General features: G+C 62.7%; 106 protein-coding genes, 4 tRNA genes, 2 pseudogenes and 1 riboswitch (2 of these 113 running past the window's edge). Of the genes and pseudogenes, 32 read left to right on the forward strand and 80 right to left on the reverse strand.

Annotated features, from left to right (window positions below; translation table 11 throughout):
- Positions 1–649 carry the start of a bifunctional nitrate reductase/sulfite reductase flavoprotein subunit alpha gene (locus N805_RS16105; RefSeq protein WP_028614184.1) on the reverse strand. The gene continues 3,377 nt to the left of window position 1, outside the view, so the window shows 649 of its 4,026 coding nt (coding positions 1–649); its start codon is at positions 647–649; the stop codon falls past the left edge of the window.
- A 243-nt stretch (positions 650–892) separates the two neighbouring features.
- Between N805_RS16105 and map (N805_RS16110) the strand changes: the two genes are divergently transcribed.
- The gene (map, locus tag N805_RS16110; RefSeq protein ID WP_046811333.1) at positions 893–1,741 is read left to right on the forward strand and encodes a type I methionyl aminopeptidase; all 849 of its coding nucleotides are present in this window, start codon (positions 893–895) and stop codon (positions 1,739–1,741) included.
- A gap of 81 nt (positions 1,742–1,822) precedes the next feature.
- Here map (N805_RS16110) and N805_RS16115 read toward each other — a convergent pair.
- The 4 genes from N805_RS16115 to N805_RS16130 all read right to left on the reverse strand — a co-directional run bounded on the left by N805_RS16115 (position 1,823) and on the right by N805_RS16130 (position 2,324).
- Positions 1,823–1,899 (reverse strand) — tRNA-Asp (locus N805_RS16115).
- A gap of 13 nt (positions 1,900–1,912) precedes the next feature.
- A tRNA-Val gene (locus N805_RS16120) sits at positions 1,913–1,988 on the reverse strand.
- 170 nt (positions 1,989–2,158) lie between these two features.
- Positions 2,159–2,235, reverse strand: a tRNA-Asp gene (locus N805_RS16125).
- A 13-nt stretch (positions 2,236–2,248) separates the two neighbouring features.
- Positions 2,249–2,324, reverse strand: a tRNA-Val gene (locus N805_RS16130).
- A 215-nt stretch (positions 2,325–2,539) separates the two neighbouring features.
- On the opposite strand from N805_RS16130, the gene rdgC reads away from it, so the two are divergent.
- From rdgC to sugE, 3 genes are all read left to right on the forward strand, one after another.
- Positions 2,540–3,460 carry a recombination-associated protein RdgC gene (gene rdgC, locus N805_RS16135; protein ID WP_016501075.1) on the forward strand — a complete coding sequence of 307 codons (921 nt, stop codon included), beginning with the start codon at positions 2,540–2,542 and terminating at the stop codon, positions 3,458–3,460.
- Positions 3,461–3,647: 187 nt separating this feature from the next.
- A complete protein-coding gene (locus tag N805_RS16140; RefSeq protein WP_019470183.1) occupies positions 3,648–4,613 on the forward strand; it encodes a bile acid:sodium symporter family protein in 966 nt (321 codons plus the stop codon).
- Between the two features lie 230 nt (positions 4,614–4,843).
- A complete protein-coding gene (gene sugE / locus N805_RS16145) occupies positions 4,844–5,161 on the forward strand; it encodes a quaternary ammonium compound efflux SMR transporter SugE (protein ID WP_019470182.1) in 318 nt (105 codons plus the stop codon).
- Between the two features lie 10 nt (positions 5,162–5,171).
- Here the strand turns inward: sugE and N805_RS16150 are convergent, their stop codons facing one another.
- A complete protein-coding gene (locus N805_RS16150) occupies positions 5,172–7,049 on the reverse strand; it encodes a 1-acyl-sn-glycerol-3-phosphate acyltransferase (protein WP_019470181.1) in 1,878 nt (625 codons plus the stop codon).
- 183 nt (positions 7,050–7,232) lie between these two features.
- On the opposite strand from N805_RS16150, the gene N805_RS16155 reads away from it, so the two are divergent.
- Together N805_RS16155 and N805_RS16160 are read left to right on the forward strand one after the other, a co-directional pair.
- Positions 7,233–8,411 carry an MFS transporter gene (locus tag N805_RS16155; protein WP_019470180.1) on the forward strand — a complete coding sequence of 393 codons (1,179 nt, stop codon included), beginning with the start codon at positions 7,233–7,235 and terminating at the stop codon, positions 8,409–8,411.
- Positions 8,412–8,536: 125 nt separating this feature from the next.
- Entirely contained in the window at positions 8,537–12,016 is a 3,480-nt protein-coding gene (locus tag N805_RS16160) for a hybrid sensor histidine kinase/response regulator (RefSeq protein ID WP_019470179.1), read from the forward strand.
- Here the strand turns inward: N805_RS16160 and rmuC are convergent.
- Both rmuC and N805_RS16170 read right to left on the reverse strand, forming a co-directional pair.
- Positions 11,988–13,358 carry a DNA recombination protein RmuC gene (gene rmuC, locus N805_RS16165; RefSeq protein WP_165931634.1) on the reverse strand — a complete coding sequence of 457 codons (1,371 nt, stop codon included), beginning with the start codon at positions 13,356–13,358 and terminating at the stop codon, positions 11,988–11,990. The genes N805_RS16160 and rmuC overlap by 29 nt on opposite strands.
- Positions 13,359–13,538: 180 nt before the next feature.
- A pseudogene (locus N805_RS16170) lies at positions 13,539–13,877 on the reverse strand (sel1 repeat family protein); the annotation flags it as partial.
- A 947-nt stretch (positions 13,878–14,824) separates the two neighbouring features.
- On the opposite strand from N805_RS16170, the gene N805_RS16175 reads away from it, so the two are divergent.
- The 3 genes from N805_RS16175 to N805_RS16185 all read left to right on the forward strand — a co-directional run bounded on the left by N805_RS16175 (position 14,825) and on the right by N805_RS16185 (position 17,194).
- The gene (locus N805_RS16175) at positions 14,825–15,049 is read left to right on the forward strand and encodes a hypothetical protein (protein ID WP_019470176.1); all 225 of its coding nucleotides are present in this window, start codon (positions 14,825–14,827) and stop codon (positions 15,047–15,049) included.
- A gap of 249 nt (positions 15,050–15,298) precedes the next feature.
- A complete protein-coding gene (locus N805_RS16180; RefSeq protein ID WP_019470175.1) occupies positions 15,299–15,781 on the forward strand; it encodes a hypothetical protein in 483 nt (160 codons plus the stop codon).
- Positions 15,782–15,928: 147 nt separating this feature from the next.
- Positions 15,929–17,194: an OmpP1/FadL family transporter gene (locus N805_RS16185; RefSeq protein ID WP_019470174.1), complete on the forward strand. Its 1,266-nt coding sequence runs from the start codon at positions 15,929–15,931 to the stop codon at positions 17,192–17,194.
- A 39-nt stretch (positions 17,195–17,233) separates the two neighbouring features.
- On the opposite strand, the gene N805_RS16190 is transcribed toward N805_RS16185, so the two are convergent.
- A complete protein-coding gene (locus N805_RS16190; RefSeq protein WP_019470173.1) occupies positions 17,234–18,163 on the reverse strand; it encodes a LysR family transcriptional regulator in 930 nt (309 codons plus the stop codon).
- A 115-nt stretch (positions 18,164–18,278) separates the two neighbouring features.
- Between N805_RS16190 and N805_RS16195 the strand changes: the two genes are divergently transcribed.
- Complete coding sequence (locus N805_RS16195; protein WP_016485290.1) at positions 18,279–18,539, forward strand: DUF2798 domain-containing protein; 261 nt, start codon at positions 18,279–18,281, stop codon at positions 18,537–18,539.
- 760 nt (positions 18,540–19,299) lie between these two features.
- Here N805_RS16195 and N805_RS16200 read toward each other — a convergent pair.
- The 14 genes from N805_RS16200 to cobO form a co-directional block, all read right to left on the reverse strand.
- Positions 19,300–19,851, reverse strand: coding sequence for a glutathione peroxidase (locus tag N805_RS16200; protein ID WP_028614182.1), 552 nt, complete (start codon positions 19,849–19,851; stop codon positions 19,300–19,302).
- Between the two features lie 46 nt (positions 19,852–19,897).
- A complete protein-coding gene (locus N805_RS31140) occupies positions 19,898–20,020 on the reverse strand; it encodes a hypothetical protein (protein ID WP_259140742.1) in 123 nt (40 codons plus the stop codon).
- Positions 20,017–21,219, reverse strand: a complete 1,203-nt coding sequence (locus N805_RS16205; protein WP_028614181.1) for an MFS transporter — start codon at positions 21,217–21,219, stop codon at positions 20,017–20,019. Before N805_RS16205 ends, N805_RS31140 begins: the two co-directional genes overlap by 4 nt.
- Positions 21,220–21,283: 64 nt before the next feature.
- Positions 21,284–21,688 (reverse strand): MarR family winged helix-turn-helix transcriptional regulator, encoded by a 405-nt coding sequence (locus N805_RS16210; RefSeq protein ID WP_028614180.1) that lies wholly within the window; start codon positions 21,686–21,688, stop codon positions 21,284–21,286.
- 266 nt (positions 21,689–21,954) lie between these two features.
- Positions 21,955–22,677 carry an adenosylcobinamide-GDP ribazoletransferase gene (locus N805_RS16215; protein WP_028614179.1) on the reverse strand — a complete coding sequence of 241 codons (723 nt, stop codon included), beginning with the start codon at positions 22,675–22,677 and terminating at the stop codon, positions 21,955–21,957.
- Position 22,678: 1 nt separating this feature from the next.
- Positions 22,679–23,245 carry an alpha-ribazole phosphatase family protein gene (gene cobC / locus N805_RS16220; RefSeq protein WP_028614178.1) on the reverse strand — a complete coding sequence of 189 codons (567 nt, stop codon included), beginning with the start codon at positions 23,243–23,245 and terminating at the stop codon, positions 22,679–22,681.
- Positions 23,242–24,297: a nicotinate-nucleotide--dimethylbenzimidazole phosphoribosyltransferase gene (cobT, locus tag N805_RS16225; protein ID WP_028614177.1), complete on the reverse strand. Its 1,056-nt coding sequence runs from the start codon at positions 24,295–24,297 to the stop codon at positions 23,242–23,244. The genes cobC and cobT overlap by 4 nt, the downstream gene beginning before the upstream one ends.
- Complete coding sequence (cobU, locus tag N805_RS16230; protein WP_028614176.1) at positions 24,294–24,815, reverse strand: bifunctional adenosylcobinamide kinase/adenosylcobinamide-phosphate guanylyltransferase; 522 nt, start codon at positions 24,813–24,815, stop codon at positions 24,294–24,296. The genes cobT and cobU overlap by 4 nt, the downstream gene beginning before the upstream one ends.
- Before the next feature lies 1 nt (position 24,816).
- Positions 24,817–26,271, reverse strand: coding sequence for a cobyric acid synthase (locus N805_RS16235; RefSeq protein WP_028614175.1), 1,455 nt, complete (start codon positions 26,269–26,271; stop codon positions 24,817–24,819).
- Positions 26,268–27,260: a threonine-phosphate decarboxylase CobD gene (cobD, locus tag N805_RS16240; RefSeq protein WP_028614174.1), complete on the reverse strand. Its 993-nt coding sequence runs from the start codon at positions 27,258–27,260 to the stop codon at positions 26,268–26,270. The genes N805_RS16235 and cobD overlap by 4 nt, the downstream gene beginning before the upstream one ends.
- Positions 27,253–28,161 (reverse strand): adenosylcobinamide-phosphate synthase CbiB, encoded by a 909-nt coding sequence (gene cbiB, locus N805_RS16245; protein ID WP_028614173.1) that lies wholly within the window; start codon positions 28,159–28,161, stop codon positions 27,253–27,255. The genes cobD and cbiB overlap by 8 nt, the downstream gene beginning before the upstream one ends.
- Positions 28,158–28,808 carry a 5,6-dimethylbenzimidazole synthase gene (gene bluB / locus N805_RS16250; RefSeq protein ID WP_028614172.1) on the reverse strand — a complete coding sequence of 217 codons (651 nt, stop codon included), beginning with the start codon at positions 28,806–28,808 and terminating at the stop codon, positions 28,158–28,160. The genes cbiB and bluB overlap by 4 nt, the downstream gene beginning before the upstream one ends.
- Positions 28,805–30,100 (reverse strand): cobyrinate a,c-diamide synthase, encoded by a 1,296-nt coding sequence (locus tag N805_RS16255; protein WP_028614171.1) that lies wholly within the window; start codon positions 30,098–30,100, stop codon positions 28,805–28,807. Before N805_RS16255 ends, bluB begins: the two co-directional genes overlap by 4 nt.
- Positions 30,097–30,708, reverse strand: a complete 612-nt coding sequence (gene cobO, locus N805_RS16260; RefSeq protein ID WP_028614170.1) for a cob(I)yrinic acid a,c-diamide adenosyltransferase — start codon at positions 30,706–30,708, stop codon at positions 30,097–30,099. Before cobO ends, N805_RS16255 begins: the two co-directional genes overlap by 4 nt.
- 119 nt (positions 30,709–30,827) lie before the next feature.
- Positions 30,828–31,049: riboswitch (cobalamin riboswitch) on the reverse strand.
- A gap of 862 nt (positions 31,050–31,911) precedes the next feature.
- Here cobO and N805_RS16265 point away from each other — a divergent pair.
- On the forward strand, positions 31,912–33,276 hold the full coding sequence (locus N805_RS16265) for a PQQ-dependent sugar dehydrogenase (protein WP_019473060.1): 1,365 nt from the start codon (positions 31,912–31,914) through the stop codon (positions 33,274–33,276).
- 11 nt (positions 33,277–33,287) lie between these two features.
- Here N805_RS16265 and N805_RS16270 read toward each other — a convergent pair whose 3' ends face one another.
- From N805_RS16270 to N805_RS16295, 6 genes are all read right to left on the reverse strand, one after another.
- Complete coding sequence (locus N805_RS16270; RefSeq protein ID WP_019473061.1) at positions 33,288–35,834, reverse strand: dermonecrotic toxin domain-containing protein; 2,547 nt, start codon at positions 35,832–35,834, stop codon at positions 33,288–33,290.
- A gap of 186 nt (positions 35,835–36,020) precedes the next feature.
- The gene (locus tag N805_RS16275; protein WP_019473062.1) at positions 36,021–36,554 is read right to left on the reverse strand and encodes an NlpC/P60 family protein; all 534 of its coding nucleotides are present in this window, start codon (positions 36,552–36,554) and stop codon (positions 36,021–36,023) included.
- A gap of 141 nt (positions 36,555–36,695) precedes the next feature.
- The gene (locus N805_RS16280) at positions 36,696–37,349 is read right to left on the reverse strand and encodes a C40 family peptidase (RefSeq protein WP_019473063.1); all 654 of its coding nucleotides are present in this window, start codon (positions 37,347–37,349) and stop codon (positions 36,696–36,698) included.
- A gap of 126 nt (positions 37,350–37,475) precedes the next feature.
- On the reverse strand, positions 37,476–38,183 hold the full coding sequence (hda, locus tag N805_RS16285) for a DnaA regulatory inactivator Hda (protein WP_016485270.1): 708 nt from the start codon (positions 38,181–38,183) through the stop codon (positions 37,476–37,478).
- A gap of 252 nt (positions 38,184–38,435) precedes the next feature.
- A complete protein-coding gene (locus N805_RS16290; RefSeq protein ID WP_019473064.1) occupies positions 38,436–39,509 on the reverse strand; it encodes an AI-2E family transporter in 1,074 nt (357 codons plus the stop codon).
- A gap of 12 nt (positions 39,510–39,521) precedes the next feature.
- Positions 39,522–40,589: a DUF2066 domain-containing protein gene (locus N805_RS16295; RefSeq protein WP_019473065.1), complete on the reverse strand. Its 1,068-nt coding sequence runs from the start codon at positions 40,587–40,589 to the stop codon at positions 39,522–39,524.
- A gap of 255 nt (positions 40,590–40,844) precedes the next feature.
- Between N805_RS16295 and purM the strand changes: the two genes are divergently transcribed.
- From purM to N805_RS16315, 4 genes are all read left to right on the forward strand, one after another.
- A complete protein-coding gene (purM, locus tag N805_RS16300) occupies positions 40,845–41,903 on the forward strand; it encodes a phosphoribosylformylglycinamidine cyclo-ligase (RefSeq protein ID WP_016485267.1) in 1,059 nt (352 codons plus the stop codon).
- Positions 41,903–42,556, forward strand: coding sequence for a phosphoribosylglycinamide formyltransferase (gene purN / locus N805_RS16305; protein WP_019473066.1), 654 nt, complete (start codon positions 41,903–41,905; stop codon positions 42,554–42,556). Before purM ends, purN begins: the two co-directional genes overlap by 1 nt.
- A gap of 8 nt (positions 42,557–42,564) precedes the next feature.
- The gene (locus tag N805_RS16310) at positions 42,565–43,275 is read left to right on the forward strand and encodes a DUF3108 domain-containing protein (RefSeq protein ID WP_019473067.1); all 711 of its coding nucleotides are present in this window, start codon (positions 42,565–42,567) and stop codon (positions 43,273–43,275) included.
- A gap of 210 nt (positions 43,276–43,485) precedes the next feature.
- Positions 43,486–43,668 (forward strand): hypothetical protein, encoded by a 183-nt coding sequence (locus N805_RS16315; protein ID WP_019473068.1) that lies wholly within the window; start codon positions 43,486–43,488, stop codon positions 43,666–43,668.
- A gap of 45 nt (positions 43,669–43,713) precedes the next feature.
- Here the strand turns inward: N805_RS16315 and N805_RS16320 are convergent, their stop codons facing one another.
- From N805_RS16320 to N805_RS16350, 7 genes are all read right to left on the reverse strand, one after another.
- Positions 43,714–44,253 (reverse strand): DUF2058 domain-containing protein, encoded by a 540-nt coding sequence (locus N805_RS16320; RefSeq protein ID WP_019473069.1) that lies wholly within the window; start codon positions 44,251–44,253, stop codon positions 43,714–43,716.
- Between the two features lie 26 nt (positions 44,254–44,279).
- A complete protein-coding gene (gene mazG / locus N805_RS16325) occupies positions 44,280–45,113 on the reverse strand; it encodes a nucleoside triphosphate pyrophosphohydrolase (RefSeq protein WP_019473070.1) in 834 nt (277 codons plus the stop codon).
- Positions 45,114–45,237: 124 nt separating this feature from the next.
- Positions 45,238–47,478 carry a GTP diphosphokinase gene (gene relA, locus N805_RS16330; RefSeq protein WP_019473071.1) on the reverse strand — a complete coding sequence of 747 codons (2,241 nt, stop codon included), beginning with the start codon at positions 47,476–47,478 and terminating at the stop codon, positions 45,238–45,240.
- Between the two features lie 96 nt (positions 47,479–47,574).
- Positions 47,575–48,933 carry a 23S rRNA (uracil(1939)-C(5))-methyltransferase RlmD gene (gene rlmD / locus N805_RS16335; protein ID WP_019473072.1) on the reverse strand — a complete coding sequence of 453 codons (1,359 nt, stop codon included), beginning with the start codon at positions 48,931–48,933 and terminating at the stop codon, positions 47,575–47,577.
- Positions 48,934–49,833 carry a cysteine synthase CysM gene (cysM, locus tag N805_RS16340; RefSeq protein ID WP_026034628.1) on the reverse strand — a complete coding sequence of 300 codons (900 nt, stop codon included), beginning with the start codon at positions 49,831–49,833 and terminating at the stop codon, positions 48,934–48,936.
- A 159-nt stretch (positions 49,834–49,992) separates the two neighbouring features.
- Positions 49,993–51,384 carry a sensor histidine kinase gene (locus tag N805_RS16345; RefSeq protein ID WP_019473074.1) on the reverse strand — a complete coding sequence of 464 codons (1,392 nt, stop codon included), beginning with the start codon at positions 51,382–51,384 and terminating at the stop codon, positions 49,993–49,995.
- A 3-nt stretch (positions 51,385–51,387) separates the two neighbouring features.
- Positions 51,388–52,107 (reverse strand): response regulator transcription factor, encoded by a 720-nt coding sequence (locus N805_RS16350; RefSeq protein ID WP_019473075.1) that lies wholly within the window; start codon positions 52,105–52,107, stop codon positions 51,388–51,390.
- A gap of 193 nt (positions 52,108–52,300) precedes the next feature.
- Between N805_RS16350 and N805_RS16355 the strand changes: the two genes are divergently transcribed.
- From N805_RS16355 to N805_RS16370, 4 genes are read left to right on the forward strand one after another with little or no spacing between them, the layout of a single operon-like run.
- Positions 52,301–55,084, forward strand: a complete 2,784-nt coding sequence (locus N805_RS16355) for a response regulator (protein WP_019473076.1) — start codon at positions 52,301–52,303, stop codon at positions 55,082–55,084.
- Between the two features lie 13 nt (positions 55,085–55,097).
- Complete coding sequence (locus tag N805_RS16360; RefSeq protein ID WP_019473077.1) at positions 55,098–56,087, forward strand: 2-hydroxyacid dehydrogenase; 990 nt, start codon at positions 55,098–55,100, stop codon at positions 56,085–56,087.
- A 31-nt stretch (positions 56,088–56,118) separates the two neighbouring features.
- A complete protein-coding gene (locus N805_RS16365) occupies positions 56,119–56,556 on the forward strand; it encodes a hypothetical protein (protein WP_016501120.1) in 438 nt (145 codons plus the stop codon).
- Positions 56,553–56,957: an META domain-containing protein gene (locus tag N805_RS16370; protein ID WP_019473078.1), complete on the forward strand. Its 405-nt coding sequence runs from the start codon at positions 56,553–56,555 to the stop codon at positions 56,955–56,957. Before N805_RS16365 ends, N805_RS16370 begins: the two co-directional genes overlap by 4 nt.
- Positions 56,958–57,073: 116 nt before the next feature.
- Here the strand turns inward: N805_RS16370 and N805_RS16375 are convergent, their stop codons facing one another.
- On the reverse strand, positions 57,074–57,538 hold the full coding sequence (locus tag N805_RS16375) for a peroxiredoxin family protein (protein WP_019472617.1): 465 nt from the start codon (positions 57,536–57,538) through the stop codon (positions 57,074–57,076).
- Between the two features lie 85 nt (positions 57,539–57,623).
- Here N805_RS16375 and arsC point away from each other — a divergent pair, with 85 nt between their 5' ends.
- The 3 genes from arsC to N805_RS16390 are packed head-to-tail and all read left to right on the forward strand — an operon-like array spanning position 57,624 to position 58,985.
- Positions 57,624–57,977, forward strand: a complete 354-nt coding sequence (gene arsC, locus N805_RS16380) for an arsenate reductase (glutaredoxin) (RefSeq protein WP_019472618.1) — start codon at positions 57,624–57,626, stop codon at positions 57,975–57,977.
- The gene (wrbA, locus tag N805_RS16385) at positions 57,974–58,579 is read left to right on the forward strand and encodes an NAD(P)H:quinone oxidoreductase (RefSeq protein ID WP_016501124.1); all 606 of its coding nucleotides are present in this window, start codon (positions 57,974–57,976) and stop codon (positions 58,577–58,579) included. Before arsC ends, wrbA begins: the two co-directional genes overlap by 4 nt.
- A complete protein-coding gene (locus tag N805_RS16390; protein WP_019472619.1) occupies positions 58,572–58,985 on the forward strand; it encodes a DUF2069 domain-containing protein in 414 nt (137 codons plus the stop codon). The genes wrbA and N805_RS16390 overlap by 8 nt, the downstream gene beginning before the upstream one ends.
- Positions 58,986–59,117: 132 nt before the next feature.
- Here the strand turns inward: N805_RS16390 and N805_RS16395 are convergent, their stop codons facing one another.
- Positions 59,118–59,789: a DNA-3-methyladenine glycosylase I gene (locus N805_RS16395; protein ID WP_019472620.1), complete on the reverse strand. Its 672-nt coding sequence runs from the start codon at positions 59,787–59,789 to the stop codon at positions 59,118–59,120.
- 4 nt (positions 59,790–59,793) lie between these two features.
- Positions 59,794–60,618 (reverse strand): tRNA 2-thiocytidine(32) synthetase TtcA, encoded by an 825-nt coding sequence (ttcA, locus tag N805_RS16400; protein ID WP_019472621.1) that lies wholly within the window; start codon positions 60,616–60,618, stop codon positions 59,794–59,796.
- Positions 60,619–60,881: 263 nt separating this feature from the next.
- Here ttcA and N805_RS16405 point away from each other — a divergent pair, with 263 nt between their 5' ends.
- A complete protein-coding gene (locus N805_RS16405; RefSeq protein ID WP_019472622.1) occupies positions 60,882–61,481 on the forward strand; it encodes a Yip1 family protein in 600 nt (199 codons plus the stop codon).
- Positions 61,482–61,612: 131 nt separating this feature from the next.
- Positions 61,613–62,107 carry a SprT family zinc-dependent metalloprotease gene (locus N805_RS16410; RefSeq protein WP_019472623.1) on the forward strand — a complete coding sequence of 165 codons (495 nt, stop codon included), beginning with the start codon at positions 61,613–61,615 and terminating at the stop codon, positions 62,105–62,107.
- Between the two features lie 172 nt (positions 62,108–62,279).
- Here the strand turns inward: N805_RS16410 and fpr are convergent, their stop codons facing one another.
- Positions 62,280–63,059, reverse strand: coding sequence for a ferredoxin-NADP reductase (fpr, locus tag N805_RS16415; RefSeq protein WP_016501130.1), 780 nt, complete (start codon positions 63,057–63,059; stop codon positions 62,280–62,282).
- A gap of 118 nt (positions 63,060–63,177) precedes the next feature.
- Here fpr and finR point away from each other — a divergent pair, with 118 nt between their 5' ends.
- Positions 63,178–64,104, forward strand: a complete 927-nt coding sequence (gene finR / locus N805_RS16420) for a LysR family transcriptional regulator FinR (protein WP_016485245.1) — start codon at positions 63,178–63,180, stop codon at positions 64,102–64,104.
- On the opposite strand, the gene N805_RS16425 is transcribed toward finR, so the two are convergent.
- The 3 genes from N805_RS16425 to N805_RS16435 form a co-directional block, all read right to left on the reverse strand.
- Positions 64,101–64,466, reverse strand: coding sequence for a diacylglycerol kinase (locus tag N805_RS16425; RefSeq protein ID WP_010952700.1), 366 nt, complete (start codon positions 64,464–64,466; stop codon positions 64,101–64,103). The genes finR and N805_RS16425 overlap by 4 nt on opposite strands.
- 73 nt (positions 64,467–64,539) lie before the next feature.
- The gene (gene erdR / locus N805_RS16430) at positions 64,540–65,190 is read right to left on the reverse strand and encodes a response regulator transcription factor ErdR (protein ID WP_003252375.1); all 651 of its coding nucleotides are present in this window, start codon (positions 65,188–65,190) and stop codon (positions 64,540–64,542) included.
- Between the two features lie 178 nt (positions 65,191–65,368).
- Positions 65,369–66,079 carry a tRNA-uridine aminocarboxypropyltransferase gene (locus N805_RS16435; RefSeq protein WP_019473852.1) on the reverse strand — a complete coding sequence of 237 codons (711 nt, stop codon included), beginning with the start codon at positions 66,077–66,079 and terminating at the stop codon, positions 65,369–65,371.
- A 218-nt stretch (positions 66,080–66,297) separates the two neighbouring features.
- Here N805_RS16435 and N805_RS16440 point away from each other — a divergent pair, with 218 nt between their 5' ends.
- Positions 66,298–66,720, forward strand: coding sequence for a quorum-sensing-regulated virulence factor family protein (locus N805_RS16440; protein WP_019473853.1), 423 nt, complete (start codon positions 66,298–66,300; stop codon positions 66,718–66,720).
- 14 nt (positions 66,721–66,734) lie between these two features.
- Here N805_RS16440 and N805_RS16445 read toward each other — a convergent pair whose 3' ends face one another.
- Positions 66,735–66,944 carry a hypothetical protein gene (locus N805_RS16445; protein ID WP_019473854.1) on the reverse strand — a complete coding sequence of 70 codons (210 nt, stop codon included), beginning with the start codon at positions 66,942–66,944 and terminating at the stop codon, positions 66,735–66,737.
- 160 nt (positions 66,945–67,104) lie between these two features.
- On the opposite strand from N805_RS16445, the gene N805_RS16450 reads away from it, so the two are divergent.
- Complete coding sequence (locus N805_RS16450) at positions 67,105–68,223, forward strand: LOG family protein (RefSeq protein ID WP_019473855.1); 1,119 nt, start codon at positions 67,105–67,107, stop codon at positions 68,221–68,223.
- 135 nt (positions 68,224–68,358) lie between these two features.
- Here the strand turns inward: N805_RS16450 and recX are convergent, their stop codons facing one another.
- The 5 genes from recX to N805_RS16470 form a co-directional block, all read right to left on the reverse strand.
- On the reverse strand, positions 68,359–68,829 hold the full coding sequence (gene recX / locus N805_RS16455) for a recombination regulator RecX (RefSeq protein WP_019472217.1): 471 nt from the start codon (positions 68,827–68,829) through the stop codon (positions 68,359–68,361).
- Between the two features lie 20 nt (positions 68,830–68,849).
- On the reverse strand, positions 68,850–69,917 hold the full coding sequence (recA, locus tag N805_RS16460; RefSeq protein ID WP_019472216.1) for a recombinase RecA: 1,068 nt from the start codon (positions 69,915–69,917) through the stop codon (positions 68,850–68,852).
- Positions 69,918–70,020: 103 nt separating this feature from the next.
- Positions 70,021–70,503 carry a CinA family protein gene (locus N805_RS16465; RefSeq protein WP_019472215.1) on the reverse strand — a complete coding sequence of 161 codons (483 nt, stop codon included), beginning with the start codon at positions 70,501–70,503 and terminating at the stop codon, positions 70,021–70,023.
- A gap of 45 nt (positions 70,504–70,548) precedes the next feature.
- Complete coding sequence (locus tag N805_RS30810) at positions 70,549–70,698, reverse strand: hypothetical protein (RefSeq protein WP_019472214.1); 150 nt, start codon at positions 70,696–70,698, stop codon at positions 70,549–70,551.
- 1 nt (position 70,699) lies between these two features.
- Positions 70,700–71,353: a hypothetical protein gene (locus N805_RS16470; protein WP_026034551.1), complete on the reverse strand. Its 654-nt coding sequence runs from the start codon at positions 71,351–71,353 to the stop codon at positions 70,700–70,702.
- Between the two features lie 303 nt (positions 71,354–71,656).
- Here N805_RS16470 and mutS point away from each other — a divergent pair, with 303 nt between their 5' ends.
- Positions 71,657–74,230 (forward strand): DNA mismatch repair protein MutS, encoded by a 2,574-nt coding sequence (gene mutS, locus N805_RS16475; protein WP_026034550.1) that lies wholly within the window; start codon positions 71,657–71,659, stop codon positions 74,228–74,230.
- A 140-nt stretch (positions 74,231–74,370) separates the two neighbouring features.
- On the forward strand, positions 74,371–74,694 hold the full coding sequence (fdxA, locus tag N805_RS16480; protein WP_012270863.1) for a ferredoxin FdxA: 324 nt from the start codon (positions 74,371–74,373) through the stop codon (positions 74,692–74,694).
- A 525-nt stretch (positions 74,695–75,219) separates the two neighbouring features.
- On the opposite strand, the gene rpoS is transcribed toward fdxA, so the two are convergent.
- The 8 genes and pseudogenes from rpoS to N805_RS16520 all read right to left on the reverse strand — a co-directional run bounded on the left by rpoS (position 75,220) and on the right by N805_RS16520 (position 82,513).
- Entirely contained in the window at positions 75,220–76,227 is a 1,008-nt protein-coding gene (rpoS, locus tag N805_RS16485; protein ID WP_003252351.1) for an RNA polymerase sigma factor RpoS, read from the reverse strand.
- Positions 76,228–76,335: 108 nt separating this feature from the next.
- A complete protein-coding gene (locus N805_RS16490) occupies positions 76,336–77,193 on the reverse strand; it encodes a peptidoglycan DD-metalloendopeptidase family protein (RefSeq protein WP_019472211.1) in 858 nt (285 codons plus the stop codon).
- A 239-nt stretch (positions 77,194–77,432) separates the two neighbouring features.
- The gene (locus N805_RS16495; RefSeq protein WP_015269209.1) at positions 77,433–78,071 is read right to left on the reverse strand and encodes a protein-L-isoaspartate(D-aspartate) O-methyltransferase; all 639 of its coding nucleotides are present in this window, start codon (positions 78,069–78,071) and stop codon (positions 77,433–77,435) included.
- 35 nt (positions 78,072–78,106) lie between these two features.
- Entirely contained in the window at positions 78,107–78,856 is a 750-nt protein-coding gene (gene surE / locus N805_RS16500) for a 5'/3'-nucleotidase SurE (protein ID WP_019472210.1), read from the reverse strand.
- A complete protein-coding gene (gene truD / locus N805_RS16505; RefSeq protein ID WP_019472209.1) occupies positions 78,844–79,902 on the reverse strand; it encodes a tRNA pseudouridine(13) synthase TruD in 1,059 nt (352 codons plus the stop codon). The genes surE and truD overlap by 13 nt, the downstream gene beginning before the upstream one ends.
- The gene (gene ispF / locus N805_RS16510; RefSeq protein WP_019472208.1) at positions 79,899–80,372 is read right to left on the reverse strand and encodes a 2-C-methyl-D-erythritol 2,4-cyclodiphosphate synthase; all 474 of its coding nucleotides are present in this window, start codon (positions 80,370–80,372) and stop codon (positions 79,899–79,901) included. Before ispF ends, truD begins: the two co-directional genes overlap by 4 nt.
- Before the next feature lie 166 nt (positions 80,373–80,538).
- The gene (gene fghA / locus N805_RS16515; protein ID WP_019472207.1) at positions 80,539–81,393 is read right to left on the reverse strand and encodes an S-formylglutathione hydrolase; all 855 of its coding nucleotides are present in this window, start codon (positions 81,391–81,393) and stop codon (positions 80,539–80,541) included.
- Between the two features lie 8 nt (positions 81,394–81,401).
- Positions 81,402–82,513: pseudogene (locus N805_RS16520) on the reverse strand (S-(hydroxymethyl)glutathione dehydrogenase/class III alcohol dehydrogenase).
- Between the two features lie 107 nt (positions 82,514–82,620).
- On the opposite strand from N805_RS16520, the gene N805_RS16525 reads away from it, so the two are divergent.
- Positions 82,621–83,517: a LysR substrate-binding domain-containing protein gene (locus N805_RS16525; protein ID WP_019472206.1), complete on the forward strand. Its 897-nt coding sequence runs from the start codon at positions 82,621–82,623 to the stop codon at positions 83,515–83,517.
- 134 nt (positions 83,518–83,651) lie between these two features.
- Here N805_RS16525 and ispD read toward each other — a convergent pair whose 3' ends face one another.
- From ispD to rpsB, 23 genes are all read right to left on the reverse strand, one after another.
- Positions 83,652–84,359 (reverse strand): 2-C-methyl-D-erythritol 4-phosphate cytidylyltransferase, encoded by a 708-nt coding sequence (gene ispD, locus N805_RS16530; RefSeq protein ID WP_019472205.1) that lies wholly within the window; start codon positions 84,357–84,359, stop codon positions 83,652–83,654.
- Positions 84,356–84,637 (reverse strand): cell division protein FtsB, encoded by a 282-nt coding sequence (ftsB, locus tag N805_RS16535; protein WP_004375443.1) that lies wholly within the window; start codon positions 84,635–84,637, stop codon positions 84,356–84,358. Before ftsB ends, ispD begins: the two co-directional genes overlap by 4 nt.
- A 168-nt stretch (positions 84,638–84,805) precedes the next feature.
- The gene (gene eno, locus N805_RS16540; protein WP_019472204.1) at positions 84,806–86,095 is read right to left on the reverse strand and encodes a phosphopyruvate hydratase; all 1,290 of its coding nucleotides are present in this window, start codon (positions 86,093–86,095) and stop codon (positions 84,806–84,808) included.
- Between the two features lie 153 nt (positions 86,096–86,248).
- Positions 86,249–87,094 carry a 3-deoxy-8-phosphooctulonate synthase gene (kdsA, locus tag N805_RS16545; RefSeq protein ID WP_019472203.1) on the reverse strand — a complete coding sequence of 282 codons (846 nt, stop codon included), beginning with the start codon at positions 87,092–87,094 and terminating at the stop codon, positions 86,249–86,251.
- Between the two features lie 3 nt (positions 87,095–87,097).
- Entirely contained in the window at positions 87,098–88,726 is a 1,629-nt protein-coding gene (locus N805_RS16550; RefSeq protein WP_019472202.1) for a CTP synthase, read from the reverse strand.
- Between the two features lie 269 nt (positions 88,727–88,995).
- A complete protein-coding gene (tilS, locus tag N805_RS16555) occupies positions 88,996–90,279 on the reverse strand; it encodes a tRNA lysidine(34) synthetase TilS (protein ID WP_026034549.1) in 1,284 nt (427 codons plus the stop codon).
- Positions 90,280–90,419: 140 nt separating this feature from the next.
- Positions 90,420–91,367, reverse strand: a complete 948-nt coding sequence (gene accA / locus N805_RS16560) for an acetyl-CoA carboxylase carboxyl transferase subunit alpha (RefSeq protein ID WP_026034625.1) — start codon at positions 91,365–91,367, stop codon at positions 90,420–90,422.
- Positions 91,368–91,474: 107 nt separating this feature from the next.
- A complete protein-coding gene (gene dnaE, locus N805_RS16565; protein WP_019472998.1) occupies positions 91,475–94,999 on the reverse strand; it encodes a DNA polymerase III subunit alpha in 3,525 nt (1,174 codons plus the stop codon).
- 177 nt (positions 95,000–95,176) lie between these two features.
- Positions 95,177–95,800, reverse strand: a complete 624-nt coding sequence (rnhB, locus tag N805_RS16570) for a ribonuclease HII (protein ID WP_019472999.1) — start codon at positions 95,798–95,800, stop codon at positions 95,177–95,179.
- 1 nt (position 95,801) lies between these two features.
- Positions 95,802–96,929, reverse strand: coding sequence for a lipid-A-disaccharide synthase (gene lpxB, locus N805_RS16575; RefSeq protein WP_019473000.1), 1,128 nt, complete (start codon positions 96,927–96,929; stop codon positions 95,802–95,804).
- 1 nt (position 96,930) lies between these two features.
- Positions 96,931–97,707, reverse strand: coding sequence for an acyl-ACP--UDP-N-acetylglucosamine O-acyltransferase (gene lpxA / locus N805_RS16580; protein ID WP_019473001.1), 777 nt, complete (start codon positions 97,705–97,707; stop codon positions 96,931–96,933).
- On the reverse strand, positions 97,704–98,144 hold the full coding sequence (gene fabZ / locus N805_RS16585; RefSeq protein ID WP_008094893.1) for a 3-hydroxyacyl-ACP dehydratase FabZ: 441 nt from the start codon (positions 98,142–98,144) through the stop codon (positions 97,704–97,706). Before fabZ ends, lpxA begins: the two co-directional genes overlap by 4 nt.
- 114 nt (positions 98,145–98,258) lie before the next feature.
- Positions 98,259–99,314, reverse strand: a complete 1,056-nt coding sequence (gene lpxD / locus N805_RS16590) for a UDP-3-O-(3-hydroxymyristoyl)glucosamine N-acyltransferase (protein ID WP_019473002.1) — start codon at positions 99,312–99,314, stop codon at positions 98,259–98,261.
- 1 nt (position 99,315) lies between these two features.
- Positions 99,316–99,819, reverse strand: coding sequence for an OmpH family outer membrane protein (locus tag N805_RS16595; protein WP_012270843.1), 504 nt, complete (start codon positions 99,817–99,819; stop codon positions 99,316–99,318).
- 44 nt (positions 99,820–99,863) lie between these two features.
- Positions 99,864–102,227 (reverse strand): outer membrane protein assembly factor BamA, encoded by a 2,364-nt coding sequence (gene bamA, locus N805_RS16600; protein WP_028614169.1) that lies wholly within the window; start codon positions 102,225–102,227, stop codon positions 99,864–99,866.
- A gap of 73 nt (positions 102,228–102,300) precedes the next feature.
- Positions 102,301–103,653 carry an RIP metalloprotease RseP gene (gene rseP, locus N805_RS16605; protein ID WP_026034552.1) on the reverse strand — a complete coding sequence of 451 codons (1,353 nt, stop codon included), beginning with the start codon at positions 103,651–103,653 and terminating at the stop codon, positions 102,301–102,303.
- A gap of 70 nt (positions 103,654–103,723) precedes the next feature.
- Entirely contained in the window at positions 103,724–104,914 is a 1,191-nt protein-coding gene (ispC, locus tag N805_RS16610; RefSeq protein ID WP_019472220.1) for a 1-deoxy-D-xylulose-5-phosphate reductoisomerase, read from the reverse strand.
- On the reverse strand, positions 104,911–105,726 hold the full coding sequence (locus N805_RS16615) for a phosphatidate cytidylyltransferase (RefSeq protein ID WP_019472221.1): 816 nt from the start codon (positions 105,724–105,726) through the stop codon (positions 104,911–104,913). The genes ispC and N805_RS16615 overlap by 4 nt, the downstream gene beginning before the upstream one ends.
- Positions 105,726–106,481 (reverse strand): polyprenyl diphosphate synthase, encoded by a 756-nt coding sequence (gene uppS / locus N805_RS16620; RefSeq protein ID WP_019472222.1) that lies wholly within the window; start codon positions 106,479–106,481, stop codon positions 105,726–105,728. The genes N805_RS16615 and uppS overlap by 1 nt, the downstream gene beginning before the upstream one ends.
- Positions 106,482–106,497: 16 nt before the next feature.
- A complete protein-coding gene (gene frr, locus N805_RS16625) occupies positions 106,498–107,055 on the reverse strand; it encodes a ribosome recycling factor (RefSeq protein WP_019472223.1) in 558 nt (185 codons plus the stop codon).
- Entirely contained in the window at positions 107,052–107,795 is a 744-nt protein-coding gene (gene pyrH / locus N805_RS16630) for a UMP kinase (RefSeq protein ID WP_009686950.1), read from the reverse strand. The genes frr and pyrH overlap by 4 nt, the downstream gene beginning before the upstream one ends.
- Positions 107,796–107,974: 179 nt before the next feature.
- Positions 107,975–108,838: a translation elongation factor Ts gene (gene tsf, locus N805_RS16635; RefSeq protein ID WP_016485208.1), complete on the reverse strand. Its 864-nt coding sequence runs from the start codon at positions 108,836–108,838 to the stop codon at positions 107,975–107,977.
- A gap of 185 nt (positions 108,839–109,023) precedes the next feature.
- The gene (rpsB, locus tag N805_RS16640) at positions 109,024–109,761 is read right to left on the reverse strand and encodes a 30S ribosomal protein S2 (RefSeq protein WP_016501167.1); all 738 of its coding nucleotides are present in this window, start codon (positions 109,759–109,761) and stop codon (positions 109,024–109,026) included.
- 345 nt (positions 109,762–110,106) lie between these two features.
- On the opposite strand from rpsB, the gene map (N805_RS16645) reads away from it, so the two are divergent.
- A complete protein-coding gene (map, locus tag N805_RS16645; protein WP_019472224.1) occupies positions 110,107–110,889 on the forward strand; it encodes a type I methionyl aminopeptidase in 783 nt (260 codons plus the stop codon).
- A 41-nt stretch (positions 110,890–110,930) separates the two neighbouring features.
- Positions 110,931–113,190, forward strand: the 5' portion of a protein-coding gene (locus N805_RS16650) for a [protein-PII] uridylyltransferase (protein WP_019472225.1). 443 nt of this gene lie beyond the right edge of the window; 2,260 of the gene's 2,703 nt are visible here — the first part of the coding sequence; it begins with the start codon at positions 110,931–110,933; the stop codon falls past the right edge of the window.

Below are 113,190 nucleotides of genomic sequence, written 5' to 3' on the forward strand. Positions count from 1 at the left end.
GCACTTGCAGGAACAAGTCGGCCTTGTCGGCGGTGGCACTGCGCCGTGGGTCGACAACGATCAGCCTGGCGCCGGCCTTGACCCGGTCGAGCAGCCGCAGGAACAGGATCGGGTGGCAGTCGGCCATGTTGGCGCCGATCACCAGGAACACGTCGGCGTGCTCGAAGTCCTGGTAGCTGCCAGGTGGGCCGTCGGCGCCGAGCGACAGCTTGTAGCCGCTACCGGCACTGGCCATGCACAGGCGCGAGTTGGACTCGATGTGGCGGGTGCGGATAAAGCCTTTGGCCAACTTGTTGGCCAGGTACTGAGCCTCGAGCGACATCTGCCCCGACACGTACAGCGCCACGGCGTCGGGGCCATGCTGGTCGATGATGCCGCGCAGGCGTTTGCCGGCATAGGCGATGGCCTGGTCCATGCCGGTGCGCGCCGGCGGCTGGCTGCGCTGCTGGCGCACATAGGCGTCTTCCAGGCGGCCGGCGGCGGTCAGCGGCACATGCGCGGTGAGGCCTTTGGTGCACAGCCGGCCGAAGTTGCTGGGGTGCTGCTTGTCGCCGCTGACCTTGACGACCTTGCCATCGGCAACGCTCATGACGATGCCGCAGCCAACGCCGCAGTAGGGGCAGACGCTGCGCACTTCGCTGTTGGCCATGGGCGGGCTCCTGTGGGAAACGCAAAAAGGCGCCGGCTGCACCGGCTTGCTGAGCAAGCGGGGCAACACGGCGCCTTTGTCGTGAAGTTTTATGGGCTGTCGACGTTGATAGCCCGGGATGAAGGTAGATCAGCAATTTATGGGCCAGCTATACCGGCCCTTTCGCGGGCACGCCCGCTCCCACAGGGCTATCGCAAGGCCTGAGGGGCGTGCCCGCGAAGAGGCCGGCACAGGCTACGCACCATGCGGTGGCAAGCCGGTACCCGCTGGCGCTATGCTGGGGCAAATTCCAGCACGAGCAACTACCCTCCCCCCATGTCCCAGGTGATTCTCAAGACCCCCGCCCAACTCGACCTGATGCGCCGCGCCGGCCAGCTGCTGGCCCAGGTGTTCGCCGACCTCGACAGTTTCATCGGCCCCGGCGTGACCACCATGCAGATCAACGACCGCGCCGAAGCGTTCATCGTCGACACGCTCAAGGCGCGGCCAGCGAGCAAGGGCCAGTACGGCTTCCCCTACTCCCTCAACACCTCGGTGGACCACGTGGTGTGCCACGGCATGCCCAAGGTCGATGAAGTACTCAAGGAAGGCTCGATCATCAACGTCGACATCACCCTGGAACAGGGCGGCTACATTGCCGACTCCTCGAAGATGTACAGCATCGGCAAGATCAGCGATGAAGCCCGGCGGTTGGTCGACACCACCTACGATGCGCTGTGGAAGGGCATCGAGCAGGTGCGCCCCGGGGCCACGTTGGGCGATATCGGCCACGCCGTCCAGGCCCATGCCGAGGCGGCGGGCTACAGCGTAGTACGCGAGTATTGCGGCCATGGTATCGGCCAGCAGATGCATGAAGGGCCTGAAGTACTGCACATTGGCCAGCGTGGCATGGGCATGAAGCTGAAACCGGGGATGGTGTTTACCATTGAGCCGATGATCAACCAGGGTGGACGCGGAACGCGCACGTTGAAAGATGGCTGGACGGTGATTACCCGCGACCACAGCCTGTCGGCGCAGTGGGAGCATACCGTGGCGGTGACCGAGGACGGGTTTGAGGTGCTGACCTTACGGGAAGAAGAGCGCCGAAGCTGAAACCGCAGACACAAAAAAAGCGACCCTAAGGTCGCTTTCTTTGTTACTTCCGGGTGTTCAGTGGGCCCTGGAAGTGGAATATGGCGCAGCGGACGGGACTCGAACCCGCGACCCCCGGCGTGACAGGCCGGTATTCTAACCGACTGAACTACCGCTGCGCTATACATCGAGTGGTGGGTGATGACGGGATCGAACCGCCGACCCTCTGCTTGTAAGGCAGATGCTCTCCCGGCTGAGCTAATCACCCATGTCTCTCGGTGTGGCGCGCATTCTACGGGCGACTTGGCGCTCTGGCAAGCACTTATCGAAGTTTTTTCACACTTCGCTCAAACAGCAAATTTCAGGCACAAAAAAAGCGACCCTAGGGTCGCTTTCTCTGTTACTTCCGGGTGTTCAGTGGGCCCTGGAAGTGGAATATGGCGCAGCGGACGGGACTCGAACCCGCGACCCCCGGCGTGACAGGCCGGTATTCTAACCGACTGAACTACCGCTGCGCTATACATCGAGTGGTGGGTGATGACGGGATCGAACCGCCGACCCTCTGCTTGTAAGGCAGATGCTCTCCCGGCTGAGCTAATCACCCTTCGTCTCGGTGTGGCGCGCATTCTACGGACGACCCCGCACCCTGGCAAGCACTTTTTAAACTTTTTTCAAAAAAAACTTCATGCCTTTCAAAGGCCTAGCGTTGTCGGGTGTTTCTTTCACACATAAGCCACTGCTGGCCCTCTGACAGGGTTGGCCTCAGAGCTCCGCTCGGAGAATAATGCCCGCCTTATGCATTAAGGAGAGTTACCCCTCATGTGGTTCAAGAACCTGCTGACCTACCGCCTGACCCAGGAAGTCCCGTTCGAGCCTGAAGCGCTGGAAGCCGCACTGGCCAGCAAGCCGGCCCGCCCCTGCGCCAGCCAGGAGCTGACCACCTATGGTTTCGTCGCGCCGTTCGGCAAAGGCGAAGACGCTCCCCTGGTGCATGTCAGCGGTGAGTTCCTGCTGATTGCCGCGCGCAAGGAAGAACGCATCCTGCCGAGCAGCGTGGTCAACGACGCTGTCAAGGAAAAGGTCGAAGAGATCGAGACCGAGCAAATGCGCAAGGTCTATAAAAAAGAACGCGACCAGATCAAGGACGAGATCATCCAGGCCTTCTTGCCGCGTGCGTTCATCCGCCGCTCGATGATCTTCGCCGCCATCGCCCCGCGTCTGGGTGTGATCCTGGTCAACTCGGCCAGCGCCAAGCGTGCCGAAGACCTGCTGTCCACCCTGCGTGAAGTGATGGGCTCGCTGCCGGTGCGCCCAGCCACGGTGAAGATTGCGCCAACCGCCACCATGACCGATTGGGTCAAGTCGCAGCAAACCGCCGAAGGCTTCTATGTACTGGACGAGTGCGAACTGCGTGACACCGCCGAAGACGGCGGCATCGTGCGTTGCAAGCGCCAGGACCTGACCGGCGAAGAAATCCAGCTGCACCTGAGCACTGGCAAAGTGGTGACCCAGCTGGCCCTGGCCTGGCAGGACAAGCTGTCGTTCATTCTGGACGACAAGATGGTAATCAAGCGCCTGAAGTTCGAAGAGCTGCTGCAGGAGCAGGCCGAGCAGGACGGTGGCGATGAGGCGGCGCAGCAGTTCGATGCCAGCTTCCTGCTGATGATGATGACCTTTACCGAGTTCCTGCCGGTGCTGTTCGAGGCGCTGGGTGGGGAGGAGATTCCGCAAGGGGTCTGATGTGGTTTGAAGGACTGGTGCTGGCCTGAGGCACAACTTCAGCCAGTACCTGCCCCCTCGCGGGACAAGCCCGCTCCCACAGGTACATCACAGCCCTTTGGCATTGTGATGTACCTGTGGGAGCGGGCTTGTCCCGCGAAGGGGCCAGTAAAATTCATAGCGCTATAAAAAGAAAAGGAATTGCCCCATGCGTGCCCTCGCCGCCTTAAGCCGCTTCGTCGGCAATACCTTCGCCCTGTGGGTGCTGGTGTTTGCCGTGCTGGCCTTTTTGCAACCGCAATGGTTCATCGCCCTGAAGGTCGCCATCGTGCCGCTGCTGGGGCTGGTGATGTTCGGCATGGGCCTCACCCTCAAACTCGACGACTTCGCCGCCCTCGCCCGCCAGCCCTGGCGGGTGATGCTGGGCGTTGTCGCGCACTTCGTGATCATGCCGGGCATGGCCTGGCTGCTGTGCCAGCTGTTCCACCTGCCGCCGGAAATTGCCGTGGGCGTGATCCTGGTCGGCTGCTGCCCGAGCGGCACGGCATCAAACGTGATGGTGTGGCTGTCACGCGGGGACCTGGCGCTGGCCGTGGCGATTGCTGCAGTCACCACCCTGCTGGCACCGCTGCTGACCCCGGCGCTGATCTGGTTCCTGGCGTCGGCCTGGTTGCCGGTGTCCTTCATGGACATGTTCTGGTCGATCCTGCAGTTGGTGATGCTGCCGATCGTGCTCGGTGTGCTGGCCCAGCGCCTGCTAGGTGCGCGGGTGCAGGCGGCGGTGCAGGTACTGCCGCTGGTGTCGGTGGTGAGCATCGTGATGATCGTGTGCGCGGTGGTGGCGGCCAGCCAGGCGAAGATCGCCGAGTCGGGGCTGCTGATCATGGCGGTGGTGATGCTGCACAACAGCTTTGGTTATTTGCTGGGGTACCTGACCGGCAAGCTGTGCAAGTTGCCGCTGGCCCAACGCAAGTCGCTGGCGCTGGAGGTGGGGATGCAGAACTCCGGGCTGGGGGCGGCGCTGGCGGCGGCGCACTTTTCGCCATTGGCGGCAGTGCCCAGTGCGTTGTTCAGTGTTTGGCACAATATTTCCGGGGCGTTGCTGTCGACCTGGTTCCGGCGCATGGATGAGCCTGCGGCGGAAGCTGAAGAAGTGGAGCCTGCCAGCCATTGAGGGTGCCTGTACGGGCCTCTTCGCGGGCTTGCCCGCTCCCACAGGGATAGCCACAGCCTTGATGATCATGCAGTGCCTGTGGGAGCGGGCAAGCCCGTGAAAGGGCCAGTACTGGCTTGCCCTGAAACCTTCAGGTGTGCACTATATTGCCCACTGTGAGGACGGCCTCACGACGCACCGCGTGACCATTCCGGGGACGGCCCCATCATTCAAACGATGGAGACACACACATGTCCTGGATCATCCTGTTCTTCGCCGGCCTGTTCGAGGTCGGCTGGGCCGTCGGCCTGAAATACACCGACGGCTTCAGCAAACCGATTCCCACCGTACTCACCGTCGGCGCCATGGTCATCAGCCTGGGCCTGCTGGGCCTGGCCATGAAAGAATTGCCGCTGGGCACTGCCTATGCCATCTGGACCGGTGTTGGCGCAGTCGGCACCGTCATCGCCGGGATCATCCTGTTCGGCGAATCCATGGCCCTGGTACGGCTGGTCAGTGTGGCGCTGATCGTCTGCGGCCTTATCGGCCTTAAGGTCAGCGCCAGCTGACCCCTCTCGTCTAGCGCAGGTCACCGCGCAAGCGGCTGACCTGCTCGCGCAACAGCTCAGGCTGCGCTGCCTCCACCGGGATAGCGGCACCCGCCACGATGGTTACTCGCGACCACAGGCGCCTGAAAAAGCCCTTGGCCGGGTCACGGCTGAAGAAGCTGCCCCACAGGCCCTGCAAAGCCAGCGGGATTACCGGCACCGGCGTGTCTTCGAGGATGCGGTTGACGCCGCCCTTGAACACATCGATCTCACCATCGCCGGTCAACTTGCCCTCCGGGAATATGCACACCAGCTCACCATCAGCCAGGTACCCGGCAATGCGCGCGAAGGCACGCTCGTACGTGGCGGGGTCTTCGTTGCGCCCGGCAATCGGGATGGCGCCTGCGGTGCGGAACACGAAGTTGAGCACTGGCAGGTTGTAGATCTTGTAATACATCACAAAGCGGATCGGCCGGCGGATTGCCCCGCCCAGCAGCAATGCATCGACGAACGAGACGTGGTTGCACACCAGCAGCGCCGCGCCTTCGTCGGGGATGCGTTCAAGGTCGCGGTGCTGCACGCGGTACATCGAATGGCTGAGCAGCCAGATCAGGAAGCGCATGGTGAACTCGGGGACGATCCTGAAGATGTACGCGTTGACCGCGATATTAAGCAGCGACACCACCAGGAACAGCTGCGGGATGCTCAGCTCGGCAAGCCCCATCAGGATGATGGTGAGCACCGCTGACACTACCATGAACAAGGCGTTGAGGATGTTGTTGGCCGCAATCACCCGAGCACGCTGGTCTTCGGCCGTGCGGGCCTGGATCAGCGCATACAGCGGCACGATATAGAAGCCACCGAACACGCCAAGGCCGACAATCGACAGCAGGATCCACCAGGCCTGGCTCATGCCCAGCAGCGCCAGCCAGTCATGCGGCGCCGCTGCAGCCGGCACATCGCCGGAGTGCCACCACCACAGCAGGCCGAACAAGGTCAGGCCGAACGAGCCGAACGGCACCAGGCCGATCTCCACCTTGCGCCCGCTGAGCCGTTCGCACAACAGCGAACCCAGGGCGATGCCTACCGAGAACAGGGTCAGCACCAGGGTCACCACCGTGCCATCGCCGTGCAGCCAGTCCTTGGCGTAGGCCGGGATCTGCGTGAGGTAGATGGCACCGACAAACCAGAACCACGAGTTACCCACGATCGAGCGCGACACCGCGGGCGGCTGCCCCAGGCCCATGCGCAGGATCGCCCACGACTGCCGGAAGATGTTCCAGTCCAGCGGCATGTTCGGCGAGGCGGCAGCGGCCCGCGGGATCCAGCGGCTGGCCAGGTAGCCGAGCACCGCAGTGCCGACCACCCCACCCGCCACCACCGTGGCGTAGCTGTCGGCCGACATCATGACCCCGGCGCCAATGGTGCCGGCAAGGATGGCGAGGAACGTGCCGGTTTCCACCAGCCCGTTACCGCCGACCAGTTCCTCCTCGCGCAGGGCCTGCGGCAAGATCGAGTACTTCACCGGCCCGAACAGCGCCGAGTGGGTACCCATGCCGAACAGCGCCACCAGCATCAGCGCCAGGTGGTTGGTGATGAAGCCAAGCGCACCGATGGCCATGATGACGATCTCGGCCAGTTTGATCACACGAATCAGCGCATCCTTGGCGAACTTCTCGCCAAACTGCCCGCCCAGCGCCGAAAACAGAAAGAACGGCAGGATGAACAGCAAGGCGCACAGGTTGACCCAGATCGAACGGTCACCGTCGCCCAGGCTGAGCTTGAACAGGATCGCCAGGATCAGCGATTGCTTGAACAGGTTGTCGTTGAAGGCACCCAGCGACTGGGTGATGAAAAACGGCAGGAAACGCCGCTTGCCGAGCAAGGTGAATTGCGAGGAGTGACTCATCGTCCTTGGTCCTGAGGGCTTTTCAATTGGAGGCGCGCCGGGCACGTCAGGCCACAAATCTGCATGGGAAATGCCTTGGCTGGCAAGCCTACACGCTTTTTGCAGAAGCGGCCGGGCGCTCCTGCAGGACGCGCATGTGGCTTATGCTTGTGCCCGGTAACCCAGAACAACAAGGACGTGGTAATGCTCGCCGCCCTGAAACGCTACCCGCACACCGTACGCCTGCTGCTGCTGACCACGTTCACCCTCACTGTCGCCCGCGCCCTCACCCTGCCCTACCTGGTGGTGTACCTGGCCGACAACTTCCAGCTGCCGATCAGTCAGATCGGCCTGCTGATAGGTGGTGCACTGATTATCGCCTCGCTGCTGAGCCTGTATGGCGGGCACCTGGTCGACACCTTGCGCAACCACACACTGGTCAGCGCCAGCACCCTGCTGTTCGCCCTGGCGTTCGTCGGCGCGGTCGTCAGCGGCTCGGCGCTGTTGTTCTTCTTGTGCCTGGTGCTGATCAACCTGGCGCTGGCAGTCGTCGACATTGCCGCCAAGGCAGGCTTCTGTGCCTTGCTGCCAGTGGAAGAGCGGGCCGAGGTGTTCGCCATCAAGTACACCCTCAGCAACGTCGGCTACGCCGCCGGCCCGCTGCTGGGGGTCGCCATGCTGGAACTGGACGACCACATGCCGTTCATCGCCTCGGCCCTGCTTGGCCTGGGCATGTGCCTGGCCTACTGGCGCCTTGGCGACCGTAACCTGCAGGCGAGCGCACCGGACAAGCCTGCGGCCGGCTTCGGCCAGGTGGCGCTGGGGCTGGCGCGTGACCGCCGGCTGGTGTATTTCACCCTGGGCGGGGTGCTGAGCGCGGTGGTGTTCGGCCAGTTCACCGCCTACCTGTCGCAGTACCTGGTGGTCACCACCCGCCCGGCCGAGGCAGCGCGGCTGGTTGGCTATCTGGTGACCACCAACGCAGTGACGGTGATTGCCCTGCAGTACCTGATTGGCCGGCGCATCAGCCGCCAGCACCTGATGCCCTGGTTGCTGGCCGGCATGGCCCTGTTCATCGCCGGGCTGCTGGGCTTTTCGCTGGCAGGCTCGGTGCTGGCGTGGTGCCTGGCGATGCTGGTGTTCACCCTGGGCGAGATCATCGTGATCCCTGCCGAGTACATGTTCATCGACCTGATCGCGCCAGAGCATTTGCGCGGGGTGTATTACGGTGCGCAGAACCTGTCCAACCTCGGCGCGGCGCTGGGGCCGGTGATGGTGGGGTTTGCGCTGGTGCACCTGTGGCCGGGGGCAATCTTCTACCTGCTGGTGTTGTCGGTGTTGCTGGCGGGGGTGTTTTATGGGTTGGGTACCCGAAAAAATTGATGTTTTGTTTCAGATCAATCGCGAGCAAGCTCGCGCCTACAACCATCGTCTGCGCTGACGAAGCGGCACCTGCGTGCCAGACTGGTTGATCGGGACCGCGTTATCTTTTTTGCTTCGGAGTCTTCATGTCGTTGTCCAGCGGGCTGATCGCCGTGGTCGCCCTGGCCTATATGGCCGTCATGTTCGCCATCGCCTTCTATGGCGACCGCCGCAGCACGCCGTTGCCGCCGAAGCTGCGCGCCTGGGTGTACAGCCTTTCGCTGGCCGTGTACTGCACCAGCTGGACCTTCTTCGGCGCGGTCGGCCAGGCCGCCGAACAGCTCTGGGCATTCCTGCCGATCTACCTGGGCCCGGTGCTGCTGCTAATCTTCGCGCCCTGGGTGCTGCAGAAGATGGTGCTGATCAGCAAACAGCAGAACATCACCTCAATCGCCGACTTCATTGCCGCACGTTATGGCAAGTCGCAAACCCTGGCGGTAGTGGTGGCGCTGATCTGCCTGGTCGGCGTGTTGCCGTACATTGCCTTGCAGCTCAAAGGCATCGTGCTGGGCGTCAACCTGCTGATCGGGGCCAACGCAGACGCCACCGGCACCCGCGTGCAGGACACCGCGCTGGTGGTGTCCCTGGTGCTGGCACTGTTCGCCATCGTGTTCGGCACCCGCAGCCTGGACGTGACCGAACACCACCGTGGCATGGTGCTGGCGATTGCCTTCGAATCGCTGATCAAGTTGCTGGCCTTCCTGGCCGTGGGCATTTTCGTGGTGTTCAACCTGTATGACGGCTTCGACGACCTGTTCAGCCAGGCGCGTCAGTCGATCCACTTGCAGGACTATTGGCAAGAGACCATCAACTGGCCGTCGATGGTGGTGCAAACCGCTGTGGCGATGATGGCGATCATCTGCCTGCCAAGGCAGTTCCACGTCACCGTGGTAGAGAACATCGAACCCCAGGACATGCGCCTGGCGCGCTGGGTGTTTCCGATGTACCTGGCGCTGGCCGCGCTGTTCGTGGTGCCGATTGCCCTGGCCGGGCAGATGCTGCTGCCGGGCACGGTGATCTCCGACTCGTTCGTCATCAGCCTGCCGTTGGCCGAGGCGCACCCGAGCCTGGCCCTGCTGGCGTTCATTGGCGGCGCTTCGGCGGCCACCGGCATGGTCATCGTCGAGGCGGTGGCACTGTCGACCATGGTCTCCAACGACATGCTGCTGCCCTGGCTGCTGCGCCGTAACAACGCCGAGCGGCCATTCGAGGCGTTCCGCCACTGGATGCTCTCGGTGCGCCGGGTAACCATTGTGGTGATCCTGCTGCTGGCCTACGTCAGCTACCGCCTGCTGGGCTCTACCGCCAGCCTGGCGACCATCGGCCAGATCGCCTTCGCCGCCGTCACCCAGCTCACCCCGGCCATGCTCGGCGCGCTGTACTGGAAGCAGGCCAACCGTCGCGGCGTGTTCGCCGGCCTCGCGGCAGGCATCTTCCTGTGGTTCTACACCTTGGTCCTGCCGATTGCCGCGCATAGCCTGGGCTGGTCGCTGCAGCTGTTCCCAGGGCTGGCATGGTTGCACGGCAACCCGCTGGGCCTGCCGATCAGCCCGCTGACCCAGGGGGTGGTGCTGTCCCTCGCGGGCAACTTCACCCTGTTTGCCTGGGTCTCGGTACTGTCGCGCACACGGGTTTCCGAACACTGGCAGGCCGGCCGCTTCATCGGCCAGCAAACCAGCGCCCGCCCCAGCAGCAAACCATTGCTGGCAGTGCAGATCGACGACCTGCTGACCCTGGCCTCGCGTTTTGTCGGCGAGGAACGCGCCCGGCAGAGCTTCATCCGCTTCGCCTATCGCCAGGGCAAGGGCTTCAACCCCAACCAGAATGCCGACGGCGACTGGATCGAGCACACCGAACGGCTGCTGGCCGGGGTGCTCGGAACCTCGTCGACCCGCGCCGTGGTCAAGGCGGCCATCGAAGGCCGCGACATGCAGCTGGAAGACGTGGTACGCATTGCCGACGAAGCCAGCGAGGTGCTGCAGTTCAACCGCGCCCTGCTGCAAGGCGCCATCGAGAACATCAACCAGGGCATCAGCGTGGTCGACCAGAACCTGCACCTGGTGGCCTGGAACCGTCGCTACCTGGAGCTGTTCAACTACCCCGACGGACTGATCAGCGTGGGCCGGCCGATTGCCGACATCATCCGCTACAACGCTGAGCGCGGCCTGTGCGGCCCGGGCGAAGCGCAGGTGCATGTGGCGCGGCGCCTGCACTGGATGCGCCAGGGCCGCGCGCATTCGTCCGAACGGCTGTTCCCCAATGGCCGGGTGATCGAGCTGATCGGCAACCCGATGCCGGGTGGCGGCTTCGTCATGAGCTTCACCGACATCACCCCGTTCCGTGAAGCCGAGCAGGCCCTGCGCGATGCCAACGAAGGCCTGGAACAACGCGTGGCCGAGCGCACCCACGAACTGTCGCAACTGAACCAGGCGTTGTCCGAAGCCAAGAGCCAGGCCGAAGCGGTCAGCAAGTCCAAGACCCGCTTCCTGGCTGCGGTCAGCCACGACCTGATGCAACCCCTGAACGCCGCCCGGCTGTTCTCCGCCGCCTTGTCGCAGCAGGCCGAGGGCATGAACGAAGAGGCCCAGCAGTTGGTGCAGCACATGGACAGCTCGCTGCGCTCGGCCGAAGAGCTGATCAGCGACCTGCTGGACATCTCGCGCCTGGAAAACGGCAAGATTACCCCAGACGCCAAGCCATTCGCCCTCAACGAACTGTTCGACACGCTGGGCGCCGAGTTCAAGGTACTGGCGGCCGAGAAAGGCCTGGAGTTCCGCCTGCGTGGTAGCCGCCTGCGGGTGGACAGCGACATGAAGCTGCTGCGCCGGGTACTGCAGAACTTCCTCACCAATGCCCTGCGCTACGGCAAGAGCCCGATCCTGCTGGGCGCACGCCGCCAAGGCGAGCGCCTGTGGCTGGAGGTGTGGGACCGTGGGCCAGGCATCGCCGACGACAAGCTGCAAGTGATCTTCCAGGAGTTCAAGCGCCTGGACAGCCACCAGACCCGCGCCGAAAAAGGCCTGGGCCTGGGCCTGGCGATTGCCGACGGCCTGTGCCGGGTGCTGGGGCACCCGCTGGAAGTGCGCTCGTGGCCGGGCAAGGGCACGGTGTTCCGCGTCAGCGTGCCCATTGCCCGCCAGGCCGCCCCGGCGCCAAGCGCCCCCGCGGAACAACAGGGCGGCCAGCCACTGGCCGGGCTGCACGTGCTGTGCGTGGACAACGAAGACAGCATCCTGATTGGCATGAACAGCCTGCTCAGCCGCTGGGGCTGCCAGGTATGGACCGCGCGCAACCAGGCCGAATGCGAAGCCTTGCTGGCCAAGGGCATGCGCCCGCACCTGGCACTGGTGGACTACCACCTGGATGACGGCGAGACCGGCACCGGGCTGATGGGCTGGCTACGTGCGCGCCTGGGTGAACCGGTACCAGGCGTGGTGATCAGCGCCGACGGCAGCAAAGAAACCATCGCCATGGTGCATGCGTCAGGCCTGGATTACCTGGCCAAACCGGTCAAGCCGGCGGCCCTGCGCGCCATGCTCAACCGCCATCTGAGCCAGGTTCAGTAACCGCTGCATCCGGCACCTCATCGGACAGCGCCCGCTCCAGCAAGTCTGCCGGCAGGCTCTTGCTGGCGCGGGCCCCCAGCAGCTTCAGCTGTTCGCTGCGGCTGACCAGGTTGCCGCGCCCTTCGCACAGCTTGTTACGGGCAGCAGCATAGGCCTTGTCCACTTGCTGCAGCCGGCTGCCGAGCTCGTCCAGGTCCTGGATGAACAGCACGAACTTGTCGTACAGCCAGCCGGCACGCTCGGCGATTTCCCGGGCATTCTGGCCCTGGCGCTCCTGCTTCCACAGGCTGTCGATCACCCGCAAGGTAGCCAGCAGGGTGGTAGGGCTGACGATCACGATATGCCGGTCGAAAGCTTCCTGGAACAGGTTCGGCTCGGCCTGCAAGGCCGCAGAAAAGGCCGCTTCGATGGGCACGAACAGCAGCACGAAATCCAGGCTGTGCAGGCCTTCGAGGCGGTTGTAGTCCTTGCTCGACAGGCCTTTGACGTGGCTGCGCAGCGACTGCACGTGCTGCTTGAGCGCGGCCTCGTCATTGCTGGCGACAAACTGCTGGTACGCCGTAAGGCTGACCTTGGCATCCACCACCACCTGTTTGTCGCCAGGCAGCATGATCAGCACATCGGGCTGGAAACGCTCGCCGTCAGCGCTCTTGAGGCTCACTTGGGTCTGGTATTCGCGGCCTTTTTCCAGGCCGGCATGTTCCAGCACGCGTTCAAGAATGAGCTCGCCCCAGTTGCCCTGGGTTTTCTGGCCTTTCAGGGCCTGGGTCAAGTTGGTGGCTTCGTCGGAAAGGCGCAGGTTGAGCTGTTGCAGTCGCTCAAGCTCTTTGCCCAGGGAAAAGCGTTCGCGGGCTTCCTGCTGATAGCTTTCTTCCACGCGCTTTTCAAAGGACTGAATGCGTTCCTTGAGCGGGTCGAGCAACTGCCCCAGGTGCTGCTGGCTGGTCTGCGCGAAGCGTTGCTCGCGCTCGTCGAAGATTTTGGTGGCCATGTCGGCGAACTGGGCGCGCAGGGTGTCGCGGGCTTCCTGCAGGTCTTCCAGGCGCTGCTGGTGGCTTTCCTGCTGCTCACGCAGTTCGGCCTCCAGACGCGCGGCCTGCGCCTCCAGACGCCGCAGCTCGGCTTCACGGTTGGCGCGCTCCAGGCTCCAGGCGTGGGCAGCGTCACGGGCGTTGTCGCGATCGATCTGCAGCAGCTCCAGTTCACGGCCTTGGGCGGCCAGCTGGGCCTGCTTGACGGTGTTGGCTTCGCTGAGGTCGCTGACTTCGTCGCGGCTGGCCTCCAGCTGCGCCTGCAGGCCAGCCAGGGTCAGTTGTGCTGCGTTGAGGCGCTCTTCGAGCAAGGCCTGCTCGCCTTGCCGTGCGCCCTGGCGACGCTGCACCTGCATGACCCACACCAGGCAAGGTAAAGCACCTGCCACCAAGCCCAGCAGAATGCTGGCCAGATCCACTGTCATGCTTACCCCGATTACGCTGTTGCAAATTGAGTGCAGCTTATCAGCACGGGGCTTGTCGGAGCATTACTTCGCCTGGTCCGGTTCGTTGTTCTGGCACAGCCGCGCATACTCCAGCTGTGCTCTCCGATCACCGGCGCGCGCTGCCTGGCGCAGCAGTTCATGGCCAATACGCCGGTCGCGGGCATTGCCGCAATCGCGGCACAGCATCTGCCCCAAGCGGCTCTGTGCCACCACCACGCCCTGACGCGCCGGCTGCTTCAGCAGGCGCCCGGCAAGGTGCTTGACCTGGGGCTTGTCGCCCAGGTGCGGGTTGTCGAGCAGCCACAAGGCAACTTTCAAGGAAAAGCGTTTGGGAGGCGTCGTCGATGCAGCGGGGCTGGCGAGGTCTTTACCGCGAAAACTCATGAGCAACAGGCTTGGCAACTCGAAAGGCGCGCCACTCTACTCTTTTTTTTCCGCCGTGACTTGTGGATTTCTGGAGGATTGAAAAAAATTTCAATGATCTTTTCTTGACGTTTTCGAGTGGATGACCAGCCGGTCTGTCGGGGCATGTAGATTGTCGGACAGTCAACTGCAATGCTGGCACGCCCGTTCTAGAGCAAGCGCGCGGGACAATCCACAGTTCCTGTGGATAACTCGGTGGACAACCCTCTCACACACCCCGCAAAGCCCCGTGAATTGGGGCTTTGTCTCAAACTGACGATTTTTTCACCAGCTAAAAATAGTGTTTTTTTTCATTGACTTAACCGCCCAGTCAAGGCATTGGCGAGCCGGTTGCGGCGTGTTGCCGGCCTGTTACAACTGCTGCCCCGAATGTGAACAAGTGCACCATTAACCTTCATTTGAGTGCTCGAAATGGGCACATCCGCCCGGATACGGGCGTTTTGCCCCCTCTTCACAGTGCTGCAAATAAGCGCCATACTGTGCGGCTCACCTGAACAAACGTAGTGCTTGCCAAGCACCGGCATTTCCGGTAAGGTGCGCCTCGTTAGTACCAAGCTGAAAGTCAATTCGGGCCACAATGTCCTTGCAGACCCACTCCACCCAAGAGTGCGCTGCTGAAAGCAGGATCGGCCCATTCGATGATTCACTCGCCAGCCTAAGGCTGCTCAAGCACGAATCACGTGACAGATTGATCAGGATTCCACCCGACGGCCTAGAACCTTGGCCCCGGTGTGCTGCCTGGCTTCCGAAGTACCTACCAGTCAGCCCAAGCGCCCACATTTGATTGCGCTCTCTCTGGCTGCTTTGTTCCAGTCAGGTTCGTTCGTCCCTTAATAAAGGCGTCACTGGAACGTTTCTATCATGCACGGATCATACCCTCCGTGTTTAAAGCAGGAACCTCCAACAATATGCAAACTCATCATCAGATTCAGGCTGCCATTGGCACCCTCTCCCAGGCCTTCTCGCCGTTGAAGTGCCTTATCGTTGCCCCACGCAAGGGCAGCTTCAGCTTCACCCTGGTAGACGAACACGGCGTCGCCTGCCACACCGAGCGCCTGTACCCTGAACAGTACAGCCGCAATGAACCGCTGCAGGCGGTCATCGCGCGGACCCGTCAATCGCTCATCGCGTGAGCGGCGAATACCGCGGTATTCAAGCGCTGAATCACCCCATCGCAAGCCTGCCTGAACGTTCTTGGCTTAATTGCCTCCGGGCATATAGCCCGGTACGTCAGGCAGCAATCGATTTAAAAACAGCTCTTTACACCACGATTATCACACTACACTTCAACTCGAGCGGTGCTTACCGCTTCCGGCGGGCCTGATCATTCACCAGCTGCCAAGCTCCAGCGCCCGTCCGGCCCTTAATTGCTCGAGGGCATCATGGGTATTGCGGCGAATGAATTGTGTCAGTATGTGATCCGACCCACTCTGGTCTACCTGAACCGTCACTGCGCCAGCGCCGAAGCCTTGTTGCTGGGCATTGCCGCCAGCCAGTCGGCACTCGGGTCAGCCCTGCATGACCGACGTGGCCACGGCCTTTACCGCATTGGCGAACACCGTCACCAGGCACTCTGGGACGATTATCTGGCCCGCGATCCCGACCTGGCCAGCCTTGTGCGCGGCCTGGCCAGCCAGCACGCCTTCCTCGGCGGGCCGCACCTGGAACTCACCGTCAACCTGCGCTATTCCACTGCAATTGCCTGGATGCTCGTCGAAGAGCAGGCCACGCCACTGCCCGCGGCTGACGACTTGTTGGCGCTGGCACGGATCTGGCGTCAGATTTTTCACCCCCAGGGTCGCCTGCGCGACTTCACTCATGCCTGGCATACCTGCATAGATCAGAAATTGCCACAGGCATCTTAAGAAGCGTCCTACAACATTACCGGAAAAAAGGGAATTTTGGTCGGATTGTCCTACAAAACCGCTCTATCTTCTGCGATTGAGGCTATGGCGCAGCGCGTGATTTGTTGGTAGCTTTTCGCCCCGGAGATCCCAAGGAGTTTTCTAATAATGAAAAAAGTAATGCTCAAAACCTCCCTCGGCGTAGCGATTGCGCTTGCTTCCAGCCAACTGCTCGCCAGCGGCTTCGCGCTCAACGAACAGAGCATCAGCAGCATGGGGACAGGTTTCGCGGGACGTTCTTCTTCTGCCGATGATGCCAGCACCGTGTTTGGCAACCCTGCCGGCATGTCCCGCCTCAAACGCGAACAGGCTACCGTGGGCGCCGCCGCTGTCATCGCCAAGTCCGACATCTCGGGCCGGGGCAGCAACCTCGGGGGGGAAACCGATGGTGACATGGTGCCTTTCGTTGGCGTACCCATGGGTTACTACGTCAAGCCGATCGACGACCACTGGAGCGTCGGCTTCGGTGTCTATGTACCGTTCGGCCTGGTAACCGACTACGGCAGCGATGATGCCGCGCGCTACTGGGGCAAAAAGAGCCACGTACAGGTTGTCACGTTCCAGCCGACTGTCAGCTATGCCTTCAACGACAAGGTCTCGATCGGTTTTGGCCCGACCATCAACCGCATCGAAGGGGAACTGGGTTCGAGCCTGATCAACCCGTTCACCCCGGGCAGCAATGACGGCGAAGTGAAGATCAAGGGTGACGATACCGCCGTTGGTTACAACATCGGGATCCTGGTACAGGCCACCGACCGTACTCGCGTCGGCCTGACCTACCACTCAATGGTCGACTACAAGCTCGAGGGCAAGACCCGCGTCAGCACCCCGCTGATCGGGCCGTTCAACGGCAACAAGTTCGACGCCACGCTGAAGATCAAGACGCCGGAATCGGTCGACCTCTCGGTTACCCATGAGCTGGACGACCAGTGGACCCTGTATGCAGGCAGCACCTGGACCCGCTGGAGCCGCCTGGAAGACATCACCGTGCAGAACGATGTCCCGGCGCCACTGGCAGGTTCGGCGTTCCAGACCATCACCGAAGAACAGAACTGGCATGACACCTGGGCCCACGCCATTGGTGCGTCGTACAAGGTCAACAAGGAGTGGGTGCTGCGCACCGGCTTCACCGTCGACCAATCGCCGACCAACAACCACGACCGCTCGCCACGTATCCCGACTGGCGACCGCAAGGTGTTCAGCCTAGGTGCCGGCTGGAGCCCGAACGACGACATGACCATCGACGTGGCTTATTCCTACCTGTGGGAAGAAGACACCAAGGTCAATCAGGTGAGCGCAACCAAAGGCAGCTACCAGGCCAAGTACGAGAACAGCGCTCACGGTATCGGTGCGTCCCTCACCTACCGCTTCTGATTCGTACGTACTATGAAAACCGCCCTCGTGGCGGTTTTTTCATGCCCGTACCTGCCAACTGTCCCCCAGGCATTCGCGTAGATAATCCATGAACGCACGCACTTTCGCGCTCATGGCGAAACGGTCGGCCAGGCACAGGTAGATATCCATCGGTTCGGTCTGGGCGTAGGCCTGGCCACTGTCGCTGTACTCGAACAACGGCACCAGCGCACCGCTAGCCAGGTGCGGTCGCACAATGAACTCGGCCAGGCGGGTAATACCGCCATCGTGCAGCGCCATCTGGGTCAATGCATCGATGTCGTCGCTGATCAATACGCTGCCGAACTCCGCTTCAAAACGCAGCCCGTCGCGCATGAAACCCCAGCGCAGAAACCGCCCATCCACCGGGTAGCGGAACACCAGGCAACGGTGTTCGCGCAACGCCTCGGGCGTAGCCGGCACCCCAGCGCTTTGCAAGTAACCGGGCGAGGCACAGCAAATGAACGGGATACGGGCGATGTGCCGGGCCAACAGCTGGTCTTCCAGTTGCGGGGCAATGCGCAGGCTCACATCGACGTCTTCACGGGCATGGTTGACCCGACGATCAGTCGTTACCAACTCTATCGAAAGCAGTGGATAGCGCCCACTGAATGCGGGTATGAGTGGCGCCAGCACGTGGCGACCAAACGCGGATGTCGAGGCGATGCAAAGCCGCCCTTGGGGTTCACTGTCTGGCGTAGTGACGGCCTGCTCGGCCAGGGCCAGGTCACGTTCGATATGCCTGACGCGCTCGTAATACTGCGTACCCGCCGGCGTGAGCGCCATGCTGCGGGTGGTGCGGCTGAGCAGGCGCACCTGCAGATGGCCCTCCAGGCGCGCCAGGTTCTGGCTGACCGCTGCCGGGCTAAGGCCCAGGCTACGGGCGCCGCCGGCGATGCTGCCGGCCTCGACCACCTTGATGAAGCTGCGAATGGCGTTGAGCAGGTCCATGCGTTAGCTCTTGGATTCGTAAGAATCTCTTTATAAAGAACTCAGCATGGCTGGTCTACAGCTGCGGCCGAGTGGATTGTTAACCTGCGCGTCCACTCACCTTTCAGGAGTTCACATGAGCAACCTGTCCCAGTCGCGCAGCCGACGCAAATTGCACCCGGGTGCTACGCCTTACGTTTTTGCCTTTTTCATGTCGTCTATCATGGCGTTATTGATGTGCTTCGTGATTACTGCGGCGAATGCCGGGGTTACTGCGCAGTACCTGAGCAATGTGCTGAAGGCCTATCAATTGGCGATGCCAGTGGCGTTCGTTTGTGTGTTGATGGTCAGGCCGGTGGTGGTGCGGTTGGTGGCGATTACGGTGCATGCAAAATGAAGTAATCCGATTCCGAGCCACGCCTTCGGCTCCGGCTCTTGATCTTGATCTTGATCTTGATCTTGCTTTTGATCTTCGCGACTTCAGGAGGCCGAACGCAGGCCTTGCGGAGGGAGGTGACGGGCATGGATGCCCGTCAAGCGCTGGGCCCCAGGATGGGGCCTGCAGCGCGGTCCTCCCGGGAGCGAGGCCGGAGTGAGGGAACCCCGCAGCGCAGCGCAGGGGCCGGATGATGGGAGCGCAGCGTTTTTTGGTTACTTTTTGTCGCGTTTGACAAAAAGTGACTCGCCGTAGGGCGAAAAGGTGAGTCGGCGTCGCCATCGCAAATGGACTATCCGCTATATCAAAACCCCCACTTAAGCTTCTTGGCTTTTACGATGTGCGCCTTGATACCAGTGTAGGCATTCGTTCGCGCAGGTGGCGCTAAGTCACCTTTCCGCCCTTCCGGCGGGTTACTTTGGTCTTGGCCAAAGTAACCAAAGCCGTCCGCTCCCATCATCCGGCCCCTGCGCTACGCTCCGGGGTCCCCTCGCTCCGGGCTTGCTCCCGGGAGGACCGCGCTGCAGGCCCCATCCTGGGGCCCAGCGCTTGACGGGCATCCATGCCCGTCACCTCCCTTCGCAAGCCCTGCGCTCGGCCTCCTGAAGTCGCAATCTGCGTCGCTTGAACTACCGCGCGCTTAGAAGCAGAAGCAGAAGCAGAGGCAGAGGCAGAGGCAGAGGCAGAGGCAGAGGCAGAGGCAAGAGCTAGAGCTGCCCGATTACTGCGGCGAAGCGATGGCCTTCTCGATGGCTGCGCGGAATTCCGGATCATCCGGTTTGGTAAGGCTAGAGAAGTTACCGATCACCTTGCCCTTACGATCGACAACATATTTGTAGAAATTCCACTTCGGCGCACTGCTCTGGCTGGCCAGCTCAGCAAACAGCGGTATCGCATCCTTGCCCCGCACGGCCTGCGTCTTGGTCATGGTGAAGGTGACCCCGTAGTTGGCATAGCAAACCTTGGCAGTCTTCTCGCTGTCGGCATCTTCCTGCTTGAAGTCATTGGACGGCACGCCAAGCATTTCCAGGCCTTGCTCGTGATATTCCTTGTACGTCGACTCAAGCCCCTCGAACTGCGGTGCAAACCCACAATAGCTGGCCGTGTTGACCACCACCAAAGGCTTGCCGGCAAAGCGCTGGCACAGGTCGACCTGCCCCTTGCCACGCAATTCTGGCAAGCTGCCCTGCAACACAGCTGGGCAATCGGCAGCCCAGCTCGATGTGCTGGCAAGCACGGCCAACAACGGCACTGTCAACCAATGAGCACGCATGTTTCGTTTCTCCTGCAAGACAATCCTTGAGCTTGCAGGGTAGCGCCTAACAAACACTCATGCCCAGTTGCATCAACGCCATCCCGCCCTTGTGCCAGCCCCACCACGCCAGCGCCAGCAGCACCAGCGCGCCAAGTGCCAGCACCCCGCGGGCCAGGTAGCGGTTCATGCGGCCTGGGCCTGAAGGCGCGCAACCGGCCGTTCGCGCACAGGCCAGCTCAGGCCAGCGGCCAGCAGACTGAGCAGGATGGAAATCTGCCAGACCAGGTCATAGCTGCCGGTGCGGTCATACACCACCCCGCCCAACCAGCCACCGAGGAAGGCACCCAGCTGGTGGAAAAGGAAGACGATACCGCCGAGCATGGACAAATTACGCACCCCGAACAGCGTAGCCACGGTGCCATTGGTCAGCGGCACCGTGGACAACCACAAAAGGCCCATGGCGATGCCGAACAAGTAGGCGCTGATCTCTGTCACCGGCGCCCAGAGGAACAGTACGATCACCACCGCACGCAGCAGGTACAGCCCAGTCAGCAAGCGCGGCTTGGACATGCGACCACCCAGCCAGCCAGCGGTGAAAGTACCCACGATATTGAACAGGCCAACCAGCGCCAGCACCGTGGTACCGGTGGTCGCGGCCAGGTGCTGGTCAACCAGGTAGGCCGGCAGATGCACACCTATGAACACCACCTGGAAGCCACACACGAAGAAACCCAGCGCCAGCAACCAGAAGCCGGAGTGCGAGCACGCCTCCCGCAGCGCCTGGCCCAGGGTCTGTTCGGTGCCATGGCTGGGCAGCGGGCGGTCGCGCAGCAGGCCGACGAAGGGCACGATCAACGCCACCATCAGGCCCAGCACCAGCAACGCTGCGGACCAACCCAGCCACTGGATCAGGCCAAGGGTGCCCGGCAGCATGGCGAACTGGCCAAACGAACCGGCGGCGCTGGCAATGCCCATGGCCATGCTGCGCTTCTCAGCAGGCACCGCACGCCCGACCACGCCGAGGATAACCGAGAACGATGTGCCGGACAGGCCGATGCCAATCAGCAAACCGGCACTCAGCGACAAGGACCAGGCAGAGTCGGCCATACCCATGAGGATCAAGCCGACGGCATAGAGAATGCCGCCGATGATCACCACCCGCGCCGCCCCCATACGATCGGCCAAGGCACCGGCGAACGGTTGCGCCAGCCCCCAGATCAGGTTTTGCAAGGCAATGGCAAAGGCGAACACCCCACGGCCCCAGCCAAAATCGGCGCTCATCGGCGCCAGAAACAGACCAAAGCCGTGCCGCACACCCAGAGACAGCGCCAGAATCAAAGCCGCACCTACCAATACCCACCCGCTGGTTCGCCACACCGAAGTCATTGTCGTTATCTCCAGCACATCGCAAGGTTTTTGCGGGTATATACCCGCTTATAGTCGTATCAATTCAAGCCAGTTGGTCCAGCAAACGCACCAGTTCGTCCCGCTGCCCTGCGCCCAACCGCTCCACCAGCTCGATCTGGGCTTGTTCCCAGGCCGGATGCGCGTCGCGCAGCAACTGCGTTCCAGCCTCGGTCAGCAGCACCACGCGGTTGCGCTGGTCGTCGCCATCAGCCAGGGCCACCAGCCCTTCAGCCTCCAGCACCCGCACGTTACGGCCCAGGGTACTGCGCTCCAGGCCCATGGCCTCGGCCAAGGTAGTGATGCTGGGGCGATCAAGCCGCTGCAGGTGCCGTAGCAGGGAAAACTGCGCGACATTGACCCCGAAGCCGGCAAGGGCCTCGTCGTAATGCCGGCTCACCCCACGGGCAGCGCGACGCAGATGGGTACAGATGCATTCACTGGTCAGCATGGATACGTGTATATACCCGCGTCGTGACTGTTGCAAGAGATTTCACAATTGAAGGTTACCACCCGCAAGAAAGCTGCGCGGTTCATGGCACCGGCGTTGCCGGTGTTATGCAAGACAGTTGCTCCCACATTGACCGCATCGGCTTCAAGTAATACGCCATCCCTGTGGGAGCTGGCTTGCCGGCGATGGGGCCAGGGCAGGCAGCACAAGACAGTCGCTCCAACAAAGCGCGTACATGCTTTCAGATTTTGAGCGTCGTCACCCCATCACAGGCCGAGCGCCAACCCCAGCACGACGCCCAGTTCGAGCAGTTCCAGCAGCGCACCCGCTGTATCCCCGGTAGTCCCACCCAGACGTCGGCAAATGAGGTGCCGCAACCAGGCAAACATGGCCAGCGCCAGCACTACCACCCAGCCGCCCAAGACCAGGCAGAACAGTCCACTGCCCAGCAACACCCACCCGGCTGCACGTCGGGGCAAGTGCTCGGCCAACGCCTGGCCCAAGCCACCAGGCCGCACATAAGGTGTACAGAGGAACAGGCCCAACATCGCCGCGCGCCCAATCAAGGGCGCCAGCAGCAATTGCGCCCCTGTGCCCTGCTCCACCAGCACCCACAAGGCGCAGAACTTCAGCAACAGCACCAGCACCAGGGTGACCACGGCAATCGGCCCGCTACGCGGGTCTTTCATGATCTGCAGGGTGCGCTCACGGTCGCCGAAACCGCCCAGCCAGGCGTCGGCGCTGTCCGCCAGGCCATCCAGGTGCAAGGCGCCACTAAGCAACACCCACACCGTCAGCAGCAAAGCAGCATGCAGCGGCGCTGGCGCACCCTGCAGCAGAAGGCTGGCCAGCCACAGCAGCAGACCGAACAACAGCCCGACCAGCGGGTAGAACAGCAGCGAACGCCCCAGCTCACGCGGTGCCGGCATGCCCGGCAGGCTCACGGGCAAGCTGCTGAGAAACTGCAAGGCAATCCAGAACGGCAACATTTCAGTGGCCCTCGGCCAGTTGACCGTCGTCACCCATCACCAACCGCACCAGCGCCCCATGCCCGACTTCAACCTGCAGTAACTGCTCCTTCGGCAAGCCTCGCGCCCGGGCTAGCAACAGCCGCATCACCCCGCCATGCGTGACCAGCAGCACCCGCTTACCTGCATGCTGGCGGCCCAAACGCTCGACAGCAGCCAGCACCCGCTCGGCGAATGCCTGCACCGGTTCGCCATTGGGGGGGGTGTAAGCGTAGGGGTCCGCCCAGAAGCGCCCCAAGGCATCCGCCTGGTCTTCCATGATCTGCGCCGCGCTACGGCCTTCCCAGTCACCAAAATGCAGCTCTTGCACACCGGCTTCACGCTGCACGGGCAAATCAAGCCGCCCACCCAGTTCATCGGCAAAACGCGCACAGCGCTGCAGGGGCGAACTGACCAGCACCTGCCACGGGCCGGCTTCGGCAACGGCGCTGCGCATCTGCGCCCAGCCCTTGTCTGTGAGGGCATCGTCCAGGCTGCCGCGCAGGCCGCCCTGTTCCGTTTCACCGTGACGCAACAGGTCGAGGATCATGCCGGGCGGTCCGCCACAGCGGCCTCGGCAAAGGTCGCCATCTGCCCGTGCAGTGCACAGGCCAGGCGCAACAGCGGTACGGCCAGCGCAGCACCACTGCCCTCGCCCAGCCGCAGGCCCAACGCCAACAGCGGTTCAGCCTGCAATGCATCCAGCAACGCCTTGTGCCCAGGCTCCGCGCCCTGATGGGCAAACAGCAACCACGCCCGGCACTGCGGGTTGAGGCGCACCGCCACCAGGGCGGCAACGCTACAAATGAAGCCGTCCACCAGCACTGCGATCCCCTCCTGGGCGCAGCCGATGTAGGCACCGGCCAGGGCAGCAATCTCGAAACCGCCGACACAACCCAGTGCCTGCAATGGATCTGCGGGCTGCAGGCCATGCAGGCGCAGCGCCCGCTCGATGACCTCGGCCTTGTGCTGCACGCCAGCGTTGTCCAGGCCGGTGCCCGGGCCGCTCAGTTCAGCAGGCGGGCAGCTTAAAAGGACGCTGGCCAAGGCCGCGGCGGCCGTGGTGTTGCCAATACCCATCTCGCCGCCGATGAACAGCTGCGCGCCCTGTTCGGCGGCACGCAGGGCGCTGTCGCGGCCAGCCTGCAAGGCAGCGTGCAGCTGCCCCTCGGTCATCGCGGGCTGACGGGCGAAGTTGGCCGTGCCAGCACCCAGGCGCAGGTGGCGCACACCGGGCAGTTCCAGATGAGGGTCGATGGTGCCCAGATCGACCACTTCAAGGCTGGCTTGCAGCTGACGCGCCAATACGCTGATCGCCGCACCACCGCCGACGAAGTTGCGCAGCATCTGGCCGGTCACCGCCTGCGGGTAGGCCGAGATACCTTCTTCGACCACACCGTGGTCACCCGCAAAAATGCTGATGGCAGCCTGGTCCAGGGTGGGCCGTTCACGCCCTTGCAGGCCCGCCAGCTGAATGGCCAGGCCTTCCAGCTGGCCGAGTGAACCGGCAGGTTTGGTCAGCTGTTGCTGACGGGCGCGGGCCTGGTCCATGGCGGCGTTGTCGAGGGATTGGCAGGCGTCACGCCACCAGGCTTGAGTCATAGTGCAGCTCCTTTGAGCATTAGGGGCAGGCCGGCCACGGTCAGTACCACGCGCTGACAGCGTTCGGCCACGGCCTGGTGCAGCCAGCCGGCCAGGTCAACATAGCGCCGGGTCAGCTCGCCCATGGGCACGACGCCCAGGCCGGTTTCGTTACTGACCAGAATGAGGGTGCCAGGCAACTGTTCCAGGCAGGCCAGCAGGGCATCACGCTCCTCGGCCAGGCGCTGGTCGTCTTCAAGCATCAGCAGGTTGGTCAGCCACAACGTCAGGCAGTCCACCAGCAGGCAGCGCCCTTCGGCCGCTTCGGCGCGCAGTACTGCCGCCAGCGCCAGCGGCTCTTCGATCAGCCCCCAGTCAGCGGGACGGCGCTGGCGATGCAGCAACACACGTTCGTTCATTTCACCATCCAGCGGCTGGCTGGTAGCGATATAGGTCACTGGCAGGCCGCTGGCGGTGGCCAGCTGTTCGGCCAGGCGGCTCTTGCCGGAGCGGGCGCCACCGAGGATCAGGCTGCGCATGTCAGACCACCCCGCACAGTTGGCGCAGGTGCGCGGTGTCCAGGTGCTTTTCCACCAGGTCCGCCAGGCGCTCGATGTCGCGCTCGCGCAAGGCTTCATAATCGATGGCCTGCACATCCTCGAGGCCAGCCCAGCGCAGCAGCGCAGCACACGACTGGCTGCCCTCGAACAGGCCGTGCAGGTAGGTGGCGAGGATCTGGCCATCGGCACTGACAGCGCCATCACAGCGGCCATCGGCCAGCTGCACGGCGGGCTGCTCCAGTGCAGGGCCGGTGGTGACGCCAGCGTGAATTTCATAGCCGGCAACCGGCACTGCTTCAAGGTTCAGCGTCCCAGCAACGTTGCGCAGTTGCTTCTCGGCCTCCAGCACCGTGGCGTAATCGAGCAGGCCAAGCCCAGGGCTTGAGCCGGCCGCCCCTTCGAGCCCCAGCGGGTCATGCACGTCGCGGCCAAGCATCTGCAGGCCTCCGCATATCCCGATCAGCTTGCCACCGTAGCGCAGGTGCCGCTCGATGGCCTTGTCCCAACCGCGCTCGCGCAACTGCGCCAGGTCACCGCGCACACTCTTGGAACCCGGCAGGATGATCAGGTCGGCAGCCGGGATCGGCTGACCCGGGCCAATGAACTGCAGGTCCACCTGCGGGTGCAGGCGCAACGGGTCGAAGTCGGTGTGGTTACTGATGCGCGGCAACACCGGGACAATCACCTTGAGCACACGCTCGCTTTTGGCGCCTTGGCGCACATCGATGCCGTCTTCGGCTTCCAGGTGCAGGTCGGTGACGTAAGGCAGCACCCCGAGCACTGGCTTGCCGGTGCGTTGCTCCAGCCAGTCGAGCCCCGGCTGCAACAAGGCGATATCACCACGGAAGCGGTTGATGACAAAACCTTTGACCCGCGCCTGCTCACTGGGCGACAGCAATTCCAGCGTGCCCACCAAGTGGGCGAACACACCGCCGCGGTTGATGTCGGCAACCAGAATCACCGGGCAGTCCACCGCCTCGGCAAACCCCATGTTGGCGATGTCGCCGGCACGCAGGTTGATCTCCGCCGGCGACCCCGCGCCTTCGACCATGACCACCGGCCAGGCGGCACTCAGGCGCTGGTGCGACGCCAGCACCGCCTGCATGGCGATGGCCTTGTAGTCGTGGTAAGCCACCGCGTTCATGCTGGTGACCGCACGGCCGTGGATGATCACCTGGGCGCCGGTATCGCTGTTGGGTTTCAGCAACACGGGGTTCATGTCGGTGTGGGGTGCCAGCCGGCACGCCTGCGCCTGCACCGCCTGGGCGCGGCCAATTTCACCGCCATCGGCCGTCACCGCGCTGTTCAGCGCCATGTTCTGTGGCTTGAACGGCACCACGCCAACGCCCTGGCGCAACAGCCAGCGGCACAGGGCAGTTACCAGCGTGCTCTTGCCAGCGTCGGAGGTGGTGCCTTGCACCATGAGGGTGGTCATGCCGATTCCTTTTGATAGTCCGCCAGGGCCAGGGCCAGGCGTTGTTCGTCCGCCGCACATTCGGGCAGCCCCAGGCGCACGGCCGGTGGGTGTTCAAACAAGCGCACCAGGATGCCGCGGCGGGCGAGAAAGTCATGCAACTGCGCGGCGCGCTCGCTGCGCACGTACTGGAACAGGTCACAGCCACCGCTGGGCGTAAGGCCGTTGCTGGACAGCAATGTGGCCAAGCGCTGGCTGGCGGCAGCGCAACGTTCGATCTGCACGCGCTGGGCAGACGTATCGGCCAGGCTGGCCTGGGCCAACACCCGGGTTGGCCCGTTGACAGTCCACGGGCCAAGCAGCTCGGCCAGGCGCAGCAACAGGCTGCGCTCGGCGGCGACGAAGCCCAGGCGAACCCCGGCAAGGCCAAAGAACTTACCGAACGAGCGCAGCACGATCAGCCCCGGGCGCTCGGCGCAATCGACCACGCCATGCGCCGGGGTGTTGTCCATGAACGCTTCGTCGACCACCAGCCAGCCACCGCGGGCGGCCAGGCGCGCATGCCAGCCCAGCAGGCGCTCACGCGGCACCCGCCGCCCGGTCGGGTTGTTGGGGTTGACCAGCACCAGCACGTCGAGGCTGTCGAGCGTCGCCTCGACCTGCGCCTCCTCCAGCTCGACCAGTTGATGGCCCGCCCGATGCCAGGCATACGGGTGTTCGGCATAGCACGGCGACAGCACCCCTACCCGGCCAGCCGCACGCAGCAGCGGCAAAGCCTGGATCGCCGCCTGGGAGCCCGCCACCGGCAGCAACTGGCGGGCGCCGTAATACACGCGTGCCGCCTCCTCCAGGCCGTCCTCGGTCTCCGGCAGGCGGGCCCAGGCGTCTGTGGGTATCGGCGGAATCGGGAATGGCCAGGGCGCGATGCCGCTGGACAGGTCGAGCCACTGCTCGCGAGGGATACCGTATTGCTGCACCGCACGCAGCAGGCGGCCACCGTGTTCAAGCATTGATGTAGGCCCCCAGGCAAATCAACAACAGCCACAGCCACACGCCGCGCTGCACCAGGCCCCAGCCACGCTCTATGGCATCAGCGTCAGCCACCGGCCCTTCACCCAGGCGCGGCCGCTCATGCAGTTCGCCGTGATAAACAGCCGGCCCACCCAGTTCTACCCCCAGTGCACCGGCACCGGCGGCCATCACTGGCCCGGCGTTGGGGCTGTCCCACAGCGGGCCCTGCTTGCGCCAGCAAGCCAGGGCCAGGCGGGTCTTGCCCAGCAGTGCGTACGTCAGCGCCACCAGCCTTGCGGGAATATAGTTGAGCACGTCATCGATGCGCGCCGCGCACCAGCCGAAGCGCTCGAAGCGTTCGTTGCGGTACCCCCACATGGCATCCAGGGTGTTGCTCAGGCGGTACAGCACCACGCCCGGCGCGCCGGCCACCACAAACCAGAACAGCGCGGCGAACACCGCGTCACTGCCATTTTCCAGCACCGACTCGGTGGCCGCCCGCGCCACGGCGGGCTCGTCCAGCTCGCGGGTTTCGCGGCTGACCAGGTAGCCGACGCGGCGCCGCGCTTCTTCCAGGTCGCCCTGGCGCAAGGCGTTGGCCACCGGCAGCACATGTTCACCCAAGCTGCGCAGGCCCAGGGCGCAGTACAGCGCCAGCACATCCACCAGCCAGCCGATGTACGGCAGCCAGGACAGGATCAGTGCCACCAGGGTCAGCGGCACAACCGCCAGAAACCACGCACTCACGCCGTGGCTGCGCCAGCCGCGGCCACCTGCATTCAGGCGGCGCTCCAGGTTACCGGCCATATTACCGAAAGCCACCAACGGGTGGCGCCGCTGCGGTTCGCCCAGCAAGGCATCCAGCGCTACCCCGGCCATGGTCAGCAAGGCCACGCTCATTGGCGCTCTCCCCATTGGTTTTCGTACAGCAGGTCACTCAAGGGCCGTTCTTCGGCCCAGTTTTCCAGCACCAGCATGGGTGCCGGGTAAAATTCGGTCACAGGCCCCAGGCACAACACCGCCACTGGCTTGGCCCCCTCAGGCATGCCCAGCAGCGCTGCCAGCGCCAGGGGGTCGAACAGCGACACCCAGCCCATGCCCAGCCCTTCGCCACGGGCCGCCAGCCACAGGTTCTGGATGGCACAGGCCAGTGAGGCCAGGTCCATCTCCGGGAGGGTGCGACGACCGAAGATGTGCGGCTCGCGGTTGTCCATCAAAGCCGCTACCAGTAGCTCGGCACAGTCGTTGATGCCTTCTACCTTCAGCTTCATGAAGTCATCAGCGCGCTCGCCCAATGCCTCGGCAGTGCGCAGCCGCTCCGCCTCCACCAAGGCCTGGATGCGGGTGCGCAGGTCACGCTGGGTAATGCGGATGAAACGCCAGGGCTGCATCAAACCGACGCTGGGCGCCTGGTGTGCGGCCGCCAGCAGGCGGCCGAGCAGTTGCGGCGCCACCTGGCCACCGGCGAAATGGCGCATGTCGCGGCGCTCGCCGATGGCGCGGTAGATCGCGGCGCGTTCGGCGTCGCTGTAAGCGTGTTCACTCATGGCCGCAACAGCGCCGCCGCCGCATCGGGGTTGGAGGGGAAGTAGAAGTGCACGTAAGAGGCTGTCAGCCGACCCAGGCGATACACCGCTTCGTTGCCCCGCCCGCCGTTGGGGCTGAGGCCACGGGCGATCGGGTCAAGCGCGGTGCTGGTCAGCGAGTGGTGATAGGTGTGACCGCGCAGGGTACCTTCCGGCAGCTCCACCGCCTGCAAGGCCAAGGCCGCCAGGCGCTTCTGCATGGTCGCCTCGCCCGGCAGCAGGCCGAGCAGTTCGGCACGCTCACCAGTCACGTCGGTCAGGGCATCGAGCAGGTACAGCATGCCGCCGCACTCAGCCAGCAACGGCTTGCCCTGAGCATGATGGGCGCGGATTGCCTCGCTCATCGGCGCGTTGGCGGCCAAGGCGTGGTGATGCAGCTCGGGATAACCACCCGGGAGGTACAGGCTGTCCACCACCGGCAGTTCACGGTCATGCAGCGGCGAGAAGAATTCCAGCTGTGCGCCCAGGTTGCGCAGCAGTTCCAGGTTGGCGCCATAGGTGAAAGCGAACGCCTCGTCTCGCGCCACACCAATGCGCACGCCAGCCAGCGAGGCAGCACACGCTTGCGGTTCGGGTTCGGCAAAAGTCACCGGCGGTGGCAAGGTTGCGTCGCAACTGGCGCCAAGCGCCTCGGCCGCGGCGTCAAGGCGAGCATCCAGATCATTCAGTTCACTGGCCTGCACCAGCCCAAGGTGGCGGCTGGGCAGCTCGATGCCGCGCTCGCGGGACAAGCCGCCATACCAGCGCAGCCCTTCTGTCAGGCTACCTTCGAGCAGTTGCGCGTGGCGCAGGCTGCCCACCCGGTTGGCCAGTACGCCGGCAAACGGCAGGTCGGCCTGGTAACGCGCCAGGCCCAGGGCCAATGCGCCGAAGGTCTGGGCCATGGCCGTGCCGTCGATCACCGCCAGCACCGGCACGCCGAAGTGGCGTGCCAGGTCGGCGCTGGACGGGGTGCCATCGAACAACCCCATCACCCCTTCGATCAAAATCAGGTCGGCCTCACCGGCGGCGTCCCACAGCAGGCGGCGGCTTTCCTCGGCACCGATCATCCACAAATCCAGCTGGTACACCGGTGCGCCACTGGCCCGTTCGAGAATCATCGGGTCCAGAAAATCGGGACCACACTTGAACACCCGCACCTTGCGCCCGAGGTTGCGGTGCAGGCGGGCCAGGGCAGCAGTGACGGTGGTCTTGCCCTGGCCAGAGGCCGGTGCCGCGATCAACACGGCGGGGCAGTGGCGCGATTGACTCACAGTTCAACGCCCTTCTGTGCGCGGATACCGGCCTGGAAGGCGTGCTTGAGCATGCCCATCTCGGTCACGGTATCGGCCAGTTCGATCATTTCGGGTTTTGCCGCGCGGCCAGTGACAATCACGTGCTGCATGGGCGGACGGGACTGGATGTCGGACAGTACCTGGTCCAGGTCGAGGTAGCCGTGCTTGAGGGCGATATTCAGTTCATCCAGCACCACGAACTGCACACCCGGGTCCTGCAGCAACTGGCGCGACACCGCCCAGGCGGCTTCGGCGGCGGCGATGTCACGCTGGCGGTCCTGGGTTTCCCAGGTAAAGCCTTCGCCCATCACGTGGTAGCGTACCTGCTCGGGGAAGCGGCGGAAGAATAGCTCTTCGCCGGTGCTGTTGCGGCCCTTGATGAACTGCACCACACCGCACTGCATGCCATGGCCCAGGGCGCGCGCGAGCATACCGAAGGCCGAGCTGCTCTTGCCTTTGCCATTGCCGGTCAGCACTAGCAGCAAGCCGCATTCGTTGGGGGAATTGGCGATGCGTTCGTCGATGACCGCCTTCTTGCGCTGCATGCGCGCCAGGTGGCGTTCGTCGCGTTCGGTGGGTTCGCTCATCAGGGTTCTCCGCAGGCTGGCACCACGGCAACGCGTGGAGACAGGTAAAAGGCAGGCAGACGGAGAACGCGCAGGGGCCATGGCAGGGCGCCACGGTGCACCGCGCATCACCCTCCGTGATGCCGTTGACAGTTTCAGGCCGGTCTCCGGGCTTGTGAGCGGGCCTTGGCCCTGACCTGCGCGCCTTCCCGGATGCTGGCATCCAGTGGCCCTGCGCGGCCTTCTACTCACCTACCGTTGCGGGGGCAGCGCCGGAATCGCGCCATGCTGGCGCCCACCGGCTTCCCAGTTTCACCCTGCCCAGTGGGGGCTGGCAGGGCACCTGAAACACGCGCGAAGGTTAGAGGGTTGCACCCGGAGCGTCAATCGAAGCGGGTGCTACCGCGACGTATGCTCTTGATCTTGCTCCTGCTCTTGATCTGGCTTTTGATCTGCTTCTGATCTGGCTTTTGATCTGCTTTTGATCTGGCTTTTGATCTTCGCGACCTCAGGAGGCCGAACGCAGGACTTGCGGAGGGAGGTGACGGGCATGGATGCCCGTCAAGCGCTGGGCCCCAGGATGGGGCCTGCAGCGCGGTCCTCCCGGGAGCGAGGCCGGAGTGAGGGAACCCCGGAGCGCAGCGCAGGGGCCGGATGATCGGAGCGCAGCGTTTTTTGGTTACTTTTTGTCGCGTTTGACAAAAAGTGACTCGCCGTAGGGCGAAAAGGTGAGTCGGCGTCGCCATCGCAAATGGACTATCCGCTATATCAAAACCCCCACTTAAGCTTCTTGGCTTTTACGATGTGCGCCTGGATACAAGTGTAGACATTCGTTCGCGCAGGTGGCGCTGAGTCACCTTTCCGCCCTTCCGGCGGGTTACTTTGGTCTTGGCCAAAGTAACCAAAGCCGTCCGCTCCCATCATCCGGCCCCTGCGCTACGCTCCGGGGTCCCCTCGCTCCGGGCTTGCTCTCGGGAGGACCGCGCTGCAGGCCCCATCCTGGGGCCCAGCGCTTGACGGGCATCCATGCCCGTCACCTCCCTTCGCAAGCCCTGCGCTCGGCCTCCTGAAGTCGCAATCTGCGTCGCCTGGACTATCGCGCGCTTAGAAGCAAAAGCCGAAGCAAGAGCAAGAGCAAGAGCAAGAGCAAGAGCAAACGGAGGGGAACCCGGCGAACCCGGCCGGCCTCTCAATTCAACAGGCCTTCTTTAGAGGACGCCGCACATGAAATGCCTGATGCCTTGGTTAATCGCAGCCAGCCTGGCAGGCTGCGGCGAAACAGCCCTGTTGAGCGTAAACGAGGGCAGCGGGCCAACCCCTAGCCTCCCCGCTCCGGTCAAAACACTGATCCCCACCGTAAACATCGCCCCCGCCGTCGGCTGGCCAAAAGGCAGCAAGCCGACCGCAGCACCAGGTACGCAGGTCGAAGCCTTCGCCAGCGGCCTCGACCACCCACGCTGGCTCTACTTGCTGCCCAACGGCGATGTGCTGGTGGCCGAGACCAACGCGCCACCCAAGCCCGAAGATGGCAAGGGCATCCGCGGCTGGGCGATGGGCAAGGCGATGAAACGCGCCGGCGCGACCGTGCCCAGCGCCAACCGCATCACCCTGCTGCGCGATGCCAACCACGATGGGGTGGCAGAAATCCGCAGCCCTTTCATCGAAGGGCTCAACTCACCGTTCGGCATGACGCTGGTGGGCAAGGACTTGTACGTGGCCGACACCGACAGGTTACTGCGTTTCCACTATGAAGCAGGCGTCATGCAGATTACCGAAAAGGGCCACCCGGTAACCGAGTTGCCCGGCGGGCCGCTGAACCATCACTGGACCAAGAACGTGATCGCCAGCCCCGACGGCAGGAAGCTTTATGTGACGGTTGGCTCTAACAGCAACGTCGGGGAGAACGGTATGGAGAAGGAACAAGGACGCGCCGCTATCTGGGAAGTGGACCCGGCAAGCGGCAAGCACCGGCTGTTCGCCACCGGCCTGCGCAACCCCAATGGACTGGCTTGGGAGCCGCACAGCAACGTCTTGTGGACAGCAGTCAACGAGCGTGACGAAATCGGCAGCGACCTGGTGCCCGACTACATCACATCTGTAAAAGAGGGCGGCTTCTACGGCTGGCCCTACAGCTACTACGGCCAACATGTGGACGATCGCGTGCAGCCGCAGGCTCCGCAGAAAGTAGCCCAGGCGCTGAAACCGGATTATGCGGTTGGCCCGCACACCGCATCGCTAGGGCTGGCGTTCATCGGGCCCGGCGTATTACCGGCGCCTTTTGAACAAGGGGCACTGGTCGGCCAGCATGGCTCGTGGAACCGCAAGCCGCACAGTGGCTACAAGGTGATATTCGTGCCGTTCGACCGTTCAGGCAAACCTGCAGGTCAACCCATCAATCTGCTCACAGGTTTTCTGGATAGTCAGGACAAGGCGATGGGGCGGCCGGTGGGCGTGATCAATGATGGTCGCGGTGGGGTATTGGTGGCCGACGATGTCGGCAATGTCGTCTGGCGAATCAGCAAGAACGCCGGGCACGGTATGAACCAGGGTACTGCTGCCCAAGCTATTCCCGGCAGCAGCACCTACTGATAATTCCGGCATCAGGCCGGGAAAAAACGTTGCGCCAACGTAGGTGTACGGAACTGCGCCCTATAGGCGGCCTCATCGAAAGGCAGCCCCGTGCGCAAGTCATACACAGGGCCAGAGGCAGGCTTGCCGGTTTGCCCCAGCGTCACCTTGATGAAGCGGTAATGCTCACCATACACCTGCTCCAGGCCCTCGATGCGGAAGTAGTTACCCGGCAACATCAACGATTCACCCTCTTTCCAGTAAATGGAAAACGCGCTGATCGGCGTTGCCCCCCGGTAACGCCCGGCCGCCAACTCGAACACGACCGAACTGTCATCGAACAGCCCAGGCAAACCACCCGGCGCCTGGGCGAAGGGCAAGCAGGCGAACTCGGTAACCTTGTAGGGGTTTTCAGTGAATGACGTCAGGTCGCTATTGACCAGCACATCACCCACTCGCAGCTGGCCATTTCTGTAGTGCTCGCCGCCGGTACCTCGCGAGCGGTGCCCCCCGCGATACAAGGTCACCTCGTTGCTTTTGGGGAGCAACCCCAGGCTATCGGCCAGATCATTGATGTAGCTGTCTTCGTCACCGTACTGATAACGCCCGGCGCGGAACACATCGTTCACGGTGGACTCGTTGCTGGTGTACCACTCGACCAGCGCATTGAAATACTCATGCCCATAGCGATAGGAATAGTGAGGCCGTCCCCCACCCTTGACACAATCCAGCCCCCGCTCATCCAGGTCCGGCGCCTGCCCAGCCGGCAACTCGGCCACAGGCCATTTCTCCAGCAATGCTGTCTGGCGCTCCAGAGCCTCTTCAGCCAGCCGCGTGCTCAACGCGTCGTCGATGGCCGTGTAGGTATCCCAGAACGGCGACGATGTACTGGGTATTCCTTCCACAGCCGGAGGGCTGCCGCCAAGCAACCGGGGCGGGGCCAGCAGCTCCCACTCACCCGCCGTATTCAAACGTATGGGGTTGAGCGGGCCGAAGGCATACGGGTTATCAACGGGCACCACCAACCAGGTAGCCAGCTCATGGCTGTACCGCACCCGGTAAGGAAGGCCATTCAAGGTTACCCAGCACTTGCCATCGTCAGTCATGCGAATGCCACGCAGGCGCCCGCTCAAGCCCAACTCACCACCCAACAGTGCGTTGGTCTCCTGGCCCTCCACCGAGAGCGTGGCACTGGCGCTTGCCTGCCAGTGCTCCAGGGCAATGCCTGTTTCATGGGGCGGTGCCGGTTTTGCAACGGACACCAGGCTAGACCGTGCAGTTACATCCAACAGGTTGAGGCTTGCGAACAGGCTGTCGATAACTGCCGAACGCAGCGCCCGCTTGCGCGATTGCGCATCTGCCGCGAGCAGGGCTTCGTCTATATCCAGGGCCACCTTGGCCACACCCGCGCCGAGCAACATCAGAGATATTGGCCAGCCCAAAGGAACGAACCCGCCGAAGACCCCTATGAATGCAGACAGATAACCGCTGAGCATTGCCTTGCGCAGGCTTGCGTTGTCCCGCATCAGTTGCGCATTGCGGCGCATCTCGGCGCTCGCCTGATCGGTGATGTAGGTGAAGAAGTTGCCGTTGAGCGGGCGTGCAAAAAGCTTGAGTGCAATCAGCGCCGCCTCATCCGAGCGGCTGTCGGCGATGCCCTTCAGATGTATCTTGGTCAACTGCCGCCCGACCCTGTCGTGCGGGTTGCTGTGCACGCCTGCGACAAAACTGTCCAGTGCCTGCGGGGTTTGCAATTGCGCTGCCAGCCAACTGGCCATTGCCAGCTCGGAATCGAATGCCATGAGCGCTTCAGCGTGCCACGGCAAGTACGCAAGCACCCGCCCACCTTGAGCATGCAAGCTGAACAGGCATCCCCTGTCCCCCTCACTAAACACGTAGCGACGGACCGACAACGCCTGCTCGTTGTTGTCCTGACGCAGCTTCTCAAGCGTGGGCAGTTCATCGTCCGCCAGCGTGTTGTCTACCATGGCACGCAACTGCCGCCAGTCGGACTGCGAGATCCGCTCGCCGCTCAGGGCACGTGCACCTTCACCCAGCAGGTTGGCTTTGGCCAATACTCGAAAGTGGGTCCCGTGGCCCGTCCAGAAGCGCTCAACCTCCTCGCGATAAAGCGTTGCGAAGTCCAGCGACCACAGGTCCTGCTGCACCACGCTGCCAAGCATGCGGATTTCATTACGCTCGTCGTAGAACGCCGCGTGAGGCCCCTGCCAATAGAAGCCTCCGCGCAGGTCCAGCTCATCGGCCGCATCCTGGAAGTACACATCGAACCGCTCTATCACCAACTCGGTAAACACCAGCGACTTCTGCGGTGGCCCGCTGTGCTGCCACCCCGTAAAACTGCGGCTGCTGGAGCTTTCCGTGTTGAACTGGTGCCACCAGACAAACCGCGGGTCCATGTGATGACCGGTGTGCTTGTAGACGATCTGCTCCGCGTGCCTGCTCGCCAGCAGGTAGGCATCAGGGTAATCACGCAGCACTTCATCGACCAACCGCAGCAACGGGATCACAGTATCTGCAATCTCGAGGCTACGGCGGGTTTGTTCTTCAATCTTGCTCATGGCCCACCCCAGACGACACCCAAAGGCGACATCCTGGTATTTCCATGGCGTGAGTAGCAGTAGGTAAGAACTACCGGGGAGAGAGGTGTGGTGTGGCTATGAAGGGCGAGGCGCCGCACCGCGGGCGTTGAAAGACATCTGCAGAAGCAGCGCTGAACTGCTTCTGAGGTATGTCACTCAACGGTGTCAGGGGTTCTGTGCCAGATGCCCTTGCGGAATCACGCGCTTGGCCTGCAGGTAAGCCTTGGCCCAGTAGCTGTTGGACAAGTAGTCCAGACGAACCGTGCCGCCCGTTGAAGGCGCATGCACGAAGCGCCCTTCCCCTACATAAATGCCTGCATGACTGACCTGGGAACCGCCACTGGTGGCAAAGAACACCAGGTCGCCGGATTGCAGTGCCTTGGCATCCACCGTCGGTGCGCGCATGACAATCATCTCCCGCGTCGAACGCGGCAAGCTGATACCGGCAGCATCACGGTAGACGTACTTGATCAAACCACTGCAGTCGAAGCCGGAGTCCGGGGTGTTGCCGCCCCAGCGGTAGGGCGTGCCCACCAGGCCAATGGCGCGGATCAATACGTCGTCGGCAATCGGCGAAGGGGTGGGCTGGCTATAGGAAACCTGCGGCTGAACCACAGGGGCCGGCGCAGGCGCACGGCTGGAGCAGGCAGCAAGCAATGCTGTCAGGGAGAGAAATGCAAAGCGCGCCATCTTTATCATGGCCAGAACATCCTGTCTGAGACCGCTACGCCGCAGCCGAAAAGAGTTGAGAATTTAGATTAGACGCTTTCTGTAAATGCGCACGGCGGCGAGCTTTTTTTCAAAAGCATCGCCGCCGTGGCAGGGTATATCATTTAGCTATCAGTTACGCGCGATGTTGGTCGGCGCCATGGCCAAGGCACGCTTGGCTTCTATGAAGGTCTTGCTCCAGTAGCGGTCACCGAGGCTGTCGATGCGCACGCCACCGCTGCGGCGGCTGCTGGAGTGGATGAACTGGTTGTCACCCAGATAGATGCCGGCATGGCTGACGCGGCCGCGGCCATTGGTGCTGAAGAACAGCAGGTCACCTGGCTTGAGCTTGTTGCGGGCCACTTTCGGGGCATCGACGTTGATCATTTCACGCGTGGAACGCGGCAGGGTCATGCCCGCCTCTTCGCGGAACAGATAGCCGATGAAACCACTGCAGTCGAAACCGGACTTTTCCGAGGTACCACCGAAGCGGTAACGGGTGCCGATCAACGACATGCCGCGCTCGAGAATGCTGTCCGCCAGGACTGGCAGCTGGTAAGGCTTGCTGCTGCTGGAGAAAGCCTGCAGGTCATCTTCAGTGGCCAGCTCTTCCGGTTCGCCGAAGACCGACGAGGACGAGGCTTTGGCCTTGATTGCCGATTGTGCGGCGATCGGGGTGTGACCCTGGGTCTGCGGCTCTGAATGAGAAGCTGGGCCTTGGGCCGCGCAGCCAAAAAGCAGGGTCACGAGTGCGAGTGGCACGAGGGGTGCGAAGCGCTTTAGCATGGGCACGACCGTGTCTGTAATCCTTTAGAGGGGGAAACTATGCCCTCTATCATGGCCATTTGCAAATTTTATCGAAAAAGATGTGACTTTTCTGTTTTGCCGCTCTGGCCCAGCGTTTTCAGGGGGTTACCAGCCCAGCGTTTCCTTGAGAAACGGGATGGTCAGCTTGCGTTGTGCCTGCAGCGAGGCCTGATCGAGGCGTTCGAGCAGGTCGAACAGCGCACTCATGCTGCGCGCACCGCGGGTGAGAATGAAGTGGCCGACTTCGTCGGTAAGGTGCAGGCCGCGGCGCGAAGCACGCAACTGCAAGGCACGCAGCTTGTCTTCGTCGGACAGGCCACGCATCTGGAACACCAGGGCCAGGGTCAGCCGCGACTTCAGGTCCGGCAGCTTGATCGGCAGCTCCCGTGGCGATGCCGAGGCGGCCAGCAGCAGGCGCCGGCCGCTGTCGCGCAGGCGGTTGAACAGGTGGAACATGGCCTCTTCCCAGTCTGCCTTGCCGGCGATTACATGCAGGTCGTCGATGCACACCAGTTCGTACTGGGCAAGGTAGTCGAGTACTTCCACACCACGATCGAGCAGTTGCGCTAATGGCAGGTAGACGGCGGGTTCGCCGCGTTGCTGGAAACGATGGGTGGCGGCCTGCAGCAGGTGGCTACGGCCCACACCCTGCTTGCCCCACAGATAGATAAGGCTCTCGGTCCAGCCGGCGTCGGCTTCGCATAGCCGCTCGACGTAACCCAATGCCGCAGCATTGGCGCCCGGATAGTAGTTGATGAAGGTGGCGTCATCGCGCAGGCGCACACCCAGGGGCAACTGGATCGGTGGTTTCATGCTCGCGGGCGGTCGGCAGGACCGCAGGGGGCCTTTGGTGAACAATCTGCAAAGTCTATACCCGCAAAGCTGGGCGCACAATCACGGCAATGGATAGCACAAGCAAAATCAACAAGTTGCGCTATTTTGCGGCTGACATCGAACCCTGTGGGAGCGGGCGTGCCCGCGAACACCGGCAAAGCCGGTGCCATGCACCGTGTCACATTCTTCGCGGGCATGCCCGCTCCCACCGGTTTAGCACAAGCCTGTACATTACAGCTGCGGGTCAATGTCTCCGGCGTACATGTCCGATTCCTTGTACAGGTCATGCGCATGGCGCAGCAGCACCATGATCACCGCCGCCACCGGCAGGGCCAGCAGCACCCCGGTAAAGCCGAACAGCTCACCACCGGCGAGGATGGCAAAGATCACCGCGACCGGGTGCAGACCGATGCGATCACCCACCAGCAGCGGGGTTAGCACCATGCCTTCCAGCGCCTGGCCGACCATGAACACCGCAACGATGCCCAGCATCGGGTACAGGTCGCCGCCGAACTGGAACAGGCCGGCCACCAGTGCGGCACCAATGCCGATGATGAAGCCCATGTACGGCACGATGGCCGCAAGCCCCGCGAGCATGCCGATCAGCAGCCCCAGTTCCAGCCCCACCAGCATAAGCCCGGCCGAATAAATGATGCCCAAGGCCACCATCACCATGAGCTGCCCGCGCACGAATGCCCCCAGCACTTCATGGCATTCGCCTGCCAGGCCCATTACTTGCGGCTCACGCTGGCGCGGTAGCAGGCCGCGCAGCTTGCCCATCATCAGGTCCCAATCGCGCAGCAGATAGAAACCCACCACCGGAATCAGCACCATGTTCGCCAGCCAGGCCATCAACGCCAGGCTCGAAGCGGTGGCCTGGGACAGCAGCATGCCAACGATATCGGTGGTCTGCCCCATATGCGCGCCGATGGCGGCCTTGATCTTGTCGAACTTCCAGAAGCCATCGGCCAGGCCCAGGCGACCCTGCACCCAAGGCAGCGCCACCTGTTCGAGCCAATCGAGCATTTGCGGCGCCAGCTCGTACAGGCGCACCAGCTGCTTGGCAAGCATCGGCACCAGCACCAGCAGCAAGGCCATCAGTAACAAGGTGAACAGGCTGAACACCACCACCACACCCCAGGTGCGCGACAGGCCCAGGCGTTCCAGGCGGTCAACCAGCGGGTCGGCCAGGTAGGCCAGCAGGATGCCGACCAGGAACGGCGTAAGAATGTTGTGCAAGCTATAAAGCAGCACAGCGATCAGCAGGGCAGCACCCAGCCAGATCCAGCGACGAACATCGGTCAAGGTATGCTCCATTTACCAGCGAAAACGCAGGCCGTCGAACGGCGTGGGCGCAGGCGAGGCCGACGCGGGTTGCTCACCCGCCGTACTCGCTGCCGGGGCTGGCGCGACCGGCACTGCGGGCGCCTGGTCGGCGGGCAGTTCCTGCAACTTGGCCAGGCCAAGCTGCGCGCGCAATTGCTCACGGTTGCCGGTGACGCCATAGGTCAGGGTGGTGCCTTCGGCCATCTGCAGGCGCGGGCCGTAGGGCTCAAGCACACGGGCAAGCTCGGCATAACGCTGCAGGCTCATACCCTGCACTTGCACTTGCATCTGGCTGCTGGCGCCCGGGCGGGCGACATAACGCGGCGCCAGGCGGCTGCTGACCGCCAACATCACCGCATCGGCCAAGGCTGCCGGGTCGGCCCCCTCGGCAGTACCTTGCTCACGCTGGTCGCCCAACCACAACTGCCACTTGCCTTGCCACTTGCCGTCGGCTTCCTGGGCATGTACAGCCAGCAAGGCGTCGGCGCCGTAGCGCTCGGAGGCCTCACGCAGCGGTGCGGGGTTGCTGCCTTCGATCTGCTTGGCATTGGCCACCAGTTGCTCCTGCAGGTCGGCGAGTGGCAGGCGCAGCGGCAGGCCACGGTGCTGGGCGGCACGACGCAGAGGCTGGGCGCTGGCCTGGCCGTCACCGACCAGGCTACTGCCATCGGCACTGTCGTTCAGCCACCAGCCCAGAATCGAGGGCCGATTGCTGCCCCACAGCGCGAGGCCGGCCTTGCGCAGGGCGCGCTCGGTACTGCCCGGGTCGAACTCCACCAGCACCGACTCGGGCGGGCCGGCTTCGCTGCCCACCTGGTTGATGATTTGCTGCGGGTCCTTGCGCAGCGCGGCCAACGCCGGGCTCTGCACTGCCTTTGGGTCGCCGGTCAGGCGCAGCACCAACGTGTCGAGGGCCTTGGCGGTGGCAGCGGTACGGGCTTCGGCGCCCTGCCCGGTGACCGGCTCGCGTACCTGATAAAGGCCAGAGACATTTTCAGCCTGGGCGGTGGCCGCTATCAGGGCCAGGCAACCGGCTGCCAGAATATTGAAAAAACGCATGGAGGATTCCTGTCCAGTCGAGCACGAAGCTCGCTACTTGCAGCTTATACACATGCAACCACATCAACCACCCTCGGCCCTTTTTCAACAATTTACCGCCCTGCCCGTCGGCCTGAGGATGGCCGCTGCCCGGCAACCCTGATAAAATCGCGCGCCTTCACAGACCACTGATGTTTCAGGCAGCCGCCGCTTACCCGCCGGTCTTGGCCGTCATGGTCGTTTTTAAGAATCCCTCCCTCCTAAAGGCCTGGATCAATGAGCAAGCAACCCTCCCTGAGCTACAAGGACGCCGGTGTAGACATCGACGCCGGCGAAGCACTGGTCGAACGCATCAAGGGCGTGGCAAAACGCACCGCACGCCCTGAAGTCATGGGTGGCCTGGGCGGCTTCGGCGCCCTCTGCGAGATCCCGGCCGGCTACAAGCAGCCAGTGCTGGTCTCCGGCACCGACGGCGTGGGCACCAAGCTGCGCCTGGCGCTGAACCTGAACAAGCACGACAGCATCGGCCAGGACCTGGTCGCCATGTGCGTCAACGACCTGGTGGTGTGCGGTGCCGAGCCGCTGTTCTTCCTCGACTACTACGCCACCGGCAAACTGAATGTTGACGTGGCCGCCACCGTGGTTACCGGCATTGGCGCCGGTTGCGAACTGGCTGGCTGCTCGCTGGTCGGTGGTGAAACCGCCGAAATGCCTGGCATGTACGAAGGCGAAGACTACGACCTGGCCGGCTTCTGCGTGGGCGTGGTGGAAAAGGCCGAGATCATCGACGGCTCCAAGGTTGCCACTGGCGACGCGCTGATCGCCCTGCCGTCTTCGGGCCCGCACTCCAACGGCTACTCGCTGATCCGCAAGATCCTCGAAGTGTCCGCCACCGACATCGAGAACACCCAGCTGGACGGCAAGCCGCTGACCGACCTGCTGATGGCGCCTACCCGTATCTACGTCAAGCCGCTGCTGCAACTGATCAAGAACACCGGTGCCGTGAAGGCCATGGCCCACATCACCGGTGGCGGCCTGCTGGACAACATCCCGCGCGTACTGCCGAAAAACGCCCAGGCCGTGGTCGACGTAGCCAGCTGGCAGCGCCCGGTGGTGTTCGACTTCCTGCAGGAAAAAGGCAACGTCGACGAGCATGAAATGCACCGCGTGCTGAACTGCGGCGTCGGCATGGTCATCTGCGTCGCCCAGGATCAGGTCGAAGCCGCCCTGAACGAACTGCGCGCCGCCGGTGAGCAGCCATGGGTCATCGGCCACATCGCCGAAGCCGCCGAAGGCGCCGCCCAGGTCGAGCTGCAAAACCTCAAGGCACACTGATGCCAAGCAAGACCTGCAATGTAGTGGTGTTGCTGTCGGGCTCCGGCAGCAACCTGCAAGCTCTGATCGACAGCTGCCAAGGCCAGGACAGCCCGGTGCGCATCCGTGCGGTGGTTTCCAACCGCGCCGATGCCTACGGCCTGCAGCGCGCGGCGGCGGCCGGCATCGATACCGCCGTGCTCGACCATACTCAGTTCGACGGCCGCGAGGCCTTCGATGCCGCGCTGGTAGCACGCATCGACGGTTTCGCCCCAGACCTGGTGGTGCTGGCCGGTTTCATGCGTATCCTCAGTGGCGGCTTCGTGCGCCACTATCAGGGCCGCCTGCTCAACATCCACCCGTCGTTGCTGCCCAGGTACAAAGGCCTGCATACCCATCGCCGGGCGCTGGAGGCAGGCGACGCCGAGCATGGCTGCAGCGTACACTTCGTGACTGAGGAACTCGATGGCGGCCCACTGGTCGTACAGGCTGTGGTACCGGTGGCGTCTGAAGACACCATCGAAAGCCTGGCCCAGCGGGTACACCGCCAGGAACACCTGATCTACCCCCTGGCGGTACGCTGGTTCGCTGAAGGGCGCTTGCGCCTTGGCGAACAGGGTGCATTACTGGATGGCCAGCCGCTGGCGGCCAGCGGTCACTTGATTCGATCCTAGGAGAATTTATGCGTCGCGCCCTGCTCTTGGCTCTCGCCGTGCTTGCTCTGCCCCTTCAGGCAGCTGATCTCAAGCCTTTCTCGGCCAGCTACACCGCCGACTGGAAACAGCTGCCCATGAGTGGCACCGCCGAGCGCAGCCTGGTCAAGAATGCCAACGGTACCTGGGACCTTAACTTCAAGGCTTCCATGATGATCGCCAGCCTGACCGAGCAAAGCACCCTGCGCCTGGAAAACGACACCCTGCTGCCGCAGAAGTACCACTTCGAACGCGGCGGCCTGGGCAAAGCCAAAAAGGTTGACCTGAACTTCGACTGGACCGGCAAGAAGGTCACCGGCAGCGACCGTGGCGATGCCGTCAACTTGCCGCTGATCCGCGGCGTGCTGGACAAGTCCTCCTACCAGTTGGCGTTGCAGCATGACGTGGCCGCTGGCAAGAAGAGCATGACCTACCAGGTGGTCGACGGTGACGAGATCGACACCTACGACTTCCGCGTACTGGGTACCGAAAAGGTCACCACCAAGACCGGCCAGGTCGATGCAGTGAAGGTCGAGCGCGTGCGCGACCCAAGCCAGAGCAAGCGCATCACCGAGCTGTGGTTCGCCAAGAACTGGGACTACCTGCTGGTGCAACTGCGCCAGGTCGAGACTGATGGCAAGGAGTATGTGATCGTGCTGCAGGATGGCTCGGTCGATGGCAAGCCGGTGAAGGGTAACTGATCCCGCACTGCCAGCAGCACCCGAAGCCCCGCCCAGTGCGGGGCTTTTTTGTGCCTTGGAGAAACAGGCTCGTGGGTGTATTCCTGTGGGAGCGCAAGGGTTACATGAAACTTGTTTCATGCCTGTTTTATTTACTTAGCCGGCTAACAAACTCTATAAAGAGGGTGTGCGACACACTGTCGCAGCCAACTGAAGAAGTGGAGTTTACCGATGACAGTCCAAGTAACCGAACGCGACGAATCGAGAATGTCCCACGAAGGCCTGGCCGCTGGCGTGCGGATCTGGGATGTGCACCAACAAGGCCAGCTGGTGGGCATGTTCCACAATGAACACGAAGCCCACCAGTACCGCGCAGAGCTGGAAGTCCTGGAAAGCCAGCGCACCACGCAGTGAGCACTCTTCAAATGAAAAACCCCGCCAAGGCGGGGTTTTTCGTGTTTACCACATGAGATCGTCCGGGATCTTGTAGGCCGCGTACGGGTCGTCCTCGTCCGCTTCCTCGACATGGGTGTTGAGCAGCAGGATACGGTTGGGGTCGCGCTCCTGGATCTTCACCGCCGCCTCACGAGGAATGACCTCATAACCGCCCGCATGGGCCACGACCGCCAGTGCGCCGTTACTCAACTTGGACCGCATCAGGGCGTTGACGGCAATGCGCTTGACCTTCTTGTCGTCGACAAAGTTGTAGTAATCCTCGGTGTTCAGCTTGGGCAGGCGCGTGGCTTCGATCAACTGCTTGACCTGCGCGGCACGGGCCTTCTGCTCAGCCTTTTCCTGCTGCTGACGATTCAGCTCCTGGTCGCGCTTGACCTTTTCGGCCATGGCTTCCTTGGCAATGCGCTGTTGGCTGTCGTCGATTTCGACCTGGCCCTTGTGCTCCATGCGCTTCTGTTTCTTTTCAGCTTTGTTGGTCTGCGAGACCTGTTTCTGGTTGACCAGACCGGCTTTGAGCAATTGGTCGCGAAGGGAAAGGCTCATGAATGTTCACTCACTTATGCAACAGCTCAGCCGCAGCTGGGCAGGTTCTTTTCCTGACGCTTGGCTTCACCCCAAAGGGCGTCCAGTTCGTCAAGGTCACAATCTTCAATGGGGCGCCCACTGTCGCGCAATGCCTGTTCGATAAAACGGAAACGTCGCTCGAACTTGCGGTTGGCGCGGCGCAGGGCGTTTTCTGGGTCTTGCTTGAGGTGGCGGGCCAGGTTGACAGCGGCGAACAGCAGGTCGCCAACCTCATCTTCAAGCGCATCGGCATCACCGTCGGCCATGGCCTGCAGTACTTCATCCAGCTCTTCGCGGACCTTGTCCAGCACCGGCAATGCAGCAGGCCAGTCAAAACCGACGGTGGCCGCACGCTTCTGCAGTTTGGCTGCCCGCGACAGGGCCGGCAAGGCTGACGGTACGTCGTCGAGCAGCGACAGTTGCTCGGGCGTGCTTTTCTCGGCACGCTCCTGCGCCTTGATCTCTTCCCAGCGTGACTTGACCTGGGCCTCGTTCAGGCTAGGGGTGTCCAGCGGCGCATACAGCTCGCCGGTGGGGAATACATGGGGGTGGCGGCGGATCAGCTTGCGGGTGATGCTGTCGACCACGCCATCAAACTCGAACCGCCCCTCTTCCCGGGCCAGCTGGCTGTAGTAGACCACCTGGAACAGCAAGTCGCCCAGCTCACCCTGCAGGTGCTCGAAATCGCCGCGCTCAATGGTGTCGGCGACCTCGTAGGCTTCTTCTATGGTGTGCGCAACGATACTCGCGTAGTTCTGCTTCAGGTCCCACGGGCAGCCGTACTGCGGGTCGCGCAGACGGGCCATGAGGTGCAACAGGTCTTCGAGGGTGTAGGTCATGTAAGCAGGTCCTTCGGCGGTGGCTTCTTCGCGGGTAAACCCGCTCCCACAGGTTCAGTACACGTCTCAGGATTTGCACGAACCCTGTGGGAGCGGGTTTACCCGCGAAGCAGGCGCCCCGGTCTCAAGGGGTACGATTACGCCGCGTCTCGATGATGTTCGGCAACTGCGAGATCCGCCCCAGCAGGCGCCCCAGCGCGTCCAGGCCCGGAATCTCGATGGTCAGCGACATCAGCGCCGTGTTGTCTTCCTTGTTCGAGCGGGTGTTCACCGCCAGCACGTTGATCTTCTCGTTCAGCAGCACCTGCGACACATCGCGCAGCAGCCCTGGGCGGTCATAGGCACGGATGACGATGTCGACCGGATAGGTCTGCACCGGGATCGGCCCCCAGCTCACCTGGATCATGCGCTCCGGCTCCTTGCCTGCAAGCTGCAGCACCGAAGCACAGTCCTGGCGGTGGATGCTCACGCCGCGGCCCTGGGTGATGTAACCGACAATGGCGTCGCCCGGTAACGGCTGGCAGCAGCCGGCCATCTGCGTCAGCAGGTTGCCAACCCCCTGGATCTGGATGTCGCCACGCTTGCCGGTACGCGGGCCGGTCGGCTTGCGCGGCACCAGTTCGATCTGCTCGATACGCTCGGGCTCCAGCAACTGCTGGGCGGCGTTGACCAGGTGGGCCAGGCGCAGGTCGCCCGCGCCGAGCGAGGCGAACATGTCCTCGGCAGTCTTGACGTTGGTCTTCTCGGCCAGGCGCTCGAAGTCCACCTGCGGCAAGCCCAGGCGGCTGAGTTCGCGTTCGAGCAAGGTCTTGCCGGCGGCGACGTTCTGGTCACGTGCCTGCAGCTTGAACCAGTGCACGATCTTGGCCCGCGCCCGCGAGGTGGTGACGTAGCCCAGGTTGGAGTTCAACCAGTCACGGCTGGGGTTGCCGTGCTTGCTGGTGATGATCTCCACCTGCTCACCGGTCTGCAGGCTGTAGTTCAGCGGCACGATACGGCCGTTGATCTTGGCACCCCGGCAGTTGTGGCCGATTTCGGTGTGCACACGGTAGGCGAAGTCCAGCGGGGTCGCCCCCTTGGGCAAGTCGATGGCGTGGCCGTCAGGGGTGAACACGTAGACCCGGTCCGGCTCGATGTCGACCCGCAACTGCTCAACCAGGCCACCGATGTCGCCCAGCTCTTCGTGCCATTCCAGCACCTGGCGCAGCCAGGAGATCTTCTCTTCGTAATGGTTGGAGCTGGGCTTTACGTCGGTGCCCTTGTAGCGCCAGTGGGCACAAACCCCCAGCTCGGCTTCTTCATGCATGCCGTGGGTGCGGATCTGCACCTCCAGCACCTTGCCCTCGGGGCCGATGACTGCGGTGTGCAGCGAGCGGTAGCCGTTTTCCTTGGGGTTGGCGATGTAGTCGTCGAACTCTTTGGGGATGTGCCGCCACAGCGTGTGTACGATACCCAGCGCGGTGTAGCAGTCGCGAATTTCCGGCACCAGCACGCGCACTGCACGCACGTCGTAGATCTGGCTGAATTCCAGGCCTTTGCGCTGCATCTTGCGCCAGATCGAATAGATATGCTTCGCCCGGCCGCTGATGTCGGCATTTACGCCGGTGGCCAGCAGCTCGTTCTGCAGCTGGTTCATCACGTCGCTGATGAAGCGTTCGCGGTCCAGCCGGCGCTCGTGCAGCAGCTTGGCAATCTGCTTGTACTGGTCGGGTTCGAGGTAGCGGAAGGACAGGTCTTCCAGCTCCCACTTGATGTGGCCGATACCCAGGCGGTGCGCCAGCGGCGCATAGATGTCGAACACCTCACGCGCGACACGCAGGCGTTTCTCGTCGTCGGCGGCCTTGACCGCACGGATTGCACAGGTCCGCTCGGCCAGCTTGATCAGTGCCACACGCACATCGTCGACCATGGCCACGAGCATCTTGCGCAGGTTTTCGACCTGCGCCTGCGAGCCCAGCACCAGCGACTGCCGCGGGCTGAGGCTGGCGCTGATGGCGGCCATGCGCAACACGCCGTCGATCAGCTTGGACACCACCGGACCGAACCGCTGGCTGACCTCGGCCAGGGTCACCTTGCCCTCGCGTACCGAACGGTAGATGACCGCTGCCACCAGGGAATCCTGGTCAAGCTTGAGGTCCGCCAGGATTTCGGCAATTTCCAGGCCCGCCTGGAAGCTGGACGTACCGTCCGCCCAGGAATGCTTGGCCGGGTTGCCCTTTTTCTCGATCTCATGGGCAAACTCGCAGGCTTCTTTGAGCGCTGCGCGATCCAGTGCCGAATCGACGCTTACCACATGGTCCAACCATCCTTCGAGATTGATACTGCCGTCGGTGTTGACCGGCTGGTGCACTCTCACCTGTACCATCTTTGTTTTACCTTTCCATACAGCGCACCACGCGGGTGCGCTGGCGATCACCGTGCGGCCGCCATTCCATGGAAGCCGCACCAAGGGGCCAGTCTGCTAGCCCGCTTCGAATAACGCCATGGCCTCGACATGCGCCGTTTGAGGAAACATGTCGAGAATCCCGGCCCTTTTTAACCGGTACCCCTGGCCGACCAGCACCTGCGCGTCTCGCGCCAGCGTGGCCGGGTTGCACGATACGTAGACCAGCCGTTTGGCCTGGAGGCGTGCGATGCCCTGCACCACCTCGAAAGCACCGTCGCGCGGTGGATCCAAGAGTACCGCAGAAAAGCCCTCGGCGGCCCATCCGGCGCCTGCCAAAGGCTGCGATAAATCGGCCTGAAAAAACCGTGCGTTATGCACATTGTTGTTCCGGGCATTGGCCGCGGCCCGATCGACCATGGCCTGTACACCTTCCACTGCCACGACCTCACGCGCCTTGCGGGCCAGCGGCAGGGCGAAGTTGCCCAGGCCGCAGAACAGGTCCAGCACCCGCTCGTCAGCCTGCGGTGCGAGCCAGGCCAGGGCCTGCTCGATCATCGCCGTGTTGACCTGGGCATTCACCTGCACGAAGTCACCTGGGCGCCAGGCCAGTTCCAGCTGCCACGGCGCCAGGGCAAAGCCCAGTTGCGCGGCCGGGTCCACCGGCGCCGGCTCACCCTCACCCTGCAGCCACAGCTGGGCACTGGCCTGTTCACAGAACGCCTGCAATTTTGCCAGGTCTTCTGCCTGCAACGGCGCGACGTGGCGCACCAACACTGCGTCGGCGGTGCCACTGAACAGTTCCACGTGGCCCAGCGCCTGAGGTTTGTTCAACGAGCGCAGCACCGTCGGCAGGTGGCGCAAAATCGACTGCAAGGGCTGTACCAGCACCGCGCAGTCGTCGATGGCAATGATGTCCTGGCTGGCTTCGGCACGGAAGCCCACCTCCAGCTGACGCGCCTTGACGTCCCAGCGCACGGCCACACGGGCCCGGCGCCGGTAGCCGAATTCCGGCCCGCTCAGGGGTGCGGCCCATTCCTCGGGTTGCACGCCGGCTACCCGCTGCAGTTGCTCGGCCAGGGTACGCTGCTTGAGCGCCAGCTGCGCTTCATGCGGTAGGTGCTGCAGGTTGCAGCCACCGCAGCGCGCGTAGTGGCGGCACGGTGCCTCACGGCGTTCGGGGCTGGCCTGCAGCAGCCGCTCCAGGCGGGCCTCGACCACTTTGCCACGGGCGTTGAGCACCCGCGCCTCCACGGCCTCACCGGCCAGGGCGCCACTGACGAACCAGGTGCGCCCGTCGAGGAAGGCGATGCCACGGCCATCACCGGCCAGGCGCTCGATGTCCAGGCGCTGCTTCTTGCCCACGGGGACCTGGGGAGTGCGGTTGCCGCCGGCCGGCTGGAAGCGCAGGCCGCTGTTGCTTTTTTTCTTGGACATTTAGCTCGGATCAAACAGGCCGGTGGACAGGTAACGGTCGCCGCGGTCGCAAATGATCGCGACCATCACGGCATTTTCCACTTCTTGCGAGAGGCGCAGCATGGCTGCAACCGCACCACCAGAAGACACGCCGCAGAAAATGCCCTCTTCACGGGCAAGGCGGCGGGTGGTGTCTTCGGCTTCCTGCTGCGACATGTCGACCACGCGGTCGACGCGGGTGGCGTCGAAGATTTTCGGCAGGTATTCCTCGGGCCAGCGGCGAATGCCCGGAATGGCAGAGCCTTCCATCGGTTGCAGGCCGATGATCTGTACCGCCGGGTTCTGCTCCTTGAGGTATTGCGAGCAGCCCATGATGGTGCCGGTGGTACCCATGGAGCTGACAAAATGGGTAATGGTGCCCTGGGTCTGCTGCCAGATCTCAGGGCCGGTGCTGTTGTAGTGGGCAATCGGATTGTCACCGTTGGCGAACTGGTCAAGCACCAGGCCGCGGCCTTCGGCCTGGAGCTTCTCGGCCAGGTCGCGGGCGCCTTCCATCCCCTCCTCCTTGGTCACCAGGATCAGCTCGGCGCCATAGGCGGTCATGGCGGCCTTGCGCTCGGCGGTGGAGTTGTCGGGCATGATCAGGATCATTTTGTAGCCCTTGATCGCCGCCGCCATTGCCAGGGCGATACCGGTGTTGCCGGAAGTGGCTTCGATCAGGGTGTCGCCGGGCTTGATTTGGCCACGCAGTTCGGCGCGGGTGATCATAGACAGCGCCGGGCGGTCCTTCACTGAGCCGGCAGGATTGTTACCTTCGAGCTTGAGCAGGAGGGTGTTGCTGGTTTCACCAGCAATGCGCTGCAGGCGAACCAGGGGCGTATTGCCGACGCAATCGGCGATGGTTGGGTACTGCAAGGTCATGGCGTATTTCACAATCCGGACGGCAGGGGCGCCTATCATACCGGCAAACCCCTCGCGGCCATATCACGCAATCTGTGGTGTATATAGCTACAAGCTATAACGTGGACCTGTGCGGGCCTCTTCGCGGGTAAACCCGCTCCTACAGGTACTCCACTGACCTCAAGAGTAGTGGTGAGCCTGTGGGAGCGGGTGCACCCGCGAAGGGGCCGGCACATGTAACGGCAATCGCATCCACAGCCGCAGCCCATGCTTGCCATTCTGCGCCCACAAGGTCCCGCCCTGGCGCTGAATGGCACTCCGGGCGATGCTCAAGCCCAGGCCAAAACCACCATCCCCCGGCCGAGAACCGTCCAGCCGCGAGAACGGCGCGAAGATCCGCTCCAGGTCCTCTTCTGCCACACCGCCGCCTTCATCCTCCAGCCACAGCCACCAATAACTGCCCTCGCGCTGCCCACCCAGGCGCACCACACCCTCGGCCGGCGAGTGACGAATGGCATTGCGCAAGATGTTTTCCAGTGCCTGGGCCAAGTGGTTGAGGTTGCCCTGCACCCAACAGTCGGCCGGTACTTCGCAGCGCAGGCGCGCGGGCGACCAGCCGCTTTCGTAGCTGGCATTCTCGGCCAGCAGTTCCCAAAGCGCGTGGACTTCGATGGGCTCCAGGTTCATCGGCGCACGTTCGGCGTCCTGCCAGGCCAGCTGCAGGGTGTCTTCCACCAACTGCTGCATGCAGTCCACTTCACGGGTCAGGCGTTCGCGCAGGCGCTGCAAGTCGGTTTCGCCGTCGCAGGCCACCCGTAACCGGCTCAATGGCGTGCGCATTTCGTGGGACAGGTCGCGCAGCAACTGCTGCTGCATGGCCACCGTGCCCTGCAGGCGCTCGGCCATCTGATCAAAGGCGCGGGCCAGCTCGCCCAGCTCGTCATGGCGGGCGATGGTGCGCGAGTCGAGGCGCGCCGATAACTGATCGGCGCGCCAGGCATTGGCCTGCTCGCGCAGCTGGTTCAGCGGCACGATCAACATGCGGTACAAGCCTACGCACAGCAGCAAGGTGAACAGGCCGGGGATGATGCCGTTGGTGACGATGCGCCACAGTAACCGGTACTGGTCCGGGTTGAACCGCTGCGGCAGTTCGATCACCAGCATGCCCTGCTCCGGCGCCCCCGGGAACGGTATACGTACCCACGGCTGGTCGACACTGCGCCGGCTCATCGGCCAGTCGACACCACGCAGGCGCGTCAGCCGCTGCATGATCTGTGGGTCGAGGGTGGCGCTGTCGAGCGGCCGCAGGTTGATATCGAGCACGCCAATCCAACCCCGTTCGCGCTGATGCATCGCCGCCACCCACTGGTCCAGCCCTTCCCGCCCACCGCTGCGCCAGGCCTGTTCAGCCTCGCCGGCATAGCCACGCAATGCCTGCCGCGCCGGTTCCGAGAGGAAGGCGTTCTGGATTTCCATGTGCCGGCCCCAGGTGTAACTGAGGCCGATCATCAGCAGGCAGAAGCCCACCAGCAGGATGGCCAGTTTCCAGAACAGCGAATGGCGGTCAAGCATGCTTCACTCCGCCTCGCTGGCGCTGAGCACGTAACCCTTGCCCCACACGGTACGGATTTGCCGTTCGTGATAGTCGATGCCCTTGAGCTTGCGGCGGATCTGGCTGACGTGCATGTCCAGGCTGCGGTCATGCCGTGAATAGCCGCGCTGCAACACCTGTTGGTAAAGGAACGGCTTGCTCAGGACATCCTCGAAGTTGCGATTGAGGATGTCGAACAGCCTGTATTCGCTGGGGGTCAGGCCCGCCAGGCGGCCATCCAGGCGTACGTCGCACAGCCCCTCGTCGAACTGCAGCTCGCCGCAGGCGGCATGCTCCAGCGGGGCTTGATAACGGCGTTCGAGGGCCACCCGGCGCAAGATTGCCTCGATGCGCACCTGCAGCTCGGCCATGCTGAACGGCTTGGGCAGGTAATCGTCGGCCCCGCGCTGGAACCCGCTGATGCGATCGGCCTCTGCACCCAGTGCCGACATCAGGATCACCGGCGTCGCGCTGCACCTGCGCAACTGCGCCAAGGCATCCAGGCCGTTCAGCCCGGGCAGCAGGATATCCATCAGCACCACATCGAAAACCTGGCGACCCGCCGTTTCCAGCCCCTCCAGACCATTACGGCACCAGGTTACCTGGAAGCCGCCGCGTTGCAGCTCTTCGTGCAGATAGGCACCCAGGACCGGGTCGTCCTCGATGGCGAGGATATTGGAGTTGTAAATAGCTACAGGATTCATTGGCAACTGCCATTTATTCTCAATTGCGCAATTATTGAGCATCCAATGCCTGCCAGGCAACCGCCCTGCGACCAATGCCCCGGCAATGCTGCAAAACAGCTACTAAAGAGGTGCAATAGCGCCGCAGGCAGAGTAACTTCCCGGGTTGGCCGTCATCGCTTGACGGCATCCAGGCACATGACAGGAGGCGAGTGTGCTCGATCGTTTGGGAATCCGCAGCCGGGTCCTGCTGCTGGCCCTGCTGCCGGCCGGCCTGATGGCCCTGGTACTCGGCAGCTACTTTACCTGGCTGCAACAGAACGACCTGCGCACCCAGTTGCTGCAACGCGGCAAGATGATCGCCGAGCAGCTGGCGCCATTGGCTGCACCCGCCATGGCCCGGCTTGCCCCCGCACAGCTGGAGCGCATCGCCGCGCAAACCCTGGAGCAGGCCGATGTACGTGCGGTCGCCTTCCTGGCCCCGGACCGCACGCGCCTGGCCCACGCTGGCCCGAGCATGCTCAACCAGCCGCCCAGTGGCGGTACCGGCACGCAGTTGCTGCAACGCAGCGGCAATGACGCCACCCGATACCTGATGCCTGTGTTCGGCCACCACCGCGACCTGGCCACTGATGCCGTGCCGGCCGAAGCCGAGCGCCTGCTTGGCTGGGTCGAGATCGAGCTGTCGCACGACGGCACCCTGCTGCGGGGTTACCGCAACCTGTTCACCAGCCTGTTGCTGATCCTCGCCTGCCTGGTACTCAGCGGCCTGCTGGCGCTGCGCATGAGCCGCACCATCAACGACCCCATCGAACGCATCAAGCACGCGGTCAATCAGCTCAAGGACGGCCACCTGGAAGAACGCCTGCCGACCATGGGCAGCCATGAGCTGGACGAGCTGGCCCGCGGCATCAACCGCATGGCCGAAACCCTGCAGAACGCCCACGAAGAACTGCAGCACAGCATCGATCAGGCCACCGAAGACGTACGCCAGAACCTGGAAACCATCGAAATCCAGAACATCGAGCTGGACATGGCGCGCAAGGAGGCCCTCGAGGCCAGCCGCATCAAGTCGGAGTTCCTGGCCAACATGAGCCACGAGATCCGCACCCCGCTCAACGGCATCCTCGGCTTTACCCACCTGCTGCAGAAAAGCGAGCTGACGCCACGCCAGCTGGACTACCTGAACACCATCGAGAAGTCCGCCGACAACCTGCTGGGGATCATCAACGAGATCCTCGACTTCTCCAAGATCGAGGCTGGCAAGCTGGTGCTCGACAGCATCCCGTTCAACCTGCGCGACCTGATCCAGGACACCCTGACCATCCTCGCCCCGGCCGCCCACGCCAAGCAGCTGGAATTGCTCAGCCTGATCTACCGCGACACCCCTTCGTCACTGGTCGGCGACCCGCTGCGGCTCAAGCAGATCCTCACCAATCTGGTCAGCAACGCCATCAAGTTCACCCGCGAAGGCACCATTGTCGTACGCGCCATGCTCGAAGACGAGCACGAAGACAGCGCGCAGCTGCGCATCAGCGTGCAGGACACCGGTATCGGCCTGTCGCCGCAAGAGGTGCGCACGCTGTTCCAGGCTTTCAGCCAGGCCGACAACTCGTTGGCCCGCCAACCTGGCGGCACAGGGCTGGGGCTGGTGATTTCCAAGCGTCTGATCGAGCAGATGGGGGGCGAAATCGGTGTCGACAGCACCCCGGGTGAAGGGTCGCAGTTCTGGATCAGCCTCAACCTGCCCAAAGCCCACGACGACCTCGAGGAGCAGCCGATGCAGCCGCTGCTGGGCCGCCGTGCAGCCATCGTCGATGGCCACGAGCTGGCGCGCCAGGCCTTGGAGCACCAGTTGGAAGACTGCGGCCTCAGCGTCAGCCTGTTCGCCTCCTATGACCAGTTGCTGCAAGCGGTACAGGCCGCCAGCCAGGCCGGCCTGCCGTTCGAGTTCGCCGTGCTCGGGGCCAACCTGGGCAACCTGTCGCCCGAGCAACTGGGCCACTACCACCAGCAACTCGAGCGTTACCATTGCCAGTGTGTGGTGCTATGCCCCACCACCGAGCAGGCGCTGTACCACCCCTACCTGCCCAACGGCCATGGCCAGTTGCTGTCCAAGCCTACCTGCACCCGCAAACTGCGCCGCCTGCTGATGGAGCTGGTGCAACCGCGTCGCCCGCAGGGCGAAGCGCACAGCGTCAACGGCCAGCGCCAGCCGAAGATCCTTTGCGTTGACGACAATGCCGCCAACCTGCTGCTGGTGCAGACCCTGCTCGAAGACCTGGGCGCCCAGGTGCTGGCCGTCGACAACGGCTATGCAGCAGTAGAAGCCGTGCAGGACGAGCCGTTCGACCTGGTGCTGATGGACGTGCAAATGCCCGGCATGGATGGCCGCGCCTGCACCGAGCAGATCCGCCTTTGGGAAAACACCCAAAGTGCCAACCCGTTGCCAATCGTCGCCCTCACCGCCCATGCCATGGCCAACGAAAAGCGCGCATTGCTGCACGCCGGCATGGACGACTACCTGACCAAGCCGATCAGCGAGCGGCAACTGGCCCAGGTGGTAATGAAGTGGACGGGTTTGAGCCTGGGTGTGCCGCAACAGGCGCTGACCGAGCAGTTGGCCAGCGGTGATGACCTGAAGGTGCTCGACCCCGAAGAAGGCTTGCGCCTGGCGGCAGGCAAGGCCGACCTGGCGGCCGACATGCTCAGCATGCTGCTGTCCTCGCTGGACGCCGACCGCGAGGCCATACGCGCCGCCCGCGAGGCTGACGACCGCACCGCCCTGATAGAACAGGTACACCGCCTGAACGGTGCCTCGCGTTATTGCGGGGTGCCACAGCTGCGCGCCGCTTGCCAGCGTAGCGAGACCTTGCTCAAGCAGGAACACCCACAGGCGCAGCAAGCGCTGGATGAGCTGGACGGCGCGATCAGCCGGCTGGCGGCGCAGGCCAGGTTGAGTGCATGGCCGTTGCTGTGGCCTACGCAGCACTTGTAGGAGGAGCCTTACCATGCGCGTCCTGTTGTTCAGCAGCCAGCATTACGACCAGGAAAGTTTCACCCAGGCCGCCAATGGCAGCGCGCTGGAGCTGCATTTCCAGCCCGCCCGCCTGACCCTCGACACCGCCGCCCTGGCCAGTGGCTACGAAGCCGTTTGTGCCTTCATCAATGACGAACTCGACGCCCCGGTGCTCCAGCGCCTGGCCGAAGGCGGCACCCGCCTGATCGCCCTGCGTTCGGCCGGCTACAACCACGTCGACCTGGCCGCTGCCCAGCGCCTCGGCCTTGCCGTGGTTCGCGTGCCGGCCTACTCGCCACACGCCGTGGCCGAACACGCCGTGGCGCTGATCCTGGCCCTCAACCGGCGCCTGCACCGGGCCTACAACCGCACCCGCGAAGGCGACTTCACCTTGCACGGGCTGACCGGTTTCGACCTGCACGGCAAAACCGTCGGCGTGGTCGGCACCGGCCAGATCGGCGCCGCCTTCGCCCGCATCATGGCCGGCTTCGGCTGCCAACTGCTGGCCTATGACCCGTACCCCAACCCGGAACTGCTGGCCCTCGGCGCCCGCTACCTGACGTTGCCCGAGCTGCTGCGCGAAGCCCGTATCATCAGCCTCCACTGCCCGCTGACCGAGCACACCCGGCACCTGATCAATGCACAAAGCCTGGCCCAACTGCAGCACGGCGCCATGCTGATCAATACGGGCCGTGGCGCACTGGTCCACACCCCGGCTCTGATCGACGCGCTGAAAAGCGGCCAGCTTGGCTACCTGGGCCTGGACGTCTACGAAGAAGAAGCCCAGCTGTTCTTCGAGGACCGCTCCGACTTGCCCCTGCAGGACGATGTACTGGCCCGCCTGCTCACCTTCCCCAATGTGATCATCACTGCCCATCAGGCCTTCCTCACCCGCGAGGCGCTGGACGCCATTGCCGCGACCACGCTGGACAACATCAACCGCTGGGCGGCAGGCAATCCACAGAATCTGGTAATGGGTTAGTGCTAGGATACGCGGCATTTCTGGAGGACCCATGGTCGAGCACGATTTCCGCTACACCCTTTTCAACCCGCAACACACCCTGATCGAGTGCCGTGCACTGGTGCCGGGCCGCTATCAGGTCACCGGCAACGGCGGCTCGATGCATAAAGGCGACACCCTGCTGGTGACCCTCAAGGGCAGCAAGGACTTGTCCATGCGACTGACCGTGGACAGCGTGCGCCACCTGATCAACCCGCGCGGCCAGTGGGTCGCCGTGGCCAGCGGACCGGTGTTCAACGAACTGGAAATCCTTACCTGGCAGGTCGAGTGCGACAGCTGCGACGCCGTGCTGGATTTCGAATTTGCCGTGGACGCCAAGTTGGGCAAGAAAGCCCGGCAGCCGGCCGCCAGCGCACGCATTGCCGAACTCGGCTGGGCCAGCCGTGGCGAAAAACACCTGTGCCCGCGTTGCCAGGAGAGCGCCGAGTGAAGAATCTGCTGACCGGCGTGCTGATTGCCACCGGCCTGCTCGGCTGCGCCGCACAACCTTCAAAGCTGCAACAGGAGCGCAGCTACGTGCTGGAGTGGATTGGCGAACGCCCGCTGATCGACTACAGCCACCTGACCCTCACCCTGGCCAGCGACGGCCGCGCCTACGGCAATGGCGGCTGCAACCACTGGTTTGCGCCGTATACGCTGGAGGGCGAGCGCCTGAGCTTCGGCAAGGTCGGCAAGACCCGCAAGCTGTGCGCGCCGGCGTTGATGGAGCAGGAAAAGCGCTTTTTGCAGGCGCTGGAAACCGTAGAGCGCTGGGATGTGTCGCCGGTGGAGCAGATGCGCTTCTGGCCGGCCGAGGGCAAGCCACTGCGGTTCTGGCCTGAGGAAGGCTGAGGATTGCCGGGGCCGCTTTGCGGCCCTTCGCGGGCGCGCCCGCTCCCACAGTTTGTCGCGTCCCCCCTGTGGGAGCGGGCGTGCCCGCGAAGGGCCGCAAAGCGGCCCCAACTGCATCAGGCGCCTTTCAGGGCCTTGATCTTGGCCTGCAGCCCTTCCAGGGTCTGCTCGCCCATCAATTGCTCACGCACCTTGCCCTTGTCATCGATGATGTAGGTGACCGGCAACGCCTCGCTGCGCGGCAGGTCATAGCGCTCGGCCGGGTCCTGGGCCAATACGGTAAAACCGATGCCCAGGGTTTCAGAGGCCTGTTTCAAGTCCTGCCCTTGCAAGCCATCGAAGTTCACCCCCACCACTTTGATACCATCGGCCGCCCACTGCTTGGCCGCCGCGTTCAACTCCGGGATTTCGGTACGGCACGGCCCGCACCATTCGGCCCAATAGTTGAGCACCAGCCAGTGCCCTTCGATCTGTTCGGCCTTAACCGTATTACCGTGTTGGTCCACGCCATAATCGGCACCGCAACCACCGAGCAACAGGCTCGCGGTGATGGCCAGTACTGCTGCCAGACGCCTTGCCATGGGTCAATCCTTCTCGAGTTTTAAAGCAAATTGGTCAGTCGCTGCGGTTAGAATAGCCGCCACACCCAGCTGGATGCGACCCGACATGACTGACCTGACGCTCTATCATAACCCGCGCTGCTCGAAATCCCGCGGCGCGCTGGAACTGCTCGAAGCCCGTGGGCTGGCGCCGACCATCGTGCGCTATCTGGAAACCCCGCCCGACGCCGCCACACTCAAGGCACTGCTCGACAAGCTGGGCCTTGCCCCACGCCAATTGCTGCGTACCGGCGAGGACGAATACAAAGCGCTGAACCTGGCCGACCCGGCACTGACCGACGCGCAACTGATCGAGGCCATGGCTCAGCACCCCAAACTGATCGAACGGCCGATTCTGGTTGCCGGCGACAAGGCCGTGGTAGGTCGCCCGCCCGAAAAAGTGCTGGAGATCCTGCCGTGAGCGCCCCCTACATCCTGGTGCTGTATTACAGCCGCCATGGCTCGACCAGCGAAATGGCCCGGCACATCGCCCGCGGCATCGAACTGGCCGGCATGGAGGCACGCCTGCGCACAGTGCCCGCTATCTCTACCGAATGTGAAGCGGTGGCCCCGGACATTCCGGCCAGTGGGGCGCTGTACGCCACCCTGGACGACCTGCGCCACTGCGCAGGCCTGGTACTGGGCAGCCCGACCCGCTTCGGCAACATGGCGGCGCCGCTGAAGTATTTCCTGGATGGCACCAGTAGCCTGTGGCTGGGTGGTGAACTGGTCGGCAAGCCGGCGGGTGTGTTCACCTCTACCGCCAGTTTGCACGGTGGCCAGGAAACCACCCTGCTGTCGATGATGTTGCCGTTGATGCACCACGGCATGCTGGTGATGGGCCTGCCGTACAGTGAGTCGGCCTTGCTGGAAACCCGCGGCGGCGGCACCCCTTACGGCGCCAGCCACCATGCGGGTGCTGATGGCAAGCGTGAACTCGATCAGCACGAGATCGCCCTGTGCCGCGCCCTGGGCCAACGCCTGGCGACCACGGCCAAGGCCCTGGAGGCCGCGCGTGGCTAAAAAGCCCAAGGTGTTGCCGCCACTGGAGTGGCTGGCACCGCGCCTGCGCCTGACGCGGGCGCTGAGCCTGGCGTTCTTCTTCGGCCTGATCGCCCTGCTGGTGGTGAACAACCTGTGGTTCGCCAACCTGCATGGGGCGCGAGTCGGGGTGATTCTGGCGATCGAACTGGTACCGCTGCTGCTGCTGTTGCCGGGCATGCTGACAGGCAGCGCCCGGGCACATGCCTGGGCCTGTTTCGTGGTGAATATCTATTTCATCAAGGGCGTGCTGGCGGCGTTCGACCCGGCGCGGGCGATGTTTGGCTGGGTTGAAGTGCTGGTGAGCCTGGGGTTGTTCATTGCCGGGCTGCTGTATGTGCGCTGGAAGTTCCAGCATGAGCGGCGCATGGCGGGCGAAGGGAGTTGAATTCGGGGGCTGCCCTGCAGCCCAATCGCCGGCAAGCCAGCTCCCACAAAGTCCTCACAGGTTCTGAATGCTGTGCAATACCTGTGGGAGCCTGGCTTGCCGGCGATGGGCCGCACAGCGGCCCCGACAATCTCAATGGTTGACGGTATGCGCCAGCATCACCGACAACTGGCACAGCGGCCGCCCACTCTCTGCATGCCACTGGTTGAATGCCTGCTGCACCAACGCCAGGTCGCGTTGACTGGTCGGCTGCTTGTCGATCACCTTCTGTGCGATCAACGCCGCCGCCATGTCATCGGTAGGGATGAAGGTGTCCTTGCCGACCATGCGCAAAAAACGCGGCGCCGACAACCCGCCCAGCTGGTTGCCGTGCTTGGCCAGATACTTCCACAAGCCGACGATGTCGGTCACCGGCCAGTCGGCGATGAAGGCGCCGAAACTGCCCTTTTCCTTGGTCACGTCGAGGATCATTTGCGCGTTGCGCGGCACGCTCTTGAGCTTGCCCAGGTGGCGGATGATGCGCTCGTCCTGCATCAGCCGCTCAAGGTGCTCGGCGCCCATCAGCACCACCTTCTCCGGGTCGAAACCGAAAAACACCTGCTCGAACGCTGGCCACTTGGCATCCACCAGGCTGTGCTTGAGCCCGGCGCGGAACACGCGCAGGGCCAGTGTCGACAAGTAGCGGTCGTCGCTGATGCCCTGCAGCTGCGCCGACGTGCGCGGCTGCGGCAGGAAGGCCTCCAGTGCCTGGGCCGAGCCAAAGCGGTTCAGGCAGTACTCATGCAGCCACTGATAGTCGCGCATGGGCTCAGATGTTCAGCACGTCGAGGAAGCGCGGCGTTGCGTTCTCGTCGATCTTCAGGCTGGTAAAGTCGAACAGGTTGCGGTCGGCCAGTTGCGACGGCGCCACGTTCTGCAGGGCACGGAAGATGCTCTCGGTACGGCCCGGGTGCTTGCGCTCCCATTCCACCAGCATGTCCTTGACCACCTGGCGCTGCAGGTTTTCCTGAGAGCCGCACAGGTTGCACGGGATGATCGGGAATTCCTTCATGTCCGAGTAGGCCTGGATGTCCTTCTCGCTGCAGTACGCCAGCGGGCGGATCACCACGTTGCGGCCGTCGTCGGCGCGCAGCTTCGGCGGCATGCCCTTGAGCGCGCCGTTGAAGAACATGTTGAGGAAGAAGGTTTCGACGATGTCGTCGCGGTGGTGCCCCAGCGCCATCTTGGTGGCGCCGATTTCGTCGGCAAAGGTGTACAGGGTGCCACGGCGCAGGCGCGAGCACAGCGAACATGTGGTCTTGCCCTCGGGTACCAGTTCCTTGACCACCGAATAGGTGTCTTTTTCGACGATGTGGTACTCGACGCCCAGCTCCTTGAGGTACGCAGGCAGCACGTGCTCAGGAAAGCCCGGCTGTTTCTGGTCCATGTTCACCGCGACGATCTCGAACTTGATCGGTGCCACCTTCTGCAGGTGCAACAGAACGTCGAGCATGGTGTAGCTGTCCTTGCCGCCGGACAGGCAGACCATGACCTTGTCGCCATCCTCGATCATGTTGAAGTCGGTGATGGCTTCGCCGGCGAGACGACGCAGGCGTTTTTGCAGTTTGTTCTGGTTGACCGAGAGGGTGCCCATAGCGCTTGGATCCGCGAGGTGTGACAAAAGCCGGCTATTTTACGCACAAACGCAGCATCGCTGTAGGCATTCCGATAAAGACTTCGATGTAATCAACAGCCCCGCCGACAGCGCAATTTGCTCTAAAAAGCACGGTTCATGCCGGTAACCGCTTCCTATACTGCGACATAAGGCCACATTACCGCTTGCATCGGTGTTTCGGGCCTCGGGCCGCTTGCGCTCCATCTGGGGGGCGTTTGGCAACATTGAGAGGAGTGATCGGCATGATTCATCACGTTGTGGGGCTGTTTACCCATCCCGATCAGGAATGGCGGGAAATTCGTGGCGAAGACGAAACCATCAGCCACATGTACCTGACGCATACCTTGATCCTGGCAGCAATCCCTGCCATTTCCGCCTTCATCGGCACTACCCAGGTTGGCTGGGTAATCGGGGACCGGCCAGCGGTCATGCTGACCATGGAAAGCGCCATCTGGATGAGCATCATGTCGTACCTTGCCATGCTCGGCGGGGTGGCGGTGATGGGCGCGTTCATCCACTGGATGGCCCGCACCTACGACGCCAATCCGTCGATGGCGCAGTGCATCGCCTTTGCCACCTACACCGCCACACCACTGTTCATCGGCGGCCTGGCGGCCCTGTACCCACACCTGTGGCTGGGCATGCTGATTGGCACTGCCGCCATCTGCTACACGGTGTACCTGCTGTATGTCGGCCTGCCGACGTTCATGAACATACCGTCCGACGAAGGCTTCCTGTTCTCCAGCTCCGTGCTGGCGGTGGGCCTTGTGGTGCTGGTGGCGATCATGGCCGCCACGGTAATTATCTGGGGACTGGGCGTGGGGCCCGTCTACACCAACTAGAACAGACTTAACCAACACTGGGGCATCAACCAGGGGCCGCCGCAAGGCGGCCTCTGGCTGTGCGCTGACCGGTGGCTCGGCAGGCCGCCGGTGCTTGCGGCATAATGCCGGGTCAGGAGAACCGCCCCACCATGCCCGAGCTGCTCAAACAACGCGTCGAAACCTGTTACCAGCAAGCCGAAACCTTTTTCAAACGCCCTTTCTCGCGCCCGGAAGTCAGCTTCAAGCTGCGCGGGCAAAAAGCCGGCGTCGCCCACCTGCACGAGAACCTGCTGCGCTTCAACCTGCAGCTCTACCGGGAAAACCAGGAAGACTTCCTGCGCCAGACCGTTGCCCACGAAGTGGCGCACCTGGTGGCCCACCAGCTGTTTGGCGACCGCATCCAGGCTCATGGCGAAGAGTGGCAACTGATCATGCGCGGGGTGTATGAGCTGCCACCCAACCGTTGCCACAACTATGAAGTGCAACGACGCGTGGTAACCCGCTACATCTACCGCTGCCCGTGCCCGCAGGGTGATTTCCCGTTTACCGCACAGCGGCACAAGCTGGTGCGCCAGGGGCGTCGGTACCTGTGCAAACGCTGCCGGGAAATTCTGGTGTACAGCGGCGAAACTCGCGTCGAATAGGGGCCGGCCTCATCGCCGGCAAGCCAGCTCCCACAGGTACTGCACAGCTCCTGAACCCTGTGCAGTACCTGTGGGAGCTGGCTTGCCGGCGATGAGGCCGGCACAAGCAATGCAAAAATCACAGGCATAAGAAAGGCGACCCGAGGGTCGCCTTCTTGTACCAGCCTGCGCCTTACTTCTCGACGAAGGCACGTTCGATCAGGTAGTCGCCCGGCTCGCGCATGCGGGCGGAGACTTTCAGGCCGAAGCTGTCCAGCACTTCGCTGGTCTCGTCGAGCATGCTCGGGCTGCCGCAGATCATCGCACGGTCGTCCTGCGGGTTGATCGGTGGCAGACCGATGTCGCTGAACAGCTTGCCGCTGCGCATCAGGTCGGTCAGGCGGCCCTGGTTCTCGAACGGCTCGCGGGTAACGGTCGGGTAGTAGATCAGCTTGTCGCGGACCGATTCACCGAAGAACTCGTTCTGCGGCAGGTGCTCGGTGATGAACTCGCGGTAGGCCACTTCGTTCACGTAACGCACGCCGTGCACCAGGATCACTTTTTCGAAGCGCTCGTAGGTTTCCGGGTCCTGGATCACGCTCATGAACGGCGCAAGGCCAGTGCCGGTGCTCAGCAGGTACAGGTGCTTGCCCGGGTTCAGGTCGTCGAGTACCAGGGTACCGGTAGGCTTCTTGCTGATGATGATCTCATCGCCTTCCTTCAGGTGCTGCAGCTGCGAGGTCAGCGGGCCGTCCGGCACCTTGATGCTGAAGAACTCCAGGTGCTCTTCCCAGTTCGGCGAGGCGATGGAATAGGCACGCATGAGCGGACGGCCGCTTTCCTGCTGCAGGCCGATCATCACGAACTGACCGTTCTCGAAGCGCAGCCCCGGGTCGCGGGTGCACTTGAAGCTGAACAGGGTGTCGTTCCAGTGGTGCACACTGAGGACACGTTCGTGGTTCATGTTGCTCATCGATGGGGCTCCTGAAGAAAAACGCGGCGCGCAAAACGCGCAGTTGCGCGATAGTTTAGGGGCAGCGACAATATCTGTTAACTGGATTATCAAGATATGTGTTATCGGTTATATCGATATGCGATTCACACTCCGTCAACTGCAAGTCTTCGTCGCCGTCGCACAGCACCAAAGCGTCTCCCGGGCCGCTAGCCTGCTGGCGTTGTCGCAGTCGGCCGCCAGCACTTCCATCACCGAACTGGAGCGCCAATCGAGCTGCCAGTTGTTCGACCGTGCCGGCAAGCGCCTGGCCCTCAACGCCCTGGGCCATCAACTGCTGCCACAGGCGGTGGCCCTGCTCGACCAGGCCAAGGAAATCGAAGACCTGCTCAATGGCAAGTCCGGCTTCGGATCGCTGGCGGTCGGCGCCACGCTGACCATCGGCAACTACCTGGCCACCCTGCTGATCGGCAGCTTCATGCAGACCCACCCGGAAAGCCAGGTCAAGCTGCATGTGCAGAACACTGTGCATATCGTGCAACAGGTCGCGCACTACGAAATTGATCTGGGTCTAATCGAAGGTGACTGCAACCACCCCGACCTGGAAGTGCAGCCGTGGGTCGAGGACGAATTGGTGGTGTTCTGTGCGCCGCAGCATCCGCTGGCCAAGTTGGGCCGTGCCGATATCGAAAGCCTGTCGCAAGAGGCGTGGATTTTACGCGAGCAAGGCTCCGGCACCCGCCTCACCTTCGACCAGGCCATGCGCCATCACCGCGCAAACCTCAACATCCGCCTGGAGCTGGAACACACCGAAGCGATCAAGCGCGCGGTGGAATCGGGCCTGGGCATTGGCTGTATCTCGCGCCTGGCGCTGCGTGACGCCTTCCGCCGAGGCAGCCTGGTACCGGTAGAAACGCCGGAACTGGACCTGATGCGCCAGTTCTACTTCATCTGGCACAAACAGAAGTACCAGACCTCGGCGATGCGCGAATTTCTGGAACTGTGCCGCAACTTCACTGCGGGCTATACCCGCAGTGACGAAATCGTGCTGCCGCCAATCGCTTAAAGCAGGATCACGCCCCACACCAGCGCCACCATGGTCAGTGCCACCAGTTGCGCGGCGCTGCCCATGTCCTTGGCGTTTTTCGACAGCGGGTGGCGCTCCAGCGAGATGCGGTCGATGGCCGCCTCCACCGCCGAGTTGAACAGCTCGACGATCAGCCCCAACAAGCACACCGCGATCATGATCGCCCGCTCCGCACGGCTGACCGGCAGCCAGAAGGCGATCGGGATCAGCAGCACGTTGAGCAGCACCAGTTGGCGGAATGCGGCCTCACCCTTGAAGGCGGCGCGCAGGCCGTCCAGCGAGTAACCGGCGGCGTTGAAGATGCGTTTAAGGCCGGTCTGGCCCTTGAATGGCGATGTCATGTGGGTCACTTAACAACAGAAAGGCCAGCAGACTAGACCGGCACGGGTCAAAAAAGCGTGAAGCCACGCGCAGTCAGTTGCTCGCAACCGATTCAAGTTGTTGCAGCAGCAGCGCGGCCTGGGTACGGGTACGCACGCCCAGCTTGCGGAAAATCGCAGTCACATGCGCCTTGATGGTGGCCTCGGAAACACTCAGCTCATACGCAATCTGCTTGTTCAGCAAGCCCTCGCAGACCATCGTCAGCACGCGGAACTGCTGCGGCGTGAGGCTGGCCAGGCCTTCACTGGCGGCCTTGGCTTCGGCCGAGACATCGACCTTTTCGAACGCCTGCGGCGGCCACCAGACCTCGCCATCGAGCACCTTGCGCACGGCGTCCTGGATCACTTCCAGGGTGCTGGACTTGGGAATGAAGCCACTGGCGCCAAACTCACGGGACTTGACCACCACGGCGGCCTCTTCCTGCGCCGACACCATCACCACGGGGATCTGCGGGTATTGCCCGCGCAGCAGCACCAGCCCGGAAAAACCATAAGCACCCGGCATGTTCAAGTCCAGCAGTACCAGGTCCCAGTCGGCTTTTTCGCTCAGGCGGGTTTCCAGTTCGGCAATGCTTGCGACTTCGACCAGGCGCACATCCGGGCCCAGGCCAAGGGTAACGGCCTGGCGCAGGGCGCCACGGAACAGCGGGTGGTCATCGGCAATCAGGATTTCGTAAGTGGCCATCGATCAAAGGATCCTGTTCTATGCCAGGCGCTCGGGGGATTGAGAAGCGCCCGGCGGGGAATCGGCGCCAAGGATGCCGAGCACGGTCAAGGGTGGTCAAGCCATTGCCCTGCCGTCTCGCCCACCCTGGCTGCCAGCCCTGTCATTATGAACCAAAGCGGGGGTTGTGCCCCTTGGACTATAGGAAGGTATGCAAACGCTGGTGGGTGTCGTCCTGATCATCCAGCGGGAGACGCCGCTTGCCGCTCAGGTAATGCAGGCTGAACACATCCAGGTAGGCATCCAGCGCCTGCGAGGCCTGGCTGTCGCCGGCCAGGTCCAGGCACATGGCTGCGACCTCTGCCGTGCAGAAGTGATCGTCGCGCTTGGAGCGCCGCAGGCGATAGCGCGACATCTGCTCGGCCTGCAGGCTCAACACCGGGAAGCGGTCCAGGTACGGGCTTTTGCGGAACATCTTGCGGGCTTCGGTCCAGGTGGCATCCAGCAGGATGAACAGCGGGCGCTTGCCCGGCTCACGCGCCACCTCGCTGACCACCCGCTGCTCGGCCACAAATTCACCGGGGAAGACAATATAGGGCTGCCAGTGCGGGTCGTCCAGCAAGGCCAGCAAGCGCTCGTCGACCGAGGTGCGCAGCCAGCCAAAGGCCCAGGTGTCCTGGATCAGGTCGGCAATCAGCCAGCCGGTGTTGGTCGGCTTCAACGGCTCGGTGTCATGCATCAGCAGGCACACGCCCGACTCGGCCTGCACCCGAGGCTTCCAGGCACACAGGCAATGGGTGGCGATGACCCGGCAATCCGGGCAGCGCTCGGCACGCGAGCCACGGGCGATGAAAGGTTTGTTGCTGCGGGCCAGGCGTTCGGCGCGCAGGCGCGCTACCGCGTGGCTCATGCCGGCAGGCCTCTGGACAGGTACGAAATGGGCACAAGGATGACTCGGAAAAAACAAGGCGGCCAGTTTAGCAGAACAGAGGGCATTTACTGTGCAGCTGGCAAGGCGCCCCTTATAATCGACACCTACCGTGCCCGAAGCTCGCGCCTGCGCGACTTTAACTGAACGCCGTCGACCTGCGCATGTCAAAGCGCCAGTCATCGAACCAGGAGAGATTCATGCTGCGCCTTATCGTCCCCGCCCTGAGCCTGCTACTCGCTCTGCCCCTGGCAGCCCAGGCAGCCTCCAAGCAGGATTACGACCTGAACACGACATTGCAAAAGGTCGCAAGAGAAAGCAGCGTCGGTACCCCACGCGCCATCAACGAGGACATCCTCGACCAAGGCTACACGGTGGAAGGCAAGGCGCTGGTCAACCACCTGAGCGTACGCCCGAGCCACGCCGAGCGCATGCAGGCCAATCCCGAGCAGGTACGCAGCCAGCTGGGCGACAGCGTCTGTCGCAACAGCGGTTTCCGCAACCTGATGTCCAAGGGCGCGGTCATGGTCTACCGCTTCACGGTGTACAAGACCAACCAGCCAATCATGGACCAGGCCTTCGACAGTGCCAGCTGCGTGGCCGGCAACAAGAAAAAGAAGTGACAGCGGCTTTCTAGCTACACTTTCTCCTCCTCGCGGGCGCGCCAGTGCCCTTCGGCGGCATCGGCGCGCATCTCGGCCAACAACGCCTGCAGGTAGCGCGACTGGCACTCTAACCCCGCCAACCTGCGGCAGCACTCATCCTCAAGGCTCAAGTGATGCACTTGAGCCGCACTCTCCAGCTGCTGATAGAGCTGCCGGTCCACCTCGATGGTCAAGCGATGCATACCGCCACCTCCTGCATCGATACGTTTCGCTTTACCAGTTAACCAAACCCCTGCTTGCAGTGGCCACATACCGACGGGCGGCTGCGCGAAACAGCCCGGCACGATTCGGCGCGAGGGTCTAGATTGAGGTCAGAGGTATTGGTGCAGAAGGAGACGTTGCATGCCTTACCAAGCGAATGAGCTGCTATTCAGCCACTTCCGTGACAACAATATCGACCTGAGCAACATCGACGCACAACTGCAACTGGTGGCCCCCAACAGCCCCAACCTGCCGCTGTACCGCGACATGATGCTGACCGTCCTGCGCATGGCCCATGACGACAGTGACCGCTGGAGCGCCAAGATCACCCTGCAGGCCCTACGCGAACTGGACCAGGCGTTCCGCACGCTGCAGCGCTACAAGGGCCGGCGCAAGGTGACTGTGTTCGGCTCGGCGCGTACCCCGCTGGAGCACCCGATGTACGCCCTGGCCCGCGAGTTGGGCGCCACCCTGGCGCGCTCCGACCTGATGGTCATCACCGGTGCAGGCGGCGGCATCATGGCTGCCGCCCACGAAGGCGCTGGCAGCGACCACAGCCTGGGCTTCAACATCACCCTGCCCTTCGAGCAACACGCCAACCCGACCGTGGACGGCACCGACAAGCTGTTGCCCTTCCATTTCTTCTTTATCCGCAAGCTGTTCTTCGTCAAAGAGGCGGATGGCCTGGTGCTGTGCCCGGGCGGTTTCGGCACCCTGGATGAAGCGCTGGAAGTGCTGACACTGATCCAGACCGGCAAGAGCCCATTGGTACCGGTGGTGCTCCTGGACTCGCCCGGCGGCAGTTTCTGGCGTGACTGCCTGGACTTCATCAGCCGCCAACTGGAAGAAAACCGCTATATCCTGCCCAGCGACCTGAAGCTGGTGCGCCTGGTGCACAGTGCCGACGAGGCGGTAGAGGAAATCAACCAGTTCTACAGCAACTACCACTCCAGCCGCTGGCTGAAAAACCAGTTCGTGATCCGCATGCACCACCCACTCAGCGAAGCAGCGCTATTTGATATTCAGGAAGGCTTTGCCGACTTGCGCCTGAGTGGCAAATATCACCAGCAAGCGGATAGCAGTGCCGAACATGAAGTGGGCAACTTCAACCACCTGACCCGGCTGTCGTTCGCCTTCAATGGCCGCGACCAGGGCCGGCTGCGCGAGCTGGTGGATTTCATCAACTTGTCGGAGAACTGGGCCAAGCCTCAGCCAATGCATACCACGCAGCGGGCCAGGGAGGCGTTGAAGGTCAGTTAATAGGTGTCGCCTGTTTGGGGCCGCTCTGCGACCCTTTCGCGACACAAGGCCGCTCCTACAGACGATCGCGAATACCTGTAGGAGCGGCCTTGTGTCGCGAAAGGCCGCAGAGCGGCCCCAGCATTTCAGCAATGGTCAGTAATCGTCGAGATCACGCCCGCTGAGCAGGCGGCCGATCATGTCCATGGGGAAACCCCGGTAAGCCAGAAACCGGGTTTGCTGGGCACGGCTGCGCGGATCCTGCGGGCGCTGCCCGGCAAACTTGCGCTGCCAGACGTCACGCATGCGCTCGCGCCAATCCACCTCGCTCTCGCGCAATGCCTGCTCGATATCAGCACGCGCCAGGCCACGCTGGCCCAGCTCCTCGCGAATACGCGAAGGGCCGTAGCCAGCGCTTGAACGGTACCTGATGAAGCTTTCGAGGTAGCGGGCTTCGCAAAGCAGCCCTTCTTCGGCGAGCCGGTCGAGTTCAGGCTCGATCAGCTCATCCGAAGCGCCGCGCTGGCGCAACTTGCGCGTCAGCTCGACGCGACCGTGCTCACGTCGCGCGAGCAGGTCCATGGCTGTCCGCCGAATGGCGACGGGGGTGTCGAGTACGGCGGACATGTTGGCTATCTACCGCGCAATCAATAACCGGCTTCGGCGTCGGCCACATCGTCGGCACTGGCATCAACGGCTGCAGCCTTGCTGGCTTCAGCGGCAGCACCGGCTTTCAGCAGCTTTTCACGGATCTGCTTCTCGATCTCGGCACCGATAGCCGGGTTCTCGGCCAGGTATTTGGCAGCGTTGGCTTTGCCTTGGCCGATCTTGTTGCCTTGGTAGGCGTACCAGGCACCCGACTTCTCGACCAGGCCTTGGGACACACCCAGGTCAATGATCTCGCCGTTACGGTAAATACCTTTGCCGTAAAGAATCTGGAACTCGGCCTGACGGAACGGCGGCGAGACCTTGTTCTTGACGATCTTGACGCGGGTTTCGCTACCGACCACCTCGTCGCCTTCCTTGACCGCACCGGTACGGCGGATGTCCAGACGAACCGAGGCGTAGAACTTCAGGGCGTTACCACCGGTGGTGGTTTCCGGGCTGCCGAACATCACGCCGATCTTCATACGAATCTGGTTGATGAAGATGACCAGGCAGTTGGCGTTCTTGATGTTACCGGTGATCTTGCGAAGCGCCTGGGACATCAGACGAGCCTGCAGGCCCACGTGCATGTCACCCATTTCGCCTTCGATCTCAGCCTTGGGCACCAGCGCGGCCACGGAGTCGACGATGATCACGTCAACGGCGTTGGAGCGCACCAGCATGTCAGTGATTTCCAGGGCCTGCTCGCCGGTGTCCGGCTGCGAGACCAGCAGGTCGTCGACGTTGACGCCCAGCTTGCCGGCGTACTCAGGGTCGAGGGCGTGTTCGGCGTCGACGAAGGCGCAGGTGGCACCGTTCTTCTGGGCTTCGGCGATGACCGACAGCGTCAGTGTGGTCTTACCCGACGATTCCGGGCCATAGATCTCGACGATACGGCCTTTTGGCAGGCCGCCGATGCCCAGCGCAATATCCAGGCCCAGCGAGCCGGTGGAAATGGCAGGAATGCCTTGGCGCTCCTGATCACCCATGCGCATGACCGCGCCTTTGCCGAATTGGCGTTCGATCTGACCCAGGGCCGCAGCCAAGGCGCGCTTCTTGTTGTCGTCCATTGAAATCCTCACGTGTTCGACTTGGCCCTGATGGCCGCAATACCTGTATAAGTAGCCAGTATTATTCCACAGGCAGGCGCTCGCGCAAACCCCTGTCGTCGATTTACTCGGCACCAAGCTGTAACAAGCCGTCTAACGCGGCGATCACCGTCTGTCGGCGCACAGCTTCGCGATCACCGTCGAACTGGCGGCGCTCGCTGAACACCCGGTTGCCGTCACCCCAGGCAAGCCACACCGTACCTACCGGTTTGGCCGGCGAACCACCGTCGGGCCCGGCCACACCGCTTACCGCCACGGCAAACCGCGCGCCGCTGGCGGCCTGGGCCCCTCGGACCATGGCCTCGACCACGTCCTGGCTGACCGCGCCCACCTGGCCGAACAAAGCCTCGGGCACGCCCAACAGGCGGGTTTTCTGGGCGTTGGAATAAGTCACGTAGCCAACCTCGAACCAGGCCGAGCTGCCAGGTATACGGGTGATGGCTTCGGCAATGCCACCGCCGGTGCAGGATTCGGCGGTAGCCACCTGTGCATTGAAACGGCGCAGGTGTTCACCCAGGCGGGTGGCAAGCGTGGTGATCGGGTCCATGTCGGGCTCCTGAAAGGCTGCACCTACCCTACCAGCTTGTGTGTTTCACTGATATTCGGCCAGCTCGCGAAGCCTGCGACCACAACGGCAGCAGGCCTGCCGTGAAATGACGATTTCGCCGACAAACACGCGCTCGACTTCGACAGGCTTGTGCCTGTACAGCCGGCACAGCGCAAGCCTGAGCCATTCGGTCATATCAGAAGTTCAACCGAAGCACGGTGCGCCAGATGTTCTTCGCCGGTGAACGACGATGCTTGGCCCAGTTGCGCTCCCACCATTCATCTTCATTGCGCACCACCTGTTCCAGATCACTGCCGGTAACAGCGGCAGCATGCTGGCGGAACATCATGGGGAATACGCAATGCTGGCGGATCCTGTGTTTGACCACCACATCCACCGGCGTGCCATCGTAGGGCGTCTCGGCCAGGATCCGGCAGCCTTGGCGCGACAACACATAGGCGTGCAACGCGACCACCCTCCCCCTGGCGATAAACGGAAACCAGGTCAGCCACGTCCGCCCCATGGAGTAGCCCAGGTGCAGAGCCTCGAAGGGCCGCTTCTGCATGAAGCGGTTTACCCAGCGAACCCGGGTAGCCGTAAATTCATAGGCCTTGGCATCGTCCTCGAAAATCAAAATTCTATCCAGGCCGTTTTCCAGCGCATGGCGAGCCAATTGCTGATGCGACTCGTAGCAACCACGCGCGGGATCGCTGTTTTTCTGGACGACATGAAAAACCACCTCATTGTCCAGCTGCTGACCGATAGTCTCTGTGAATAGCTTACGCCGGTCACCCCGGGTATCGAGAGAAATGCAAAAAACTGCATCGACATCAAAACGAATTCCGCTCACTGCTTTAATCAACCCGACTGCAATAACTGTTTATTGGGTCACACGCCACCGCAGTTGATTCCGGCAGGTCTTCCCTGATGTTAAAAAGCCGCCAATTCTCCATGGGGACGCCGTGCTGTCAATATGCCCTCACTTCAACCCTGATCGCTGCCAGGACGTGCAGGTGCTGCCCGTGCGGTTGCCGTGGTACCCTATGCGGCTTGAAAAATCAGGTGGGTCTCGGCGCCGCGCACGCAACACGGAACGCCCCAATTTGCCCCACAATGTTGAGACCTACTTTCTAAGCCTTTGATGAATAAAGCAATCTCAGATCTTTCCGCACACACCCCGATGATGCAGCAGTACTGGAAGCTGAAGAATCAGCACCCGGACCAGCTGATGTTCTACCGCATGGGCGACTTCTACGAAATCTTCTACGAAGACGCAAAGAAGGCCGCAAAACTGCTGGACATCACCCTGACCGCACGGGGTCAATCGGCCGGCCAGTCCATCCCCATGTGCGGGATTCCGTTCCATTCGCTGGAAGGCTACCTGGCCAAGCTGGTCAAGCTGGGCGAATCGGTGGTGATCTGCGAACAGATTGGCGACCCGGCCACCAGCAAAGGCCCGGTGGAGCGCCAGGTGGTGCGCATCATCACCCCAGGCACGGTCAGCGACGAGGCGCTGCTGGACGAGCGTCGCGACAACCTGATTGCTGCGCTGCTCGGTGACGAACGCCTGTTCGGCCTGGCCGTACTGGACATCACCAGCGGCAATTTCAGCGTGCAGGAAATCAAAGGCTGGGAGAACCTGCTGGCCGAGCTTGAGCGCCTGAACCCGGTCGAACTGCTGATCCCGGACGACTGGCCGCGCGACCTGCCTGCCGAGAAACGCCCCGGTGCCCGCCGCCGTGCGCCGTGGGACTTTGACCGCGATTCGGCACGCAAGGCCCTGTGCCAGCAGTTTGCGACCAAGGACCTCAAGGGCTTTGGCTGCGACAAGCTGACCCTGGCCATCGGCGCCGCCGGCTGCCTGCTGACCTACGCCAAGGAAACCCAGCGCACCGCCCTGCCGCACCTGCGCAGCCTGCGCCACGAGCGCCTGGACGACACGGTCATCCTCGATGGCGCCAGCCGTCGCAACCTGGAGCTGGACGTCAACCTGGCGGGCGGGCGTGACAACACCCTGCAATCGGTGGTCGACCGCTGCCAGACTGCCATGGCCAGCCGCCTGCTGAGCCGGTGGCTGAACCGCCCGTTGCGCGACCTCAAGGTACTGCAAGCACGCCAGGACTCGATTCGCTGCCTGCTCGACAGCTACCGTTTCGAGAAGCTGCAGCCGCAGCTGAAAGAAATTGGCGACATCGAGCGGATCCTCGCCCGAATCGGCCTGCGCAATGCCCGCCCACGTGACCTGGCGCGCCTGCGCGATGCATTGGGCGCCTTGCCTGAACTGCAAAACGCCATGACCGAGCTGGAGGCGCCGCATCTGGCGCGCCTGGCAGCCATCACCGGCACCTACCCGGAGCTGGCCAGCCTGCTGGAGCGGGCGATCATCGACAACCCGCCGGCGGTGATCCGCGACGGCGGCGTGTTAAAGACCGGCTATGACAACGAGCTGGACGAGCTGCTGGCGATCAGCGAAAACGCCGGCCAGTTCCTGATCGACCTGGAAGCCCGAGAAAAAGCCCGCACCGGCCTTGCCAACCTCAAGGTCGGCTACAACCGTGTGCACGGCTACTTCATCGAGCTGCCCACCAAGCAGGCCGAGCAGGCGCCGGGCGACTACATTCGCCGCCAGACCCTCAAGGGCGCCGAGCGCTTCATCACCCCCGAGCTGAAAGTGTTCGAGGACAAGGCGCTGTCTGCCAAGAGCCGCGCCCTGGCCCGCGAGAAGATGCTCTACGACACCCTGCTGGAAACCCTGATCAGCCACCTGGCACCGCTGCAGGACAGCGCCGCCGCCCTGGCCGAACTGGACGTGCTCAGCAACCTGGCCGAACGTGCGCTGACCCTCGACCTGAACTGCCCGCGCTTCATCGACGAGCCGTGCCTGCGCATCGAGCAAGGCCGCCACCCGGTCGTGGAGCAGGTACTGACCACGCCGTTCGTGGCCAACGACCTGGGCCTGGACAACAGCACGCGCATGCTGATCATCACCGGCCCGAACATGGGCGGTAAATCTACCTACATGCGCCAGACCGCCCTGATCGTGCTGCTGGCGCACATTGGCAGCTTCGTGCCGGCGGCCAGCTGCGAGCTGTCGCTGGTCGACCGCATCTTCACCCGCATCGGCTCCAGCGACGACCTGGCCGGCGGGCGCTCGACCTTCATGGTCGAGATGAGCGAAACCGCCAACATCCTGCACAACGCCACCGACCGCAGCCTGGTGCTGATGGACGAAGTGGGCCGCGGCACCAGCACCTTCGACGGCCTGTCGCTGGCGTGGGCTGCCGCCGAGCGCCTGGCCCAGCTGCGCGCCTATACACTGTTCGCCACTCACTATTTCGAGCTCACCGTGCTGCCGGAAAGCGAGCCGCTGGTGGCCAACGTGCACCTGAATGCCACCGAGCACAACGAGCGCATCGTGTTCCTGCACCATGTACTGCCTGGCCCTGCCAGCCAGAGCTACGGCCTGGCCGTGGCACAACTGGCCGGCGTGCCGGGTGCGGTGATCCAGCGTGCTCGCGAACACCTGGCGCGCCTGGAAACCACCAGCCTGCCGCATGAGCAAGTCCCGACCGAAAAGGCCAGGGATGTGCCACAGGTGCCGCACCAGAGCGATCTGTTCGCCAGCCTGCCACACCCGGCCATCGAGAAGCTGGGCAAGCTGCAACTGGACGACATGACCCCGCGCCAAGCTATCGAAATGCTATATCAACTAAAGAACCTGTTATAACGGCGCCCACTACAAGCTGGTAGAATCCGCCGCGGTTTGCTGGTGCTGCAGGTTATTAGCCTGGCCTGCAGCCACATACCTGTAAACCGCGCGGCCCTGAGAGGAAGGGCCGCCGCCGTCGCCTGAGGAGAGAACTAGAAATGACCTTCGTCGTCACCGACAACTGCATCAAATGCAAATACACCGACTGCGTGGAAGTCTGTCCGGTGGACTGCTTCTACGAAGGCCCGAACTTCCTGGTCATCCACCCGGACGAGTGCATTGACTGCGCACTGTGCGAGCCGGAATGCCCGGCGCAAGCCATCTTCTCGGAAGACGAAATCCCTGCCGGGATGGAAAACTTCATCGAGCTGAACGCCGAACTGGCGGAAGTCTGGCCAAACATCACCGAACGTAAGGATGCCCTGCCGGACGCTGAAGAGTGGGACGGCAAGACTGGCAAGATTGCAGACCTGGAGCGCTGATAGCGCCCGGATACGAAAAAGGCCCCTCGGGGCCTTTTTTGTTTTTCTGTGGACAAAAAAAGGGGCGGTTTGACCCGCCCACATTTTTTTCCGTAGTCCCTGCTTGTCCCAAACATCATCCTGATGAAATCGCTTCTTGCGATGTCCTTGGCCTTCATCCTGAATGCCTGTGCATGTCCCTGTGCACAGTTCGAATACTAGCGGGTTGAGCCGGGCGGGCAAGCGCGAGACCTCACAAGGTATTACCAGGCACACATTTCCTCACAGCCGAATAAGCCATGCTTTTCAATGGGTTGTAAAAATACAGGGGCTGAAAACGGCAATGATTTACTGAGACTTGCATAGATAGCTTACAAAACAAGTAAGAAAAGGCTTACACGCAATGTTACTGGGGTAGCGCAGTACACATTAGATATCTGATTTACCCGGCAGATTTTGGGGCTGCTTTGCGGCCCCCAACATTTTCAAATGACACACACAAAAACGCCCCGAGGTCCTCGGGGCGTTTTGTGTGACAGGCCTTCGCTACTGGAACAAAGACTCGCTGGACAACCCATTCTTTTCAAGGATCTCGCGCAGACGCTTGAGCCCCTCCACCTGGATCTGCCGTACACGCTCCCGGGTCAGGCCGATCTCCAGGCCAACATCTTCCAGGGTGCTGCTTTCATGCCCACGCAGGCCAAAGCGACGCACCACCACTTCCCGCTGCTTGTCAGTCAGCTCGCCCAGCCACTGGTCGATGCTCTGCGACAGGTCGTCATCCTGCAGCAGTTCGCACGGGTCGGTGGGGCGGTCGTCGGTCAAGGTGTCGAGCAGGGTCTTGTCCGAATCCGGGCCAAGCGACACATCCACCGACGATACCCGCTCGTTCAGGCCCAGCATGCGCTTGACCTCGGCGACCGGCTTCTCCAGCAGGGTGGCGATTTCTTCGGGGGAGGGTTCGTGGTCGAGCTTCTGGGTCAGCTCGCGTGCGGCGCGCAGGTAGACGTTCAGTTCCTTGACCACGTGGATCGGCAGGCGGATGGTGCGGGTCTGGTTCATGATCGCCCGTTCGATGGTCTGGCGGATCCACCAGGTCGCATAGGTCGAAAAACGGAAACCACGCTCCGGGTCGAACTTCTCGACCGCACGGATCAGCCCCAAGTTGCCTTCCTCGATCAGGTCGAGCAGCGACAGGCCGCGGTTCACGTAACGACGGGCAATTTTTACAACCAGGCGCAGGTTGCTTTCGATCATGCGCTTGCGGCCAGCAGGATCGCCCTTCTGCGACAAGCGCGCAAAGTGCACTTCCTCTTCCGGCGAAAGCAGCGGCGAGAAGCCGATCTCGTTGAGATACAGCTGGGTGGCATCAAGCGCCCGACTGTAATCGATGTACTTGTGTTGCTTGAGCGAAGAGCCCGACTTGGCCCTCGTCCGAACCGAAGATACAGCAGGTTCGTCTGACACCACATCCGTTTCCAAAACGATACCCGTCTCCATCAGGAGGACGTCATCGTCGATGTCAAACTCCGGCACTTCTTTACTGAGAGCCATTGTTATAGTCCTTTGCTGAGTTCGAACTCAGACTCGAGCGGCACCTTTATCCCTGGCAGCGCTGGAGCCTGTCCCCACTACATCACAGGAACAGGCCGGGTACAACGATCAACGGCGTGGCAGGAACTGGAGTGGATCGACGGGTTTGCCCTGGCGGCGAATCTCGAAATGCAGCTTCACCCGATCAGTGCCCGTGGACCCCATTTCAGCAATCGACTGCCCTGCCTTGACCTGCTGCCCCTCCCGAACCAACAGCCTGCGGTTATGACCGTAGGCACTGACGTAGGTATCGCTGTGTTTGATGATGATCAGCTCGCCGTAGCCCCTCAAACCACTCCCGGCGTAAACCACCGCACCATCAGACGCAGCAAAAACAGGCTGTCCCAAATCACCGGCGATATCAATGCCTTTATTCAAACTACCGTTTGAAGCAAATTTTCCAATCAGCACGCCGTTGGCAGGCCAGGTCCAGCCACCTACCGCGCGCTCCGCAGCTGGCACCGTGGCAACCACCGGCGCGCTGGTGGAAGGGGCCGGCGTGGCCGGTTTGCCGGTGCTGGCAGGCGACGTGGGCGTGCTCCCCACGGGCCGCCGCGTGACCGTGGTGCGGCTCGACGAGGACGGGTTGGACACCACCGTGGTACTGCTGCTTGAACCACTGCTGAAACGAATCGCTTGGCCCGGGCGGATGGTATAAGGCGCCGGGATGCCATTGCGTGCAGCCAGCTCCTTGTAGTCCCAGCCATAGCGGAAGGCGATGGAGAACAGCGTGTCCCCAGGCTTGACGATGTACTGCCCGGACGTCACCGTCGGGCGCTTGGGCACAGTGTTGTTGCGGTCGACCACCCGCGCGCTGGTGTTACTGGTGCTCGAGCAACCCACCAGTAGCATGCCCATGGCCAGTGCAATCACCAGAAGCTTGAAACCCGACCCGTCCTTGCGCTGCCGAATGACTGTGTGACCCACCCGCGCTCCCCTCATGGTGCCGAAAAACGATATGAAGACAAGAAATGCAATATTGTTGCAATTATAACCAAGCCGGCCTGTATTGGCAGGCTGGTGCAAAAGGCTGTTGCAAACCCGAGGCGCGCACTGTGCGCTAGCGCTTTGCTCCGCCAGATAGACAGGGCGAAGCCACAAGAATTCGCCACCGGCGCAAAAATACCGCGCGGCTCATGCCGGCAGCGCCCAGCACGACGCAGCGCTCAGGCCAGTGGGCCATTGAGCAGCGGCACGAAGCGCACGGCCCCCAGCACACGGCGGGAGAACCCATGTTCTTCGCGCACGATCAGCATCAGTTGCTGCGTTTCGCCGGCCGGCCCCACCGGAATCACCATGCGGCCACCGGGTGCCAGCTGGTCGAGCAGTGCCTGGGGCACTTCCGGCGCTACCGCGGTGACGATGATGCCGTTGTACGGCGCCAGCGCCGGCCAGCCTTCGCAACCATCGCCCCAGCGGAATACCACGTTGCGCAGGTTCAGCTCCACCAGGCGCTCTTTGGCCCGGTCTTGCAGCACCTTGATACGCTCCACCGAGAATACCCGCTCCACCAGCTGGGCCAGTATCGCTGTCTGGTAGCCCGAGCCAGTGCCGATCTCCAGCACCTTGTCCAGCGGACCGGCCTCGAGCAGCAGCTCGCTCATGTGGGCAACCATGAATGGCTGGGAGATGGTCTGGTTGTGGCCGATCGGCAGCGCGGTGTCTTCATAGGCACGATGCGCCAGTGCCTCGTCGACGAACAGGTGACGTGGGGTACGACGGATCACGTCGAGCACCTTGGTGTTCGACACACCCTCCTCGCACAGGCGCTGGATCAGCCGCTCCCGGGTACGCTGGGAGGTCATGCCGATGCCACGTCGCAGCATATCGTCCTCGCGCATCAGAGCACGCCCTCCAGCCAACCGTCGAGCTGCTCGAAGGCATCATTGAAGGTGCGGTCGAGCTGCAGCGGAGTGATCGACACGAAGCCTTGCATCACCGCATGGAAGTCGGTGCCCGGGCCGCCATCTTCGGCATCCCCGGCCACGGCGATCCAGTAGCCTTCCTTGCCGCGCGGGTTGACCACCTTGGTCGGTGCCGCCGCCCGCGCCCGGTGACCGAGGCGGGTGAGCTGGATGCCACGAATGTGCTCCAGCGGCAAGTTGGGGATATTGACGTTGAGTACCGTGCGTGGCGGCAGCACCAGACGTGACTGTGCCTCGACCAGCCGACGGGCGATGTAGGCCGCCGTCGGCAGGTTGTCCGGCTGACGCGACAACAGTGAAAACGCCAGCGACGTGCCGCCAAGGAAACGGCCTTCCAACGCGGCGGCGACCGTACCCGAGTACAGCACGTCATCCCCCAGGTTGGCACCGAGGTTGATCCCCGACACCACCATGTCAGGCACCTGCGGCAACAACCCATTAAGCCCCAGGTGCACACAGTCGGTCGGTGTGCCGTTCAGGCTGATGAAGCCGTTGGCCAGGGTCTGCGGGTGCAGTGGCCGGTCCAGCGTCAGCGAACTGCTGGCGCCGCTCTTGTCTTGATCCGGGGCGATCACCGCGCACTCGGCGTAATCCGCCAGCGCAGCGTGCAGCGCGGCGATGCCGGGTGCGGTGACACCGTCGTCGTTCGAAATCAGAATACGCATGGGCTGTCCGTCTGCCCTGCCGACACCAGATCCACGACTTCGCGCACCACCACGGTGGCAAAGCATCCGGCCGGCAGGACGAATTCCAGTTGCAGGATATCAGGCTCGGGATAATGCCATGTCAGGCCGCCAATAGGGAGCCGCAAAATACGCCGTTCGTGATCCATGCCCGCCTGGGCCAACCACTGGCAAAGTGCCGGTTGCCGAGCGCCGACGGCATTTTCCAGCTGCGCGGTGGCGCCGCCTGCGGGCGAATTGCCCTCGCCCCACATCGCACCGGTCGGGTGCAGGTCGAGAATCGCCAGACGTGGGTCGGCGCATTCCGCCTCACCGGCCGGGAAGAAGCTACGGCTGTCGGTGAACGCCAGCAGGTCGCCGACCTGGGCCTGGGCCCAGCTACCTTCGGCGACACGTGCAGCAAGCACCTGATTGAACAGGTAGCTGCGCCCGGCCGAAAGCAGCCGCGAACGCACGTTACGCTGCTCGGGCAACGCCTTGCGCGCGGCCCAGTCGAGGGCGTCATGCACGTTGCCCCCGCCGTGGCCGAAGCGCTGGGTGCCGAAATAGTTGGGCACACCATGCTGCTTGAGCTGTGCCAGGCGCGCATCCACAGCCTGGTGGTCGGCAGCGAGTGCCGTCAGGCGCAGGGTGAAGCCGTTGGCCGAATGCGCGCCACGCTGCAGCTTGCGCTGGTGGCGCACCTGCTTGAGCACGCGCAGGCTGGCATCTTCAGCACGCGACAGGTCTGGGTCGGCTTTGCCCGGCAGGTGCAGGCTGAACCACTGGCGGGTCAGGGCTTGACGGTCCTTGAGCCCGGCGTAGCTGATAGAGCGCACCGGCACGCCTGCGGCGCGCGCCAGGCGGCGGGCCGCCTCTTCGGTGTTCAGGTCACGCTTTTCGACCCACAGCCACAGGTGCTCGCCTTGGCCGGACAGTGGAATGTCCAGCACTTCGTCGACCTGGAAGTCCTCAGCCACCGCCTTGAGGACGGCGCTGCCCAAAGGTTCGCCCGATGCACGCGGGCCCAGCAGTTCCAGTTCGGTCATGCTGCCAGCAACAGGGCGACCGAATGCACGGCTATCCCCTCCTCACGGCCGGTAAAGCCCAGCTTTTCAGTCGTGGTGGCCTTGACGTTGACCTGGTCGAGTTCGACCTGCAGGTCTTCGGCGATCAGTTGGCGCATGGTCTCGATGTGCGGGGCCATCTTCGGCGCCTGGGCGACGATGGTGGCGTCGACATTGCCGACCTTCCAGCCCTTGGCCTTGACGATGCCGACCACATGGCGCAGCAGCACGCGGCTGTCGGCACCCTTGAACTGTGGGTCGGTGTCGGGGAAGTGCTTGCCGATGTCGCCCAGCGCCGCAGCGCCCAGCAAGGCATCGCTCAGGGCATGCAGCAGCACGTCGCCGTCGGAGTGGGCCAGCAGGCCGTACTTGTGGGGGATACGCACCCCGCCCAGGGTAATGAAATCACCGTCGCAGAAACGGTGCACATCGTAGCCATGGCCAATACGCATAGAAAAACGCCCTGAATGAGTCAGGGCGTGATTCTACCTGCTTTGCAGGGGATTTGTGGGATTGGGGCTGCTGTGCAGCCCTTCGCGGGCACGCCCGCTCCCACAGCAACCGCAAGCCCGTGGGAGCGGGCGTGCCCGCGAAGAAAACAACGCAGCCTTCGAAGCGTTAAACCCGCCCCAGTGCCACCGCATGATGACGCAGGTGATCCTCGATGAAGCTGGCAATGAAGTAGTAGCTATGGTCATAGCCCGGCTGCAAACGCAGGGTCATTTCATGGCCCCCTTTGCGTGCCGCCTGCTCAAGCGTTTCAGGCTTGAGCTGCTTCTCGAGGAAGTCGTCACGGTCGCCCTGGTCAACCAGCAAGGGCGGGCATTCGCCAGCAGGGGTTTCGGCCAGCAGTATGCTGGCATCCCACTCGCGCCAGCGCGCCCGGTCTTCACCCAGGTAGCGGCTGAAAGCCTTTTCGCCCCATGGGCAATCCATCGGGTTGCTGATCGGCGAGAACGCCGACACCGAGCGGTAGCGCCCCGGGTTGCGCAAGGCGCACACCAGCGCGCCATGCCCACCCATGGAGTGGCCGCTGATGCTGCGCTCGCCCGACGCTGGGAAGTGCGCCTCGATCAGCGCCGGCAACTCCTGCACCACATAGTCATGCATGCGGTAATGCTGGGCCCAAGGTTGCTGGGTGGCGTTGAGGTAGAAGCCGGCCCCCAGGCCGAAGTCCCAGGCGCCATCCGGGTCGCCCGGCACCTGCTCGCCACGCGGGCTGGTGTCGGGGGCCACGATGATCAGCCCAAGCTCCGCGGCCATGCGCTGGGCGCCGGCCTTCTGCATGAAGTTCTCGTCGGTGCAGGTGAGGCCGCTAAGCCAGTACAGCACCGGCAGCTTCTCGCCCTGCTCTGCCTGCGGTGGCAGGTACACGGCGAACACCATGTCGCAGCCCAGCACCTTGGAGTGATGCCGGTAACGCTTGTGCCAGCCGCCGAAGCTCTTCTGGCAGGAGATGTTATCCAGGCTCATGGCACACCTCAGAAGTGGATCACGCTGCGGATGCTCTTGCCTTCATGCATCAGGTCGAAGGCTTTGTTGATGTCCTCCAGGCCCATGGTGTGGGTGATGAAGGTATCCAACGGAATCTCGCCCTTTTCAGACATTTCCACGTAGCTTGGCAGCTCGCTGCGGCCACGCACGCCGCCGAATGCCGAACCACGCCAGACGCGGCCGGTGACCAGCTGGAACGGACGGGTGGCAATTTCCTGGCCGGCACCGGCTACACCGATGATGACCGACTCGCCCCAGCCTTTGTGGCAGCATTCCAGGGCGGCGCGCATCAGTTGCACGTTGCCGATGCACTCGAAGGAGAAGTCCACGCCACCGTCGGTGAGGTCGACGATCACTTCCTGGATCGGGCGGTCGTAGTCTTTCGGGTTGACGCAGTCGGTGGCACCCAGTTGGCGGGCGATCTCGAACTTGGCCGGGTTGATGTCGATGGCGATGATGCGCGAGGCCTTGGCCTTGACCGCTCCGATCACCGCCGAGAGGCCGATGCCGCCCAGGCCGAAGATGGCCACGGTGTCACCCGGCTTGACCTTGGCGGTGTTGAGCACCGCGCCGATACCGGTGGTGACGCCACAGCCCAGCAGGCAGACCTTTTCCAGGGGGCTTCTTTCTGGATCTTGGCCACGGAAATTTCCGGCAGCACGGTGTACTCGGAGAAGGTCGAGGTGCCCATGTAGTGGAACAGCTGCTGGCCCTTGTACGAGAAGCGCGTGGTGCCGTCCGGCATCAGGCCCTTGCCCTGGGTAGCGCGAATGGCCTGGCACAGGTTGGTCTTGCCCGAGAGGCAGAACTTGCACTTGCCGCATTCCGGGGTGTACAGCGGGATCACGTGGTCGCCGACGGCCACCGAGGTCACGCCCTCACCTACCGCTTCGACGATCGCGCCGCCTTCGTGGCCGAGGATGGACGGGAAGATGCCTTCGGGGTCAGCACCGGACAGGGTGTAGGCATCGGTGTGGCAGACACCACTGGCGACCACACGCAGCAGCACTTCACCGGCCTTGGGCATGGCCACGTCGACTTCGACGATTTCCAGGGGTTTCTTGGCTTCGAAGGCTACGGCAGCACGGGACTTGATCATCAAAGGTCTCCAGACAGAGGGTCGATTCAGGCTCACAGTGTAATTCACCGCCTTTTGATGAATAATCAGGACAAAGACAAAACATTATTGCCACACAGGGATAATCCATGAGCAACCGCTGGGAGGGCATCGACGAATTCGTCGCCGTGGCCGAATCGGGCCAGTTCACAGCGGCCGCCGAACGCCTGGGGGTTTCCTCTTCGCACATAAGCCGCCAGATCGCCCGGCTGGAGGAGCGCCTGCAGACACGCCTGCTGTACCGCAGCACGCGCCGGGTAACCCTGAGCGAGGCGGGGCAGACCTTTCTGCAGCATTGCCAGCGCTTGCAGGATGGCCGCGAGGAAGCCCTGCGCGCCATGGGCGACCTGGCCAGTGAACCCAAGGGGCTGCTGCGCATGACCTGCGCGGTAGCCTACGGCGAGCGCTTCATCGTGCCGCTGGTAACACGGTTCATGGCGCTGTACCCACAGTTGCGGGTGGATGTGGAACTGAGCAACCACACCCTCGACCTGCTGCATGAGGGGATGGACCTGGCGATCCGCCTGGGCCGCCTGGCCGACTCTCGGCTGGTGGCCACTCGCCTGGCCCCGCGGCGCATGTACCTGTGCGCCTCGCCGGCCTACCTGGAACGTTACGGCCGGCCGCACAGCCTGTCGGAACTGGCGCGGCACAATTGCCTGGTAGGCAGTTCGGACTTGTGGGCGCTGCAGCAGGACGGCCGCGAGATCAGCCAGCGGATACAGGGCAACTGGCGCTGTAACAGCGGGCAGGCAGTGCTGGATGCGGCGCTGCAAGGGATAGGGCTGTGCCAGCTGCCGGATTATTACGTGCTGGAACACCTGAACAGTGGTGCGCTGGTGTCTTTGCTCGAAGCGCACCAGCCACCGAATACGGCAGTGTGGGCGCTGTATCCGCAGCAGCGGCACCTGTCGCCGAAGGTGCGGCGGCTGGTGGATTACCTGAAGGAAGGGTTGGCGGGGTTGCCGGAATATCGCGGGATCTGATTGCAAAGGGGTCCGCTTCGCGGCCCAATCGCCGGCAAGCCAGCTCCCACAGGATCTCCACAGACCTGAGGGAATCGCGGTTACTGTGGGAGCTGGCTTGCCGGCGATTGGGCCGCGAGGCGGGCCCGCCGATTTCAGCGCCTACCGGCCCAGCGCTGGCGCAACCATTCCAGGTCTTCGGGCCGGGTCACCTTGATGTTGTCACTGCGCCCTTCCACCAGCCGCGGCGCCTGGCCGGACCATTCGATGGCAGAGGCCTCATCGGTCACCACCACATCCGATACCAGGCACTCGGCCAGCGCCCGGTGCAACGCCCCCAGGCGGAACATCTGCGGCGTATACGCCTGCCAGATAGTACTGCGGTCCACGGTAGCGCTCACCCGGCCGTTGCTGTCTGCACGCTTGAGGGTGTCGCGCGCCGGCACCGCCAGCAAGCCACCCACCGGGTCGTCTGCCAGCTCCGACAACAACTTGTCCAGGTCGCTGCGCGCAAGGTTCGGCCGCGCGGCATCGTGCACCAGCACCCAGTCGCTGTCCGAGGCGCCCTGGGCATGCAGCAACAGCAAAGCGTTGAGCACCGAGTCGGCGCGCTCACGCCCGCCCGTCGCGCGCTGGATGCGCGAGTCGCTGGCGCAACGCAGGGCCGGCCAGTACGGGTCATCTTCAGCAATGCTGACCACCACGCCATTGAGCGCCGGGTGGCCAAGAAAACAGTCGAGGCTGTGCTCGAGCAAGGTCTGCCCGGCCAGCTCCAGGTATTGCTTGGGGCGGTCGGCAGCCATGCGGGCACCAACGCCCGCAGCAGGAATCACGGCCCAGAAGGCCGGCAAGGTATCGATCATTTCTGTGGCAACTGGAAGAGGGTTTCGCCCTCTTTGACCATTCCCAATTCGTGGCGAGCCCGCTCTTCAACGGTCTCCATGCCTTTTTTCAGCTCCAGCACTTCGGCATCGAGCACACGGTTACGCTCCAGCAGCCGCTCGTTTTCGGCATGCTGCTCGGCAATCTGCTGCTTCAGCTCGGTCACTTGCGCCAGGCTGCCATTACCCACCCACAGGCGGTACTGCAGGCCACCCAGCAGCAGGAGCAGGACGAGGAACAACCAATAAGGACTGCGCATCTAGGTATCCAGGTTAAAAAGACCGCCGCACACTATGCATTTCAGGGTCTCGAATAGCACGAAGCCTGGCCGAGGCCAGGCTTCGTGGACAGAAACCCGTTGGAACGCAGTAAAGTTCAGTACGAACGTTCCTACAGCTCCGGCTGCTGTCTTTTTACCATCTCTTGCTTAGCCGCGAAACTCGGCACGACCACGGTAAACCGCTTTGGCACCCAGTTGCTCTTCGATGCGCAGCAGTTGGTTGTACTTGGACACGCGGTCGGAACGGCACAGCGAACCGGTCTTGATCTGACCGGCAGCGGTACCCACGGCCAGGTCGGCAATGGTCGAGTCTTCGGTTTCACCGGAACGGTGCGAGATCACTGCGGTGTAGCCGGCAGCCTTGGCCATCTGGATGGCTTCCAGGGTTTCGGTCAGCGAGCCGATCTGGTTGAACTTGATCAGGATCGAGTTACCGATGCCCTTCTCGATGCCTTCCTTGAGGATCTTGGTGTTGGTCACGAACAGGTCGTCGCCAACCAGCTGTACCTTCTCGCCGATCTTGTCGGTGAGGATCTTCCAGCCAGCCCAGTCGGACTCGTCCAGGCCGTCTTCGATCGAGATGATCGGGAAGCGCTCGGTCAGGCCTTTCAGGTACTCGGCGAAGCCTTCGGCATCGAACGACTTGCCTTCACCGGACAGGTTGTACTTGCCGTCTTCGTAGAACTCGGAAGCCGCGCAGTCCAGGGCCAGGGTCACGTCGGTGCCCAGCTTGTAGCCGGCTTTTTCAACGGCTTCGGCGATGGCAGCCAGGGCGTCTTCGTTGGAAGCCAGGTTAGGGGCGAAGCCGCCTTCGTCACCTACGGCGGTGTTCAGGCCACGGGCCTTGAGCACAGCTTTGAGGTGATGGAAGATTTCGGTACCCATGCGCAGGCCATCGGAGAAGGTCTTGGCGCCAACCGGCTGAACCATGAACTCCTGGATGTCGACGTTGTTGTCGGCGTGCTCGCCACCGTTGATGATGTTCATCATCGGAACCGGCATCGAGTATTGGCCCGGGGTGCCGTTCAGGTTGGCGATGTGCGCGTACAGCGGCAGGTCCTGGTCCTGGGCAGCGGCCTTGGCGGCAGCCAGGGAAACAGCCAGGATGGCGTTGGCGCCCAACTTGGCCTTGTTCTCGGTACCGTCCAGTTCGATCATGGCGCGGTCCAGAGCCTTCTGGTCGGATGGGTCCTTGCCCAGCAGCAGGTCACGGATCGGGCCGTTGATGTTGCCGACGGCTTTCAGCACGCCCTTGCCCAGGTAACGGCTCTTGTCGCCATCACGCAGCTCCAGCGCTTCGCGCGAGCCGGTGGAAGCACCGGACGGCGCGCAGGCGCTGCCGATGATGCCGTTGTCGAGCAGTACATCGGCTTCCACGGTGGGGTTGCCACGCGAATCGAGAACTTCACGACCTTTGATGTCGACGATTTTTGCCATTGTTGTAAGCACTCCAGAATTGACGAAAACAACCTAGCTTAAGAAATTCTTGCCGTTCACCAGGCGGATTTGCAGTGGGCAGGCCGGGTGAAGGGAGCCTCTGACCGATTGGTCAGGGGTGGATCGGGCGCTACTTTACCCGAGAAATGAGTTTTATGCGGTTTCTACCGTCGGAAAACTTTTCACCAGGTCGTCCAACTGCTTGATCTGGGCCAGGAATGGCTCCAGTTTGTCCAGGCGCAGGGCGCATGGGCCATCGCACTTGGCGTTGTCCGGGTCGGGGTGGGCTTCGAGGAACAGGCCGGCCAGACCCTGGCTCATGCCAGCCTTGGCCAGGGCGGTGACCTGGGCGCGGCGGCCACCGGCGCTATCGCTGCGACCACCCGGCATCTGCAGGGCGTGGGTCACATCGAAGAACACCGGGTACTCGAACTGCTTCATGATGCCGAAGCCGAGCATGTCCACCACCAGGTTGTTGTAACCGAAGCTCGAACCGCGCTCGCAGAGGATCAACTGGTCATTACCGGCCTCTTCGCACTTGGCCAGGATATGTTTCATTTCCTGGGGTGCGAGAAACTGGGCCTTCTTGATGTTGATCACCACGCCGGTCTTGGCCATGGCCACCACCAGGTCGGTCTGCCGCGACAGGAAGGCCGGCAGCTGGATGATGTCACATACCTTGGCAACGGGCTCGGCCTGACAAGGCTCGTGCACGTCGGTAATCACCGGCACGTTGAAGGTGCGCTTGATCTCCTCGAAGATCTTCAGCCCTGCTTCCATGCCCGGGCCACGGTAGGACGCCACCGACGAACGGTTGGCCTTGTCGAAGCTGGCCTTGAACACGTACGGGATACCGAGCTTCTCGGTCACCCGCACGTATTCTTCGCAGACCTTCATTGCCAGGTCACGGGACTCCAGAACATTCATGCCGCCGAACAGGACGAACGGCTTGTCGTTGCCTATCTCGATATTACCGACACGAATGATCTTCTGGGGCATGGGTCAGGCCTTGTTCTTCTGAGCCAGGGCCGCCTTGACGAAACCGCTGAACAGCGGGTGGCCGTCACGCGGGGTGGAAGTGAACTCCGGGTGGAACTGGCAGGCGACGAACCATGGGTGGTCCTTGGACTCGACCACTTCCACCAGCGCGCCGTCTTCGGAACGACCGGAAACCACCAGGCCAGCATCGACCAGTTGCGGCAGCAGGTTGTTGTTCACTTCGTAGCGGTGACGGTGACGCTCGGTGATCACGTCCTTGTTGTAGCAGTCGTGCACCTTGGAGCCGGCGGCCAGCTGGCAATCCTGTGCGCCCAGGCGCATGGTGCCGCCCAGGTCCGAAGCCTCGGTACGGGTCTCGACGGCACCGGTGGCATCGGCCCACTCGGTGATCAGGCCGACTACCGGGTGGCCGCTGTTGCGGTCGAATTCGGTGGAGTTGGCGTCTTTCCAGCCCATCACGTTACGGGCGAACTCGATCACGGCCACCTGCATGCCCAGGCAGATGCCCAGGTACGGTACCTTGTTCTCACGGGCATACTGCACCGCGGTGATCTTGCCTTCCACGCCACGCAGGCCGAAACCGCCCGGCACCAGAATGGCGTCGGCACCCTCGAGCAGGCTGGTGCCCTGGTTCTCGATGTCTTCCGAATCGATGTAGCGCAGGTTGACCTTGGTGCGGTTGGTGATGCCGGCGTGGCTCATCGCTTCGATCAGCGACTTGTACGCATCCAGCAGCTCCATGTACTTGCCGACCATGGCGATGGTCACTTCATGCTCCGGGTTGAGCTTGGCATCGACCACCTTGTCCCACTCGGACAGGTCGGCGCTGTTGCACTGCAGGCCGAAGCGCTCGGTGACGAAGTCATCCAGGCCCTGAGCATGCAGGATGCCCGGGATCTTGTAGATGGTATCGGCGTCTTCCAGCGCAATCACCGCACGCTCTTCAACGTTGGTGAACTGGGCGATCTTGCGGCGCGACGAGCTGTCGATCGGGTGATCGGAGCGGCATACCAGCACGTCAGGCTGCAGGCCGATGGAGCGCAGCTCCTTGACCGAGTGCTGGGTCGGCTTGGTCTTGGTCTCGCCAGCAGTGGCGATGTACGGAACCAGCGTCAGGTGCATCAGCATCGCGCGCTTGGCGCCGACTTCGAAACGCAACTGGCGGATGGCTTCGAGGAACGGCTGCGACTCGATGTCGCCGACGGTACCGCCGATTTCCACCAGGGCCACGTCGGCATCGCCGGCACCCTTGATGATGCGACGCTTGATTTCGTCGGTGATGTGCGGGATGACCTGGATGGTCGCGCCCAGGTAGTCACCACGACGCTCTTTACGCAGCACGTGCTCGTAAATGCGACCGGTGGTGAAGTTGTTGTTCTGGGTCATGGTGGTGCGGATGAACCGCTCGTAGTGGCCCAGGTCGAGGTCAGTCTCGGCGCCATCGTGGGTGACGAACACTTCACCGTGCTGGAACGGGCTCATGGTGCCCGGATCGACGTTGATGTACGGATCCAGCTTGAGCATGGTGACCTTCAGGCCCCGCGCTTCCAGGATGGCCGCCAGGGAAGCCGAGGCAATGCCTTTCCCCAATGAAGAAACAACACCGCCCGTGACGAATATGTAGCGCGTCATGAAAAACCCTAGAAGTCTGCGTTAAGGCGGCCAGCGCCGCCGGAGAAAGCGAAGGAAGGCCGAAGCCCCCGATCACCTGCGTCAATCACAGTGCATCTCGAAAAACTGTCGCGTCTGTACAGACCAGGGGTATCCCCGGCATGGAGCTCGCTCGTCATTTCTAGAATCAGCCCAGCAAAAAACTGCTTGGTAATCGGCAACCCCTGTGTTTTCGCGGAAGCCACAGAAGTTGTATCAAGAAGGGAGGGTAGTCTACCGGAATGTACCCTTCATCTCAAACCTTGCGCGCTCGTCGGCAACTGCCAATGCAGCTGGCAATCCGCCTGCACCAGCCTGGGCAGGTTGGCCACCGCCAGCAGGCGCTCGCCCTGATACAGCAAAGGCAGGCGCGGACGCAGGAAATACGGCACCCGCTGCTCATTGAGCAGGCGCTTGAGGTCGCGCTGGCCGCGGCCGGGGACCTCCAGCATTTCGCCACCCTGGCGGTAGGCAATGCGCAGGCCAGCCAACGGCTCGGCGACATCAAGACGCACCCTGCCGTTACCCGGCAGCACCAGGGGCGCGGCTGAATCCAGCCAAGCCATTTCGCCGACAGGCTGCTGCAGCCAGTCGCCGCTCAGCCACCAGATGCGTCCGTGGCTGCGCACCAATTGGCCATCGGCCAGCCGCCAGACCGGCTGGGCATCGGCGGCGGCATCGCGCAGGTCTGCCCAGCCGGCCCAATGCCGTGTGTCGGGCAAACGAGTGCGCCGGCTCAACCAATATTGCAGGGCATTGCGCTGACGGGCCGGCGATAGCGCCACCAGGGCGCCCAGGTCGAGGGATTCCAGCCCCGACCAGGCAACGGGCGCCCCCTCCTGCGCAAGCGCCAGGTCGCCCTGGGCCAGTTCGTCCAGCAGGCCCAATGCTTCACCCAGGTGCTCTGCGGCGCGGGCGAGGTTCTGCCCGGCCTGTGGCCAACGTTGCTGCAAGCGCGGGAACACATCGCCGCGCAGGTAGTTGCGGGCAAATTGTGTGTCGGTATTTGACGGGTCTTCGATCCATGCAAGCCCATTTGCCCGGGCATAGTCATGCAGTTGCTGGCGTGAGCAACCCAACAACGGCCTGACCAGGCTGCCCTGCCCTAGCGCCCGCTGCCCCGGCATCGCCGCCAGGCCACGCAGGCCTGCGCCGCGCAACAGGCGAAACAACAGGGTTTCGGCCTGGTCATCGCGGTGCTGCCCGGTGAACAGAATGTCGCCGGGGCCCAGGGTTTGCCTGAAAGCGGCATAGCGGGCGTCGCGGGCAGCCTGTTCGAGGCTCGCGCCGGGGCTGACCTGGACGTGGATGACCTGAAGTTCGATGCCCAGATTGTCGCAGACGGCTTGGCAGTGGGCCGGCCAGGCGTCGGCAGCGGCTTGCAGGCCATGGTGGATATGGATGGCGCGCAGCGGGGGGGATGCGTGGTTGCGGGCGTGGGTGGCCAGCAGGTGCAGAAGGACGGTGGAGTCGAGGCCGCCGGAGAAGGCGATGTACCAGGTGGGGGCGTTGAGCCAGGGGGTGAGGTTGATCATCTGTTCCTCACTTGGCTTGAGAGCGCCGGGGGTGCTTTGCACCCCTTTCGCGACACAAGGCCGCTCCTACGGGGAAACGCGGTCGCCTGTAGCAGCGGCCTTGTGTCGCGAAAGGGCCGCAAAGCGGCCCCAGGGCTGAATCAGAGGCCGTAGCTCATCAGGCGCTCGTAACGGCGAGCCAGCAGCGCGTCGTTATCGAACTTGCCGAGCATGTCCAGCTGCTCTATCAGGTCGGTGCGGATGCTTTCCGACACTTTCACCGGGTCACGGTGGGCGCCGCCCAACGGCTCCTGGATGACCTTGTCGACAATGTTCAGGCTCTTCAGGCGCTCGGCAGTGATGCCCATTGCCTCGGCTGCGTCAGCCGCCTTGTCGGCAGTCTTCCACAGGATCGAAGCGCAACCTTCCGGCGAGATCACCGAGTAGGTGGAGTACTGCAGCATGTTCAGCTGGTCGCACACGCCAATCGCCAGCGCACCGCCCGAACCACCTTCACCGATCACGGTGGCGATGATCGGGGTTTTCAGGCGCGCCATGACGCGCAGGTTCCAGGCGATTGCTTCGCTCTGGTTGCGCTCTTCGGCGTCGATGCCCGGGTAGGCACCCGGGGTGTCGATGAAGGTCAGGATCGGCATTTTGAAGCGCTCGGCCATTTCCATCAGGCGGCAAGCCTTGCGGTAGCCTTCCGGGCGCGGCATGCCGAAGTTGCGGCGTACCTTCTCGCGCACTTCACGGCCCTTCTGGTGGCCGATGACCATGACCGGCTTGCCATCCAGGCGCGCGGTACCACCCACGATGGCGGCGTCGTCGGAGAAGTGACGGTCACCGTGCAGCTCTTCGAACTCGGTGAAGATGTGCTCCAGGTAGTCCAGGGTGTAAGGACGACGCGGGTGACGGGCCAGGCGCGCAATCTGCCAGCTGGTGAGGTTGCCGAAGATGCTTTCGGTCAGTGTGTTGCTCTTGTCTTGCAGACGGGCAATTTCATCGCTGATGTTCAGCGAGTTGTCGTTACCTACCAGGCGCAGGCCTTCGATCTTGGCTTGCAGGTCGGCAATCGGCTGTTCGAAATCGAGAAAATTCGGGTTCATAGTCATCCGTCTTGGGTCTACGGCCAGGCGGCCGGCCGGTTGATCCGTTTGGCGCCCTACCTTAAGGGATCAGGCGCATTCAGGTCGAGATTAAATTTTTTGTCGGTTCAACGATATTGCAGGAAGACGTTCTCACGCCCGAACTGGTCACGCAGCGCCTGAATCAGCCCGTCAGCCGGGTCGATCGACCACTGCTCACCGAACTGCAGCATGGCCTTGGCGTCGCTGCCGGTGTATTCCAGGGTGATCGGGCAAGCACCGCGATGGCGGGTGATCAGCTCGCCCAGCCACTTCAGCCGATCGCCCTTCAGCGCCTCGTGCGCCACCTTCAGGCGCAGGCTCTCGGCCAGCTTGGTGCGCGCGTCTTCCATGGTCATCACCTGCTTCACCCGCAGGCGCAGGCCCCCGGAGAAGTCATCGTTGCTGACCTCGCCTTCGACTACCACCATGGCATCGGCCTGCAGCAAAGACTGTGCCGCCATGAAGGAATCGGCGAACAAGGACGCCTCGATCCGCCCGGAGCGATCATCCAGGGTGACGAAGCCCATCTTGTCGCCCTTTTTGTTCTTCATCACCCGCAGGGCAATGATCATGCCGGCGATGGTCTGGGTTTCGCGCGACGGCTTGAGGTCGATGATGCGCTGGCGGGCAAAGCGGCGGATCTCGGCCTCGTACTCGTCGATCGGGTGGCCGGTGAGGTACAGGCCCAGGGTGTCCTTCTCGCCCTTCAGGCGCTCCTTGAGGGTGAGTTCGCGCACCTTGCGGTGGTTGGCATAGACGTCCACTTGCGCTTCATCGAACATGCTGCCAAACAGGTCGACATGGCCACTGTCCGCCGTATGGGCCGCCTGCTCGGCAGCCTTGATGGCTTCACCCAGCGCCGAGAGCAAGGTTGCACGGTTGATGTCGATGTTGGCCTGATAGGCCTTGATCTCATCATGGAAGTGCGGGCCCAGGCGGTCCAGGGCGCCGCTGCGCACCAGTGCGTCCAGGGTGCGCTTGTTGACCCGCTTGAGGTCGATGCGCTCGCAGAAATCGAACAGGTCCTTGAACGGGCCACCCTCGGCACGCGCCTCGACGATCGCTTCCACCGGGCCTTCGCCGACGCCCTTGATGGCGCCCAGGCCATAGACGATACGGCCGTCGTTATTGACGGTGAACTTGAAGTCGGAGAAGTTCACGTCCGGCGCGTCGAGGCGCAGCTTCATGCTGCGCACCTCTTCGACCAGCACCACCACCTTGTCGGTGTTGTGCATATCCGCCGACAGCACGGCAGCCATGAACGGCGCCGGGAAGTGGGTTTTCAGCCAGGCCGTCTGGTAGGACACCAGGCCATAGGCGGCGGAGTGGGATTTGTTGAAGCCATAACCCGCAAACTTTTCTACCAGGTCAAAGATGTTACCGGCCAGGTCGGCATCGATGCCGTTGTTGGCGCAACCCTCGATGAAGCCACCACGCTGCTTGGCCATTTCCTCGGGTTTTTTCTTACCCATGGCCCGGCGCAGCATGTCTGCACCACCGAGGGTGTAGCCCGCCATCACCTGGGCGATCTGCATCACCTGTTCCTGGTACAGGATGATGCCATAGGTAGGCGCCAGCACCGGCTGCAGGCCGTCATACTGGTAATCCGGGTGCGGATAGGCCAGCTCGGCGCGGCCGTGTTTGCGGTTGATGAAGTCGTCCACCATGCCCGACTGCAGCGGGCCTGGGCGGAACAGCGCCACCAGTGCGATAAGGTCCTCGAGGCAGTCGGGCTTGAGCTTCTTGATCAGCTCCTTCATGCCCCGGGATTCAAGCTGGAATACCGCAGTGGTTTCGGCTTTTTGCAGTAGCTCGTAAGTCTTGCGGTCATCCAGCGGGATGAAGTCGATGTTGAGATCTGGCAGGTTTTTCTTGGCCTGCTCGCGGTTGATGATCTCCATCGCCCACTTGATGATGGTCAGGGTCCGCAGGCCGAGGAAGTCGAACTTGACCAGGCCGGCGGCCTCGACGTCGTCCTTGTCGAACTGGGTTACCAGGCCGCCACCCTCTTCGTCACAGGCGATCGGTGAAAAATCGGTAAGCTTGGTCGGCGCGATAACCACACCACCGGCGTGCTTGCCGGTACCCCGGGTGACGCCTTCCAGCTTCAGCGCCATGTCCCAGATTTCGCGGGCATCCTCGTCGCCCTTGAGGAAGTCGCGCAGGATTTCTTCCTGCTCGTAGGCCTTCTCCAGGGTCATGCCCACTTCGAACGGGATCATCTTCGACAGGCGGTCGGCCAGGCCATAGGACTTGCCCTGCACCCGCGCCACGTCACGCACTACCGCCTTGGCGGCCATGGTACCAAAGGTGATGATCTGGCTGACGGCATTGCGCCCGTAGGCATCGGCCACGTATTCGATTACCCGATCCCGGCCGTCCATGCAGAAGTCGACGTCGAAGTCGGGCATGGAAACACGTTCAGGGTTGAGGAAGCGCTCGAACAGCAAGTCGTAGGCCAACGGGTCGAGGTCGGTGATCTTCAGCACGTAGGCCACCAGCGAGCCCGCACCTGAACCACGGCCAGGCCCGACCGGTACCCCGTTGTTCTTGGCCCACTTGATGAAGTCCATCACGATCAGGAAGTAACCGGGGAAGCCCATCTGGATGATGATGTCCAGCTCGAACTTCAGGCGGTCCAGGTAAACCTGGCGCTTCTCTTCGTAATTGGGTGTGGTGTCTTTCGGCCACAACACCGCCAGGCGCTCTTCCAGGCCTTCGTGGGACACATGCCGCAGGTAGTCGTCAATGCCCATACCGTTCGGCGTGGGGAAGTCGGGCAGGAAGTGCTTGCCCAGTTGCACCTGGATGTTGCAGCGCTTGGCGATCTCGACGGTATTGGCGATGGCATCGGGCAGGTCGCTGAACAGCTCGGCCATTTCCTCGGCCGATTTCAGGTACTGCTGATCACTGTAGCCACGCGGCCGGCGCGGGTCATCAAGGGTCCAGCCCTCGCCAATGCACACGCGGGTTTCGTGTGCGTCGAAGTCCGCCTGCTTGATGAAACGCACGTCGTTGGTGGCCACCAGCGGGGCGCCAAACCTGTCGGCCAGGGCCACCGCCGCGTGCACGTATTCTTCGTCGCGGGCGCGGTTGGTGCGCTGTACTTCAACGTAGAAGCGCTCGGGGAACATACCCATCCAGTCTTGCAGCAGGGCCTGGGCTTCTTCGTCCCGGCCGGACAACAAGGCCATGCCGATATCGCCTTCCTTGCCCGCCGACAGGGCAATCAGGCCCTCGCTGGCGGGGGCGATCCATTCACGCTGAAGGATGACCAGGCCGTTGCGCTGGCCTTCGGTCCAGCCACGCGAGATCAACTCGGTGAGGTTGCGGTAACCCTTGGCGTCCATGGCCAGGAAGCAGATGCGTGACAGCGGGGCTTCCGGGTCGGCACCGGCCAGCCACAGGTCGGCACCACAGATCGGCTTGATGCCCGCGCCCATGGCGGTCTTGTAGAACTTCACCAGCGAGCACATGTTGCTCTGGTCGGTGATCGCCACCGCCGGCATGTTCATCCCGGCCAGCGCCTTGGCCAGCGGTTTGATCCGCACCAGGCCGTCGACCAGCGAGAATTCGGAGTGGACGCGCAGGTGAACGAAGGGAACCGACATGGAAGATCCTGTAGCAGTGCTTAACGACAAGGGCGGGATTGTAGCTTAAATGGGCGGGGATTTTGGGGCTGCTTCGCAGCCCTTCGCGGGCACGCCCGCTCCCACAGGGATATCATCGCCCTCAGGAACGGCGCTGCACCTGTGGGAGCGGGCGTGCCCGCGAAGGGCCCTGACAGGTCAGATCAGAGAATCGGTGACGCCTTCGCGTGCTTCCCAGGCCGCACGCACCGGGGCAAAGGAACGCCGATGAATAGGCGTAGGCCCCAACCGCGCCAACGCTTCAAGGTGCACCGGGGTCGGGTAACCCTTGTGCCCGCCAATGCCATACCCTGGGTAGATCAGCTCGAACGCGCTCATCTCACGGTCACGGCTTACCTTGGCCAGGATCGAGGCAGCCGCAATAGCCGGCACCTGGCTATCGCCTTTGACCACCGGCGACGCCGGTACGGCCAGCTTCGGGCAACGGTTGCCATCGATCAGGGCCAGCTTGGGGGTTATGTGCAGGCCTTCCACCGCACGCTGCATGGCCAACATCGTGGCCTGCAGGATGTTCAGGCGGTCGATCTCCTCGACCTCTGCACGGGCGATGCAGAAACTCAGGGCCTTTTCACAGATCTCGTCGAACAACGCCTCGCGCTTGGCTTCGGTGAGTTTCTTCGAGTCGTTCAGGCCGAGGATCGGGCGCGCCGGATCAAGGATCACCGCCGCCGTCACCACTGCGCCGCACAGCGGGCCGCGGCCCACTTCGTCAACGCCGGCGACCAGGTCTTCGACCAGGTTGAAGTCCAGTCCAATTTGCATGTCAGCGGTCCTTGAGCAAGGCCAGTACCGCCTCGGCCGCCTGGTTGGAGGCGTCACGGCGCAGGGTGCGGTGTATTTCATCGAAACGTTCGGTCTGCTGGCTGCCATCGCGTACCAGTGGCGCAAGCGTGTTGGCCAGGGCATCGCTGGTGGCGGCGTCCTGCAACAGTTCGGGCACCAGTTCGCGCTGGGCGAGCAGGTTCGGCAATGACACGTATGGGCTCTTTACCAGGCGCTTGAGGATCCAGTAGGTCAACGGCGCCAGACGGTAGGCCACCACCATTGGCCGCTTGTACAGCAACGCTTCAAGGGTGGCTGTACCCGAAGCGATCAAGACCGCATCACAGGCCGCCAGCGCCTGGTGCGACTGACCATCGAGCAGGGTCAGCGGTAGCTGGCGCCCTTCGAGCATCTGTTCAACCTGGGCACGCCGTGCGGCATTGGCACAGGGCAGCACGAACTGCACGCCCGGCACCTGCTGCTGCAGGCGTTCGGCGGCGTCGAGGAACAACGCCCCCAGGCGCCCTACTTCGCCGCCCCGGCTGCCGGGCATCAGCGCAACCACCGGCCCCTCGCCCAGGCCAAGCGCAGCACGTGCTGCCGGGCGATCGGCTTCAAGCGGTATGGTGTCGGCCAGCGGGTGACCGACAAAGCGCACCGGCACGCCCTGCTCTTCATAGAACCGCGCCTCGAACGGCAGCAGCGTCAGCATCAGGTCGCAGCCTTCGCGAATCTTCAACACACGCTTCTGCCGCCAGGCCCAGACAGACGGGCTGACGTAGTGCACGGTCTTGATCCCGACCTGCCGCAGTTTCAGTTCGATGTTGAGGGTGAAGTCCGGGGCGTCGATACCGATGAAGACATCCGGCTTTGCGTCGATCAGTGTCTGGATCAGCAGCTTGCGGCGTTTGAGCAGCTCGCGCAGGCGCCCCAGCACTTCGACCAGGCCCATGACCGCCAGGCGCTCCATGGGGAAGTACGATTGCAGGCCTTCGGCTTCCATCAAAGGGCCGCCAACGCCAATGAAACGTACATCGGGGTGGCGTGCCTTGAGGGCACGCATCAAGCCTGAACCCAGAATATCGCCGCTGGCCTCACCTGCGACCAAGGCTACGCAAAGCGGGGCCATGTCAGCGGGTGATGCCGCGGGCGGAGTTCACGATCGACTGACGGAACAGGTCGACCTCAGGGTGTTTCGCCGCCATTTCGGCCAGTTCCTTGAGCGCGTCTTCGACGGTCAGGCCCTGACGATAGACAATCTTGTAGCAACGGCGCAGCACGTGGATCACCTCGTCGCTGAAACCGCGGCGGCGCATGCCTTCGAAGTTCATGCTGCGGGCTTCGGCCGGGCTGCCGAACACGGTGACGAAGGCCGGGACGTCCTTGCCGATTGCCGTGCCCATGCCGGAAAACGCGTGGGCACCGATATGGCAGTACTGATGCACCAGCGTGTAGCCGGACAGGATCGCCCAGTCACCCACGTGCACATGGCCGGCCAAGGCCGTGTTGTTGACCAGGATGCAGTGGTTGCCGATGACGCTGTCGTGGCCGATGTGGGCATAGGCCATGATCAGGTTGTGATCGCCTACGGTGGTTTCCGCACGGTCCTGAACGGTGCCGCGGTGGATGGTCACCCCTTCGCGGAACACATTATGATCGCCGATCACCAGGCGCGTCGGCTCACCCTTGTACTTGAGGTCCGGGGTATCTTCACCAATCGAGGAAAACTGAAAGATACGGTTGTGCTTGCCGATACGGGTCGGCCCTTTGAGCACAACATGCGGGCCGATAACGGTACCCTCCCCGATTTCCACATCGGGGCCAACGATCGACCAAGGGCCGACCTCGACACCATCGGCCAGCTTGGCCGACGGGTCGATAATGGCCCGAGGATCAATCGAATTCATAGGGAGCGTTCCGCGCATGTGATCTGTGCCGAGCAAACCGGCTTGCCGTCGACCAGGGCGCGGCACTCGAACTTCCAGATCATGCTCTTGCGGCTGAGGAACTTGGCTTCCAGCACCAACTGGTCACCCGGCAATACCGGCTGACGGAAACGCAGCTTGTCGGAGCCGACGAAGTAGTACAGGGTGCCATCAGCCGGCTTGGCATCGAGCATCTTGAAACCGAGGATGCCGGCCGCCTGAGCCATGGCTTCAATGATCAAAACGCCCGGCATGATAGGGTGCGCCGGGAAATGGCCGTTGAAGAACGGCTCGTTGATGCTGACATTCTTGTAGGCACGAATGCTCTGGGCCTCGAAGTCCAGATCCGTCACCCGGTCCACCAGCAGGAACGGGTAACGGTGAGGCAGGTATTCGCGAATCTCGTTGATGTCCATCATTTCGGGGGGGAAGCCTGTAATAAGAATAGGGAGCGCAGGTGCTGAACACACGCTCCTTTAGCAATCCAAAGAGGAGCCAGCTAGCGACTGTTCACTCTTGCTCAGGGAATGGTATCAGCCTTCTGATGTCGGCAGGCCACCTGAGGTCACGGTATCGACGCGTTTTTCCAGCTGCTGAAGACGCTTGGCCATGTCATCCAGCTGGCGGATACGCGCAGCGCTCTTGCGCCAGTCAGCCAAAGGCTGCATGGCTGTGCCGGATGAATAGGAACCGGGTTCAGTGATCGAACGGGTTACCATCGTCATCCCGGAAACAAATACGTTATCGCAAATATCAATGTGCCCTACCAGGCCCACGCCCCCGGCCAGCATGCAATGCTTGCCGATGCGCGTACTGCCGGAAATGCCCACACAAGCGGCCATTGCCGTGTGGTCACCGATCTGCACGTTGTGGGCGATCTGGATCTGGTTGTCGAGCTTGACCCCGTCGCCGATCCGCGTGTCGGACAGCGCACCACGGTCAACCGCAGTATTGACGCCGATTTCCACGTCGTCACCGATGGTCACGCCACCGATCTGGGCAATCTTGCGCCACACACCTTTCTCGTTGGCAAAGCCGAAGCCTTCACCACCGATAACGGCACCCGACTGGATGACCACGCGCTTGCCGATGGTCACGTCATGGTACAGCGTGACCCGCGGGGCAAGCCAACCACCTTCACCGATCACGCAACGCGCACCGACCACGCAATGAGCACCCACGGTGACATTGGCGTCGACACGCGCACCGCTTTCGATGACCGCGAACGGCCCGATGCTGGCGCTCGCATCCACCTGAGCGTCCCCTGCCACCACGGCGCTGGGATGAATACCCGCCACAGCCTTGGGTTTGGGGTCGAACAGGTGGGAGATGCGTGCGTAGGCCAGGTACGGATCGGCGACGATCAGTGCATTGCCGGCAAAGCCTTCGGCATCCGCAGCCTTCAGCAATACCGCAGCGGCCTGGCTTTCATCCAGGAATTTGCGGTATTGCGGGTTGGCGAGGAAGCTCAATTGACCGGGGCCAGCCTCCTGCAAGGTGGCCAGCCCGGTAATCTGCATCCCCTCGGGCCCCTTGAGGGTGGCACCGAGGGCCTCGGCCAGCTGGCCTAGCGTCATGGTCACACTCATATCAACGGGCTTGGTTCATGCGCTCGATGACCTGGCGGGTGATGTCGTACTGAGGCTTGACATCGATGACCGCACCACGCTCGAGGACCAGGTCGAAACCGCCCTTCTTGATCACTTCCTCAACAGCGCCATCCAGCTTCGGCTTCAGTTGCTTGAGCATGTCGCGGTCAGCAACGGCTTTGGCTTCGTTCAGTTCCTTGGACTGGAACTGGAAGTCACGGGCCTTTTGCTTGAACTCGAGCTCCAGGCGCTCACGCTCCTGCTGCTGCATCTTGTCGCCGCCCTTGATCAGACGGTCCTGAATGCCCTTGGCGCTGCTTTCCAGGCTTTTCAGCTTGGTCAGTTGCGGACCGAACTTCTTCTCGGCATCAACCGCGTATTTCTTGGCGGCATCCGACTCGAGCAGGGCCATCTGATAGTTCAGGACGGCAACCTTCATTTCGGCGAACGCCGGGGTGGCGACCAGCGCCGCGGCCACTACGGCCAGTTGAGCCAATTTACGCACGATGCACTCCTGGATAAACCGTTGTCATTAAGCAGGGGCCGACCTTAGAAGGTCTGGCCCAGAGAGAATTGGAACACCTGGGTATCGGCATCGTCCGGCTTCTTGACCGGCATTGCCAGGCTGAAGCTCAGCGGGCCCAGTGCGGTAATCCAGGTCACACCCAGGCCGACCGAACTGGCCATGCCCGAGAAGCCGACCTTTTCGCAATCAGGCTTGTTACCGCAATTGGTGTCGAACACGTTACCCACATCCCAGAACACGGAGGTGCGCAGCGAACGCTGGTCCTTGACGAACGGCAGCGGGAACAGCAACTCGACGCCACCTTGCACCAGCACGTTACCACCGAACGGCAACGGATCCTGATCCGGGTCGGCGATGGTGCCAGGTTTGCCTCCTGGGTTGCCTTCACCGCGGCTCGGGGTGCTGCGCGGGCCCAGGCTGCTGTCCTTGAAGCCACGCACGGAGTTGAAGCCACCTGCGAAGTAGTTCTCGTAGAACGGCAGGCCCGAAGTACTGCCATAACCATCACCATAGCCCAGCTCGGTGTGCAGGCGCAGGGTGTAGTCGTTGCTGATCGGCTGGAACAGCTGGCCACGGTAGTCGAGCTTGAAGAACGACAGGTCGCTGCCCGGAATCGTGGATTCCAGGGTCAGGCTTTGCGAGTGACCACGGGTGGCCAGCACGCCTTTGTTCAGGGTCGACTCGGACCAGCCGATCGAGGCCTTGAAGTTCAGGAAGTTGTCGCCCTCCTGGTCGAGGAAGTCGAAGATCTCGTCGACGGTGTACTTGCCGGTCTTGATCTTGTCCTGCTGCACGCTCAGGCCGTAGGTCAGGCGCGAGGTTTCGCTGATCGGGTAGCCCAGGCTCACACCGGCACCGTAGCTGTCCACCGCATAGCTGGCCACGTCGACGTCAAGGTCGTCGTAGTCGGTGCTGCGGTAGAAGGCGTTGTAGCCCAGGCTGACGCCATCGGCAGTGAAGTAGGGGTCCACGAAGCCGAAGTTGTAGCGGGTCTGGTATTCCGAACGGGTCAGGCCGATGGACACCTTGTTACCGGTACCGAGGAAGTTGCTCTGGCTGATCGAACCACCGAGGATCAGGCCGGCGCTCTGGGCGAAACCGACGCTGGCGGTGATCGAGCCGGAGGCTTGCTCTTCGACGCTGTAGTTGACGTCGACCTGGTCGTCAGTGCCTGGCACTGGCGGGGTCTCGACGTTGACTTCCTTGAAGAAGCCCAGGCGCTCCAGACGGGTCTTGGACTGGTCGATCAGGTAGGTCGAAGCCCAACCGCCTTCCATCTGGCGCATTTCGCGACGCAGCACTTCGTCTTCGGTCTTGGTGTTGCCGCGGTAGTTGATGCGGTTGACGTAGGCACGCTTGCCCGGGTCGACCACGAACATGATGTCGACCGTGTGGTCTTCATCGTTGGGCTGCGGCACACCGTTGACGTTGGCGAAGGTGTAGCCTTCGTTACCCAGGCGACGGGTGATCAGCTCGGAGCTGGTGGTCATCACCTTGCGCGAGAACACCTGGCCCGGCTGCACCAGCAGCAGCGACTTGACCTGGTCTTCCGGCACTTTCAGGTCACCGGACAACTTCACGTCGCGAACGGTGTACTTCTCGCCTTCGTTGATGTTGACGGTGATGTAGACGTGTTTCTTGTCTGGCGTGATGGACACCTGGGTGGAAGCGATGTCCATGTTGATGTAGCCGCGGTCCAGGTAGTAGGAGCGCAGGCGCTCCAGGTCACCGGACAGTTTCTCGCGGGCATACTTGTCGTCGTTCTTGAAGAACGACAGCCAGTTGGTGGTCTTCAGCTCGAACAGCTGCCCCAGGGTTTCATCGTCGAACACGTTGTTGCCAACGATGTTGATGTGCTGGATGGCAGCGACGGTGCCTTCGTTGATCTTGATCTTCAGCGCCACACGGTTGCGCGGCTGCGGTACCACTTCGGCGTCAACCTCGGCCGAGTAGCGGCCCTGGGCCACGTACTGGCGCTGCAGCTCGTTACGCACGCCTTCAAGGGTGGCACGCTGGAAGATCTCGCCTTCGGCCAGGCCCGATTGCTTGAGGCCCTTCATCAGGTCTTCGGTGCTGATCGCCTTGTTGCCTTCGATCTCGATGCTCGACACCGACGGGCGCTCGACCACGTTGATGATCAGCACATTGCCATCGCGGTTCAGCTGGATGTCCTGGAAGAACCCGGTCTTGAACAGGGAACGGGTCGAGTCCACCAGGCGGCGGTCATCGGCCTGGTCACCGACGTTCAGCGGCAAGGCACCGAAGACACTGCCAGCGGAAACCCGCTGCAGGCCGTTGACGCGAATATCGGAGATGGTGAAGGACTCGGCGTGAACTTCAGCGATCATCAGTGCGGACATGACCGCAGTTAGCAGCAGACGTTTCATGAAGTCCTTTTATTCCAACTGGCAATAAACAACCCGCCGCGAAAAGGCGGCAGGTTCGCAATTGAGCGAAGCTTTATAGTCGACCCAGATCGTTGATCAGGGCGAGCAACATCACCCCTATGACCAAACTGATACCGATCTGGACCCCCCAACCTTGCACCCGATCTGACAGCGGACGACCGCGCGCCAACTCGACCAGGTAAAACAGCAAATGCCCCCCATCCAGTACCGGGATGGGCAGCAAGTTAAGAACCCCCAGGCTTATGCTCAGGTAGGCCAGGAAATTCAGGAAATCCCCCACGCCGGACTGGGCTGAAGCGCCCGCCACTTTAGCAATGGTTATCGGTCCACTCAAGTTTTTTACCGAGAGCTCCCCGAACAGCATTTTCTTCAGCGATTCAAGGGTCAGCACGCTCATGTTCCAGGTACGGGACAAGCCCTCACCCACCGCCTCGAGCGGGCCGTAGCTGATTTCGCGGAGCATGCTGGCAGGCCATTCGCCACCTTTTACCCCGGCGCCAAGATAGCCACCGGCAGCCTTGCCCTCACCCTTGCGTGCCAGGGTCACCGGCACCTCCAGGGCATCGCCGTCGCGCTCCACACGCACCACCACTTTGGCATCGGGGCGGGCACGCACGCTGTCGACCACCTGCTGCCATTCCGTCACCGGCACGCCATCGACGCTCAGCAGCTTGTCGCCTGTCTTGAGGCCCGCAGCGGCAGCCGGCCCCTTCGGATCAATCTCGGCCAGCACCGGGACCATCGCCGGGCGCCAAGGGTGCAGCCCCAAGGACTGGATAGGGTCTGGCTCGTCAGCGCCCTTGAGCCAGCTGTCCAGCTTGACCTGCAGTTGGCGCTCGGCCGTGGCGCCTTCGTCGCGCACGCCAACCTGCAACGTGCCGCTTTCGCCCAGGCGACGAACCAGCTGCAGGTTGACCGCCGACCAACCGTTGGTCGGCTTGCCGTCGATAGAAACGATTTCCTGACCTGCGGTCAGCCCGGCCGATGCTGCCAGGCTGCCAGCATCGACCGTACCGATTACCGGGCGGACCTGCTGGGTACCCAGCATCGCCAGCACCCAGAAGAACAGGATGGCCAGCAGGAAGTTGGCAATCGGGCCCGCTGCGACAATCGCGATACGCTGGCCCACGGACTTGCGGTTGAACGACTGATCAGCCAGCGCAGGCGGTACATCGCCCTCGCGCTCGTCGAGCATCTTCACGTAGCCGCCCAGCGGAATGGCTGCGACCACAAATTCGGTGCCATGGCGGTCATGCCAGCGCAGCAGCGGCGTGCCGAAGCCCACCGAGAAGCGCAGCACCTTGACGCCGCAGCGGCGTGCCACCCAGAAGTGGCCGAATTCATGAAAGGTGACCAGCACACCCAAAGCCACGAGGGTGCCGATAATCATGTAGAGCGCTGTCATGTCCATCTCCGAATGATGTTCAGCGGGCCGGCATCATGCCAGCCCCCTCAGGAACCTGGGCGGGCTTGCATCAGCGACCGTGACGCCTCAGCCACTCACGGGAAAGCTCCCGGGCACGCTGGTCGGCGGCGAACACCGCGTCCAGCGACGGCAGCGGCACGACGGGCTCCTGATCGAGCACCTGTTCGATCATACCCGCGATCTCCGGGAAGCGGATACGCCGCTCGAGAAATGCCTCCACCGCCACCTCGTTGGCCGCATTGAGTACGGCGGGTGCGCTGTTGCCGGCCTCGGCAGCCTGCCGCGCCAGGCGCAGGCAAGGGAAGCGCTGTTCGTCGGGTGCCTGGAAATCCAGACGGGCGATGGCGAACAGGTCCAGCGGGGCCACCCCGGAGTCGATGCGCTCAGGCCACGCCAGGGCATTGGCGATCGGCGTGCGCATGTCCGGATTACCCAGCTGCGCCAGCACCGAGCCGTCCACATAATCGACCAGGGAGTGAATGACACTTTGTGGGTGCACCACCACCTCGACCTTGGCCGGCGCGGCATCGAACAACCAGCAGGCCTCGATCAGCTCGAGCCCCTTGTTCATCATGCTGGCCGAATCCACGGAAATCTTGCGCCCCATGGACCAGTTGGGATGAGCACAGGCTTGCTCCGGCGTCACGTCCAGCAGCGCCTCGACCGGCGTTTCGCGGAACGGGCCACCGGAAGCCGTCAGCAGAATCCGACGCACGCCAACCGCGCTCAGGCCGCGAGCGTAGTCGCCGGGCATGCACTGGAAGATCGCATTGTGCTCGCTATCGATCGGCAACAATACGGCGCCGCTGCGCCGCACTGCCTCGATGAACAGCGCACCGGACATCACCAGGGCTTCCTTGTTGGCCAGCAACACTTTTTTGCCCGCCTCCACGGCAGCCAAGGTGGGGCGCAGGCCGGCGGCACCGACAATCGCCGCCATCACTGCATCCACTTCCGCTGCCGAAGCCACCTGGCAAAGCCCGGCCTCGCCTTCCAGCACCTCGGTGGCGCAGCCGGCAGCCGCCAGGGTTTCGCGCAGCCGCACGGCCGCCTCGGTACTCGGCACCACAGCGAACGCCGGGCGATGGCGCACGCACAGGGCCAGCAACTCGTCGATGCGCGAATACCCGCTGAGGGCGAACACCTGGTAGCGATCGGGATGGCGCGCGATCACATCCAGCGTGCTCAGGCCGATGGAGCCGGTGGCCCCAAGTACGGTAATACGCTGCGGGCGGCTCACATCACACCCCATTCGGCAGCCCACAACAACACGGCGAAAATCGGGATCGCTGCTGTAAGGCTGTCAATGCGGTCGAGTACACCACCATGGCCGGGCAGCAGATTACTGCTGTCCTTGATACCGGAACGGCGCTTGAACATGCTCTCTGTCAGGTCACCGACCACCGAGGACATGACCAGCAGCGCGGCGCCCAGCAGGCCCAGCAGGATCTGACCGAAACCCCAGTCGCGACTGATGCCGACCGCCAAGGTAATGGCCAGGCTCACCGCCAGGCCGCCATACACGCCTTCCCAGCTCTTGCCCGGGCTGACCTGCGGGGCCAGCTTGCGCTTGCCGAAGGCCCTGCCAGAGAAGTAAGCGCCAATATCGGCGGCCCATACCAGCACCATGACCGACAGGATCAGCCAATTGCCCAGCGGCCAGTGCTTGAGCAGCACCAGCCCCTGCCAGGCAGGCAGCAATACCAGCAGGCCGATCAGCAACCGGCAGGCGGCACTGGCCCACAACTCGCTGCTACGCGGGTAGGTAAGCACCAGCCAGGTGGCCAGCCCCCACCAGATCACCGCTGCACCCAGCACCCAGGGCGCCAGTTCCGGAAGGATGTACAGCAACATCAGCGCGCCAGCGACCACCGCGGCATAGGCGATACGCAGCGGCTGGGCCATCAACCCGGCCAGGCGCGCCCACTCCCAGGCGCCAAGGGTCACCACGAAGCCGATGAACAGGGCGAAATCCCCGCCGTTGAGCAGGAAGAAGCCACCCAGCGCGATCGGCAGCAGGATCAGCGCAGTAATGATGCGTTGTTTAAGCATTAAGCACGAGCTCCAGCCTCGACCTGCTCGCTGGTCTTACCGAAGCGGCGCTGGCGCGAAGCGAAATCGGCCAGGGCATTGCGCATGGCCTCGTGTTTGAAGTCCGGCCAGTACAGGTCGGAGAAGTACAGCTCGGCGTAGGCCAGCTGCCACAACAGGAAATTGCTGATGCGGTGCTCGCCACCGGTGCGAATGCACAGGTCCGGCAACGGTAGCTCGCCGGTTGCCAGGCAGGTCTGCAGCAGGCCCGGGGTGATGTCTTCCGGACGCAGGTGCCCGGCTTGCACTTCACGCGCCAGCCGCTGTGCGGCCTGGGCGATGTCCCACTGGCCACCGTAGTTGGCCGCGATCTGCAGGATGAAGCGGTTGTTGCCGGCGGTCAGTGCCTCGGCCTCGCGCATGGCAGCCTGCAGCTCGGGATGGAAGCGCGAGCGGTCACCGATGATGCGCAAGCTGATGTTGTTCTCGTTGAGGCGCTTGGCCTCGCGACGCAGCGCCTTGAAGAACAGGTCCATAAGGGCACTGACTTCGTCCGCCGGTCGCTGCCAGTTCTCACTGGAGAACGCAAAAAGCGTGAGCACCTCGACCTTCGCGTCGGCGCACACTTCGATCACGGCGCGCACCGCATCGACACCCGCTTTATGCCCGGCAACCCCGGGCATAAAGCGCTTCTTCGCCCAGCGATTATTCCCATCCATGATGATTGCCACGTGACGCGGCACCACGGAGGGCACAGTCTGCTTGGTCTTTTCCATGAAGGCGTCCTGACCCTTAGATGGCCATCAGGTCCTTTTCTTTTGCTTCAGTGGCCTTGGCGATTTGCGCCTCGACATCCTTGATCAGCTTGTCGATGTCAGCACTGGCACGACGCTCTTCGTCTTCACTGATTTCCTTGTCCTTGGACAGCTTCTTCAGGTCACCCAAGGCGTCACGACGAATGTTGCGCACGGCTACGCGCGCATCTTCGGCCGCAGCGCGAGCCTGCTTGGTGAAGCCCTTGCGGGTTTCTTCAGTCAGCGGGGGCATATTGACCAGCAGCAACTCGCCCAGGTTGGTGGGATTGAGATTCAAGCCGGCGCTGCCGATGGCCTTGTCGATGGCGCCCAGCATGTTGCGCTCGAAAGGCACCACTTGCAGGGTCTGGTTGTCCTTGACGGTCACGTTGGCTACGCTGGTCAGCGGGGTGTCGGAGCCATAATAAGGCACCATCACGCTGCCCAGAACGCTCGGGTGCGCCTTGCCGGTGCGGATTTGGCCAAATGCGTGGATCAGCGAATCCAGCGACTTTTGCATGCGTGCCTGGGCGTCTTTCTTAATTTCGTTGATCATTTTTGAACTTCCTCGATCAGGGTTCCTTCCGCGCCGCCGTGCACGATGTTCAGCAGGGCGCCGGGCTTGTTCATATTGAAGACGCGCAGCGGCATCTTATGGTCGCGGCAAAGACAGATTGCCGTCAGATCCATCACACCCAGCTTGCGATCCAGCACTTCATCGTAGGTCAGATGATCGAACTTCTCGGCATGCGGGTCCTTGAATGGATCTGCAGTGTATACACCATCGACCTTGGTTGCCTTCAATACCACGTCGGCATCGATTTCGATGGCGCGCAGGCAGGCAGCGGAGTCGGTGGTGAAGAACGGGTTGCCGGTACCGGCAGCAAAAATTACGACTTCTTTGGCGTTCAGGTGGCGCATGGCTTTGCGGCGATCATAGTGATCGGTCACGCCAACCATGGAAATAGCCGACATGACGATGGCGGTAATGTTCGCCCGCTCCAGCGCGTCGCGCATGGCCAGGGCGTTCATTACGGTCGCCAGCATGCCCATATGGTCGCCGGTGACGCGGTCCATGCCGGCTGCACTGAGCGCCGCACCACGGAACAGGTTGCCACCGCCGATTACCAGACCTACCTGAACACCGATGCCGACCAGTTGGCCGACTTCCAGCGCCATGCGATCCAGGACTTTGGGATCGATCCCGAACTCTTCCGAGCCCATCAGGGCCTCGCCGCTAAGTTTGAGTAGAATGCGTTTATAGCGAGCCTGATGACCACTGCCCTGCTGAGCCATTGCGAATCTCTCCTGCGGCGTTTGTAAAAAATTCTGGCGGGCTGCTTGAGCCTGCATGTAACTCTAACGTGACGCAGCGACTGCGTCAGCGAGCGACGGTCTCGTAAACCGCTCCCGCTTTGACAAAGAGGCTGCGCGCGTGAGCGGGCAGCCTCTTTGGGGCGACAGACGGGGCTGTCTTACTGCTTGGCAGCAGCTACCTGAGCGGCAACTTCAGCAGCGAAGTCGTCGACTGGCTTCTCGATGCCTTCACCGACTTTGAAGTAGGTGAACGAAACGATTTCAGCGCCGGCTTTCTTGGCCAGCTCGCCAACCTTGACTTCTGGGTTCATGACGAAAGCTTGCTCTTTCAGCGAAGCTTCGGCCTTGAACTTGGTGATACGGCCGTTGATCATGTTCTCAACGATGTTTTCCGGCTTGCCGGCGATCTTGTCGGCGTTCAGCTGCAGGAAGACATTCTTCTCGCGCTCGATGGCCTCGGCGGAGATTTCCGACGAATCCAGGAACTCAGGGTTCGACGCTGCAACGTGCATGGCGATGTTCTTCGCCAGCTCGACGTCACCGCCTTTCAGAACGACGACAGCGCCGATCTTGTTGCCGTGCAGGTAGGCACCAACAACGTCACCCTCAACGCGCACCAGGCGACGGATGTTGACGTTTTCGCCACACTTGGCAACCAGGGCTTCACGAGCAGCTTCACGCGAGGCGATCAGCGGAGCAGCGTCGGTCAGCTTCTGGGCGAAGGCTTCTTCAAGGCTTTCGGCAACGAAGTTCTTGAAGTCGTCTTGCAGGGCCAGGAAGTCGGTCTGCGAGTTCACTTCCAGCAGAACGGCGGATTTACCGTCGGTCTTGACGGCGATAGCGCCTTCAGCAGCGACGTTGCCAGCCTTTTTGGCGGCCTTGATGGCGCCCGAGGCACGCATGTCGTCAATGGCTTTTTCGATGTCGCCGCCAGCCTTTTCCAGGGCTTTCTTGCAATCCATCATGCCTTCGCCAGTACGCTCGCGCAGTTCTTTTACCAGCGCTGCAGTAATTGCTGCCATTTCAAAATCCTCTTGGAAAGTTTTTCAACCATTCCACCCGCTCGACACGGGCGTTAAATTCTGCGAATCCGCTGTTGTTGTCTCAGCCAACCCATAATGCGGGGCCCATGCTGACAGCAGGATTTCAAGGTGGCAAAAAGGGGGCAAAGCCCCCTTTTTGCGTGCCAAGTAGACGCTAGCGCCTATTACTCAGCAGCAGGTGCAGCCGCTTCTTCAACATAGACTTCGGTGCCGCCAGCAACGTTGTTGCGGCCGCGGATGATGGCGTCGGCCATCGAAGTCATGTACAGCTCGATGGCGCGGATGGCGTCGTCGTTGCCTGGGATGATGTAGTCAACACCTTCCGGGCTGCTGTTGGTATCGACAACGCCGATAACCGGGATGCCCAGCTTGTTAGCTTCGGTGATAGCAATGCGCTCGTGATCAACGTCGATCACGAACAGGGCATCAGGCAGACCGCCCATGTCCTTGATACCACCCAGGCTGCGGTCCAGCTTTTCCAGATCGCGCGAACGCATCAGGGCTTCTTTCTTGGTCAGCTTGGCAAAGGTGCCATCTTCGGCCTGGGTTTCCAGGTCGCGCAGACGCTTGATCGAAGCACGGATGGTTTTGTAGTTGGTCAGCATGCCGCCCAACCAGCGGTGGTCAACGTATGGCGAACCGGCACGAGCAGCTTGCTCGGCGACGATCTTGCCGGCGGAACGCTTGGTGCCGACGAACATGATCTTGTTCTTGCCCTGGGCCAGACGCTCTACGAAAGCCAGAGCTTCGTTGAACATTGGCAGGGTTTTTTCCAGGTTGATGATGTGGATCTTGTTACGCGCGCCGAAAATGTACTTGCCCATTTTCGGGTTCCAGTAACGGGTCTGGTGGCCGAAGTGCACACCGGCCTTCAGCATATCGCGCATGTTGACTTGGGACATGATAGTTCCTTGATAAGTCGGGTTGGGCCTCCACGCATCCCAATGACCAACCCGCAAATTCGAAAATCCGGGGCACCCAGGTCATCGTGTCGACACGTGTGTGGGTTTAAGCTCACGGGGTCGTCCCCGAAAGCGGCGCATGTTATACCACAGACCGCGAGCGAACGAAACCCGAATGAGGTTGCGTCTGTCAGCGGTTTTTGCAGCGCCCCGCCAAACAGGCCAGAATGCCTCCTGTAGACAGCAGCATGGCCGCCTTTATCCCGACAGAATGCCGCCCTGCTCTGCTAGAATCCGGCCTTTCCCGTTTGTTCGCGCCGCGTGCGGCGCCGTAGAGAGCCTGTAATGACCGTCAACATCAAGACCGCAGAAGACATCGAGAAGATGCGCATCGCCGGCCGCCTGGCCGCCGAGGTGCTGGAAATGATCGAAGAGCACGTCAAGCCCGGTGTTACCACCGAAGCGCTCGACCGCCTGTGCCACGACTATATCGTCAACGTCCAGCAGGCCATCCCGGCGCCGCTCAACTACAAGGGCTACCCGAAGTCGATCTGCACCTCGATCAACCATGTGGTCTGCCACGGCATCCCCAACGACAAGCCGCTCAAGGACGGTGATACGCTGAACATCGACGTCACCGTGATCAAGGACGGCTACCACGGCGATACCAGCCGCATGTTCCACGTGGGCAACGTGCCGGTGTGGGCCGAGCGCCTGTCCAAGGTTACCCAGGAGTGCATGTACAAGGCCATCGAGCTGGTCAAGCCGGGGTGCCGCCTGGGCGATATCGGCGAAGTGATCCAGAAGCATGCGGAAAAGAACGGCTTCTCGGTGGTACGCGAGTTCTGCGGCCACGGCATCGGCAAGGTGTTCCACGAAGAGCCGCAGATCCTGCACTACGGCCGCGCCGGCACCGGCATGGAGCTTAAAGAAGGCATGACCTTCACCATCGAGCCGATGATCAACCAGGGCAAGGCCGACACCAAGGTGCTGGGCGACGGCTGGACCGCCATCACCAAGGACCGCAAGCTCTCGGCCCAGTGGGAACACACCCTGGTGGTGACCGCGACCGGCTACGAGATCTTCACCCTGCGCAAGGACGACACCATCCCGCGCACTTCGGCCTGACCGCACTGGGCCAGGCCACCCGACGACAGGAACGTGACGCGATGCCCCAGGTGGACCCCGAGCTGTTCGATCGCGGCCAGTTCCAGGCGGAACTGGCCCTAAAGGCGAGCCCCATCGCCGCCTTCAAGAAAGCCATCCGCCAGGCCGGCGAGGTGCTCGACAAGCGTTTTCGCAGTGGCGGCGATATCCGCCCGTTGATCGAAGCCCGCGCCTGGCTCGTCGACAATATCCTGCAACAGGCGTGGAACCAGTTCGACTGGGGCGACCAGCAGGGCATCGCCCTGGTCGCGGTGGGTGGCTACGGGCGTGGTGAACTGCACCCGCATTCAGACATCGACCTGCTGATTTTGCTGGGCGCCGCCGAGCACGAGCAGTACCGCGACGCCATCGAGCGTTTTCTCACCCTGCTGTGGGACATCGGCCTGGAAGTGGGCCAGAGCGTGCGCACCGTCGACGAGTGTGCCGAACAGGCCCGCGCCGACCTGACGGTAATCACCAACCTGATGGAAAGCCGCACCATTGCCGGGCCCGAAGCCCTGCGCCAGCGCATGCTGGAGGTGACCAGCACCGCGCACATGTGGCCGAGCAAAGACTTCTTCCTGGCCAAGCGCGCCGAACTCAAGGCCCGCCACCACAAGTACAACGACACCGAGTACAACCTCGAGCCTAACGTCAAGGGCTCGCCCGGTGGCCTGCGCGACATCCAGACGGTGCTCTGGGTGGCCCGCCGCCAGTACGGCACCCTGAACCTGCACGCACTGGCCGGCGAAGGTTTCTTGCTGGAAAGCGAAAACGAGCTGCTGGCCTCGTCTCAGGATTTTCTGTGGAAGGTGCGCTACGGCCTGCACATGCTGGCCGGTCGCGCCGAGGACCGCCTGCTGTTCGACCACCAGCGCAGCCTCGCCGCGCTGCTGGGCTACAGCGACGACAACCCCAAGCGGGCTATCGAGCAGTTCATGCAGCAGTACTACCGGGTGGTGATGAGCATCAGCCAGCTGTGCGACCTGATCATCCAGCACTTCGAAGAGGTCATCCTCGCCGACGAAGACAGCGGCACCACTCAGCCGCTGAATGCACGCTTCCGCCTGCATGACGGCTATATCGAAGCAGCCAAGCCGAACGTGTTCAAGCGCACACCGTTCGCCATGCTGGAAATCTTCGTGCTGATGGCGCAGCACCCTGAAATCAAAGGCGTGCGCGCCGATACGGTGCGCCTGCTGCGTGAGCACCGGCACCTGATCGACGACACCTTCCGCACCGATATCCGCAACACCAGCCTGTTCATCGAGCTGTTCAAGTGCGAAATCGGCATCCATCGCAACCTGCGCCGGATGAACCGCTACGGCATCCTTGGCCGCTACCTGCCGGAGTTCGGCCTGATCGTCGGGCAGATGCAGCACGACCTGTTCCACATCTATACGGTCGATGCGCACACCCTCAACCTCATCAAGCACCTGCGCAAGCTGCAGTACACGCCGGTGTCCGAAAAATTCCCGCTGGCCAGCAAGCTGATGGGGCGCCTGCCCAAGCCCGAGCTGATCTACCTGGCCGGCCTGTACCACGACATCGGCAAAGGTCGCCAGGGCGACCATTCCGAGCTGGGCGCGGTGGATGCGCAGAAGTTCTGCGAGCGCCACCAGTTGCCGGCCTGGGACAGCCGGCTGATCGTCTGGCTGGTGCAAAACCACCTGGTGATGTCGACCACCGCCCAGCGCAAGGACTTGTCCGACCCGCAGGTGATCAACGACTTTGCCCTGCACGTGGGCGACGAGACGCGCCTGGACTACCTGTACGTGCTGACCGTGGCCGACATCAATGCCACCAACCCCAGCCTGTGGAACTCGTGGCGGGCCAGCCTGCTGCGCCAGCTCTACAGCGAGACCAAGCGCGCCCTGCGCCGCGGGTTGGAAAACCCGCTGGACCGCGAAGAGCAGATCCGCCAGACCCAGTCTTCGGCACTGGATATCCTCGTGCGCGAAGGCACCGACCCCGACGACGTCGAGCAGCTATGGTCGCAACTGGGCGATGACTACTTCCTCAAGCACACCGCCGCCGACGTGGCCTGGCACACGGATGCGATCCTGCAGCAACCGGCCGATGGCGGGCCGCTGGTGCTGATCAAGGAAACCACCCAACGCGAGTTCGAAGGCGGCACGCAGATCTTCATCTATGCCCCCGACCAGCACGACTTCTTCGCCGTTACGGTGGCGGCCATGTCGCAGCTCAACCTGAACATCCATGACGCGCGGATCATCACGTCGAGCAGCCAGTTCACCCTCGACACCTACATCGTGCTGGACA

Origin of the sequence: Pseudomonas putida S13.1.2, assembly GCF_000498395.2 — a bacterium.
In the GTDB taxonomy this organism is placed as follows: Bacteria; Pseudomonadota; Gammaproteobacteria; order Pseudomonadales; family Pseudomonadaceae; genus Aquipseudomonas; species Aquipseudomonas putida_Q.

What these genes read in the sequence shown, in the direction of transcription:
- N805_RS16180 (WP_019470175.1), top strand. Translation starts at nt 15,299, where the DNA reads ATGGGTATTGCGGCGAATGAATTGTGTCAGTATGTGATCCGACCCACT.
- tsf (WP_016485208.1), bottom strand. Translation starts at nt 108,838, where the DNA reads ATGGCAGCAATTACTGCAGCGCTGGTAAAAGAACTGCGCGAGCGTACT.
- N805_RS16140 (WP_019470183.1), top strand. Translation starts at nt 3,648, where the DNA reads ATGCGTGCCCTCGCCGCCTTAAGCCGCTTCGTCGGCAATACCTTCGCC.
- frr (WP_019472223.1), bottom strand. Translation starts at nt 107,055, where the DNA reads ATGATCAACGAAATTAAGAAAGACGCCCAGGCACGCATGCAAAAGTCG.
- N805_RS16320 (WP_019473069.1), bottom strand. Translation starts at nt 44,253, where the DNA reads ATGAGCCTTTCCCTTCGCGACCAATTGCTCAAAGCCGGTCTGGTCAAC.
- N805_RS16365 (WP_016501120.1), top strand. Translation starts at nt 56,119, where the DNA reads ATGGTCGAGCACGATTTCCGCTACACCCTTTTCAACCCGCAACACACC.
- lpxB (WP_019473000.1), bottom strand. Translation starts at nt 96,929, where the DNA reads ATGGCCCCGCTTTGCGTAGCCTTGGTCGCAGGTGAGGCCAGCGGCGAT.
- bluB (WP_028614172.1), bottom strand. Translation starts at nt 28,808, where the DNA reads ATGAGTGAACACGCTTACAGCGACGCCGAACGCGCCGCGATCTACCGC.
- ispF (WP_019472208.1), bottom strand. Translation starts at nt 80,372, where the DNA reads ATGCGTATTGGCCATGGCTACGATGTGCACCGTTTCTGCGACGGTGAT.
- N805_RS16315 (WP_019473068.1), top strand. Translation starts at nt 43,486, where the DNA reads ATGACAGTCCAAGTAACCGAACGCGACGAATCGAGAATGTCCCACGAA.
- surE (WP_019472210.1), bottom strand. Translation starts at nt 78,856, where the DNA reads ATGCGTATTCTGATTTCGAACGACGACGGTGTCACCGCACCCGGCATC.
- eno (WP_019472204.1), bottom strand. Translation starts at nt 86,095, where the DNA reads ATGGCAAAAATCGTCGACATCAAAGGTCGTGAAGTTCTCGATTCGCGT.
- N805_RS16435 (WP_019473852.1), bottom strand. Translation starts at nt 66,079, where the DNA reads ATGAGCCACGCGGTAGCGCGCCTGCGCGCCGAACGCCTGGCCCGCAGC.
- relA (WP_019473071.1), bottom strand. Translation starts at nt 47,478, where the DNA reads ATGGTACAGGTGAGAGTGCACCAGCCGGTCAACACCGACGGCAGTATC.
- mazG (WP_019473070.1), bottom strand. Translation starts at nt 45,113, where the DNA reads ATGACCTACACCCTCGAAGACCTGTTGCACCTCATGGCCCGTCTGCGC.
- cobT (WP_028614177.1), bottom strand. Translation starts at nt 24,297, where the DNA reads ATGACTCAAGCCTGGTGGCGTGACGCCTGCCAATCCCTCGACAACGCC.
- N805_RS16150 (WP_019470181.1), bottom strand. Translation starts at nt 7,049, where the DNA reads ATGAGTCACTCCTCGCAATTCACCTTGCTCGGCAAGCGGCGTTTCCTG.
- lpxD (WP_019473002.1), bottom strand. Translation starts at nt 99,314, where the DNA reads ATGAGTGTGACCATGACGCTAGGCCAGCTGGCCGAGGCCCTCGGTGCC.
- erdR (WP_003252375.1), bottom strand. Translation starts at nt 65,190, where the DNA reads ATGGCCACTTACGAAATCCTGATTGCCGATGACCACCCGCTGTTCCGT.
- rdgC (WP_016501075.1), top strand. Translation starts at nt 2,540, where the DNA reads ATGTGGTTCAAGAACCTGCTGACCTACCGCCTGACCCAGGAAGTCCCG.
- uppS (WP_019472222.1), bottom strand. Translation starts at nt 106,481, where the DNA reads ATGGAAAAGACCAAGCAGACTGTGCCCTCCGTGGTGCCGCGTCACGTG.
- N805_RS16425 (WP_010952700.1), bottom strand. Translation starts at nt 64,466, where the DNA reads ATGACATCGCCATTCAAGGGCCAGACCGGCCTTAAACGCATCTTCAAC.
- N805_RS16185 (WP_019470174.1), top strand. Translation starts at nt 15,929, where the DNA reads ATGAAAAAAGTAATGCTCAAAACCTCCCTCGGCGTAGCGATTGCGCTT.
- N805_RS16235 (WP_028614175.1), bottom strand. Translation starts at nt 26,271, where the DNA reads ATGACCACCCTCATGGTGCAAGGCACCACCTCCGACGCTGGCAAGAGC.
- ftsB (WP_004375443.1), bottom strand. Translation starts at nt 84,637, where the DNA reads ATGCGCAGTCCTTATTGGTTGTTCCTCGTCCTGCTCCTGCTGCTGGGT.
- ispD (WP_019472205.1), bottom strand. Translation starts at nt 84,359, where the DNA reads ATGATCGATACCTTGCCGGCCTTCTGGGCCGTGATTCCTGCTGCGGGC.
- N805_RS16275 (WP_019473062.1), bottom strand. Translation starts at nt 36,554, where the DNA reads ATGATAAAGATGGCGCGCTTTGCATTTCTCTCCCTGACAGCATTGCTT.
- N805_RS16445 (WP_019473854.1), bottom strand. Translation starts at nt 66,944, where the DNA reads ATGCATCGCTTGACCATCGAGGTGGACCGGCAGCTCTATCAGCAGCTG.
- accA (WP_026034625.1), bottom strand. Translation starts at nt 91,367, where the DNA reads ATGAACCCGAATTTTCTCGATTTCGAACAGCCGATTGCCGACCTGCAA.
- N805_RS16270 (WP_019473061.1), bottom strand. Translation starts at nt 35,834, where the DNA reads ATGAGCAAGATTGAAGAACAAACCCGCCGTAGCCTCGAGATTGCAGAT.
- N805_RS16525 (WP_019472206.1), top strand. Translation starts at nt 82,621, where the DNA reads ATGAGCAACCGCTGGGAGGGCATCGACGAATTCGTCGCCGTGGCCGAA.
- tilS (WP_026034549.1), bottom strand. Translation starts at nt 90,279, where the DNA reads ATGATCAACCTCACCCCCTGGCTCAACGCCCCCACCTGGTACATCGCC.
- N805_RS16440 (WP_019473853.1), top strand. Translation starts at nt 66,298, where the DNA reads ATGCTGCGCCTTATCGTCCCCGCCCTGAGCCTGCTACTCGCTCTGCCC.
- dnaE (WP_019472998.1), bottom strand. Translation starts at nt 94,999, where the DNA reads ATGTCGGTTCCCTTCGTTCACCTGCGCGTCCACTCCGAATTCTCGCTG.
- rpoS (WP_003252351.1), bottom strand. Translation starts at nt 76,227, where the DNA reads ATGGCTCTCAGTAAAGAAGTGCCGGAGTTTGACATCGACGATGACGTC.
- N805_RS16215 (WP_028614179.1), bottom strand. Translation starts at nt 22,677, where the DNA reads ATGTTGCCGTTCTGGATTGCCTTGCAGTTTCTCAGCAGCTTGCCCGTG.
- recX (WP_019472217.1), bottom strand. Translation starts at nt 68,829, where the DNA reads ATGTCCGCCGTACTCGACACCCCCGTCGCCATTCGGCGGACAGCCATG.
- rpsB (WP_016501167.1), bottom strand. Translation starts at nt 109,761, where the DNA reads ATGTCCCAAGTCAACATGCGCGATATGCTGAAGGCCGGTGTGCACTTC.
- N805_RS16410 (WP_019472623.1), top strand. Translation starts at nt 61,613, where the DNA reads ATGCCCGAGCTGCTCAAACAACGCGTCGAAACCTGTTACCAGCAAGCC.
- N805_RS16190 (WP_019470173.1), bottom strand. Translation starts at nt 18,163, where the DNA reads ATGGACCTGCTCAACGCCATTCGCAGCTTCATCAAGGTGGTCGAGGCC.
- N805_RS16155 (WP_019470180.1), top strand. Translation starts at nt 7,233, where the DNA reads ATGCTCGCCGCCCTGAAACGCTACCCGCACACCGTACGCCTGCTGCTG.
- bamA (WP_028614169.1), bottom strand. Translation starts at nt 102,227, where the DNA reads ATGAAACGTCTGCTGCTAACTGCGGTCATGTCCGCACTGATGATCGCT.
- N805_RS16280 (WP_019473063.1), bottom strand. Translation starts at nt 37,349, where the DNA reads ATGCTAAAGCGCTTCGCACCCCTCGTGCCACTCGCACTCGTGACCCTG.
- rseP (WP_026034552.1), bottom strand. Translation starts at nt 103,653, where the DNA reads ATGACAGCGCTCTACATGATTATCGGCACCCTCGTGGCTTTGGGTGTG.
- fabZ (WP_008094893.1), bottom strand. Translation starts at nt 98,144, where the DNA reads ATGATGGACATCAACGAGATTCGCGAATACCTGCCTCACCGTTACCCG.
- cobD (WP_028614174.1), bottom strand. Translation starts at nt 27,260, where the DNA reads ATGCTTGAACACGGTGGCCGCCTGCTGCGTGCGGTGCAGCAATACGGT.
- N805_RS16495 (WP_015269209.1), bottom strand. Translation starts at nt 78,071, where the DNA reads ATGACCTCCCAGCGTACCCGGGAGCGGCTGATCCAGCGCCTGTGCGAG.
- finR (WP_016485245.1), top strand. Translation starts at nt 63,178, where the DNA reads ATGCGATTCACACTCCGTCAACTGCAAGTCTTCGTCGCCGTCGCACAG.
- map (WP_046811333.1), top strand. Translation starts at nt 893, where the DNA reads ATGCGGTGGCAAGCCGGTACCCGCTGGCGCTATGCTGGGGCAAATTCC.
- N805_RS16175 (WP_019470176.1), top strand. Translation starts at nt 14,825, where the DNA reads ATGCAAACTCATCATCAGATTCAGGCTGCCATTGGCACCCTCTCCCAG.
- fdxA (WP_012270863.1), top strand. Translation starts at nt 74,371, where the DNA reads ATGACCTTCGTCGTCACCGACAACTGCATCAAATGCAAATACACCGAC.
- cobU (WP_028614176.1), bottom strand. Translation starts at nt 24,815, where the DNA reads ATGCGCAGCCTGATCCTCGGTGGCGCCCGCTCCGGCAAGAGCCGCCTG.
- N805_RS16395 (WP_019472620.1), bottom strand. Translation starts at nt 59,789, where the DNA reads ATGCGCGACTATCAGTGGCTGCATGAGTACTGCCTGAACCGCTTTGGC.
- N805_RS16550 (WP_019472202.1), bottom strand. Translation starts at nt 88,726, where the DNA reads ATGACGCGCTACATATTCGTCACGGGCGGTGTTGTTTCTTCATTGGGG.
- N805_RS16160 (WP_019470179.1), top strand. Translation starts at nt 8,537, where the DNA reads ATGTCGTTGTCCAGCGGGCTGATCGCCGTGGTCGCCCTGGCCTATATG.
- truD (WP_019472209.1), bottom strand. Translation starts at nt 79,902, where the DNA reads ATGACCGAACTGGAACTGCTGGGCCCGCGTGCATCGGGCGAACCTTTG.
- N805_RS16350 (WP_019473075.1), bottom strand. Translation starts at nt 52,107, where the DNA reads ATGAATCCTGTAGCTATTTACAACTCCAATATCCTCGCCATCGAGGAC.
- hda (WP_016485270.1), bottom strand. Translation starts at nt 38,183, where the DNA reads ATGAAACCACCGATCCAGTTGCCCCTGGGTGTGCGCCTGCGCGATGAC.
- N805_RS16375 (WP_019472617.1), bottom strand. Translation starts at nt 57,538, where the DNA reads ATGGCAAGGCGTCTGGCAGCAGTACTGGCCATCACCGCGAGCCTGTTG.
- purN (WP_019473066.1), top strand. Translation starts at nt 41,903, where the DNA reads ATGCCAAGCAAGACCTGCAATGTAGTGGTGTTGCTGTCGGGCTCCGGC.
- arsC (WP_019472618.1), top strand. Translation starts at nt 57,624, where the DNA reads ATGACTGACCTGACGCTCTATCATAACCCGCGCTGCTCGAAATCCCGC.
- N805_RS16310 (WP_019473067.1), top strand. Translation starts at nt 42,565, where the DNA reads ATGCGTCGCGCCCTGCTCTTGGCTCTCGCCGTGCTTGCTCTGCCCCTT.
- recA (WP_019472216.1), bottom strand. Translation starts at nt 69,917, where the DNA reads ATGGACGACAACAAGAAGCGCGCCTTGGCTGCGGCCCTGGGTCAGATC.
- N805_RS16615 (WP_019472221.1), bottom strand. Translation starts at nt 105,726, where the DNA reads ATGCTTAAACAACGCATCATTACTGCGCTGATCCTGCTGCCGATCGCG.
- N805_RS16295 (WP_019473065.1), bottom strand. Translation starts at nt 40,589, where the DNA reads ATGCGTTTTTTCAATATTCTGGCAGCCGGTTGCCTGGCCCTGATAGCG.
- purM (WP_016485267.1), top strand. Translation starts at nt 40,845, where the DNA reads ATGAGCAAGCAACCCTCCCTGAGCTACAAGGACGCCGGTGTAGACATC.
- N805_RS16465 (WP_019472215.1), bottom strand. Translation starts at nt 70,503, where the DNA reads ATGGACCCGATCACCACGCTTGCCACCCGCCTGGGTGAACACCTGCGC.
- N805_RS16210 (WP_028614180.1), bottom strand. Translation starts at nt 21,688, where the DNA reads ATGCTGACCAGTGAATGCATCTGTACCCATCTGCGTCGCGCTGCCCGT.
- N805_RS16360 (WP_019473077.1), top strand. Translation starts at nt 55,098, where the DNA reads ATGCGCGTCCTGTTGTTCAGCAGCCAGCATTACGACCAGGAAAGTTTC.
- N805_RS16195 (WP_016485290.1), top strand. Translation starts at nt 18,279, where the DNA reads ATGAGCAACCTGTCCCAGTCGCGCAGCCGACGCAAATTGCACCCGGGT.
- pyrH (WP_009686950.1), bottom strand. Translation starts at nt 107,795, where the DNA reads ATGGCTCAGCAGGGCAGTGGTCATCAGGCTCGCTATAAACGCATTCTA.
- kdsA (WP_019472203.1), bottom strand. Translation starts at nt 87,094, where the DNA reads ATGCCCCAGAAGATCATTCGTGTCGGTAATATCGAGATAGGCAACGAC.
- cysM (WP_026034628.1), bottom strand. Translation starts at nt 49,833, where the DNA reads ATGACCTTGCAGTACCCAACCATCGCCGATTGCGTCGGCAATACGCCC.
- map (WP_019472224.1), top strand. Translation starts at nt 110,107, where the DNA reads ATGACCGTCAACATCAAGACCGCAGAAGACATCGAGAAGATGCGCATC.
- fghA (WP_019472207.1), bottom strand. Translation starts at nt 81,393, where the DNA reads ATGAGCCTGGATAACATCTCCTGCCAGAAGAGCTTCGGCGGCTGGCAC.
- N805_RS16405 (WP_019472622.1), top strand. Translation starts at nt 60,882, where the DNA reads ATGATTCATCACGTTGTGGGGCTGTTTACCCATCCCGATCAGGAATGG.
- cbiB (WP_028614173.1), bottom strand. Translation starts at nt 28,161, where the DNA reads ATGAGCGTGGCCTTGCTGACCATGGCCGGGGTAGCGCTGGATGCCTTG.
- rnhB (WP_019472999.1), bottom strand. Translation starts at nt 95,800, where the DNA reads ATGCAAATTGGACTGGACTTCAACCTGGTCGAAGACCTGGTCGCCGGC.
- fpr (WP_016501130.1), bottom strand. Translation starts at nt 63,059, where the DNA reads ATGAGCAACATGAACCACGAACGTGTCCTCAGTGTGCACCACTGGAAC.
- sugE (WP_019470182.1), top strand. Translation starts at nt 4,844, where the DNA reads ATGTCCTGGATCATCCTGTTCTTCGCCGGCCTGTTCGAGGTCGGCTGG.
- N805_RS16200 (WP_028614182.1), bottom strand. Translation starts at nt 19,851, where the DNA reads ATGCGTGCTCATTGGTTGACAGTGCCGTTGTTGGCCGTGCTTGCCAGC.
- ttcA (WP_019472621.1), bottom strand. Translation starts at nt 60,618, where the DNA reads ATGGGCACCCTCTCGGTCAACCAGAACAAACTGCAAAAACGCCTGCGT.
- N805_RS16450 (WP_019473855.1), top strand. Translation starts at nt 67,105, where the DNA reads ATGCCTTACCAAGCGAATGAGCTGCTATTCAGCCACTTCCGTGACAAC.
- N805_RS16265 (WP_019473060.1), top strand. Translation starts at nt 31,912, where the DNA reads ATGAAATGCCTGATGCCTTGGTTAATCGCAGCCAGCCTGGCAGGCTGC.
- cobC (WP_028614178.1), bottom strand. Translation starts at nt 23,245, where the DNA reads ATGATCCTCGACCTGTTGCGTCACGGTGAAACGGAACAGGGCGGCCTG.
- lpxA (WP_019473001.1), bottom strand. Translation starts at nt 97,707, where the DNA reads ATGAATTCGATTGATCCTCGGGCCATTATCGACCCGTCGGCCAAGCTG.
- rlmD (WP_019473072.1), bottom strand. Translation starts at nt 48,933, where the DNA reads ATGTCCAAGAAAAAAAGCAACAGCGGCCTGCGCTTCCAGCCGGCCGGC.
- N805_RS16345 (WP_019473074.1), bottom strand. Translation starts at nt 51,384, where the DNA reads ATGCTTGACCGCCATTCGCTGTTCTGGAAACTGGCCATCCTGCTGGTG.
- N805_RS31140 (WP_259140742.1), bottom strand. Translation starts at nt 20,020, where the DNA reads ATGAACCGCTACCTGGCCCGCGGGGTGCTGGCACTTGGCGCGCTGGTG.
- cobO (WP_028614170.1), bottom strand. Translation starts at nt 30,708, where the DNA reads ATGAGCGAACCCACCGAACGCGACGAACGCCACCTGGCGCGCATGCAG.
- N805_RS16205 (WP_028614181.1), bottom strand. Translation starts at nt 21,219, where the DNA reads ATGACTTCGGTGTGGCGAACCAGCGGGTGGGTATTGGTAGGTGCGGCT.
- N805_RS30810 (WP_019472214.1), bottom strand. Translation starts at nt 70,698, where the DNA reads ATGACCGAATGGCTCAGGCTTGCGCTGTGCCGGCTGTACAGGCACAAG.